Source organism: Telluria sp. RT2P19, assembly GCF_059685725.1.
Genome location: NZ_JCASIL010000002.1, coordinates 395,482 through 485,254 on the forward strand (window position 1 = coordinate 395,482; position 89,773 = coordinate 485,254).

77 protein-coding genes and 2 rRNA genes (1 of these 79 cut by a window edge) are annotated in these 89,773 nt (G+C 65.2%); 33 read left to right on the top strand and 46 right to left on the bottom strand.

Translation table 11 applies throughout. The annotated features are described in order from the left end of the window. On the top strand, positions 1-1,291 hold the 3' portion of the coding sequence (gene pepP / locus AC56KW_RS03945) for a Xaa-Pro aminopeptidase (protein WP_497169414.1). The gene continues 38 nt to the left of window position 1, outside the view; 1,291 of the gene's 1,329 nt are visible here — the last part of the coding sequence; the start codon falls outside the window, past its left edge; the stop codon is at positions 1,289-1,291. Further along, on the top strand, positions 1,288-2,442 hold the full coding sequence (locus tag AC56KW_RS03950; protein ID WP_497169415.1) for an FAD-dependent monooxygenase: 1,155 nt from the start codon (positions 1,288-1,290) through the stop codon (positions 2,440-2,442). The genes pepP and AC56KW_RS03950 overlap by 4 nt, the downstream gene beginning before the upstream one ends. An 87-nt stretch (positions 2,443-2,529) precedes the next feature. On the opposite strand, the gene AC56KW_RS03955 is transcribed toward AC56KW_RS03950, so the two are convergent. From AC56KW_RS03955 to AC56KW_RS03975, 5 genes are all read right to left on the bottom strand, one after another. Further along, on the bottom strand, positions 2,530-3,219 hold the full coding sequence (locus tag AC56KW_RS03955; RefSeq protein WP_497169416.1) for a type 1 glutamine amidotransferase domain-containing protein: 690 nt from the start codon (positions 3,217-3,219) through the stop codon (positions 2,530-2,532). A gap of 94 nt (positions 3,220-3,313) precedes the next feature. After that, positions 3,314-3,910 carry a TetR/AcrR family transcriptional regulator gene (locus AC56KW_RS03960; protein ID WP_497169503.1) on the bottom strand — a complete coding sequence of 199 codons (597 nt, stop codon included), beginning with the start codon at positions 3,908-3,910 and terminating at the stop codon, positions 3,314-3,316. 134 nt (positions 3,911-4,044) lie between these two features. Then, positions 4,045-5,502, bottom strand: coding sequence for an NAD(P)(+) transhydrogenase (Re/Si-specific) subunit beta (locus AC56KW_RS03965; protein ID WP_497169417.1), 1,458 nt, complete (start codon positions 5,500-5,502; stop codon positions 4,045-4,047). After that, positions 5,499-5,840 carry an NAD(P) transhydrogenase subunit alpha part 2 gene (locus AC56KW_RS03970; RefSeq protein ID WP_497169418.1) on the bottom strand — a complete coding sequence of 114 codons (342 nt, stop codon included), beginning with the start codon at positions 5,838-5,840 and terminating at the stop codon, positions 5,499-5,501. The genes AC56KW_RS03965 and AC56KW_RS03970 overlap by 4 nt, the downstream gene beginning before the upstream one ends. A 38-nt stretch (positions 5,841-5,878) precedes the next feature. After that, positions 5,879-6,991 (bottom strand): Re/Si-specific NAD(P)(+) transhydrogenase subunit alpha, encoded by a 1,113-nt coding sequence (locus tag AC56KW_RS03975; protein ID WP_497169419.1) that lies wholly within the window; start codon positions 6,989-6,991, stop codon positions 5,879-5,881. 244 nt (positions 6,992-7,235) lie between these two features. Here AC56KW_RS03975 and AC56KW_RS03980 point away from each other — a divergent pair, with 244 nt between their 5' ends. Continuing rightward, positions 7,236-7,718, top strand: coding sequence for an NUDIX hydrolase (locus tag AC56KW_RS03980; protein ID WP_497169420.1), 483 nt, complete (start codon positions 7,236-7,238; stop codon positions 7,716-7,718). Between the two features lie 18 nt (positions 7,719-7,736). Further along, the gene (mnmA, locus tag AC56KW_RS03985) at positions 7,737-8,849 is read left to right on the top strand and encodes a tRNA 2-thiouridine(34) synthase MnmA (RefSeq protein WP_497169421.1); all 1,113 of its coding nucleotides are present in this window, start codon (positions 7,737-7,739) and stop codon (positions 8,847-8,849) included. Between the two features lie 5 nt (positions 8,850-8,854). On the opposite strand, the gene AC56KW_RS03990 is transcribed toward mnmA, so the two are convergent. After that, on the bottom strand, positions 8,855-10,633 hold the full coding sequence (locus tag AC56KW_RS03990) for a sensor domain-containing phosphodiesterase (protein WP_497169422.1): 1,779 nt from the start codon (positions 10,631-10,633) through the stop codon (positions 8,855-8,857). Positions 10,634-10,807: 174 nt separating this feature from the next. Between AC56KW_RS03990 and AC56KW_RS03995 the strand changes: the two genes are divergently transcribed. Next, positions 10,808-11,536: a GAF domain-containing protein gene (locus AC56KW_RS03995; protein WP_497169423.1), complete on the top strand. Its 729-nt coding sequence runs from the start codon at positions 10,808-10,810 to the stop codon at positions 11,534-11,536. On the opposite strand, the gene AC56KW_RS04000 is transcribed toward AC56KW_RS03995, so the two are convergent. Genes AC56KW_RS04000 through AC56KW_RS04010 form a run of 3 tightly spaced genes read right to left on the bottom strand, consistent with a single transcriptional unit; the run spans position 11,533 to position 13,421 of the window. Then, positions 11,533-11,934 (bottom strand): response regulator, encoded by a 402-nt coding sequence (locus AC56KW_RS04000; RefSeq protein WP_497169424.1) that lies wholly within the window; start codon positions 11,932-11,934, stop codon positions 11,533-11,535. The genes AC56KW_RS03995 and AC56KW_RS04000 overlap by 4 nt on opposite strands. A 15-nt stretch (positions 11,935-11,949) precedes the next feature. Next, positions 11,950-12,726, bottom strand: a complete 777-nt coding sequence (locus tag AC56KW_RS04005; RefSeq protein ID WP_497169425.1) for a 5'-3' exonuclease — start codon at positions 12,724-12,726, stop codon at positions 11,950-11,952. 23 nt (positions 12,727-12,749) lie between these two features. Next, a complete protein-coding gene (locus AC56KW_RS04010) occupies positions 12,750-13,421 on the bottom strand; it encodes a glutathione S-transferase (RefSeq protein WP_497169426.1) in 672 nt (223 codons plus the stop codon). A gap of 134 nt (positions 13,422-13,555) precedes the next feature. On the opposite strand from AC56KW_RS04010, the gene AC56KW_RS04015 reads away from it, so the two are divergent. Then, positions 13,556-14,431 (top strand): DUF72 domain-containing protein, encoded by an 876-nt coding sequence (locus tag AC56KW_RS04015; RefSeq protein WP_497169427.1) that lies wholly within the window; start codon positions 13,556-13,558, stop codon positions 14,429-14,431. A 6-nt stretch (positions 14,432-14,437) separates the two neighbouring features. Here AC56KW_RS04015 and AC56KW_RS04020 read toward each other — a convergent pair whose 3' ends face one another. The 3 genes from AC56KW_RS04020 to AC56KW_RS04030 are packed head-to-tail and all read right to left on the bottom strand — an operon-like array spanning position 14,438 to position 16,829. Then, on the bottom strand, positions 14,438-14,686 hold the full coding sequence (locus tag AC56KW_RS04020) for a DUF6587 family protein (RefSeq protein WP_497169428.1): 249 nt from the start codon (positions 14,684-14,686) through the stop codon (positions 14,438-14,440). A 3-nt stretch (positions 14,687-14,689) separates the two neighbouring features. Next, positions 14,690-16,570, bottom strand: coding sequence for a ferrous iron transporter B (feoB, locus tag AC56KW_RS04025; protein ID WP_497169429.1), 1,881 nt, complete (start codon positions 16,568-16,570; stop codon positions 14,690-14,692). A gap of 4 nt (positions 16,571-16,574) precedes the next feature. Further along, positions 16,575-16,829: a FeoA family protein gene (locus tag AC56KW_RS04030; RefSeq protein ID WP_497169430.1), complete on the bottom strand. Its 255-nt coding sequence runs from the start codon at positions 16,827-16,829 to the stop codon at positions 16,575-16,577. A 233-nt stretch (positions 16,830-17,062) separates the two neighbouring features. Here AC56KW_RS04030 and AC56KW_RS04035 point away from each other — a divergent pair, with 233 nt between their 5' ends. After that, positions 17,063-17,272, top strand: coding sequence for a (2Fe-2S)-binding protein (locus tag AC56KW_RS04035; protein ID WP_497169431.1), 210 nt, complete (start codon positions 17,063-17,065; stop codon positions 17,270-17,272). Between the two features lie 322 nt (positions 17,273-17,594). Further along, complete coding sequence (gene bfr / locus AC56KW_RS04040; protein WP_497169432.1) at positions 17,595-18,065, top strand: bacterioferritin; 471 nt, start codon at positions 17,595-17,597, stop codon at positions 18,063-18,065. A 98-nt stretch (positions 18,066-18,163) separates the two neighbouring features. Here bfr and AC56KW_RS04045 read toward each other — a convergent pair whose 3' ends face one another. After that, positions 18,164-19,090 (bottom strand): PfkB family carbohydrate kinase, encoded by a 927-nt coding sequence (locus AC56KW_RS04045; protein ID WP_497169433.1) that lies wholly within the window; start codon positions 19,088-19,090, stop codon positions 18,164-18,166. A gap of 14 nt (positions 19,091-19,104) precedes the next feature. Next, a complete protein-coding gene (locus AC56KW_RS04050; RefSeq protein ID WP_497169434.1) occupies positions 19,105-19,719 on the bottom strand; it encodes a glutathione S-transferase C-terminal domain-containing protein in 615 nt (204 codons plus the stop codon). A 157-nt stretch (positions 19,720-19,876) separates the two neighbouring features. On the opposite strand from AC56KW_RS04050, the gene purB reads away from it, so the two are divergent. Next, positions 19,877-21,268, top strand: coding sequence for an adenylosuccinate lyase (purB, locus tag AC56KW_RS04055; protein ID WP_497169435.1), 1,392 nt, complete (start codon positions 19,877-19,879; stop codon positions 21,266-21,268). Positions 21,269-21,458: 190 nt separating this feature from the next. Here the strand turns inward: purB and AC56KW_RS04060 are convergent, their stop codons facing one another. Continuing rightward, positions 21,459-23,414: a TOL_0244 family TonB-dependent receptor gene (locus AC56KW_RS04060; RefSeq protein ID WP_497169436.1), complete on the bottom strand. Its 1,956-nt coding sequence runs from the start codon at positions 23,412-23,414 to the stop codon at positions 21,459-21,461. Positions 23,415-23,562: 148 nt separating this feature from the next. Here AC56KW_RS04060 and AC56KW_RS04065 point away from each other — a divergent pair, with 148 nt between their 5' ends. The 3 genes from AC56KW_RS04065 to AC56KW_RS04075 are packed head-to-tail and all read left to right on the top strand — an operon-like array spanning position 23,563 to position 25,264. Continuing rightward, a complete protein-coding gene (locus AC56KW_RS04065) occupies positions 23,563-24,111 on the top strand; it encodes a cytochrome b (RefSeq protein WP_497169437.1) in 549 nt (182 codons plus the stop codon). Continuing rightward, positions 24,108-24,662, top strand: a complete 555-nt coding sequence (locus AC56KW_RS04070) for a YceI family protein (RefSeq protein ID WP_497169438.1) — start codon at positions 24,108-24,110, stop codon at positions 24,660-24,662. Before AC56KW_RS04065 ends, AC56KW_RS04070 begins: the two co-directional genes overlap by 4 nt. Positions 24,663-24,694: 32 nt before the next feature. Beyond that, positions 24,695-25,264, top strand: coding sequence for a YceI family protein (locus AC56KW_RS04075; protein ID WP_497169439.1), 570 nt, complete (start codon positions 24,695-24,697; stop codon positions 25,262-25,264). A gap of 75 nt (positions 25,265-25,339) precedes the next feature. On the opposite strand, the gene AC56KW_RS04080 is transcribed toward AC56KW_RS04075, so the two are convergent. Beyond that, positions 25,340-26,662: a hypothetical protein gene (locus tag AC56KW_RS04080; RefSeq protein ID WP_497169440.1), complete on the bottom strand. Its 1,323-nt coding sequence runs from the start codon at positions 26,660-26,662 to the stop codon at positions 25,340-25,342. Positions 26,663-26,956: 294 nt separating this feature from the next. Here AC56KW_RS04080 and AC56KW_RS04085 point away from each other — a divergent pair, with 294 nt between their 5' ends. The 4 genes from AC56KW_RS04085 to AC56KW_RS04100 all read left to right on the top strand — a co-directional run bounded on the left by AC56KW_RS04085 (position 26,957) and on the right by AC56KW_RS04100 (position 32,120). After that, positions 26,957-27,226, top strand: coding sequence for a GlsB/YeaQ/YmgE family stress response membrane protein (locus AC56KW_RS04085; protein ID WP_137174542.1), 270 nt, complete (start codon positions 26,957-26,959; stop codon positions 27,224-27,226). Positions 27,227-27,308: 82 nt separating this feature from the next. Then, complete coding sequence (gene cls, locus AC56KW_RS04090; protein ID WP_497169441.1) at positions 27,309-28,574, top strand: cardiolipin synthase; 1,266 nt, start codon at positions 27,309-27,311, stop codon at positions 28,572-28,574. 131 nt (positions 28,575-28,705) lie between these two features. Next, a complete protein-coding gene (locus AC56KW_RS04095) occupies positions 28,706-30,865 on the top strand; it encodes a S46 family peptidase (RefSeq protein ID WP_497169442.1) in 2,160 nt (719 codons plus the stop codon). Positions 30,866-31,025: 160 nt separating this feature from the next. Next, positions 31,026-32,120: an alpha/beta fold hydrolase gene (locus AC56KW_RS04100; RefSeq protein WP_497169443.1), complete on the top strand. Its 1,095-nt coding sequence runs from the start codon at positions 31,026-31,028 to the stop codon at positions 32,118-32,120. Here AC56KW_RS04100 and AC56KW_RS04105 read toward each other — a convergent pair. Continuing rightward, on the bottom strand, positions 32,083-32,757 hold the full coding sequence (locus AC56KW_RS04105; RefSeq protein WP_497169444.1) for a CatA-like O-acetyltransferase: 675 nt from the start codon (positions 32,755-32,757) through the stop codon (positions 32,083-32,085). The genes AC56KW_RS04100 and AC56KW_RS04105 overlap by 38 nt on opposite strands. 1 nt (position 32,758) lies before the next feature. Then, entirely contained in the window at positions 32,759-34,240 is a 1,482-nt protein-coding gene (locus tag AC56KW_RS04110) for an APC family permease (protein ID WP_497169445.1), read from the bottom strand. A 245-nt stretch (positions 34,241-34,485) separates the two neighbouring features. Between AC56KW_RS04110 and AC56KW_RS04115 the strand changes: the two genes are divergently transcribed. Then, positions 34,486-35,676: a globin domain-containing protein gene (locus AC56KW_RS04115; RefSeq protein ID WP_497169446.1), complete on the top strand. Its 1,191-nt coding sequence runs from the start codon at positions 34,486-34,488 to the stop codon at positions 35,674-35,676. 6 nt (positions 35,677-35,682) lie between these two features. Here AC56KW_RS04115 and AC56KW_RS04120 read toward each other — a convergent pair whose 3' ends face one another. The 10 genes from AC56KW_RS04120 to AC56KW_RS04165 all read right to left on the bottom strand — a co-directional run bounded on the left by AC56KW_RS04120 (position 35,683) and on the right by AC56KW_RS04165 (position 50,973). After that, positions 35,683-36,552 carry a head GIN domain-containing protein gene (locus tag AC56KW_RS04120; RefSeq protein ID WP_497169447.1) on the bottom strand — a complete coding sequence of 290 codons (870 nt, stop codon included), beginning with the start codon at positions 36,550-36,552 and terminating at the stop codon, positions 35,683-35,685. 123 nt (positions 36,553-36,675) lie between these two features. Continuing rightward, positions 36,676-37,788 (bottom strand): NADH:flavin oxidoreductase/NADH oxidase, encoded by a 1,113-nt coding sequence (locus AC56KW_RS04125; protein ID WP_497169448.1) that lies wholly within the window; start codon positions 37,786-37,788, stop codon positions 36,676-36,678. Between the two features lie 89 nt (positions 37,789-37,877). Continuing rightward, entirely contained in the window at positions 37,878-38,864 is a 987-nt protein-coding gene (locus tag AC56KW_RS04130) for a succinylglutamate desuccinylase (RefSeq protein ID WP_497169449.1), read from the bottom strand. Positions 38,865-38,867: 3 nt separating this feature from the next. Further along, a complete protein-coding gene (locus tag AC56KW_RS04135) occupies positions 38,868-43,562 on the bottom strand; it encodes an NAD-glutamate dehydrogenase domain-containing protein (RefSeq protein WP_497169450.1) in 4,695 nt (1,564 codons plus the stop codon). Between the two features lie 100 nt (positions 43,563-43,662). Next, on the bottom strand, positions 43,663-45,003 hold the full coding sequence (gene astB, locus AC56KW_RS04140) for an N-succinylarginine dihydrolase (protein WP_497169451.1): 1,341 nt from the start codon (positions 45,001-45,003) through the stop codon (positions 43,663-43,665). Between the two features lie 2 nt (positions 45,004-45,005). Beyond that, positions 45,006-46,490, bottom strand: coding sequence for a succinylglutamate-semialdehyde dehydrogenase (astD, locus tag AC56KW_RS04145; protein ID WP_497169452.1), 1,485 nt, complete (start codon positions 46,488-46,490; stop codon positions 45,006-45,008). Then, the gene (astA, locus tag AC56KW_RS04150) at positions 46,483-47,529 is read right to left on the bottom strand and encodes an arginine N-succinyltransferase (RefSeq protein ID WP_497169453.1); all 1,047 of its coding nucleotides are present in this window, start codon (positions 47,527-47,529) and stop codon (positions 46,483-46,485) included. Before astA ends, astD begins: the two co-directional genes overlap by 8 nt. Continuing rightward, on the bottom strand, positions 47,520-48,569 hold the full coding sequence (locus tag AC56KW_RS04155) for an arginine N-succinyltransferase (protein ID WP_497169454.1): 1,050 nt from the start codon (positions 48,567-48,569) through the stop codon (positions 47,520-47,522). Before AC56KW_RS04155 ends, astA begins: the two co-directional genes overlap by 10 nt. Positions 48,570-48,661: 92 nt before the next feature. Further along, a complete protein-coding gene (locus AC56KW_RS04160) occupies positions 48,662-49,903 on the bottom strand; it encodes an acetylornithine/succinyldiaminopimelate transaminase (RefSeq protein WP_497169455.1) in 1,242 nt (413 codons plus the stop codon). 131 nt (positions 49,904-50,034) lie between these two features. Next, a complete protein-coding gene (locus AC56KW_RS04165) occupies positions 50,035-50,973 on the bottom strand; it encodes a GlxA family transcriptional regulator (protein WP_497169456.1) in 939 nt (312 codons plus the stop codon). Positions 50,974-51,195: 222 nt separating this feature from the next. Between AC56KW_RS04165 and AC56KW_RS04170 the strand changes: the two genes are divergently transcribed. The 7 genes from AC56KW_RS04170 (at position 51,196) to AC56KW_RS04200 (ending at position 58,816) form a co-directional block, all read left to right on the top strand. Then, a complete protein-coding gene (locus tag AC56KW_RS04170; RefSeq protein WP_497169457.1) occupies positions 51,196-51,645 on the top strand; it encodes a MarR family winged helix-turn-helix transcriptional regulator in 450 nt (149 codons plus the stop codon). Beyond that, positions 51,642-51,923, top strand: a complete 282-nt coding sequence (locus AC56KW_RS04175; RefSeq protein ID WP_497169458.1) for a hypothetical protein — start codon at positions 51,642-51,644, stop codon at positions 51,921-51,923. Before AC56KW_RS04170 ends, AC56KW_RS04175 begins: the two co-directional genes overlap by 4 nt. A 92-nt stretch (positions 51,924-52,015) precedes the next feature. Continuing rightward, the gene (locus AC56KW_RS04180) at positions 52,016-52,849 is read left to right on the top strand and encodes an HDOD domain-containing protein (protein WP_497169459.1); all 834 of its coding nucleotides are present in this window, start codon (positions 52,016-52,018) and stop codon (positions 52,847-52,849) included. Positions 52,850-53,189: 340 nt separating this feature from the next. Further along, positions 53,190-53,987, top strand: a complete 798-nt coding sequence (gene fabG, locus AC56KW_RS04185; RefSeq protein ID WP_497169460.1) for a 3-oxoacyl-ACP reductase FabG — start codon at positions 53,190-53,192, stop codon at positions 53,985-53,987. Then, entirely contained in the window at positions 53,980-55,800 is a 1,821-nt protein-coding gene (locus AC56KW_RS04190) for a glycoside hydrolase family 15 protein (protein WP_497169461.1), read from the top strand. Before fabG ends, AC56KW_RS04190 begins: the two co-directional genes overlap by 8 nt. 287 nt (positions 55,801-56,087) lie before the next feature. Continuing rightward, a complete protein-coding gene (locus AC56KW_RS04195; protein WP_497169462.1) occupies positions 56,088-56,702 on the top strand; it encodes a glutathione S-transferase family protein in 615 nt (204 codons plus the stop codon). A 38-nt stretch (positions 56,703-56,740) separates the two neighbouring features. Beyond that, on the top strand, positions 56,741-58,816 hold the full coding sequence (locus AC56KW_RS04200; protein ID WP_497169463.1) for a 2Fe-2S iron-sulfur cluster-binding protein: 2,076 nt from the start codon (positions 56,741-56,743) through the stop codon (positions 58,814-58,816). Between the two features lie 227 nt (positions 58,817-59,043). Here AC56KW_RS04200 and secF read toward each other — a convergent pair whose 3' ends face one another. From secF to queA, 5 genes are all read right to left on the bottom strand, one after another. Next, complete coding sequence (gene secF / locus AC56KW_RS04205; RefSeq protein WP_497169464.1) at positions 59,044-60,066, bottom strand: protein translocase subunit SecF; 1,023 nt, start codon at positions 60,064-60,066, stop codon at positions 59,044-59,046. A 17-nt stretch (positions 60,067-60,083) separates the two neighbouring features. Beyond that, positions 60,084-61,958: a protein translocase subunit SecD gene (gene secD, locus AC56KW_RS04210; protein ID WP_497169465.1), complete on the bottom strand. Its 1,875-nt coding sequence runs from the start codon at positions 61,956-61,958 to the stop codon at positions 60,084-60,086. A 55-nt stretch (positions 61,959-62,013) separates the two neighbouring features. Beyond that, positions 62,014-62,343 carry a preprotein translocase subunit YajC gene (gene yajC / locus AC56KW_RS04215; RefSeq protein WP_497169466.1) on the bottom strand — a complete coding sequence of 110 codons (330 nt, stop codon included), beginning with the start codon at positions 62,341-62,343 and terminating at the stop codon, positions 62,014-62,016. A gap of 178 nt (positions 62,344-62,521) precedes the next feature. Further along, a complete protein-coding gene (tgt, locus tag AC56KW_RS04220; RefSeq protein WP_497169467.1) occupies positions 62,522-63,661 on the bottom strand; it encodes a tRNA guanosine(34) transglycosylase Tgt in 1,140 nt (379 codons plus the stop codon). A gap of 24 nt (positions 63,662-63,685) precedes the next feature. After that, the gene (gene queA, locus AC56KW_RS04225; protein ID WP_497169468.1) at positions 63,686-64,711 is read right to left on the bottom strand and encodes a tRNA preQ1(34) S-adenosylmethionine ribosyltransferase-isomerase QueA; all 1,026 of its coding nucleotides are present in this window, start codon (positions 64,709-64,711) and stop codon (positions 63,686-63,688) included. Between the two features lie 117 nt (positions 64,712-64,828). Here queA and recG point away from each other — a divergent pair, with 117 nt between their 5' ends. The 3 genes from recG to AC56KW_RS04240 all read left to right on the top strand — a co-directional run bounded on the left by recG (position 64,829) and on the right by AC56KW_RS04240 (position 68,273). Next, a complete protein-coding gene (recG, locus tag AC56KW_RS04230; protein WP_497169469.1) occupies positions 64,829-66,889 on the top strand; it encodes an ATP-dependent DNA helicase RecG in 2,061 nt (686 codons plus the stop codon). A 25-nt stretch (positions 66,890-66,914) separates the two neighbouring features. After that, positions 66,915-67,316 carry a hypothetical protein gene (locus AC56KW_RS04235; RefSeq protein WP_497169470.1) on the top strand — a complete coding sequence of 134 codons (402 nt, stop codon included), beginning with the start codon at positions 66,915-66,917 and terminating at the stop codon, positions 67,314-67,316. 135 nt (positions 67,317-67,451) lie between these two features. After that, a complete protein-coding gene (locus tag AC56KW_RS04240) occupies positions 67,452-68,273 on the top strand; it encodes a tetratricopeptide repeat protein (RefSeq protein ID WP_497169471.1) in 822 nt (273 codons plus the stop codon). 12 nt (positions 68,274-68,285) lie between these two features. On the opposite strand, the gene AC56KW_RS04245 is transcribed toward AC56KW_RS04240, so the two are convergent. From AC56KW_RS04245 to pyrC, 4 genes are read right to left on the bottom strand one after another with little or no spacing between them, the layout of a single operon-like run. Beyond that, the gene (locus AC56KW_RS04245) at positions 68,286-68,642 is read right to left on the bottom strand and encodes a glyoxalase superfamily protein (protein ID WP_497169472.1); all 357 of its coding nucleotides are present in this window, start codon (positions 68,640-68,642) and stop codon (positions 68,286-68,288) included. A 10-nt stretch (positions 68,643-68,652) separates the two neighbouring features. Further along, positions 68,653-69,642 carry a Gfo/Idh/MocA family protein gene (locus AC56KW_RS04250; RefSeq protein ID WP_497169473.1) on the bottom strand — a complete coding sequence of 330 codons (990 nt, stop codon included), beginning with the start codon at positions 69,640-69,642 and terminating at the stop codon, positions 68,653-68,655. Positions 69,643-69,657: 15 nt separating this feature from the next. Then, the gene (locus AC56KW_RS04255; RefSeq protein WP_497169474.1) at positions 69,658-70,449 is read right to left on the bottom strand and encodes a DUF3025 domain-containing protein; all 792 of its coding nucleotides are present in this window, start codon (positions 70,447-70,449) and stop codon (positions 69,658-69,660) included. A gap of 8 nt (positions 70,450-70,457) precedes the next feature. Further along, complete coding sequence (gene pyrC / locus AC56KW_RS04260) at positions 70,458-71,507, bottom strand: dihydroorotase (protein WP_497169475.1); 1,050 nt, start codon at positions 71,505-71,507, stop codon at positions 70,458-70,460. Between the two features lie 275 nt (positions 71,508-71,782). Here pyrC and AC56KW_RS04265 point away from each other — a divergent pair, with 275 nt between their 5' ends. Then, a complete protein-coding gene (locus AC56KW_RS04265) occupies positions 71,783-73,051 on the top strand; it encodes a dicarboxylate/amino acid:cation symporter (RefSeq protein WP_497169476.1) in 1,269 nt (422 codons plus the stop codon). An 81-nt stretch (positions 73,052-73,132) separates the two neighbouring features. After that, positions 73,133-74,416: a metal-dependent hydrolase family protein gene (locus AC56KW_RS04270; RefSeq protein WP_497169477.1), complete on the top strand. Its 1,284-nt coding sequence runs from the start codon at positions 73,133-73,135 to the stop codon at positions 74,414-74,416. Positions 74,417-74,422: 6 nt separating this feature from the next. Here AC56KW_RS04270 and AC56KW_RS04275 read toward each other — a convergent pair whose 3' ends face one another. Then, on the bottom strand, positions 74,423-76,300 hold the full coding sequence (locus AC56KW_RS04275) for an ABCB family ABC transporter ATP-binding protein/permease (protein ID WP_497169478.1): 1,878 nt from the start codon (positions 76,298-76,300) through the stop codon (positions 74,423-74,425). Between the two features lie 62 nt (positions 76,301-76,362). Here AC56KW_RS04275 and AC56KW_RS04280 point away from each other — a divergent pair, with 62 nt between their 5' ends. Next, positions 76,363-76,818, top strand: coding sequence for an acyl-CoA thioesterase (locus AC56KW_RS04280; RefSeq protein ID WP_497169479.1), 456 nt, complete (start codon positions 76,363-76,365; stop codon positions 76,816-76,818). A 32-nt stretch (positions 76,819-76,850) separates the two neighbouring features. Here AC56KW_RS04280 and AC56KW_RS04285 read toward each other — a convergent pair whose 3' ends face one another. The 4 genes from AC56KW_RS04285 to AC56KW_RS04300 all read right to left on the bottom strand — a co-directional run bounded on the left by AC56KW_RS04285 (position 76,851) and on the right by AC56KW_RS04300 (position 83,700). Then, positions 76,851-78,533, bottom strand: coding sequence for a long-chain-fatty-acid--CoA ligase (locus tag AC56KW_RS04285; protein ID WP_497169480.1), 1,683 nt, complete (start codon positions 78,531-78,533; stop codon positions 76,851-76,853). Positions 78,534-78,629: 96 nt separating this feature from the next. Next, on the bottom strand, positions 78,630-80,321 hold the full coding sequence (locus AC56KW_RS04290; RefSeq protein WP_497169481.1) for a long-chain-fatty-acid--CoA ligase: 1,692 nt from the start codon (positions 80,319-80,321) through the stop codon (positions 78,630-78,632). A gap of 174 nt (positions 80,322-80,495) precedes the next feature. After that, positions 80,496-81,572 (bottom strand): aminopeptidase, encoded by a 1,077-nt coding sequence (locus AC56KW_RS04295; protein ID WP_497169504.1) that lies wholly within the window; start codon positions 81,570-81,572, stop codon positions 80,496-80,498. A gap of 25 nt (positions 81,573-81,597) precedes the next feature. Next, positions 81,598-83,700, bottom strand: a complete 2,103-nt coding sequence (locus tag AC56KW_RS04300; protein ID WP_497169482.1) for a molybdopterin-containing oxidoreductase family protein — start codon at positions 83,698-83,700, stop codon at positions 81,598-81,600. Positions 83,701-83,996: 296 nt separating this feature from the next. Between AC56KW_RS04300 and AC56KW_RS04305 the strand changes: the two genes are divergently transcribed. Continuing rightward, the gene (locus AC56KW_RS04305) at positions 83,997-85,190 is read left to right on the top strand and encodes a M20 aminoacylase family protein (RefSeq protein WP_497169483.1); all 1,194 of its coding nucleotides are present in this window, start codon (positions 83,997-83,999) and stop codon (positions 85,188-85,190) included. 42 nt (positions 85,191-85,232) lie between these two features. Here AC56KW_RS04305 and AC56KW_RS04310 read toward each other — a convergent pair whose 3' ends face one another. Next, positions 85,233-85,946 (bottom strand): suppressor of fused domain protein, encoded by a 714-nt coding sequence (locus AC56KW_RS04310; RefSeq protein WP_497169484.1) that lies wholly within the window; start codon positions 85,944-85,946, stop codon positions 85,233-85,235. Between the two features lie 136 nt (positions 85,947-86,082). Between AC56KW_RS04310 and AC56KW_RS04315 the strand changes: the two genes are divergently transcribed. Further along, complete coding sequence (locus AC56KW_RS04315) at positions 86,083-86,649, top strand: acyloxyacyl hydrolase (protein WP_497169485.1); 567 nt, start codon at positions 86,083-86,085, stop codon at positions 86,647-86,649. A 122-nt stretch (positions 86,650-86,771) separates the two neighbouring features. Continuing rightward, complete coding sequence (locus AC56KW_RS04320; RefSeq protein WP_497169486.1) at positions 86,772-88,214, top strand: DHA2 family efflux MFS transporter permease subunit; 1,443 nt, start codon at positions 86,772-86,774, stop codon at positions 88,212-88,214. A gap of 8 nt (positions 88,215-88,222) precedes the next feature. Here the strand turns inward: AC56KW_RS04320 and AC56KW_RS04325 are convergent, their stop codons facing one another. The 3 genes from AC56KW_RS04325 to AC56KW_RS04335 all read right to left on the bottom strand — a co-directional run. Beyond that, positions 88,223-89,239 (bottom strand): retroviral-like aspartic protease family protein, encoded by a 1,017-nt coding sequence (locus tag AC56KW_RS04325; protein WP_497169487.1) that lies wholly within the window; start codon positions 89,237-89,239, stop codon positions 88,223-88,225. Between the two features lie 168 nt (positions 89,240-89,407). Next, positions 89,408-89,520 (bottom strand): 5S ribosomal RNA (gene rrf / locus AC56KW_RS04330). A 151-nt stretch (positions 89,521-89,671) separates the two neighbouring features. Next, a 23S ribosomal RNA gene (locus AC56KW_RS04335) occupies positions 89,672-89,773 on the bottom strand; the annotation flags it as partial.

Genomic DNA, 89,773 nt, shown 5'->3' on the forward strand with positions numbered 1-89,773 from the left:
GCGGATGCAGCCGGGCGCGGTGGCGGTATTGGGCACGGCGCCCGAGGTCTTGCGCAACGGCGACAGCGACTATCCCTATCGCCACGACAGCCATTTCTATTACCTGAGCGGGTTCGCCGAACCCGAAAGCTTCCTGGTGCTGGCGGCGGCGCAGGGCGAGCGTGCGGCGCGCTCCATCCTGTTCTGCCGCGAGAAGCATGTCGAGCGCGAGATCTGGGAGGGGTTCCGTTTCGGCCCCGAGGCGGCGCGGCGCGAGTTCGGTGTCGACGAGGCATATCCGATCGACGAACTCGATGCGCGCATGGCCGACATCCTGGCGGACGCGCCCTCACTGTACTACGCGCTCGGTTCACCGCTCGACACCCGGGTCGCGCTCTGGCTCAAGGCCGTGCGCGCGCGCGGTCGCAGCGGCGTCACCGCGCCGCAGGCGACGCATCACCTGCTGGGCATCCTGGACGAGATGCGCCTGCTGAAGGACGCGCACGAGATCGCGCTGATGGCGCGCGCCGGCGTGATCTCGGGCCAGGCGCATGCGCGCGCGATGCGCGCTACCCGGCCCGGCATGTTCGAATATGAACTCGAGGCCGAGCTGCTGCACGAGTTCCGCCGCAACGGCGCGCAGTTCCCTGCCTATCCTTCGATCGTCGCTTCCGGCGCGAATGCCTGCGTGCTGCACTACAGCGCCAACAATCGGCGGATCGCTGACGGTGATCTGGTGCTGATCGACGCCGGCTGTGAATTCGACGGCTATGCGGCCGACATCACGCGCACCTGGCCGGCCAATGGCCGTTTCAGCGATGCGCAGCGCACCTTGTACGAGCTGGTGCTGCGCGCGCAGGCCGCGGCCATCGCGGCTGTCAATCCGGGCCGGCCGTACGGCGCGATCCACGATGCGGCGGTGCGCGTGCTCACCGAGGGCATGCTCGATCTCGGGCTGCTCGATGCGGATAAAGTGGGCACGCTCGACGAGGCGGTCGCGTCGCGCGCCTATGCGCAGTTCTACATGCACGGCACCGGCCACTGGCTGGGCATGGACGTGCACGACGTCGGCGCCTACCGCGACGTCGCCGTGCCCGACAAACCCTCGCGGCCCCTGCTGCCGGGGATGGCGTTGACGGTCGAACCGGGCATCTATGTGCGTCCCGCAGAAGACGTGCCGGAACGCTTCTGGGACATCGGCATCCGGATCGAGGACGACGTGGTCGTGACCGACACCGGCTGCCGCATCCTGACCGGCGACGCGCCGAAGGACGTCGCGGATATCGAAGCATTGATGGGGGGAACGCGATGACCGAACAAGTACAGGACCTCGACTTCGACGTGGCGATCTGCGGCGCAGGCCCGGTGGGCCTGGCCCTGGCCGCCTTCCTGGCGCGGCGCGGGGTGCCCGGTCCGCGCATCGTCCTGATCGACGGCAAATCGCTGGGCCAGGCGATCTCGGACCCGCGCTCGATCGCGCTGTCCTGGGGCAGCGTGCAGTTGCTGGACGACGTCGGCGCCTGGCCACTGCCTGCCACCGCGATCCACCAGATCCATGTCTCGCGCCGCGGCCAGCTGGGACGCAGCCTGATGGACCGCGCGGAGCACGACCTGCCGGCGCTGGGCTACGTGACGCGCTATGGCGCCGTGGTCGACGCCCTTGCGCGCCGCTGCGAGGCGGCCGGCGTCGCCGTGCTGCGTCCCGCGCGCGTGCAAGCACTGCAAGAGGCGGCGGATGGCGCGCTCTTGACGCTGGACGACGGCCGCACGGTGCGCGCGCACGTGGCGGTGCAGGCCGAAGGCGGCGTCTTCGGCCTGCAGGACCACCGCGCCCGCAGCCGCGACTACGAACAAACCGCCGTGATCGCGCGCGTGACGAGCGACTTGCCGATCCCGCACCGCGCCTTCGAGCGCTTCACCGACGAGGGCCCGCTGGCCCTGCTGCCGGAAGACGGCCCCGACGGCCACCAGTACGCGCTGGTCTGGTGCGTACGTCCCGCGCGCGCCGCTGCCGTCCTCGACCTGGACGATGCGAGCTTCCTGAAGCAGCTGACCGACACCTTCGGCGCCCGCCTGGGCACATTCACGAAAGTATCCCCTCGCGTCGCCTTCCCGCTCGGCCTGAACGCCGAAGCGCGCGCCACCGCCCGTACGGTCGCGATCGGCAACGCCGCGCAAACCCTGCATCCGGTCGCCGGCCAGGGCCTGAACCTGGGCCTGCGCGACGCCGCCGTCCTGGCCCGCCAGCTGGCGCGCGGCGCCGATTCCGCCGCGATCGGCCGCTTCCTCGAAGAACGTACCCAAGACCGCCGCGTGACGATCGGCCTGACCGACACGATGGCCCGCGCCTTCACCGGCGACGGCCCGCTGCAACCCCTGCTGGGCCTGGGCCTTGCCGCCCTCGACCTGGCGCGACCGGCGCGCATGCTGCTGGCCGACCTGATGATGTTCGGACGCCGCTAGCCTGTCAAAAAGAACAGGCAAACCTCTCCTGAACCCACCACTCATCAGTGCTCACTTTATTTCAGCCTGCCTGGACGCGACGGCCCTTCAGCCGGCGTGGCGGGCCAGGCGTTCCAGCAACGTGCTGGCGGTAGCGGCCGACGAACCGGGGTTTTGTCCGGTGATCAGGAGGCCATCGACCACCACGTACGAAGCCCAGTCGTCCAGCTTGCTGAAGATGCCGCCTTTCGCCTTGAGCTCGTCCTCCACCAGGAAGGGCACGACATCGCTCAGGCCGACGGCGGCTTCCTCGGTATTGGTAAAGCCGGTGACCCGCTTGCCCTTGACCAGCGGCGCGCCGTCGGGACTCCTTACATGGCGCAGCACGCCCGGGGCATGGCATACCAGGGCCGCCGGCTTGCCGGCGGCGATGAACGCTTCGATCAGCGCGATCGAGTCGGCGTCTTCCGCCAGGTCCCACAGCGGACCGTGACCGCCCGGATAGAACACGGCATCGAAATCGTCCTGCGACACGCTGTCGAGGCGCACCGTAGCGGCGAGTTCGGCGGTCGCGGACGCATCGGCTTCGAAGCGGCGGGTGAGCGCGGTCTGGAACGACGGTTCATTGCTCTTGGGGTCGAGCGGCGGCTGGCCGCCGGCAGGTGAAGCCAGCACCACCCTGGCGCCCGCTTCCTTGAACGCATAGTAGGGAGCGGCCAGTTCCTCGAGCCAGAAACCGGTCTTGCGGCCGGTGTCGCCGAGGGTGTCATGGGAGGTGAGAACGATCAGGATATTCATGGTGGTATTTCCTTCTTCCGGTTGAAAGTAGACCAGTCGTCTAGAGATTGCTTCAAAAAATGGCGTTTCGCAAGAAGCGCCGGATACGCCCCGCTTACCGGGGCAGTTGCAATACGTATTGCGTTGTTTCCATCGCGGCATCGAAAGGCGTGACGTCGCGCACGATCTTGACCATGACGCTGGCGCCGAGCCAGAGCTGGTACAGACTCTGGGCCGCACGCACCGCCTCGCCATCGACCGTCAGCGAGCCTTCGGCGGCGCCGCGTTCGATCGCACCGGCCAGGCGCGCCACGATGTTGGCCGTGCCCTGCTTCAGGGTCAGGCGCATCGGCTCGGACAGGTCAGCCACTTCGGCGCCCAGCTTGACTGCAAGGCATTTTCCTTGGCAATCGGAGAATGACTGGTTGTCACGCCACTGCTCGAAATAGCGCACGACCCGCTGCGCCATGGTCATGTCTGGCAATTGCAGGGTCAGGTCCATGTCGGCCAGGTAATCCTCGAAATACTTCGTCAGCAGCGCTTCCCCGAAGGCATCCTTGGAGCCGAAGTAATGATAGAACGAACCTTTGGGCACCCCCGCGCTCGTCAGTATCTCGTTCAAGCCCACTGCCGAAAAACCCTTGCCGGCCATGATGCGCTGTCCTACCGCGAGGATATTGTCGCGGACGTCGGAGGGGTCGGATGTCGTCAGTTTTGCCATCAACCTACTCTATACCTAATTAGACCGGTCGTCTAGAATTATTTGTGCTATGCGAATGGCCTGATCTTTCAATCAATTGGCCATTAAATCTACACTGACCCTAATTACTGGGCTATTGGCTGGGGTTAATCGACGGCCTTGACCATGGATTCGATGACTTTCTTGGCGTCGCCGAAGACCATCATCGTGTTCGGCTGGTAGAACAGGTCGTTGTCCAGGCCGGCGTAGCCGGAGGCCATCGAGCGCTTGTTCACGATGATGCTCTTGGCGCGGTAGGCTTCCAGGATCGGCATGCCGGCGATCGGGGACTTGGGGTCTTTTGCCGCGGGGTTCACGACGTCGTTGGCGCCCAGGATCAGGACCACGTCGGTCTGGCCGAATTCGCCGTTGATGTCTTCCATTTCGGCGACCTGGTCGTAAGGGACTTCGGCCTCGGCCAGCAGCACGTTCATGTGGCCGGGCATGCGGCCTGCCACGGGGTGGATCGCGTAGCGCACCGTCACGCCGTGTTCGGTCAGCTTGTCGACCAGCTCTTTTACCGTATGCTGGGCGCGCGCGACCGCCAGGCCGTAGCCGGGGACGATGATCACCGACTCCGCATTCTGCAGGATGAAGGCGGCGTCTTCGGCAGAGCCCGACTTGACCGGGCGCTGCTCCTTGGCGCCGCCGTCGTCGACCGCCGCCTCGCCGCCGAAGCCGCCCAGGATCACGTTGAAGAACGAGCGGTTCATCGCCTTGCACATGATGTACGACAGGATCGCGCCGCTCGAGCCGACCAGCGAGCCGGCGATGATCAGCATCGAGTTGTTCAGCGAGAAGCCGATGCCGGCCGCCGCCCAGCCCGAGTAGGAGTTCAGCATCGACACCACCACCGGCATGTCGGCCCCGCCGATCGGGATGATGATCAATACGCCCAGCAAGAAGGCCAGCGCCGCCATCGCGACGAAGGGCGTCCAGCTCGGGGCCACGCCATCGGCGAAGCAGAACATCAGGCCCAGCACGACGATCGCGATCGCCAGCACCAGGTTCAGGATGTGCTGCCCGCCGAAGCGCACCGGCGCGCCCTGGAACAGGCGGAATTTGTACTTGCCCGACAGCTTGCCGAAGGCGATCACCGAGCCCGAGAAGGTCAGCGCGCCCACGAAGGTGCCGATGAACAGTTCGAGCCGGTTGCCGAACGGCAGCGGGGTCTCGCGCGTGGCGATGTTGAAGGCCCATGGCTCCGACACCGCGGCGACCGCGATGCATACCGCCGCCAGGCCGATCAGCGAGTGCATGGCCGCCACCAGCTCGGGCATCTTGGTCATCTCGACCTTCTTCGCGGCGTAGGCCCCGATCGCGCCGCCGACCACCACGCCCAGCAGCACGAGGCCAAAGCCCGCGCCGCCGCCCTGCCCCAGGCTGTCCTGCAGCTTGAGCATCAGGGCCACCGTGGTCACCACCGCGATCGCCATCCCGGCCATGCCGAAGGCGTTGCCGATGCGCGCGGTCGAAGGCGACGACAAGCCCTTGAGCGCCTGGATGAAGCACACCGAGGCGACCAGGTAGAACAGCGTGACGAGGTTCATGCTGATGGCGTTCATGCCCGCTCCTCCGCTGTGTGCGCCTTGACGTCGGCGCGCTGCGCGGCCTTCGGCTCCTTCTTCTTGAACATCTCCAGCATGCGCTGGGTGACTAGGAAGCCGCCGAACACGTTCACCGCAGCCAGCGCCACCGCGACCGTCCCGGCCACCCGTCCGGTCAAGCCCTCGGTCAGGCCGGCGGCCAGCATCGCGCCGACGATCACGATCGCCGAGATGGCGTTCGTGACCGCCATCAGGGGCGTGTGCAGCGCGGGGGTGACGGTCCAGACCACGTGGTAGCCGACGTAGATCGCCAGCACGAAGATGATCAGGTTGATGATGGTGTGGCTGATGTCCATGCCTAGTCTCCTGTCTTGTCGTGACCTGCTTGAAGAATCTACTTACGCAATACTTCCCCGCCCGCGCATACCAGCGTCGCGGTCACGATCTCGTCCTCGCGATCGATGAAGAAGCGGTCGTCCTTGTCGATCACGAGCTTGAGGAAGTCCAGCACATTGCGCGCATACAGGGCCGACGCATCGGCCGGCACCAGCGCCGCCAGGTTCGCTTCGCCGATGATGTGCACCCCATGCTTGATCACGGTCTTGCCCAGTTCCGTCAGTGGGCAGTTGCCGCCTTGCGCGATGGCCATGTCGACGATCACGGAGCCCGGCTTCATGGCGCGCACCGTCTCTTCGCCGATCAGCACCGGCGCCTTGCGGCCCGGGATCAGGGCGGTGGTGACGACGATGTCGGCCAGCTTCGCGCGCTCGTGCACCAGTTCGGCCTGGCGCCGCATCCAGTCGGCCGGCATCGGCCGCGCATAGCCGCCGCTGCCCTGGGCGATCTCGCGTTCCTCGTCGGTCAGATACGGGACGTCGATGAACTTGGCGCCGAGCGACTCCACCTGCTCCTTGACGGGCGGGCGCACGTCCGACGCCTCGATCACGGCCCCCAGGCGCTTGGCGGTGGCGATCGCCTGCAGCCCGGCCACGCCGACGCCCATGATCAACACCCGCGCCGCCTTGACCGTGCCGGCCGCGGTCATCAGCATCGGCATGAAGCGCCCATAGGTATTCGCGGCCAGCAGGACAGCCTTGTAGCCGGCGATATTGGCCTGCGACGACAGTACGTCGAGCGACTGCGCGCGCGTGATGCGCGGCGCCGCTTCGAGCGCGAAGGCGCTGAGGCCGGCGCCGGCCAGCGCACCGAGATTGTCGGCATCGAAAGGATCGAGCATCCCGACCAGCACCGTATCGCGCCGCATCAGCCCAAGTTCGGCGGCGTCTGGACTACGCACCTTGAGCACCATGTCGGCGCCGAAAGCGGTGGCGCCGTCGACGATGCTGGCGCCTGCCGCCTCATAGGCGGCATCCGGCGCCGCCGCATGCAGTCCGGCGCCGGCCTGCACCAGGATCTGGTGCTTGGCGGACAACTTCTTGACGGTTTCGGGAGTTGCTGCAACACGGGTCTCGCCCGGCCTTGTCTCGGCCGGTATGCCTATCCTCATGGATTCCTCCGTACGTGGATGCCGGGGTCCAATCTATCACGTCTTTACAACAATTTCCCAAATATAAATTTCTTTTGGCGAAGCGGGTGTTGTGCTGAGCAAACACAATCCCGGCAGGGGATTTGTCAGCATTTTTGCGACAGATCAAGCCCAATTAACGACAGGCAACCACCACAGGCGGGACCAGGCTGAGCAAAGCAGGCCCGGCCCGAGGTAGAATACCGGCTCATTTTCAAGGACAGGCATGAGCGACATCTTCAAACCATCGGTTACCGTGGCTGCGATCATCGAGCACGAGGGCCGTTTCCTGCTGATCGAAGAAGAGACGAGCGAGGGCGTCAAGCTGAACCAGCCCGCCGGCCATCTCGACCCGCACGAATCGCTGGAACAAGCGGTCGTGCGCGAAGCGCTCGAGGAAACCGCCCACGAGTTCATACCGCGCACGCTGGTGGGGATGTATATGTCGCGCTACCACTCGAAGTCGCGCAATGCCGACGTTACCTACCTGCGTTTCACCTTCGCCGGCGACGTCGGCCGCAAGTTCGACCAGCCGCTCGACGAAGGCATCCTGCGTACCCTGTGGATGACGCGCGACGAGATCGCCGCCACCGCCGACCGCCACCGCAGCCCGATCGTACTCAAGTGCGTCGACGACTACCTGGCCGGCCAGAGCACGCCGCTGTCCCTGCTGCACACCCATCCCTCGGTGTTCGAGGGTGGGATCTGAATTCAATACGGACGTAACATGAGCAAGAAAAAAGTCGTGATCGGGATGTCGGGCGGAGTCGACTCCTCGGTCGCGGCGTGGATGCTGAAAGAACAAGGCTACGACGTGGTCGGCCTGTTCATGAAGAACTGGGAAGACGACGACGACTCCGAATACTGCTCGACGCGCCAGGACTGGATCGACGCGGCCAGCGTGGCCGACGTGGTCGGGGTCGACATCGAGGCGGTCAACTTCGCTTCGGAGTACAAGGACCGCGTGTTCGCCGAATTCCTGCGCGAATACCAGGCCGGCCGCACACCCAACCCGGACGTGCTGTGCAACGCCGAGATCAAGTTCAAGGCCTTCCTCGACCATGCGATGAAGCTGGGCGCCGACCTGATCGCCACCGGTCACTATGCGCGCGTGCGCGAAAACCTCGGCACCGGCAAGTTCGAGCTGCTCAAGGCGTTCGACGCCACCAAGGACCAAAGCTACTTCTTGCACCGCCTGAACCAGGCGCAGCTCTCGAAGTCGCTGTTCCCCTTGGGCGAAATCCCGAAAACCGAGGTGCGCAAGATTGCCGAGAAGCTCAAGCTGCCGAACGCCGCCAAGAAGGATTCGACCGGCATCTGCTTCATCGGCGAGCGCCCGTTCCGCGACTTCCTGAACCGCTACCTGTCCTACAAACCGGGCCCGATCCTGCTCGACGACGGCACCAGGGTCGGCGAGCACGTCGGCCTGTCGTTCTACACGCTGGGCCAGCGCAAGGGCATCGGCATCGGCGGGCTCAAATCGCGCAAGAACGCCGACGGCACCAGCGAGCCGTGGTTCGTGGCGCGCAAGGACATCGAGGCCAACACCCTGTACATCGTGCAGGGCCACGACCATCCATGGCTGTTGTCGAACCGCCTGGAGGCCGGCCAGGCCAGCTGGATCGCGGGCGAGGCGCCGGATCCGCGCGAACTGTCGGCCAAGACCCGCTACCGCCAGGCCGACGTGGCCTGCCGCGTGCTGGCCGAGGGCGCCAACCGCTTTACCCTCGACTTCACCGACCCGCAGTGGGCGGTGACGCCGGGCCAGTCGGCCGTGCTGTACGATGGCGACGTTTGCCTGGGCGGCGGCATCATCGATGCCCGCTCGGGCATCGTGTAGCACCCTCAGCGAGCGCGCCCGGCCAGCCATTCGGCCAGCGCGCTCGGCGTCATGGGACGCGCATGCAGGTAGCCCTGCACCTCGTCACAGCCCGCCGCGCGCAAGAACTCCTCCACGTCCGCCGTCTCCACGCCTTCGGCCACTACCTTGTGACCCAGGTCGTGGGACAGCTTGATCATCGTGCCCACCAGCGCGCGCCGGCGCTCGTCCTGGATCAGGTTGCGCATGAAGCTCTGGTCGATCTTGACCACGTTGGCCGGCAGGCTTTGCAGGTAGGACAGGCTGCTGTAACCGGTGCCGAAATCGTCGATCGCCAGTTGCACCCCGGCGCGCGCCAGGCGCTCCAGCGTGGCCTGCGCCACCTTGGGGTTGCGCATCAGCGCGCTCTCGGTCAGCTCGAGGGCCAGGCTTGCCGGCGGCAAGCGATGACGCAGCAGGAGCTTGAGCACGCGGTCGCAGAAATCCTGCTCTTCCAGGTTCACCGCCGACACATTCACCGCCACCTGCAGCGTGACGCCCTCTTCGCGCCATGCGGTCATCTGGCGCATGGCGGAGGCCAGCACCCAATCGGTGGTGGCGCGCGCGAGCGAGGTGGCCTCGATCACGGGAATGAATTCGCCGGGCGAGATCACGCCCATTTCGGGATGGTTCCAGCGCAGCAGCGCCTCCACGCTGACGCAGGCGCCGTCCTTCAATCCGACCTTGGGCTGGTACACCAGGTGCAGCTGGTCGGGGCTCTCGAGCGCGGCGGCGAAGGCGTTCACCAGCCAGAAGCGGCGCTGCAGCAACGCGTCGTGCTCGGACGAGAACACGCGCACGCAGCGCTCGGCGGCCAGGGCGTCGTGGGCAGCGCTGTGCATATTGCGCAGCAGGTCGAGGCCATCGCCCTGGCCAATCGTGAACGGCGCGATGCCGACCGTGGTCGTGGTGATGAAGCGCGCCTGGCCATAGCTGGCGTGCGTGTCGAGCCAGGACTGCAGTTGGCCGCAGAAGGTCTCGAGCGTGACACCTGGCGGTGCGAAGAAAGCGAACTGGGTGCTGGCCACGTGGTAGATCTTGCCGGCGCCGCCCAGGCGCAGCTGCGGCAGCGCGCCGCGCACCATGTCGTCGAGATAGCCGGCGCCCATCACGCGCTGGGCGTCGCTCAATTCCTGCGGGCTCGCCAGGCTGACCAGGGCCGCGAGCCGCATGTCGCCGGCCGTTTCGGCCAGCTCGAGGTCGATGAAGTCGCTGAGGAACTGGTTGCGGTTGGGAAGGCCACTGACCGGATCGATCCTGCCCAGCGCGTGCTGCAGCTCGATCTGCGCCATCACCATCGCCGCCAGGTCTTTCAGCGCCTGGCTCTCGGCCGCCGTCACCTGGCGCGGCTCGAGGCCGAGCACGCACATCGCGCCCAGGCAATAGCCATCGCTGGTGGTAAGGGGCGCGCCGGCGTAGAAGCGGATACCGCTGTCGGCCAGCAAGCTGTCGCGGAAATGATCGTCCTCCAGCAGGTCCGTCACGACCAGCGCGTCGCCACTGTCGGCCACGCTTGCGCACGGCGCCCCCACGCGCGGGATGGTGTCGTGCGCGACCCCGACCTTCGACTTGAACCACTGGCGGTCGCTGTCGGTCAGCGACACGGCGGCGATCGGCAGGTCGAACAAGTGGGCCGCCATGCGCGTGATGCGGTCGAAGGCCTCGCTGGGCGGGGTATCGAGCAGTTCCAGGCGCCGCAATGCCTCGAGGCGCGCCGTTTCATACGGCGCCGCGGCAAACGGCGCGGGTTCGGTTAGTGTATTCATGGGCGGTCCGGCTGGTGGTGCGGCGTGGGCGCACAAAATGACGAAATTGACGAGCTAGCTTTCATTGTCGAGAAAAAAATTCCCTCAGTCAACAATTATTGCCATTAGCTCGTCATTTCCGTCATTTTTTGTTGCCTGGTGTAAAATCGATGTATTGCAGCAATACAGCACGCCATGATGACCAGACCTGAGAACGACGACCCGATCCTGACCACGCGCGAAGCGGCGCGTCTGCTGGGCGTGGCAGTAAGCACCGCGCAGGTCTGGATGGAAGGCGGCGCGCTGCCGACCTGGAAGACCCCGGGCGGCCATCGCCGGGTGCATCTGAGCGCGGTGCGCCAGTTGCTGCGCCAGCACGCGGCGGACGCCGCCGCCGACTGCCCCGCACCGACCGGCGAATTCGTGCCCAGCCTGGCTCCGACCTACCCGGTGCCGGCCGGCGAGGCCCGGCGACTGCAGGCACTGGCCGCCTCGAAGCTGATGGAGTCGCCGCACGAAGCAGCGTTCGACCGCCTGACCTGGCTGGCCAGCCACGTGACCGAATGCCCGATGGCGCTGCTTACGCTGCTATCTGGACAACGCCAGTGGTTCAAGTCGCGCATCGGCATGCGGCAGAGCGAAACCCCACGCGATGTGGCTTTCTGCAGCCACACGATCATGCAAGACGCCGCATTCGTGGTGGAAGACGCGCGCGCCGATCCGCGTTTCGCCGTCAATCCGCTGGTGACGGGCGAACCGCACATCCGCTTCTACGCCGGCTATCCGGTGCTGGATGCGCAGGGCTTCGCACTCGGTTCGCTGTGCGTACTGGACCGCGAACCGCGCCGCCTGCGCGAGCGCGAGCTGCGCGCGCTGCGCGAACTGGCGGCGATCGCATCCGACGAGTTCAGGCGCCGGAACTAGGATGCGGCCGGCTTGGCCGCCGCCTGCTGCTTCTTGACGAAAGCCAGTACGGTATTGCGGATCGTCTTGAGCACGGTGTCGGCCTTGAACGGCTTGACGATGAAGCCGTGCACGCCGCGCGCCGCCGCCGACTGCACCGCCTGCGCGTCGAGCGTGGCCGAAACCAGGAAGATCAGCGTCTTGGGCAGGTTGGTGCGCAACTGCTCGACCACGTCATTGCCATCCTCGACCTGCTCGCGCGCGATACAGATCACGTGCGGGCGGTGCTTCATCGCCAGGCCGTAGCCGAGCGCGCTGGTGTGGGTGGCGCCCACCACCTCGTAGCTGCCATCGGCCAGCACGGTGCCCAGCATCGCACGCGAGACCGCGTTTCCATCCACGATTACCGCCTTGAGCATCGCGTCGTCTCCTCTCTAATGCGCGTCGTAGGCCAGCATATTCCAGGTCACGCCCAGGCGCACGTCGAGCTTGAGCGAGACCAGGCAGCGCGAGATCTCGAGTATCTCGCGCTCGGCGCGCAGTCTTTCGCCGAGCGGCGTCTTGAGGATGCCGGCGCCCGCGATCACCGCGTCCAGGCTGCCATAGGCGTTGAGCAGGCGCGCGGCCGTCTTCATGCCGACCTTGGACACGCCCGGCACGCCGTCGGTCGGGTCGCCCATCAGCGCCAGCAGGTCGTGCAGCAGCTCGGGAGCGACGCCGAAACGCTGGCGCACCCAGGCGTCGTCATGCCATTCGTTCTTGAAGTGGTCCCATACCAGCGCGCCGTGCGCGATCAGGGGATGCAGGTCCTTGTCGGTGGTGGCGACGATGGCCTCGCCTTTGCCTTCGGACAGCCAGCGCATCACGCCGGTGGCGATCACGTCGTCGGCCTCGACCTCGGGCACCGATACCACATGCAGGCCGACCGCGCGCAGGCGGTCATGGAATTCGGGCAGCGCCGCGCGCAGCTCGTGCGGCATCGCCGCCCTTCCCTCGCGGTAGCGCGGATATAGCGCGTGGCGCCAGTTCGGTCCGCCGTAATCGAAAGCGGCCAGCACGTGGGTCGGCGCATGCGTCTCGAGCACGTTGCGAAACGACGAGAAGGCGTGACGCAGCGCGATGCTGGCCTTCAGGTCCGAATCCGGTTCGGGACTGGCCTCGTACACGCGCCGCACGATGTTCAGTCCGTCGATGGCAAGCAGCTTGGCCATGCTGGTTCCTTACGCCTTGCCGCTCACTTGCCGATCTCGTACTTGCCGCCACGCTCGAGCGCGCGCTGGTAGGCGGGCCGGCCATGGATGCGCTTCAGGAAGCCGGACAGGTTCGGGTATTTGGCATCGAGCCCGCCGCGCGCGGCGGCCGCCTCCAGCGGGAAGCTGAGCTGGATATCGGCCGCGGTAAACTCTTCGCCGGTAAACCAGGGATGCTTGTCCAGTTCCGCTTCCAGGTAGCCCAGGTGCAGCGCGATCTGCGGCAGCACGAAGCTGCGCTTGACCTTCTGGGCGATGCCGCGCGCGATCGGCTTGACGAAGAACGGCATCGGGCTGCTCTCGACCTTGTCGAACACCAGCTTGAGCAGCAGCGGCGGCATCGCCGAGCCCTCGGCATAGTGCAGGAAGTGGGTATAGCGCAGGCGCGCCGGGGTGCCCGCCGCGGGCTGCAGGCGGCCGTCGCCATGGCGCTCGACCAGGTACTCGACGATGGCGCCCGATTCGGCCACGACCAGGTCGCCGTCGGTAATCACCGGCGACTTGCCCAGCGGGTGCACGGCCTTCAGCTCGGGCGGGGCCAGCATGGTCTTCGGGTCGCGCTGGTAGCGCTTGATCTCGTATTCCAGGCCCAGCTCTTCGAGCAGCCACAGGATGCGCTGCGAGCGCGAGTTGTTCAGGTGGTGGACGACGATCATGGCGCTTCTCGATGCTGATAATGGCCGCTAGCTTAGCACCGTTGGGCCTTTGCCAAAAGGCCGGAGGAGGCCGGGGGCAAGCTGGGTGCGCCAGCGCACGACCGCGCACCCAGGGCCCGTGTATCGTGGCAGGCATGAGCGGATCGACCTACATCGGCATCTCGGGCTGGCGCTACGTGCCGTGGCGCGGCAAGTTCTATCCGCCTGGCCTCGCCCAGCACCGCGAGCTCGAATACGCCGCCAGCCAGCTGCCCAGCATCGAGATCAACGGCTCGTTCTACGCCTTGCAGCGGCCGGCCAGCTATGCCGCCTGGTATGCGGCGACGCCGCCCGGCTTCGTGTTCAGCGTCAAGGGCAACCGCTTCCTGACCCATATGCTGCGCCTGCGCGAGGTCGAGAAACCGCTGGCCAATGTGCTGGCCTCGGGCATGTTCGAGCTGCGTGAAAAGCTCGGCCCCATGCTGTGGCAGTTCCCTCCCAACTTTTCCTTCGACCCGGAACGGTTCGAGGCTTTCCTGTCCCTGCTGCCGCATGACACCCACGCGGCGGCCGAACGCGCAAAGGGTTACCAGGAACGCATGGAAGGTCGGGTCGCCCTCGATCCCGGACCGGACAAGCGACGGCTGAGGCACGCGGTCGAGATCCGCCACGAGAGCTTTCGCGACCCGGCCTTCATCGCCCTGCTGCGCAAGTACAAGGTGGCGCTGGTGGTGGCCGATACCGCCGGCCGCTGGCCGCAGATCGAGGACGTGACGGCGGACTTCATGTACGTCCGCCTGCATGGCGACAAGGAACTGTATGCGAGCGGCTACGACGACGAGGCCATCGCGCGCTGGGCGAACAGGATCCGCGCCTGGCGCGATGGAGGACAGCCGCAGGATGCCTGCCTGGTCTCGGGCAAGGCCCCGCCCAAGCGCGGCAAGCGCGATGTCTACTGCTACTTCGACAACGACATCAAGGTGCACGCGCCATTCGACGCGCAGCGCCTGATCGCGGCGCTGAAGGACTGAATATCGTCAGCGCTGGTGCAGCTTGATCACGCGGTGCTTGCCCGGCGGGTCCGGTTGCTTGGGTGCGCAGCCGCTGCCGCAGCCGCCGCCGCCGCAACCGCCGCCGGACTTGTCGAGCCAGCGGGCGATGGCCGAACGCTTGCCGCCGCGGGTCAGGTGCGTGACCAGGCGCGTGCGCAGGCCGGCCGGCATGTACTTCGCGCCCAGGTACAGCGCGGCGAGCGAGACGATGATGACGACGGCCAGTTCCTGCATGACTCAAGCTCCGGTAATGGCGAGGGTGACGCGGTAGACGATGAAGGCTGCCACATAGGCCAGGCCGAACATATAGCCGGCCATGATCCAGGCGTACTTGCGGCTGCCGGTTTCGCGGGCCACGGTGGCCAGCGTCGGCAGGCAGTGCGGTGCATACACATACCAGGCCAGCAGCGCCAGGCCGGTGGCCAGCGACCACGATTGCGCGATCAGCGGCGCCAGGGTGTCGCCGACTTCGTCGCCGCCCGACAGCGCGTACACAGTGCCCAATGCGCCGACCGCCACTTCGCGCGCGGCCATGCCCGGCACCAGCGCGATCGCGATCTGCCAGTTGAAGCCGATCGGCGCCAGGATCACTTCCAGCGCGCGACCGATCATGCCGGCCACGCTGTAGTAGATCGGCGGATTGGCCGCGCCTTCAGGGGCGCCCGGGAAGCTCGACAGCAGCCAGAGCAGGATCATCATGGTCAGGATCAGGGTACCGACCCGCATCAGGAAGATCTTGGTGCGCTCCCACAGGCCCGAGGCCAGCGCGTTCAGTTGCGGCCAGTGGTAGGCCGGCAGTTCGAGCATCAGCGCGTGCTGCTTGTAGGTGCTGCGGCGCTTCATGAACCAGGCCACCGCCATCGCCGACAGGATGCCGGCCATGTACAGGATGAACAGCACCAGGCCCTGCAGGTTCAGGATGCCGGCCACCTTCTGGTCGGGAATGAAGGCCGCGATCAGGAGCGCATACACGGGCAGGCGCGCCGAGCACGTCATCAGTGGTGCGATCATGATCGTCACCAGGCGGTCGCGCGGATTCTGGATCGTGCGCGCGGCCATCACACCGGGAATCGCGCAGGCAAACGAGGACAGGAGCGGCAGGAATGCGCGGCCCGACAGGCCGACGCTGCCCATGATGCGATCGAGCAGGAAGGCCGCGCGCGGCAGGTAGCCCACGTCCTCGAGCAGCAGGATGAAGAAGAACAGGATCAGGATCTGCGGCAGGAACACCAGCACGCTGCCGACGCCGGCGATGATGCCGTCCACGATCAGGCTGTGCAGGATGCCTTCGCCCAGCAGGTCGCCGACAAACTCGCCCAGCGCGCCGACGCCGGCCTCGATCAGGTCCATCGGCGTGCCAGCCCAGCTGAACACGGCCTGGAAGATCAGGAACATCAGCGCGGCCAGAATGATCGGGCCGGCGACCGGGTGCATCACGACGTTGTCGATCTTCTCGGTCAGGTTGCCGGTGTCCTTCGCGGTGGAAACGGCGGCGGCCAGGATGCGGCGTACTTCGCGCTGGGTCTCCTCGACCGGCACCGCGTCGATCGCCGACAGCGGATTGGCCTTGACCGGCGCGTCAAAACGCATGCGATCCAGTTCGGCGAGCAACGCCTGTTCGCCGCCCGACTGGATGGCGACGGTTTCCACCACCGGCATGCCCAGTTCGTGCGACAGTTTCGCAGTGTCGATCTCGATGCCGCGCTTCTTGGCGACGTCGACCATGTTCAGGATCAGCACCATCGGCAGGCCCAGGCGCTTGAGCTCCAGCACCAGGCGCAGGTTCAGGCGCAGGTTGGTGGCATTGACCACGCACAGCACGGCGTCCGGCGCGGCCTCGCCGGCGCGCAGGCCGGCCACCACGTCACGGGTGATGCCTTCATCCGGCGTCTGGGCGTTCAGGCTGTAGGCGCCCGGCAGGTCGAGCACGCGGAAATGCCGGCCGGCCGGTGATTTGAAACTGCCTTCCTTGCGCTCGATCGTGACGCCGGCATAGTTCGCGACCTTCTGGCGCGAGCCGGTGAGACGATTGAAGAGCGCGGTCTTGCCGCAGTTCGGGTTGCCGAGCAGTGCGACCAGTGGCGTGCGCGCAGCCACCTGTTGTTCCATGACTCCCATGCGATCAATCCGCCTTGATCGAGACCAGGGCCGCTTCGAAGCGGCGCAGCGCGAAAGTCGACTCGCCGACCTTGACCGCCAGCGGCCCGCCCAGCACCCGCTTGAGGACACGGATGCGCTCGCCCGGCACGAAGCCCAGCTCCATCAGGCGGCGCTGCACGTCGATGCCGCCCTGCGCATGCGGCGCCAGCTGGACTACGGTGGCACTCTGGCCCGCTTTCAGCGAGTCGAGTGTGGACAGGGTGGGGGCTAGGGTCATGGCAGCGTCCAAATGATTGTTGCGCTTATGAGACAGCGACAGGATGATGCCGACATCATAAACCTAAATGCGAACTATTACTATTTGCAGCTTGTCATTGCCTGGACGAAAAGCACAAAAAAAGTGCACACGATATGCAAAATCTGCTTGCGTTTGCCGCCGAGTTTACAGAAAATATCAACGCAAATGAGAATGATTCGTATTTTGTAGCCTAAACAGCAAGGGTAGTTTCGATGATCGTCTGTGTCTGCAACAACATCTCCGACCGTGAAATCCGCCAGGCGGCCGACCTGGGTATCTCTTCCATGGCAGAACTGCGCAAGGAACTGGGCGTTGGCACCATGTGCGGCAAATGCGTCAGTTATGCGCGCGAAGTCCTGCACGAGCATATCGACAGCAAGACCACCATCACCGAAGTGCGCCGCATTCCGCAGACCGCCTGAATTCCCGGTTCTGCCATCCACGAGAGCCCCGTCCATGACGGGGCTTTGTCGTATCTGGACTCCCTGCTCCCGCATTATTTTCCAATTAAGGAAACCGGACTGACATGTACGTCTTCATGAAATGAATGGCGATTTCATTTCATTTTGGCGGTAGCGAGAAGCGTTTTCATACTGGAGTGAGAACGGTTGCTATTACGGCGCAATTCGCGGCTTTTTCTTCGATTTAATGCGATTTTTTGGCCATTTTTACCTCTTTTGAGGGCATGTCATGGCGGCTTGTTTGCTATCATTGAGGCCATTCAAATATCACCAGGGGCACCCCATGAAAGGCGATCAAAACGTTCTCCGTCTGCTGAACGCACAGCTGACCAATGAACTTACCGCAGTCAATCAGTATTTCCTGCATGCGCGCATGTACCGCCATTGGGGCCTGGAAAAGCTGGGCAAGAAGGAATACGACGAATCGATCGGTGAAATGAAACACGCCGACAAACTGATCGACCGCATCCTCATGCTGGACGGTCTGCCGAACCTGCAGGCGCTGCACAAACTGCTGATCGGCGAATCGACCCAGGAGATGCTGGAATGCGACCTGAAGCTCGAACGCGCCGCGCAAGTGACCGTCAAGGAAGGCATCGCCGCTTGCGAAGCGGCTGCCGACTACGTGTCGCGCGACCTGTTCCTGATGATCCTGGAAGACACCGAAGAACATATCGAGTGGCTGGAAACCCAGCTCGACCTGATCGTCAAGGTCGGCATCCAGAATTATCTGCAGAGCCAGATCGCTACGTGATCCGATATGGCTGGCGGTGCGTCCTGCGCCGTCGGCCGATCACGCCTGCTCAGGTTCCCGCGTCGCGGGAACGGCCCGATCAACGCGACTGAAAGTTGTCAGCGCCAGCGCGTCATCCACTTGTCGTAGAACCCCATGTCCCTCGGCACCGCGCCGGGAATCGCGCAGATCGCGCCGGCGAATTCGTTCGCGCGCGCCAGGCTCGTTTCCAGCGGCCAGCCGCGCATGCGCCCGAGCAGGAAGATCGCCGCGAAGGCGTCGCCCGCCCCCACCGTATCGATCACGAATGGTGGCGCCGGATGGTCGCGCTGGGTCAGCACCTGGCCGTCGCTCCCGAAATACACCGAACCGCGATGGCCCAGGGTGACCAGCAGCGCGTCGAGCGAGAACATCTTCAATAAAGCCTGGCACGAGGCATGCACCTCGTCGGCCGACAGCGCGGGGTCTTCGGGCTTGATCTGGAAGTACCAGCCGAACAGCACCTGCAATTCTTCTTCGTTGACCTTGACGATGTTCGCCGCCTGCAGCGAGCGGGTGACGCCGCGTTCGTCGTACTGGCCGTCGCGCAGGTTCAGGTCGAGGAAACGCGCAGCCATGCCGGTGCTGGCGTCCAGCACGGCCGCGAGCGCGCGGCGCGACACCTCGTTGCGCTGGGCCAGCATGCCGAAATAGACGACGCCCGGCGCAATGCCGTCGACGCTGGCCAGCGCCGCGGCGCGGTCGATGTAGTCATAGGCCTGGTCGGGCAGGATCGTGAAGCGGTGGCCGCGCGCGCCGCGCTCGACCAGCACGCGGCCGGTTTCTTCCAGCGGGTCGACCTGCAGCCCGGCCTCGCTCATGGCAAAGCGCTCGAACTCGGCGCGCACCAGCTGGCCGCTCTTGTCGGCGCCGATGCGGGTGATCGCCAGCACGGGCGCCATGAAGGCGGCCAGGTGGCGCGCCACATTGAACGGCGCCCCGCCGACGACCTGCTCGGCGTTGAAATCGTCGACCAGCGCTTCGCCGAAGACCACGGCGCTGGCCATGCCCTGCGCGCCGCTCACGCGAGGAAGGGGACGGTGTCCTTGAACGACTGGCGTTCGGACAGTTTATCGAACAGGCGCGCCAGGTTCGGGTAGTCGCCGCGCCAGTCGATGTCGGGGAAGCGGAAGGCGATCCAGCCCAGCGCGCAGCCGACGGCGACGTCGGCCAGCGAATAGTGGTTGCCGGCGCAGAAGCTGGATTCGCCCAGGCGCTCGGACATCACGCGCAGGCCGGCGTGCACCTTGCCCCACTGGCGGGCCACCCACTCGGGGCTTTGCTGGGCTGGGGGCCGCAGCGTGGTTTCCAGGCGCACCAGGATGCCGGCGTCGAGCACGCCGTCGGCCAGCGCTTCCCAGACCTTGACCTCGGCGCGGTCGCGGCCGTTGGGCGGCAGCAGCTTGCAGACCGGCGTCAGGGTGTCGATGTATTCGGCGATCACGCGCGAGTCGTACAGGGTGCTGCCGTCTTCCATCACCAGGCATGGGATCTTGCCCAACGGATTGGTCTGCTGGATGGTGGTGTCGGCGGCCCAGACATTCTCTTGAATAAACGAATAGTCGAGCTTTTTTTCCGCCATCACGACACGGACCTTGCGGACGTAGGGGCTGGTGACAGAACCGATGAGTTTCATGGACGCACAAAGTTGAAGATCGAAACCCAGTATAGCATCGGGCCCTGCCGCAAAACCTGCGCTGTCGCCGCCCGCATACATCTCCCAAGCGCAGGATGCGCAAGGGTTCGAATGCCTTCCGGTGGTAAAATCCGCGTTTTTGCCCGGACCGCCCGCCATGACCTCTACCGCCCTGTCCCCAGCAGTTTCCCCGACATTGTCGGCCCTGTCCCCGCTCGACGGCCGCTACGCCACCAAAACCGACAAGTTGCGCCCGATCCTGTCGGAAACAGGTTTCATGCACCACCGGGTGAAGGTCGAAATCGCGTGGCTGCAGGCGCTGTCGCAGGCCGGCTTTGCCGAGATCAAGCCGTTCTCGAACGAAGCGATCGCTCACCTCGACCGGATGGCGGCGGATTTCAGCGAACAGGATGCGGCGCGCATCAAGGAAATCGAGGCGGTCACCAACCACGACGTCAAGGCGGTCGAGTACTGGCTCAAGGAGCAAGTGAAGGATGTGCCCGAACTGGTCGCGGCCAGCGAATTCATCCACTTCGCCTGCACCTCGGAAGACATCAACAACACTTCGCACGGCATGATGCTCAAGGCCGCGCGCGACGGCGTGATGCTGCCGGCATTGCAGGCGATCATCGCCAAGCTGACGCAGATCGCGCACACCAATGCGGCGCTGCCGATGCTGTCGCGCACCCACGGCCAGACCGCCAGCCCGACCACCCTGGGCAAGGAATTCGCCAACGTGGTCGCGCGCCTGCAGCGCGCCGTCAAGCGCATCGCCGACGTTGAAATCCTGGGCAAGATGAATGGCGCGGTCGGCAACTACAACGCCCACCTGTCGGCCTACCCTGAATTCGACTGGCCGGCGTTCTCGAAGGACGTGATCGAACAGCGCCTGGGCTTGACCTTCAACCCATACACGATCCAGATCGAGCCGCATGACTACATGGCCGAGATGTTCGACGCCATCGCGCGCACCAATACCATCCTGCTCGACCTGAACCGCGACATCTGGACCTATGTCTCACTGGGTTACTTCAAGCAGAAGCTGAAGGCCGGCGAAATCGGTTCGTCGACGATGCCGCACAAGGTCAACCCGATCGACTTCGAGAACTCGGAAGGCAACCTGGGGCTGGCCAATTCGGTGCTGCGCCACATGGCCGACAAGCTGCCGGTCTCGCGCATGCAGCGCGACCTGACCGATTCGACGGTGCTGCGCAATATCGGCGTCGGCTTCGGCTACGCCCTGCTGGCCTACGACAGCTGCCTGCGCGGCCTGAACAAGCTGGAAGTGAACGCCGCCCGCCTCGAACAGGACCTGGACGCGAACTGGGAAGTGCTGGCCGAGCCGGTGCAGACCGTGATGCGCCGCTACGGCATCGCCAACCCGTACGAGCAGCTGAAGGAACTCACCCGCGGCAAGGGCATCACCCGCGACGCGCTGCGCGAGTTCATCGAGACGCTGGCCGTGCCGCAGGAAGCCAAGGACTTGATGCTGGCGATGACGCCGGCGAACTATACGGGCCTGGCGGCCAGGCTGGCTGCGGATATCTAAGAGTCGGTTCCGCATTTCCAAGCGTCGGCTTTCGCACGTCGTTCCCGCGCAGGTGGGAACCCGAGTTCTTGAAGCAGCCACTTGCGCTTGACATAGTGGCAGCACATGAAACCTGGGTTCCCGCCTTCGCGGGAACGTTGGTGTCTGGTTCAGCTAAAGTGCAGCTTCCAGCTGCTGCAAGCGTCAACCTTCAATAATCCCACCGCAATCTGACGCCCACCCTGCGCTCGAACCGGGCCCAATACGTGCTGGAGCCAAACTCCGCATGCCCGCCGTTCAGGTTCTCTCCCACCACCGACAAGGCCAGAGCTGGCCGCAGCCGCCAGCCGAAGCGCGCGTCCAGCGCTGTATACGACGGCACCCTTGACGCCGGCATGGCGCCGGCGCGGCGCAGCGTGATGTCGATCTCGCGCGCATCGTCGATGTTGTAGCTCGAGCGCAGCTGCACCGTATGCGACGGGTCGCGCCGCGCCGTGGCCAGCCCGGCCACGTCGGTGCCGCCCGGTTTCAGGCGCAGGCGCTGGTGCAGGGCCGTCCAGCCGGCCGACAGGCGCCAGCGCGGCATGGCCTGCCAGCTGCCCCAGGCCTCGATGCCGCTGCCGCTGCCTTCCATCAGGCTGGCGAACACCAGGTAATGACGGGTTGGATCAAGCTCTTGCGTGCGCAGGTGATCGTAGTCGTGGTGATACAGGGTCACCGTGTACGACAGCGCCTGCGCCGGCTGGCCGCGGTAGCCCAGCTCGAGCACGCGCGCCACTTCGCTGCGCACCCCGGATCCGCCGCGCAGGATATACGGCGGGTGACCCGGCACCCAGGCATCGACGTCCAGGCGTGCCGGCGCGCGCACCGTGCGCGCCGCCGACGCCCAGAACGCATGCTGGAGCGAGGGCCGCCACGACAGGCGGGCGCTCGGCAGCCATTCGACGCCGGTGTAGTGGTTGTACTCGACCCGTCCGCCCAGGATCAGGCGCCACTGCTCGCGCACGGCGATTTCGTCCTGCACGAACACGCTGCCCCAGCGCTGCGTGGTGCGGGCCGGCAGGAAGGCGACCCAGCGGCTGTTGCCGACGCGGTCGCGGGTGTGGCGGTAGTTGGCGCCCCACACGATGGCGTGGCCGCCGATCGCCGGCAGGGTGTGCTGGAACTGCAGGTCGGCCGTCGCCAGGCGCTCGGTGAACAGCGGCAGCGCCTCGCGCACCGTGTGGTCGAGGTAGGCCTGCGCCGCGACGTTGCCGCCGTCTTCCAGCATGCGCTGCCAGCGCGCCGTCAGGTTGGCGCCGTCCGATCGCACGCGCGCGAGCTGGGCCGGACCGCCCGGGGTGGCGAGTTCACCGGGAGCCGGCTGGTCGAGGCGCCCCTGGTAGACGTTGCCGATTACCGAATACAGGTCGCCGCCCCGTTCCCAGTCGGCGCGCGCGCCGACCAGCGCGCGGCGGTAGCGGTCGTCGATGCGCCCGCCGCCGACGCGGTCGCCGTCATCGCGGCGGATGGTTTTTCCGAAGGCGCGCCAGGCCACGCCGCCGGCACTGGTGCCGCCCTGGCGGAAGGCCGCGCCGGCGCTGCCGTCGTTGGCGCCATGCACCGCCACCAGCGCGCCCTGCGTGTCGCGCGCGGAGCGGGTGGTAATGTTGATGACGCCGTTGACCGCATTGAGGCCCCACAGCACGCCGCCCGGACCGCTGACCACCTCGATGCGCTCGATATCTTCGAGCAGCACGTCCTGCGCGTCCCAGAACACGCCCGAGAACAGCGGCGTATAGACCGAACGCCCGTCGATCAGCACCAGCAGCTTGTTGGCCAATACGCTGGCGCCGCTATTGAAGCCGCGCGCGCTGATCGAATAGGCATAGCCGTTGATGCGCGCCACGTGCAGGTTGGGCGCCAGGCGCAGCGCCTCGGGCAGCGATTCGGCGCCGGAGCGGCGGATATCGTCGGCCGTGATCACGAACGCCGCCGCCGGTGCGTCCTGCAGGCGCTCTGGACGCTTCGAGACCGACATCACCTGGATATTGGCCAGTTCCTCGATCGACAGGTCGGCCAGGTCAGCCTGGCCGCCGGGGGCGGCCGCGGCAGGTAGCGACAGGCACACGGCTGCGCCCGCGGCCAGCACAAGGCCCCTGCAGCGATAACTGAAAAACGCGCTCATCACCTGATTTTACATTCAGCAGCGCTGCATGTGCACTTTGTACAAGTCCATGCTAGTGTTGCTGAAGAAAATTGCACTCGTCAGCACGGTGATCGCTTTTTTGCTATAGTTGGTTAGTTCTAACTCGTACTAGTTACCCAAAGACAACATGCGCCGCTATACGCTGCCCGCCATCGTGCTGCACTGGCTGATCGCCATCGGCATCATCGGCACCTTCACGCTGGGCCTGGTGATGACCGATATCCAGGGCATCAGCATGGCCAAGCTCCGCTATACCAACTGGCACAAATGGGCCGGCGTCACGGTGCTTGCCCTGGCCGCGCTGCGCCTCTTGTGGCGCCTGTTCAACCACCCGCCGCAGTACGCCGACGCCATGCCGGCCTGGCAGCGCGGCGCCGCGCACGGCCTGCACATCCTGCTGTACGTGCTGATGTTCGCAGTGCCGCTGTCGGGGTATTTCTTCAGCCTGGCGGCCGGCTTCCCGGTCGTGGTGTTCGGCGAGATCCCGCTGCCGGTACTGATGGGACCCGATCCCGAACTCAAGGCCGTGCTGCGCGGCGTGCACTACTGGCTCAATATGCTGCTGGCCGGCCTGGTGGCCCTGCACGTGCTGGCCGCGTTCAAGCACCTGCTGGTCGACCGCGACGGCGTGATGCAGCGCATGCTCCCCATCCCTATCCCGAAAGAGAAACCATGAAACCATTCAAGGCCATGCTGGTCGCGACCCTGGTCGGCGCCAGCGCCCTCGCCGCCGCCGTCCCGCTCAAGACCGATCCCGCCAAGAGCAGCGTGTCGGCCGTGTTCAAGCAAATGAACGTGCCGGTCGAGGCGCCGTTCCGCACTTTTACCGCCAATATCGACTATGACGCGGCCAAGCCGGCCGCCTCGAAAGCCAGCGTCGATATCAACACCGCCAGCTTCGACATCGGCGACCCGATGTACAACAAGGAAGTCGCCAAGAAGGAATGGTTCAATTCGGCGCAGTTCCCGAAGGCCAGCTTCGTCTCGACCAGCATCGCGCCGGCCGGCGCCGGCAAGCTGAACGTCACGGGCAAGCTGACCATGAAGGGCAAGACCGCGGACGTGACCTTCCCGCTGGCGGTCAAGGCCGAAGGCGGCAAACAGGTATTCGAGGGACAGCTGCCGATCAAGCGGCTGGCCTTCAACATCGGCGAAGGCGAGTGGAAGGACACGAGCATGGTCGCCGATGAAGTCGTCATCAAGTTCCGCGTCACCGCAGCACCATAATTCACCACCACACCACAGAAGGACATCACCACATGAAGATCAAGCACCTGATCGCGGCCGCCGCCGCCCTCGCCGCCAGCACCGCTTTCGCCGCGCCGGTCACCTATGACATCGAGACCAACCACACCTACCCGAGCTTCGAAGCCGACCATATGGGCCTGTCGGTATGGCGCGGCAAGTTCAACTCGTCCAAGGGCACCGTCGTCCTGGACCGCGAAGCCAAGACCGGTTCGCTCGACATCACCGTCGACATCAACAGCATCGACTTCGGCCACGAGAAAATGAACGAGCATGCCAAGAAGCCGGACATTTTCGATGCCGCCAAGTACCCGACCGCGACCTTCAAGTCGAAGTCGATCAAGTACACCGGCGACGTGCCGACCTCGGTCGACGGCGAACTGACCCTGCACGGCGTGACCAAGCCACTGACCCTGCAGATCAACAAGTTCAAGTGCATCATGCACCCGATGCTGAAAAAAGAAGCCTGCGGCGCCGACGTGGTGGGCACCTTCAAGCGTGACGACTTCGGCATCAGCTTCGGCCTGCCGAACTTCTCGCCGGAAGTGAAGCTGGCGATCCAGGTCGAAGCCGTCAAGCGCTGATCGATCGAACCATGTACAAAGCCCCGCCGGCTCGCGCCGACGGGGCTTTTTCACGTGGGTTTCAACGCCGGATGATCAACGTCCGTCGCGGTCGAAGTCGCCCGGAATCGCGCGCTCGACGCGGTGCCAGCCGGCGCGGGTCGCCGACTTGGCCTGTTCCCACTTCAGGCGCGAATTGCCCTTCGAGCGTTCCCATTCGCCGGCCAGGTGGCCCTCGTTGGCATCGTAGCCGCCGTCGTATTTGCCGTAGCTGTTGTAGCCCAGCGCATAGGCCGGCGCATAGTCGTCATAGGTGTAGCCCGGCGAGTAGTAAGGCTGGGTCTGGTACTGGTTGCGCCAGTACTCGTTTTCCTCGTGCGGATTGACCATGTGGCCGACGCCCTTGCCGGCCGCGCCGCCCGCCAGGGCGCCGATCGCAGCGCCCGCCGCCACGCCCAGTGGACCGGCCGCCGCGCCGATCACCGCACCCGCGGTGGCGCCGCCGCCAGCACCCACGCCCTGCGCCAGGTTATGGTCATGCAGCTCGTCGTCGACCTTCGGATTGACCACTTCGCCCGCACCGCGGCCCGCCGCGCCGCCGGCCAGGCCGCCGACCACCGCGCCCGCCGCCATCCCGATCGGGCCGCCCACGGCGCCGATCGCGGCACCCGCGGCCGCGCCGCCGCCGGCGCCCACGCCCTTGGCCAGGTGGTGTTCGGCCAGGTCGTCGCCGGCCTTCGGATTGACCACTTCACCCACGCCCTTGCCGGCGATGCCGCCGGCCACGCCACCCACCACGGCGCCGGTCACGGTGCCGATGGGACCAGCGACGGTGCCGACCGTGGCGCCCAGCGCCGCGCCGCCGGCGATGCCCAGGCCGGCGCCGATCACGTGCGAACCGCCCTGCTTGGTCCAGTTTTCCTGGATGTGGGCCGCGTCTTCGTCGGAACGGGCGTTCACGCCCATCAGGATGCCGCCGCCCTTGATGCCTTCTTCATAGTGCTTGGCGCGTTCTTCCGGGATGCCGGCGCCGATCAGCGCGCCGATCAGGCCACCCGTGATGCCGCCGGCGCCGGCGCCGGCCAGGGCCGCGGCCAGGGGCCCTGCAACCACCACGCCCAGGCCCGGCAGCACCAGGGTCGTGCCGACCGCGGCGATACCGGCCAGCACGGCGCCGATGGTGCCGCCAATGCCTGCGCCGATGCCTGCGCCTTCGGCCGCCTTGCTACCGAGTTCCGTATCCTTGTCGGCGAAGTGGGTCTGGCGGGTGGTATCCGACATCATCAGGTTGACGTCGTCGCGGGTGTAGCCGCGATCGGACACGGTGCCGTAGGCGCGTTCGGCGCTGGCGCGGTCGGGGAACAGGCCGGTAACCATGCGCTGGTTCTGGTTCTGACGATCGGTGTCGTAGCTGCTCATGGAAATTTCCTTTGTGTGCGGGTAATCGGGTGGCCAGACGCTGTCTGATGGCGCTGCCGTGAGCATTTACCTTATGCCCATCAGCTCTACGGCTCTGTTCGATGACGCACGGTCGGGGACAGTACCGCCACTTGTGAATGTGCGGCGACCGGTCGTGCGAACGGCAATGCAAAAACGCTATCCAACGTGAGTTGCCGCACCGACTTGATGGGAGTGCACCTCTAGACTTTTTCCCATGGTCACGGCAATTGTTGGGCCTGGGGGTATGTCTTTTTACTTGAGGAGGAAGCAACCATGTTATTCATCATCTGGATCGTCGTCGGCGGTATCCTGGGCTGGCTTGCCAGCATGGTCATGAAGACCGACGCAGAGCAAGGCATCATTCTTAACGTCGTTGTTGGTATCGTCGGCGCCTTCCTGGGCGGCTGGCTGCTGTCGCCGCTGTTCGGTAGCGGCACCATCAATTCGGACGACTTCAGCGTCGCTTCGCTCCTGGTCTCGTTCCTGGGCGCTGTCATCCTGCTGGCCATCGTGAACCTGCTCCGCCGCGGTCGCGTTCGTTAATGCGAACGAAACGTCACTCGTAAAAACCAACGCCGCGTGCGTTGGTTTTTTTTCCTCTGTGGTTTTATTGATGAGCCCAAAAATGTTCTGGACAGTGTTGATCACGATTGCCGCGACGCTGGTGCTGGGCGTACTCGCGCTCAATTTCATGCCGAGCGAAAAACAGATCGAGCGGCAGCTGACAAGGCAGTACGACACCCATGACCCGCAATTCCGCCGCTCGATGGGCGTGCTGCTGGGTCCCCCTATTCTCGAAGGCAACAAGATCGAGGCGCTGATCAACGGCGACCAGATCTTCCCGGCCATGCTCGCCGCGATCCGCCAGGCAGAAAAATCGATCACGCTGGAAACCTATATCTACTGGTCGGAGTCGATCGGCACCGAATTCTCCGAGGCGCTGTCCGAACGCGCCCGCGCCGGCGTGAAAGTGCACGTCATGCTCGACTTCATGGGCAGCATGAAGATGGACAACGCACTGGTCGACGAGATGAAGAAGGCCGGCGTGCGCGTGCAGCGTTACCACAAGCCGGTCTGGTGGAAGCTGGCGCGCATGAACAACCGCACCCACCGCAAGCTGCTTGTCATCGACGGCAAGATCGGCTTCACGGGCGGGGTCGGCATCGCCGACCAGTGGCGCGGCAATGCCGAAGATGAAAATCACTGGCGCGACAGCCACTTCCGTGTGGAAGGCCCGGTAGTCGGCCAGATCCAGGCGGTGTTCAACGACAACTGGACCAAGGCCACCGGTGGAGTGCTCGACGGTCCCGATTACTTTCCGGCGCTGGAGCCGAAGGGCACGATGCCGGCCCAGATGTTCTCGAGCTCGCCGACCGGCGGCAGCGAGAGCATGCACCTGATGTACCTGATGTCGATCACCGCCGCGCGCGAGACGATCGACCTGTCGGCGGCGTACTTCGTGCCGGACGACCTGACCATCCGTACCCTGATCGCGGCCGCCAAGCGCGGCGTGCGGGTACGCCTGATCACGCCGGGCGAGATCATCGATTCCGACCTGGTCAAGGCCGCCTCGCGCGACCGCTGGCCAGAGCTGCTCGACGCCGGCGTGCAGATCTCGGAATACAAGCCGACCATGTATCACGTGAAAACGCTCATCGTCGACAAGCTGCTGGTCTCGGTCGGCTCGACCAACTTCGACAACCGCTCGTTCAGCATCAACGACGAAGCCAACCTGAACGTGATGGACGAAGCGTTCGCCGCGCAGATGAGCGAGATCTACGAACAGGACTGGGCACGCGCGACGCCGGTGACCGAGCACAAGTTTGCAAAACGGTCGCTGTGGAAACGCTTTACCACGTGGGCAGCATCCTTGGTGCAGACGCAGCTGTAGTAAACACGGTGGATCCGTAAAAAAAGGGTTTTTGATTGCGTGGCCGAAATAGCGGTTGACGATCCATCACGGGATTAACGATACTCATGGACGCACTTCAGTGTCTCCCTTCCCAACCAGATCAAAAGCGCATGAAAAAGACCCTTCTCTCGCTCGCCATCCTGAGCAGCTTCGCCGCCCACGCGGACGAAGGCATGTGGATGCCACAACAGCTGCCGCAAGTCGCCAAGCAACTGAAAGCCGCCGGCCTCAAGCTGGATCCGGCCAACCTGACCAAGCTGACCGAGTTCCCGATGGGCGCGATCGTCAGCCTGGGCGGCTGCTCGGCATCCTTCGTGTCGCCACAAGGCCTGGTGGTCACCAACCACCACTGCGTCTACAACAGCATCGCCGTCAACTCGACCCCGGAACGCGACCTGCTGAAGAACGGCTTCCTGGCCAAGACCATGGCCGAGGAACTGCCGGCCTCGCCAGGCAGCCGCATCTACGTCACCGACGAAGTGACGAATGTGAGCAACCAGGTCATCACCCCCGAGGTCGCCAAGCTGACCGGCAAGGCCCGCATCGACGCCATCGAGAAGAACCAGAAGAACCTGGTGGCGGCCTGCGAACAGGAAGCCGGATACCGCTGCACCGTGGCCAGCTACTACGGCGGCCTGGAGTTCTACCGCCTGAAGCAGCTCGAGATCCGCGACGTGCGCCTGGTGCACGCGCCGGCCGAAGGCGTCGGCAAGTTCGGCGGCGATACCGACAACTGGATGTGGCCGCGCCACACCGGCGACTACGGCTTCTACCGCGCCTACGTGAGCCCGGACGGCAAATCGGCCGAGTTCTCGAAGGACAACGTGCCGTACAAGCCGAAGCACACCATCAAGATCGCCAAGGACCACGCCAAGGAAGGCGACTTCGTGATGGTGCTGGGCTACCCTGGCCGCACCAACCGCCACCGCCTGCCGTCCGAAGTGGCCTTCACCTTCGACTGGAACTACCCGGCGTTCGTGCAGGCATCTGGCGAGACCCTGGCCATCATCGACCGTGAAACCAAGAACGACCCGGCGGCGCGCCTGAAGTACGCTGGCCAGATCGCGGGTGTGAACAACTACTACAAGAACCGCAAGGGCATGCTGGTCTCGTACCAGGGCAGCGATTTCTTGCAGCGCAAGACCGCCGAGCACAATGCACTGAAGGCCTGGGTGAATGCCGACGCGTCGCGCAAGGCGCAGTACGGCGCCGACATCGAAGCGGCCGAGAAGCTGATCGCCGAGCGCGACGCCGGGACGAAAAAAGGCTTCTTCCTGACCTATTCGCAGCCGAAGTTCCTGAGCTCGGCGCGCACCCTGTACCGCCTGGCCAATGAACGCGCCAAGCCGGACGCCGAGCGCAAGACCGGCTACCAGGAGCGCGACCTGCCGCGCCTGACTTCGGTCATCGAAGGCCAGGACCGTACCTACGACGAGAAGGTCGACAAGGCGCTGGTGCTGAACTTCCTGAAGCAGTACAACGCACAGCCGGCCGCCGAGCATGACGCGGCGTTCGACGCCGCGCTGGGCGTCAAGCCGGGCATGAGCGACGCCGAACTGAAGTCGGCGCTGGACCGCATCTATGCCGGTTCCAAGCTGGCCAGCAAAGAAGAGCGCACCGCCTGGCTCAAGAAGTCGCCGGCCGATTTCAAGGCATCGAGCGACAGCTTCATCAAGGCCGCGGTCGCGATGTACGACGCCGACATCAAGGATGAAGAAAAAGGCGAGGAGTCGGCCGGCAAGATCCAGCAAGCCTATGGCAACTACATGAAGGCCAAGATCGCCTACATGAACAGCCGTGGCCAGGCTGTCTACCCGGACGCCAACAGCACGCTGCGCGTCACCTTCGGCAAGATCGCCGGCCGCGCGGTCGGCGCCGACGGCACCACCGGCTGGACCGCCTTCACCACCGTGTCGGGCGTGACCGCCAAGCACACCGGCGAAGGCGAATTCGATGCGCCGGGCAACCAGCTGGCCGCGATCCAGGCGAAGAACTTCGGCAAGTATGCCGATCCGAAGCTCAAGACCCTGCCGGTCAACTTCCTGGCGACGCTGGACATCACCGGCGGCAACTCGGGTTCGGCCGCGCTGAACGCCAAGGGTGAGCTGATCGGCCTGGCCTTCGACGGCACCCTGGATTCGATCATCTCGGACTGGGACTTCAACAACACCATGACGCGTTCGATCCAGGTCGATACCCGCTACATGCTGTGGAATATGAAGGAAGTGGACAAGGCGGATAACCTGCTGAAAGAGATGAACGCGCTGTAATCGTTCCTGCTCCACCGAAGGCCGCGCCACCGCAAGGGGCGCGGCCTTTTTTACCGCGTTTCGTACCGCCTGCTCCCCTGTTTCGACTGCCTGTCCCGTGCGCCGCGACGGCGGGAGCTCCACTCGCTACACTGGATTCAAACGATTTCGGGAGAGCGCGATGAAAACGACCCTGATAGGCTGCCTGGCCGCGCTGGGCATGCTGTGCGGGAGCGCCGCGGCGCAGGACGGCGCGGCCGAGAAAAACCTGGCCGGCGCCCGCGCCGCGGTCGCAGACCTGCAGCGCATCGTGGCCCCGCACGGCGTACAGGAGTCGTACAAGACCCGCATCGGCGACATCGACCAATGGATCAATGTGCGCGGCCAGGACCGCGCCAATCCCATGATCCTGTTCGTGCACGGCGGCCCGGCCTCGCCCATCGTGCCGACCATGTGGCAGTTCCAGCGTCCGATCGAGGAATATTTCACGGTCGCCAACTACGACCAGCGCGGCGCCGGCAAGACCTATGGCGAGGCCGATCCCGCCATCGTCGGCGAGACGATCCACATCGCACGCTACGTCGACGACCTGATCGAGGTGGCCGAACACCTGCGCGGCCGCTATGGCAAGCAGAAGCTGGTGCTGATGGCGCACAGCTGGGGCACCGTGATCTCGATGGCGGCGTCCTTGAAGCGTCCCGACCTGTTCCACGCCTACGTCGGCATCGGCCAGGTGATCAGCACGCGCGAGAACGAACGCATCAGCTTCGAGTACGCGCTGGAACAGGCCCGTATCCACGGCGACAAGGCCGCGTTGAAGGAACTGCAGGCGATCGCACCGTATCCCGGCGACCAGCCGATCACGCGCGCGCGCATCGTGGCGGCGCGCAAGTGGCCGCAGCACTACGGGGGCTTGTCAGCCTACCGCAGCGAATCGACGTATTTCTTCAAGGGTCCGCTGCTGTCGCCCGACTACACGATGGACCAGGTGAAGGCCATCGACGCCGGCAGCCTGCTCACGCTGGGCCGGCTGCTGCCGGAATTCGTCGAAGTCGACTATACAAAGGTGACCGAGTTTCCCATCCCGGTCGTGATGTTCCTGGGCCGGCACGACTACACGACGCCGACCGCGCCGACCGAGTCCTGGCTGGCGCGGGTCAAGGCGCCGTCGAAGCGGGCGGTATGGTTCGAGCGCTCGGCCCATATGGCGCCGTGGGAAGAGCCGGGCAAGACCCTGGTCAGCCTGCTGAAGTACGTGCGGCCGCTGGCGCAGTAGACGCCATCATCGCCGCCAGCTCGGTCGCAACCTGCAGGCCCAGCGCATGGATATGGAAGCCGTCGACGAAGCCATGGTGGGCCTGCACCGAGAACGGCAATACGAGCTTGCCGTCGGCGCCATCGCGGAAGCGTCCCCACGCCAGCGACGGAATATCGGAACGGCCGACGCGGGTGGTCGGATGCTGGATCGAGGTGAACTCGAGCCACGGGATGCAGGTAACGAAGACCTGGTCCTTGGCGGCGCGCGGCGACAAGGTGGCATAGCGCTGGTTCAAGCCGGTCATTCCCATCGCTTCGGCCCCCGCCGCGCGGCCGCGCGCGACGAATTCACGCAGGTCGTCCGACCAGTCGAAGGTCGCGAAATTGAGGTCGTCGTTCTGGTTCTTGACGGTGAACGATGGAATCAGGCGCTCGATGCGGATCACTTCGTCGTCGAAGATCCGATAGCGGAAGTTCTCGACCTTGAGCACCGAGCGCAGCACCGCGCACAGCAGCACGTGGAACGGCGCCAGGCCCTGCGCCTTGCACCATGGCCGAAAATCGGGCAACTCGAGCGGGAAGCACAGGTTGACCGACGGGCTGTCCATGCCGTCGAACAGCGCGAAGCGGTCGCGCCGCTGTTCGAACTTTTCCATCTTACTTCGCCTTGTTCAGGCGGCTGTTGCGCATGCCGTAGGCGAAATAGGCCACGACCGCCACCGCCATCCAAATGAAGAACACGCGGAAGGTCGCCTCCGACAGGTCTTTCATGATGTACAGGCAGGCCAGCACCGACAGGCCCGGCACCACATAGGGACCGAACGGCACGCGAAAGCCCGGTGGCGCATCCACGCCCTGGCGCTTGCGGATCACCGGCACCGCGATCGACACCACCATGAAGGCGGTCAGGGTGCCCATGCTCACCATGTCCCACAAGAAGGTGGAGTCGACGCTGCCCGCCACCAGGCCCACCACCACGCACACGATCATGGTGTTCTTGACCGGCGCCTGGGTGCGCTTGCTCACCTTCTGGAATACCTGCGGGATCAGGCCGTCGCGACTGATCGCGTACAGGATACGAGTCTGGCCATAGATCGTCACCAGGGTCACCGAGAACACCGACACCACCGCGCCGGCCGACAGCACCAGGGCCGGCCAGGCCTGGCCGGTCACGTTCTGCAGGATCACCGACAGGCCGGCCTGCTGGCCTTCGAACATATGGGCCGGCTGGGCGCCCATGGCGGCCACCGCGACCAGCATGTAGAACACGGTCACGATGATCAGCGCCGCCAGGATCCCGATCGGCACGTTGCGGCGCGGGTCCTTGACCTCTTCGCCAGCGGTGGCGATGGTGTCCAGGCCGATGAAGGAGAAGAACACGGTGCCGGCGGCGGCGGTCACGCCGGCCATGCCGGCATAGCCCGAGGCTTCGTTCATGTTGAAGAAGGGCTGGAAGTTGTTGGCGTCGAAGCCGGTGAAGGCGATCGCCGCGAAGAACACCAGGATCGCCAGCTTGATGATCACCATGATGGCGTTGGTGGTGGCCGATTCCCTGGCGCCGCGCACCAGCAGCAGGCCGCACAGGATCACCAGCAGGATCGGCGGCAGGTTGATGTTCCCCGGATGGAAAGTGACGTTATGGTGGTCCGAGACGAACATCGGCGAACGCAGTTGCTCCGGTATCTGCCAGTTGAAGGCGTTGAGCAGGAAGTTGTTCAGGTAGTCGGACCAGCCGATCGAAGTCGCACTGGCGGCCAGCCCGTATTCGAGCAGCAGGCAGGCTGCGACGATGAAGGCCGCGAATTCGCCGACGGTGGCGTAGGCGAACGAATATGAGGAACCCGAGGCCGGCACGCGGCCCGCCAGTTCGGCGTAGCACAATGCCGTCAGGCCGGCCGTCAGCGCGGCCAGCAGGAAGGACAGCACGACCGCCGGACCGGCCTTCGGCACTGCTTCCACCATCGTGAAGAAGATGCCGGTGCCGATCGTGGCGCCGACGCCGATCATGGTCAGGGGGAACAGGCCGAGCGAGCGATGCAGGCCGGGCAAGGCGCCGGCGACGCCGACGCTGGCGGTTTCCTCATGGTGGGGTGCTGCCGATTTGGTACGTAACAGCTTCTGGCCCAGGGTTTGATTCACGGCGAGTCCTTCGGTGCGCGGTAGTGATCGCGGCTCGCAGCCGCAGCTCAACAGTCTCAAAATGAAGGAGCGATTATAGGGGACTCCGCCTCCCTCGCAATAAATAGTTTAAATAAGGTGCATTCGCAAAGCATCTTTGATAGAATCTCTTCCGTTGACATATCGTTGCCCCCGAGCGAAGAACATCCGGCGGGCTTTTTTCAGCAACAAAACATGCTTTCCAATTGCATCTATTGAGGATCTCCATGATTTCCACTGCCTCCCGCCCATACATCGACGCCTCGGTTCCCGTTTTGCGCGAGCACGGTTCGGCCATCACGACCACCTTCTACGCCAATATGTTCAAGGCCCACCCGGAACTGACCAACCTGTTCAATATGGGTAACCAGGCCAGCGGCGTGCAGCAGCAGTCGCTCGCGTCGGCGCTATTCGCCTACGCGGCCAATATCGACAATGCCGCGGCCCTCGGCCCGGTGGTGAACCGCATCGTGCACAAGCACGTGTCGGTGGGCCTGACCGCCGCCCATTACCCGATCGTCGGCTTCCACCTGCTGGGCGCGATCAAGTCGACCCTGGGCGACGCCGCCGTCGAACCGCTGATGAAGGCCTGGGAAGAAGCCTATGGCTCGCTGGCCAAGGTGTTCATCGACGCCGAAGCCAAGCTGTATGCGGACGCCGGCATCGAGGCGGGTTACCTGCGTCCGATGCGCGTCACCGAAGTCGTCCGCCAAAGCAAGAACGTGCTGTCGATCCGCTTCGTGCCGCACGATGGCGAGCCGCTGGCGCCGTTCAAGGCCGGCCAGTACGTGAGCGTGGAAGCGATCTTCGACGACGGGTTCCGCCAGCTGCGCCAGTACAGCCTGTCGGACGCGCACGGCATCGACTCGATGCGCATCTCGGTCAAGCGCGAAGAAGGCAACCAGAATATCCCGGCCGGCGCCGTGTCGAACTGGCTGCACCGTAACGTGGAAGTGGGCGACATCCTGCAGGTGAGCCATCCGTTCGGCGATTTTTTGCCGGATACCGAATCGAGCGAGCCGGTGGTGCTGCTGTCGGCCGGCGTGGGGATCACCCCGATGATCGGCGCCCTGAACCGCATCGCCCTGGTCAACCCGCAGCGCCGCGTGATCTTCGCGCACGCCGCGCGCAACGCCGAGCATCACCCGCACCAGGCCGACATTGCCGCCGCCAAGGCGCGCATGCCGCACCTGGAGGTGGTGAGCTTCCATGAACAAGGCGATGCGCCGGACACCCTGCCCGGTTTCATGGACCTGGCGCGCCTGCCGAAGTGGCCGCGCAGCGAGACCAATGTCTATATGTGCGGCCCGCTGCCGTTCATGCAGGCGCAGTGGAACGCGCTGCTCGAAGACGGCGCCCCGGCCAGCCGCATCCACCGCGAGGTGTTCGGTCCCGACCTGCTGGACAACCTGTTGTAACCGGCCTTAATCAAGCAGGTGCACCCGGTCGCCAGTGATGTTGCGCTGCGCCGGGTGGCCATAGACACGGATGCCGCCAGAGCCCGAGGTGCGGGCGAACAGCGACTGCTTGACGGTGGCGCGGATGCCGCCCGAACCACTCGCGCCGAGGTCAGCGTCCTGTGTCTTCAGGTCGGCCAGGTCGATACTGGCCGACCCACTCACGCGCGCGCTCAGCGAGCGCACCACGCCGCTGGCGTCGAGCGAGCTCGATCCGCTCAGCTCCATGCGCGCATGGTCGCCATTCACCTGCCCCAGACGCGCACGGCTCGATCCCGACAGGGTCGCATCGAGGCCGTCGGCCTGCAGCCTGGTCGCATCGAGCAGGCCGGAGCCGCTGGAACGCGCATTCAGGCTGCCGACTTTCCCACTCAGGCGTACTTCGGACGAACCGCTTTTCCTCACATCGAGCGGCGCGCCATTCAGGTCGCTCACTTCCACCCGGGTGGCGCCGGAAGCGCGCACTTCGGAAAGGCGCGGCACCGTGTAGACGATGCGCAGCGGGGTCTTGCTGCGCAGGCTCTTTTCCGAGTAGATCCGCAAGGTGTCGCCCTGGGTCTCGGTGCGGATCAGCGCCAGCAGGTTGCTGTCCGCCTCCACCACCAGCGACGGCGCGGGGCCGACGCGCACCTCGACCGGCAGCGAGCCGCTCACGTCCAGCGCAGGCAGGGCGCCGATCGCACGCTGGTCGCGCGCGGCCACGCCGTCACCCTCCTTCGCATCGCTGCTCCACGCGGTATGCACGCGGGTATCGCCGTCGCCAGGGGCGACGATGATGGCGCAGCCGGTCAAGGCGGCAAGGGAAGCGACTGAGGCAAGGGCGATGAAGGTACGCATGGCAGTCCAATCAGGTTGTTGTTCGAGTGATGGCACTCTAACAAGCTCCCTGTCCCGCCACCATCTGCATGCGACGAAGTGCAATAACGCCGCGCTGGAATGCAAGAACGCGGCGCGAGTGGATCAGCGCTGGCCCAGCCTGGTGTCTCCGAACAAGGCCTTGTGCTCGCGCGGCTGCGAGCGCCAGTACTGCGGCGGGGCGACCACGTGGTCACCCAGTTCGGCCGCCGCATGCCATGGCCAGCGCGGGTCGTACAGCATGGCGCGCGCCAGGCCGATGACGTCGGCCTGGTCCTGCTGCAGCATCTCCTCGGCCTGGCGCGCCTCGGTGATCAGGCCCACGCCGATGGTCGGCAGGCCCGTCTCGCGCTTGATGCGCTCGGCGAATTCGATCTGGTAGCCCGGTCCCAGCGGGATCTGCTGCAAGGGCGAGATGCCGCCGGTCGAGACGTGGATGAAATCGCAGCCCTGCTCCTTGAGCGCGCGGGCGAAGCGCACGCTTTGCTCCAGGTCCCAGCCGCCGTCGACCCAGTCGGTGGCCGAGATGCGCATCCCGACCGTCATCCCCGGCACGGCCGCACGCACGGCGGCGAGCACCTCGAGCGGGAAGCGCATGCGGTTCTCCAGCGAGCCGCCGTACTCGTCGTCACGCTGGTTGGCCAGCGCGGACAGGAACTGGTGCAGCAGATAGCCATGGGCGCCGTGCAGCTCGATCGCATCCAAGCCCAGCGCACGGGCGCGGCGGGCGGCGGCCACGAAGGCGTCTTTCACACGCACGAGGCCCGCGGCGTCCAGCGCCAGCGGCACGGTCTCGCCTTCGGCGTGCGGCACGCTGGACGGCGCCTCGGTCTGCCAGCCGCGCGGCTGGTCGGGCGGGATGTTGGCGCCACCCTGCCACGGTACCTCGCTCGATGCCTTGCGGCCGGCGTGGGCCAGCTGGACGGCGACCTTGATCGGGGAATGGCGGCGGATCGCGGCGATGACCGGCTCCAGGGCCTTGGCGTGGTCCTCGGACCACAGGCCCAGGTCATCCGGCGAGATGCGGCCTTCGGGCACGACGGCCGTGGCTTCGATGATCAGAAGCGCGGCGCCGGACAGGGCCAGGTTGCCGAGGTGGATCATGTGCCAGTCGGTGGGCAGGCCGTCGACGGCCGAGTACTGGCACATCGGCGCGATGGCGATGCGGTTGGACAGCTCGAGTGTGCCCAGGGAATAGGGAGAAAACAGCTTGCTCATGGTGCCTCCTGCGTTTCAAGGAGGTTCAGTCTAGCCCGCCGGCCGGATTCCTGCAGACGGCAAAAGAGCGAGCCGAGGCCCGCTCTTGCCTAATTGATGCGCACCACCATGATCCCGGCGCGCAAGCCTACCCGCACATCGGGGTTCGGGAACACGACCAGTTCCTCGTCGTGCTTCACCGAATACACCGTATCGCCGTCGGAAGCGATTACCTCGCCCCGCTTCATCGGCGTGAAGTTCCACGTCTCGCGGCCCACGCGCATGCTGAACGCATCGGACAGCTTCGTGATCGACTGCGCCGTCGCGAACACATGCGGCGCGGCCTTGGCTCCACCGGCAGGCTCGCCGCGCAGAAGGCGCTCCAGCGCTGACGAGGCATCGGCAAACTGCGACAAGTCATTCTGCCCCAGCGTGCCGACCCGCCCCAGCTCGACCGTGCTGCCGGCCGCGCCCAGGTGTTCACAGGTGAAATAACTATAGGTGCCGGCCGACGCCGGATTCATGATGACGGCCTGGATGCCGGCTTCGCCCAGCCAGTCGACCAGGCTGTTGCGCGCCGTGTCCTCGATCAGCTCGGGCACGATCGCGAACATCGGGTAGTGCGAAGGCCGGATCGCCGTGTGCAGGTCGAAGTGCCAGCGCTGCGGCCCACTGCCTTCGAAGAAGGCGCGCGTGGCCTCGATCAGCACGTCGGCGCGGCCCGCCTCGAACGTGCCGGCCAGCGAACCGCGTTCAAGACGGAACATCCGGTTCAGGTCCGCGTCGACGAAGCGCTTGCCGAGCCGGATCGCATCGATGTTCCCGACGCACAGCATCAGGTCCACCGCCAGTGCTTGCGCAGTGCGCGACAAGCTCTCCACCAGCCAGGCGACCATTTCGATCGGCCCGGTCTCGTCGCCATGCACGCCGACCGAGACCAGCACGCTGGGTCGCTTGGCGTCAGGTGTCGCCGCCTTCACGGTCAGCACGCCGGACGCCAGCTGCGCGACCGCGAAGCCGGCGTCCTGGAAGCGCTGCGCGACCGAGGCGAAATCCGCCTCGGCCAGCGCGCGCACTGCTTCAGGCAATGCGCTCACGACTCAGGCCGCCAGGCGTTCTGGGTTCAGGCCTTCCGACAGGGCCCACACGTCCAGCATCGCCTGCTCCAGGTCGGCCGGCTGGGTGAAGCCGGTAAGGCCGCGCGCAGCCATCACTTCCTCGACCGCCGCTTCCATATTGCCGCCACTGCCGCCAGCGCGCTCGATCACCTGCAGCAGCAGGCGTTGCTGGGCGCGGCGCAGCGACTGCAGCGCATAGTTGCGCAGCTGTTCCTGCGACTTGCTCTGCGCCGGCAGCTTCAGGCCCAGTTCCAGGGTGTCGATACCGACCTTCTGGCGCAGCACGGTGCCGATCTGCAGGAACTGCAGCAGGGTCATGCCAGCTGGTCGCTGCACCGACACGGCAGCGAACAGGAAGGACGCCTGCGACTCGATGATCTCGACCGCCTTCCAGGCTGCCGCGAACGGCACCGGCAGGCCGGTGTGGCCGTCGGCTTCCGAACGGATCTGCGGCGCCTGGCTCTGGTCGGCCTCGGCGAACAGGGTCGACAGTTCCTTGAGGCCTTCCGAATTGGCCGGCAGCGACAGCACGCCTTCGACCGTGGCGCGCAGCATGGCGCGGCTGCGGTTGTCGACCGCGACCGACACGTCGCGCGGCACCACCAGGGCGTCATGGTCGAGCGCCTCGAATACCGGCGCCAGGTGCAGCGCCGCCCAGCCGCGGGCCCAGGCCTTGACCACTTCGGTTTCGTCGATGCGGTGTTCCAGCGCCAGGTCGCGCAGCATCAGCGGGCCGCAGCGGTTGACCGCCTCATTGGCCAGCACGGTGGCCAGGATGGTATTGGCCAGCGGGTGATCCAGCGGATCACGGGTAGCGACCAGCTGGGCCGGGAAGTAAGGTCGCAGCAGCGAATCGGCCCACGTTTCGTCCGTCAGCGGCAAGGCTGCCAGGGTGCGCTTGAAGCGATTCTTGACGTTGGCGATGACCACCGCCAGTTCCGGCGCCGTCAGGCCCAGGCCGAGCGACTTGCGGCGCTGCAGTTCTACGTCCGTCGGCAATTGCTCCAGCTCGCGCGAGACCGCGCCTTCGGCTTCCAGGTTACCGATCAGGGCGATGTAGCCGTCGACCACCGCGCTATTGGCCTGCGCCTGCACCTCGCGCGTCAGCAGGTGGGTCTGCAGCGTATTGTCGCGCAGGACCAGGCGCTCGATCTCGCCCGTCATCTCGTTCAGGATACGGTTACGGTCGCCCTCCGGCAGCTTGCCGGCGTTGACTTCGGTGTCGAGCCAGATCTTGACGTTGACCTCGTGATCCGAGCAATCCACGCCGGCCGAGTTGTCGATCGCATCGGTGAAGATGCGGCCACCAGCCAGCGCGAATTCGATACGGCCAGCCTGGGTCGCGCCCAGGTTGCCGCCCTCGGCCACCACCTTGCAGCGCAGTTCACTGCCGTCGACGCGGATGCCGTCGTTGGCGCGGTCCTTCACTTGCGCGTGGGTCTCGGTCGAGGCCTTGATATAGGTGCCGATGCCGCCGTTGTAGAACAGGTCGACCGGCGCCTTGACGATGCGGTGCATCAGTTCCTGCGGGCTCAAGGAGGTTTCGTCGATGCCCAGCACTTCGCGGATCTGCGGCGACAGCTCGATCGAGCGGGCATTGCGCGGATACACGCCGCCGCCCGCCGAGATCAGGCTCTTGTCATAATCTTCCCACGACGAGCGCGGCAGCGCGAACATGCGCGCGCGTTCCTTGAACGACACTTCGACGTCCGGCGTCGGGTCCAGGAAGATATGGCGATGGTCGAATGCCGCCACCAGCTTCAGCTGGCGCGACAGCAGCACGCCGTTGCCGAACACGTCGCCCGACATATCGCCCACGCCGACCATGGTGATCGGGTTGTTGGCCAGGTCGTGGCCCAGTTCGTAGAAGTGGCGCTTGACCGCTTCGAACGCGCCCTTGGCGGTGATGCCCATCTTCTTGTGGTCGTAGCCGTTCGAGCCGCCCGACGCGAAGGCGTCGCCCAGCCAGAAGCCGCGCTCCACCGCGATGCTGTTGGCGATGTCGGAGAAGGTCGCGGTGCCCTTGTCGGCAGCCACCACCAGGTAAGGATCGTCCTGGTCATGGCGCGCGGTGGCCGGCGGCGGGACGATCTCGCCCTGCACGCGGTTGTCGGTCACTTCCAGCAGGCTGGCGATGAACAGGCGATAGCATGCCTCGCCTTCGGCCGCCACCACTTCGCGCGGGGCGCCGGCGGGCATCTGCTTGCATACGAAGCCGCCCTTCGAGCCGGCCGGAACGATGACGGCGTTCTTGACCATCTGCGCCTTGACCAGGCCCAGCACCTCGGTGCGGTAGTCTTCCATGCGGTCCGACCAGCGCAGGCCGCCGCGGGCGACCGGGCCGCCGCGCAGGTGCACGCCCTCGAAGCGGCGCGAGAACACATAGATCTCGCGGTAAGGACGCGGTTCCGGCGCCAGCGCCAGGTTGCTGGTGTCGACCTTGAAGATGATCTTCTCGCCGCTGTTCTGGAAGTAGTTGGTGCGCACGGTGGCCAGCGCCATGTCGACCAGGGCGCCCATGATCTCTTCGGTATCGGCGTGGTTCACGCTCGGCAGGCCGGTCTTGAGGGTGGCCAGCCTGGTGCTGCCCTGGTTGCGCTGCTCTTCGCCCAGGGCGGGGTCGAAGCGCTCGAGGAAGCCGGCAACGAATTCCTTCACCAGCGCAGGCTGGGTGCGCAGCGTTTCGGCCATGTAGCGCACCGAGAACTTGGAGCCGAGCTGGCGCCAGTAGCTGATATAGGCGCGCAGCAGTTGCACTTCGCGCAGCGACAGGCCGCCTTCGATGGTCAGCCCGTTCATGCGGCCGTCCTCGGCCTCGTCGTTGAACAGGGCGCTGAACAGTTCTTCGGCGACGTTGGCGATGCCCGGCTTGGCCAGCTTGGCCGCGCTCTCGGCGTCGACCGTCAGCGCGGTCACGTAGCGGCGCACGCCATCCAGCCCGGTGTGGCGGTAGGTCTGCTCGCGGTCGACCGCGATGCCGGCATTCTGCAGCGCCGGCAGGATGCGCGACAGCGACGGCACGGTCTCGCTCGAGTACAGGCGGATCGAGGCGCCGGCGGCGTCATCGTTCTCGATGCGCGCGGTCACGCGGTCCGGACGGCACTTGGTCAGCAACGCATGCACGTCGCGGAAAGCGGTTTCCGGCGCGGTCGCGGTGACGAAGTTGACCGGCAGGGTCGGCACGATCTTGCGCATCAGGCTGCGCTGGCGGCTTTCGTCGACCGAGTTGATCAACTCGGCGAAGCGGTCATGCCAGCCATCGAGCACGCCCAGCAGCGGACGCTGGATGTCGCTTTCCAGGTCGAGCGGGTAGCGCGCGGCGTGGGCGGTCAGGTAGACGCGCGCCAGCGGGCCATCGGCCACCAGGGTCTGGACGTCGACGTCGCGCGCGCCCGAGCTTTCCTTGAGGGCGGCGGCCAGGCTGGCCGCCACAGCGGCGCTGAAGCGCTCGCGCGGCAGGTAGACCAGCACGTTCAGGTGGCGCTGGTAGACGTCGCGCCGCGCGAACACCTTCGCGCGCGGCTGCTTGTACAGCGAGACCACGGCGCCGCACACTTCGGCCAGCCATTCCGGCTCGGCTTCCAGCGCTTCGGTGCGCGGCAGCGACTCGAGGATCTCGATGAACTTCTCGGCGCGGAAGCCTTCCTGGCGCACGCCGGCGATGGAAAGCACGCGCGCCACGCGGCCGCGCGCGAACGGCAGGCGCGCCAGCGGGGTCGAGGTGGCGGCGCGGGTGAACAGGCCGATGAAGCAGTGCTCGCCCAGGATCTTGCCTTGCGCGTCCAGGTCGCGCACGCCGATGAAGTCCAGCGGCGCATCGCGGTGCAGCGTACCGGCGACGTCGGCTTTCACGATCGACAGGTTCTCGGCGCGCAGCGACAAGGTCTCGAAGTCGCCCGGGATGCTGGCCAGGCAGGTGCCGTAGACCGGGTGCGCGGTGTCCTTCAGCACACCGATGCGGCTCGGGATATCGCGTTCGAGTTCGCGCGCGCCCGGCTTGACGACGTAGTAGGCGTAGCCGAACGGCTCATAGCCCTCGTTCTTGGCCCATTCGAGGAAGGCGGCGACTTCCTGGCCTTCCGGAGTGCCGGCGGCGGCCGCCGCCGCCGCCACGGCGGTCATGCGGTCGCCCATGGCGACGGCGTCGCGCTGCACGGTGGCGGCGTCGTTGGCGACCATGCGCAGGCGCGCGGTCAGCTTGTCCAGTTCTTCGAATTGCAGTTCGTCGTTCAGCAGGCACAGGACGATCGATTCCAGCGGGCTGCCGGCTTCGCCCACGCCGACCGCGACACCCTGGCCGTCACGGCGCACCGGCAGCACGGCGTTCATCACGCCGGCGGCGGTGATGCGCTCGCGGCGCAGGGCCATCACGAAGGAGTCGACCAGGTAGGGACGGTCGTCGTTCAGAATCAAGAGTGCGGTGGCGGTGCCGCCGCGGCCGTCCGAATAGCGCATGGTCGCGACCTGGGCGCCGGGGCCGGTACGCTGCACCAGTTGCGAGAATCCCTCGACCAGCACCGGCGCCAGGCTTTGCGGTGCGGTGCCGGCCAGGTCTTCGTCGTCGAGCGATCCGAGCCAGGCGGCGATCAGGGCATTGACCTGCGCGCTGTTGGCGGATTGGTTTGCGCCGACCAGGGCGAGCGTCTGGTTGCGCAAATCGTTGGGCATGTCTTTCATCTTGCTTCTCCAAAGTTGTGTGCCTGGTGCGCCGTCGGCTCGTGGCCCGGCGCCGCCCTGCTTTATATGGACAGGGATCTCCCGTCCGAATACTACATCGTTACCAGTCGTACAGCCCCGGCAAGCCGAGGATGCGAGTGAGTTCTTCGAGTGCCGCCGCGCATTCGAGCGCCAGTTGCGGGTCGGCCAGGTCTTGCGGCTCGACGCGGTCGCGGTAATGGCGCTCGACCCAGGCCGCCAGCTGCGCATACAGGACCTCGGTCATGATCACGCCCTGGTGCATGGCGGCTGCCTCCTCGTCGGTCAGCACCACGCGCAGGCGCAGGCAGGCAGGCCCGCCGCCATTGCGCATGCTCTGGCGCAGGTCGAATTCGACCAGCTCGTCGATCGGGCCGCCGCCGGCGACCAGGTCGGCCAGGTAGCTGGAGACCGCGGCGTTCTCGCGGCATTCGTGCGGCACCACCAGCGCCATGCGCCCGTCAGGCTTGGTCAGCAGCTGGCTATTGAACAGGTAGCTGGCGACGGCGTCGGCCACCGGCACCTGGCTGCTGGCCACGCGCACCGCTTGCAAATCGGTGTCGACGCCGGCCAGCGCGCGCCGCAGCGCATCCAGCGTGCCCGCTTCGTCGGCGAAGGCCTGGTCGTGATAGAACAGCACGTTGCCGTTGCCGACCGAGATCACGTCGTTGTGGAACACGCCCTGGTCGATCACGTCCGGATTCTGCGCGGCGAACACGGTGCGCGCCGGGTCCAGGCCATGCAGGCGGGCGACCGCCTGTGACGCTTCCAGCGTCTGGCGCGCCGGGTATTTCTTCGGCGCCGGCGCCGATGGATCGAATTCGACCCGTCCATACACAAAGAACTCGACGCCGGCGGCGCCATGGCTGGCGGCAAGGCGTGTGTGGTTGGCGGCGCCTTCGTCGGCGAAAGCCGGCACCGACGGCAAGGTGTCGTGCACGACGAAGCGATTGCTGTCGGCGAAGATCGCGCGCAGGGTACGGGTTGCCTGCAGGTGCTCTTCCGAGCGGTGCAGCTTGTTGTTCAGGTTGGCGGCGGTGAAGTGCACGCGGCCGTCGAGCGAGTCGGCCGACGGGCTCACGGTGCCGGCGTTGGCCGTCCACATCGGCGCGGCCGACCAGGCGCACGCCAGGATCACGGGCGCGTCGCGGTAGGCGCGCGCCAGGACGTCGGCGTCGGTGCCCGAGAAACCCAGGCTGCGCAGCAGGCGGAAGTTCGGCCGTGCCTGCGGCGGCATTACCGCCTGGGCGAAGCCGCGCGCGGCCAGCTCGCGCATCTTGGCCAGGCCCTGCAGGGCGGCCTGGCGCGGATTCGAGGCCGCGCGCACATTGTTGAACGAGGCGACGTTGCCGAACGAGAGGCCGGCGTAGTTGTGCGACGGGCCGACCAGGCCGTCGAAGTTGAATTCGCGGGCGTCACGCATCGTTACGCTTCCTTTCCAGGAAACGTCAGGCCGGGCGACAGCCTGGCCGGCATCTCGAGTTCCGAAGTCTCGATCGACGCCACCGGATAGGCGCAGTAGTCGGCCGCATAATAGGCGCTCGGGCGATGGTTGCCCGACTTGCCGACGCCGCCGAACGGCGCCGAGCTGGCCGCGCCGGTCGTCGGGCGGTTCCAGTTGACGATGCCGGCGCGGGCGCGCACGGAAAAACGTGACCACAGTTCCCGGCTCGGCGACAGCAATGCCGAGGCCAGGCCGAATTCGGTGGCGTTGGCCACGCGCAGGGCCTCGTCGAAGTCTTTCACGCGGATCACCTGCAGCAGCGGGCCGAACCACTCTTCATCGGGGATGCCTTGCGCGTCGGTAGTATCGACGATGCCGGCCGTGACAAAGCCGGCGTCGGTATCGAGCTGGCGCATCTGCAGCAGGATCTTGCCGCCCCTCGTCGCCATATCGGCTTGCGCCTGCACCAGGCGGGCGGCGACGGCGCTCGACACGACAGGTCCCATGAACGGCTGCGGCTGGGCGTTCGACGGCCCGACCTGCAGGTTCGACGCCACTTCCACCAGGCGTGCCAGGAAAGCCTGGCCGGCCGCGTTATCCTGGATCACCAGGCGGCGCGCGCAGGTGCAGCGCTGGCCGGCCGAGATGAAGGCCGACATTACGGTGTGATGGACGGCGGCGTCGATGTCTTCGACGTCCCAGACGACCAATGGATTATTGCCGCCCATTTCCAGCGCCAGCATCTTGCCCGGCTGCCCGCCGAACTGCTTGTGCAGGGCCGCGCCGGTCTGGCTGCTGCCGGTGAACAGCACGCCATCGATCAGCGGCTCCTGGCCCAGCGCGATGCCGGTCTCGCGGCCGCCATTGACCAGGTTGAGCACGCCCTTTGGCAGGCCGGCTTTTACCCACAGTTCGACGGTCTTCACCGCGGTGCGCGGCGCGTACTCGCTCGGCTTGAACACGACGGTGTTCCCGGCGATGAGCGCCGGCACGATGTGGCCGTTCGGCAGGTGACCGGGGAAGTTGTACGGGCCGTAGACCGCGAACACGCCGTGCGGACGGTGGCGCAGCATGGCATTGCCGTCGGCGACCTTGCTGGCCGTCTCGCCGGTGCGCGCGCCGTACGACTGGACCGAGATATCGATCTTGTTGGCCATGGTGGCGACTTCTGTACGCGCTTCCCACAATGGCTTGCCGACTTCTTCGGCGATCGTTGCCGCCAGCTCCTCGGCGTTTTCCTTCAGCAGGTCGCGAAAGCGCGTGGCGACCGCGATGCGTTCGTCGAGCGGGCGCAGGGCCCAGGCTTCAAAGCTGTCGCGCGCGGCCGTGGCGGCACGGGCGACATCTTCCGCCGTGGATTCATTGCTGGTCCAGGTCTGGCGGCCCGTCGACGGGTCGATGGTGGCCAGTTCGCGGCCGCTGCCGGCGAGCCACTCGCCATTGATGTAGTTCGAAAGATTAGCCATGGGAAGTCTTCCTGGTATTGAGTGTCAGGGTCCGCACGTTGTCGCCCGCGCTGCAGCGCAGCTGCTCCAGCTCGTCGGGGGTCAAGGCCACGCTGGTGGCGCCCGGCACCGCGCGGGTCAGGATCATCCGGAAATCATCGAGGCGAGTGTTCGACACCAGCATGTGCTCGGTGTCAGGCGCGGCTTCCCCGACCGGCAGCCCTTCGGCCGCCACTGCCAGCACGCTGTCGCGCACCGCACGCAGTTCGGACACGCGGCCTTGCAGTACCGGGCCGGCGTCAAAAATGTCGACATACCCCTCGTAGTGCATGCCTTCCTGTTCAAGCAGGCGGCGCGCCGGCTGGGTCGAGGTGTGGACCTTGCCGATCACCTCGACCGCCAATGGCGGCAGGTAGTCGACATACAGCGGCTGGCGCGGCATCAGTTCGGCGATGAAGGACTTCTTGCCGATCGCGGTCAGGCCGTCGACGTGGTTGAAGTCCATCTTGAAGAAGTGACGGCCCAGGCCCTCGTAGAAGGGCGAGTCGCCCGCTTCGTCCTGGTAGCCGCGCATCTCGGCGATGATTTTTTCGGTGAACAGGTGCTGGAACTGGGCGATGAACAGGAAGCGGCTCTTGGACAGCCACTTGCCGTTGAAGCCGGCGCGGTACTGCGGCAGCAGGAACAGCGAGCACAGTTCGGTCGACCCGGTGAGGTCGTTCGACAGGTACAGCGTCTCCATCCGGGTGAACACGTTCAGCTCACGGCTGCAGTGGACCAGGGTGCCGATGCGGTAGTTGTAGAACGGCTCGGTGAGGCCGACCGCACCCTTGATTGCGCACACGCCGGCGATGCTGCCGTCTTCGGTATGCTCGAGCACGAACATGTAGTCGCGCTTTTCGGGCGCGATGGTCTCGGCGAACGAGGCCTCGGACGTGGCCAGGCGCTGGCCCAGCATCTCGGGATCGGGTTTCAGGGTGGTCATGCCGCTGCCGGCCTGGCGCGCCATCTCGATCAGGGCGTCCAGGTCGGACAATTTGGCGGAGCGGATCACGAGCATGCGGGTTCTCCCTGGATGCGCACGCACACGACTTCGTCGCCCGGCGCCACGCCCAGCGCCAGCTGGACGTCGCGCGGCAGCGCGATGGTGTGCGCATGTTCGATCGGCGCCGAGCGCACGGTCACGGCGCGAAAGCCGTTGTCGATGGTGGCCACGGCGTAGTCGACTGGCGCCACGTCCGGCGCAGAATCGGGCCCTGCACCCACGCGCAGCCTGTGCGAGGCGCAGAACGAGCGCAGCGCGTTTCTGTGCGCCTGCAGGATCGGGGCGCCATCGAAGATGTCGATGTATTCGTCGGCCTCGAAGCCTTCTTGCGCCAGCAGGTCGAAGGCCATCTGGCCGCCCGGATGGATCTGGCCCAGCGCGGCCTGGGCGTCGCCCGGCAGCAGCGGCACGTAGACCGGATAGTGCGGCATGAGCTCGACGATCAGCGTGCGGTTGCGGGCGCCCTCGATCAGGCGCTCGGCTTCCAGGAAGTCCATCTTGAAGAACTTGCGGCCCAGGGCGTTCCAGAACGGCGACTGGCCATCAGGGTCGAGACGGCCGGCCAGCGGCACGAAGAAGCGGTCGCCGAAGCGGTGCGGCGCCAGCATCGCGTACAGCAGGCGCGCGCGCGACAGCAGCGCGGCCTCGACACCGGCGCTGTCGCGGTGGCGCACGAAGAAGCCCGACAGCTGCGAATACGCGGTCAGCTCCGAGCACAGCGTCAGCGCATGCACGCTGTGGCTGATGTTGAGGTCGCGCGAGACCTGCTGGATCACGTCGTTGCGGAAAGCGAAGTACGTGCCGTTCGAGCCGGCAGAAGCGTGGATCATGGCGGTGCCGACCACGTCGCGCGAGCGCAGGTCTTCCAGCACGAACAGATAGGTTTCCTCGCTCGGGATATCAACCTGGGCCGCGAACGACGCGATCGAACGCTCGACCGCCGCAACCATGCCTTCGCGCGTGCGGGGCAGCGTGTGCACGCCCGGCATCGAGATGGCCGCCATCGCCTCGAGAGCGCCGATATCGGCGCGGTCTACCGGACGAACAACATACATGTGTACTCCCTATTGACGCAGGATGGGGGACAATGCGGGCGGCCGGCCACGCCCCCTGGAGGGGCGGGCCGGCCGCGACCGGTGATTGAAGATCAGGCGTTGGCGAATTCCGCCAGCGCCGCGCGCATCAGGCGGTCTGCTTCAAGGATCTGCTCGTCCGACACCACCAGCGCGGGCGCCAGGCGCACGACGTCGGGACCTGCGATCAGCAGCATCAGGCCGAGCTTCTCGCACAGCTTGGTATAGTCCTTCGAACGGCCCTTGTAGGCGTCGGCCATCGGCAGGCCGATGAGCAGGCCCATGCCGCGCGGCTGGCCGAACACGTTCGGATGGTCGGCCGCCAGTTGCTGCAGATTGGCCATGATCCTGGCGCTGGCTTCCTTGACGCGGCTCAGGAAGGCCGGCTGGTTGATGAGTTCCAGGACCTTCAGGCCGACGCTCGAGGCCAGCGGGTTGCCGCCATAGGTGGTGCCGTGGGTGCCGACGGCCAGGTACTGGGCGATCTCGGTGGTGGTCAGCATGGCGCCGATCGGGTAACCGTTGCCCAGCGCCTTGGCCGAGGTCAGCACGTCAGGCACCACGCCCATCTGTTCGTAGGCGAACAGCGTGCCGGTGCGGCCCATGCCCGACTGCACTTCATCGAACACCAGCAGCGCGCCGGTCTGGTCGCAGATCTCGCGCAGCGCCTTCAGGTAGTCGGGATTGCCCGGGATGACGCCGCCTTCGCCCTGGATCGGTTCGACGATCACGGCGGCGACGTCGTCGGTGATGGCGGCGCGCGCCGCGTCGATGTCGTTGTACGGGATGTGGGAGAGGTCTTGCGGCAGCGGCTCGAAGCCTTCGGTATACTTCGGCTGGCCGCCGACCGAGACGGTGAACAGGGTGCGGCCGTGGAACGACGACAGGCAGGACACGATGCGCGACTTGTGCGGGCCGAACTTGCCGTGCGCGTACTTGCGCGCCAGCTTCAGGGCCGCCTCGTTGGCTTCGGCGCCCGAGTTGCAGAAGAAGGCGCGCTCGGCGAAGGTCGCGTCGATCAGGGCCGAGGCCAGGCGCAGCACCGGCTCGTTGGTGTAGCCGTTACCGATGTGCCACAGGGTGTTCAACTGCTTGGTCAGCGCTTCGTTCACTTGCGGATTGGCGTGGCCCAGGGCGGTGACGGCGATGCCCGAGGTGAAGTCGAGGTAGTGCTTGCCTTCCTGGTCCCACAGGTCGAGGCCCGACGCGCGCACCGGCACCATCGCGGCCGGGGCGTAGGTGGGGACCAGGACCTCGTCGAAAGTCTGACGGCTCACCGGCAGCATGGCGATACCCGAATCAAGCTGTGCGTTCATGGCTTCTTCCTCATCCAATCAGTAGTAATAGACGCGGGACAGATTCCCGCATGATCGGGCCATTATAGAAACGCTTCCTGACAACTTCTTTTAGAAGTGCGACAGGCATTTTCATTTTTGACGCTGCTTGACTATTGGGCAAGTTTTCGCTGGCGTTCTTCCCTCGGGGTATTGCCGAACAAAGCGCCAAATGCCGTCGAGAAATGCGAGCCCGAGGAAAAACCGCACATCAGCCCGACCTGCACGATCGAATGATTGGTATCGAGCAGCAGCTGGCGCGCACGGCGCAAGCGCAGTTCGAGGTAGTAGCGCGACGGCAGGCTGCCCAGGTATTGCTTGAACAGGCGCTCCAGCTGGCGTCGCGAGATGCCCGACAGCTGGGCGATGTCGTCGGTCGAGAGCGGCTCTTCGATATTCGCTTCCATCAGCGCCACCGCCTCGGACAGCTTGGGCTGCAAGACACCGAAGCGGGCCTGCAGCGCCACCCGCTGGCGCTCGTCCGGGCCGCGCACCCGGTCGATGCACAGGGTTTCCTTGACCTGCGCCTGGACGGTGGCGCCGAATAGCAGCTCGACCAGGGTCAGGGCGAAGTCGATGCTGGCCGCGCCGCCGCAGCAGGTGAGGCGGTTGGCATCGAACTCGTACAGGTGGGGACTCAGCAGGGCTTGCTCGGCGCGGGCGTTCATGTCCGGATACAGGGCCCAGGGCAGCGCGGCGCGCGCGCCATGCAAGACCCCGGCGTCGGCCAGCCACAGCACGCCGGCCCCTACCCCGCCCCAGTACGGCGCGGCGCGGCAGCGCTCGACCAGCGCGCGCAGGTTGGCCGGCCGCAGGGCCGCCTCGGATTCGTCGGCCACCAGCAGCACCAGTTGCCAGTGGCGCCCGGCGTCGCCCATGAATTTATCGGGGCCGCGCACGTCGACGTGCAGCCGGTCGGGCCCCAGCACCTTGGCCGCCAGGCGCAGCGGCTGGTACAGGCCGGACCAGGTCAGCGCATCGGGCTCGCCGGCGTTGACCAGCAGGACGCGCAGCGGCCGCTCCTGCGCCAGCAGGGACAGGTCAGGCGGCATCGCGGCGGATCATGGATGCCATGGCTGTGACAGCGGACGGGCGACGGGCGTGATGGGGCGACATGGACGTCTATCATACCGGAGAACAATAGGACCGGTTTCCGGCCGCCCATGCGCCCTGGCAGATATTGCGTGGCGGGCAACGTGAGGCGCGGCGGACAGCTATAATCCCGGGCCATGGGGGAACGATATCTAAAAAGCGTCCGGCTGCTGGCCGAGTGCATGCAAGGCTTCGAGCGCGTCTCGGGCGATGCGGTGCGCCAGCACGGGTTGACGCACGCACAGTTCGATATCATCGCGACGCTGGGCAATACGACCGGCATGAGCTACAAGGAACTGGGCGAACGCACCCTGATCACCAAGGGCACCCTGACCGGCGTCATCGAACGCCTGGAACAAAAGGGCCTGGTGCTGCGCGAGCGCAGCTGCGACGACAAGCGATCGTTCTTCGTGCGCCTGACGCCTGCCGGCGATCGGGTGTTCTGCGATGTCTTCCCGAAAGTGATTGCACGTGGAAAAGAATTATTCACCGCATATAGCGATGCCGACTACGCCACGCTCGAACAGGCACTCGGCCTGCTGCGCATCCGCATCCGCGGCGGCGGCGACACCGGCATCGACGCTGGCGACAGCGCGACGACCATCCCCTCCCACCTGAAGGAAACGCCTTGAAAACCTCCCTCATCGACGGCAAGAAGCCGGCCCATTTCGACAAGCACATCATCGGCAATATCCTGCTCGACGTCGCCGCGCTGGACGAAGTGCGCGAAGAACCGATGCTGATCGGCGTGCGCAACGAATCCGGCGAGATCTACCGCCTGATCGGCGCCACCAAGCTCAACAGCTACATGAACGCTGTGGAAGAGCTGCTCGACCTGGGCCTGGTCGACGAGCTGGAAAACCTGGAAGAGCAGAAGGAAGGCTGCGACGCCATCTTCAGCGAAGAGTGATGATGCGGCCGAGCGACGATCGACGCCGCCAATAGTTCTTCACGGAAATTTTTTTGCAAGTAGCCTGCTGCGTTGGGGGTATAATTTTTTTCATGGACCACGTTTCCGCACTCGACAGCATCGTCGCCGAAGCCGGCCGCAGCGAACTTGCCTTCCCGACCAGCCTCAACGCATCGCTGACCCTGCAGCGTGCCCTGGGCGAACCCGATTGCCATATCGACGCCGCCGCGCGCCTGGTGCAGGCCGAGCCGCTGCTGGCGGCGCGCACGGTGGCGATCGCCAATTCGGTGGCCTACAACCGCAGCGGCCACGAGGTCACCAATGTGCGCGCGGCGGTCCAGCGCGTGGGCTTTCGCACCCTCGGCGCCCTGGCGGCCTCGGTCATCGTGCGCCAGCTGGCCAGCGAGATCCGCGATCCCGGCCTGCGCCACAAGGCCGACCAGCTGTGGGCCCACTCGGCCCATGTGGCGGCCCTGAGCCAGGTGATCGCCCGCCGCGTGTCCTTCGTCGATCCCGAAACCGCGCTGTTCGCCGGTATCGTGCACGAAGTCGGCGGTTTTTATCTGCTGTCGCGCGCCGAGGCCCTGCCCGGCTTGTTGGACGATAACCTCGATGCCTGGCTCGACCACGGCGAAGCGGCCATCGGCCGCGGTGTGCTGCACAAGCTGGGCGTGCCGGCGCCGGTGATGGGCGCGATCGAAGCGCTGTGGGACGGCATGCGCGCGCTTCCCCCCGAAACGCTGGGCGATACCCTGCTGCTGGCCAACGACCTGGCGCCGTATCCTTCTCCCCTGTTCGCACCGCACGGCGCGACCACGCACGCCGCGGCCGCCACCATCGATTTCGTGTTTGGCGACGGCACGCTCAAGGGCGTGCTGGATGAATCGGGCGAAGAAGTCAAAAGCCTGACCGCGGCCCTGCTGTAGTCAGGTGGCGGCACTCGCCAGGGTGGGACATCGGCTGAGACCTGTGCGAACCGGACAGGTTCGCATGATTAACACGACAGCGCCAAAAAAAACGCCCGCTCGGTAAGGAGCGGGCCAAGTCCAAAACTAGGGATGTCCTGAAAGAGACAGGTCGATCTTATGCTGGTGGTGCAGCGCAATCCGTACGTTTGCGCACATTAAACACCGATCTCTTGCGTCCAGCGTCCAGCGCCAGCCCAGGCGTGCTTTTCCCTTCCTCGCTTTCTGCTAAGGTCGTTCCAGCCAGGAGCGCGACAGTAGCGACCGCGCACCGGCGCTCTTACGCTCTCGAGGAAATCCCATGAATATCAAGCTCAACGACCAGGTGGCGCTCGTGACCGGCGGCGACTCCGGCATCGGCCGCGCCATCTGCCTCGCTTTCGCCGCCGCCGGCGCCAAGGTGGTGGTCAACTTCAACAGCAGCGAGGACAAGGCCAGGGAAGTCGTGCAAGCGATCGAACAGGCCGGCGGCCAAGCGCTCGCGGTCCAGTGCGACGTGTCCAGCGAGGACGACGTCGAACGCCTGTTCCAGGAAACCCATGCGGCCTTCGGCGGTCTCGACATCCTGGTCGCCAACTCGGGCATCCAGAAGGACGCCCCGTTCGCCGACATGTCGCTCAAGGACTGGAAAGCCGTGCTCGACGTAAACCTGACCGGCCAGTTCCTGTGCGCCCGCGCGGCGGTGCGCCGCTTCCGCGAGCAGGGCAACCGCGGCCGCATGCGCGCCAACGGCGTCATCCTGTGCATGAGCTCGGTCCACGAGACCATCCCCTGGGCCGGCCACGTCAACTATGCCGCCTCGAAGGGCGGCATGGGCATGTTCATGCGTTCGCTGGCGCAAGAAGTCGCGAAGGAGCGCATCCGCGTCAATGGCATCGCACCCGGCGCCATCCGCACCCCGATCAACGAAGACGCCACCGAAGGCGAGGCCGGCAACAGGCTGCTCGAGCTGATTCCCTACGGACGCATCGGCGATGTCGCCGACGTGGCCAACCTGGCGCTGTTCATGGCCTGCGACCTGGCCGACTACATGACCGGCACCACGGTCTATGTCGACGGCGGCATGTCGCTCTATCCGGGATTCGAAGACAATGGCTGAAGCAGATGCAACCCGCCCGCCGCGCCCGATCGGCGACCACGGCGCGATCGGCAACATGGCCACGATCGCGCTCGTGGCGCTTGATGGCACGATCGACTTCCTGTGCTGGCCCGACTTCGACAGCCCCAGCATATTCGCGGCCCTGCTCGATCCCGCACAGGGCGGCCATTTCACCATTGCGCCGGAGATCGCCGACGTGCGCGTCGTGCAGACCTATCTGCCCGACACCAATGTCTTGCTGACCCAGTGGCTGGGCGAATCGTCCAGCGCCGACGTCACCGATCTCATGTCCGGCCCCGAGGAACTCGGCCATGGCGCGGCGCGTCTGCTGCGCCGGGTCACGGTCACCAAGGGCGAAGTGTGCATCAAGGTCGACTGCCAGCCGCGTCTCGACTATGCCCGCCAGAGGCCCGACGTCACCGTCGGGCCGGATTACGTGGTGTTCTCGGCTCCGGGCTCGCCGCGCCTGCGCCTGTCGGCGCCCGTGCAGTTCGTCGCCAACGACGGCGGCGCCGAGGCTTCAGTGATGCTGCGCGCCGGCGACGTCCTGGACTTCGTGCTCGACGAGGACCATGGCCCGCACCTCGACGCCGGCGCCCGCGACGCCCTGCTGGAAGAAGTGGTACGGCGCTGGCAAGCCTGGAGCAGGCGCTCGACCTACAAGGGCCGCTGGCGCGATGCGGTCATGCGGTCGGCCCTGGTGCTCAAGCTGCTGACCTCGTGCCGTCACGGTTCGATCGCCGCGGCCGCCACGTTCGGCCTGCCCGAGGTGCTCGGCGGCTCGCGCAACTGGGACTACCGCGCCACCTGGATCCGCGACGCCTCGTTCACCGTGTACGCCCTGATGCGGCTCGGCTACACCGACGAGGCGAAGGCGTTTACCCGCTGGTCGGCCGAGCGGCCGAAGCACGATACGACCGAGAGCCACTTGCGGATCATGTACGCGCTCGACGGCAGCCAGGTTGCCGAGGAAATCGAACTCGATCACCTCGCCGGCTATGCCGATTCAAGGCCGGTTCGCATCGGCAACGCCGCCGCCGGCCAGCTGCAGCTCGACATCTTCGGCGCCCTGCTCGATTCCATCTATCTCAGCAATAAATATGGCGAAGCCATCTCGCATGCCGACTGGGTAGGCGTCTGCAAAGTGGTCAATTATGTCTGCGACAACTGGCAGCTTGCGGACGCGGGCATCTGGGAAGGACGCGAGGAACCGCGCGAACACCTGCATTCGCAGCTCATGTGCTGGGTGGCGGTCGACCGCGCGGTGCGCCTGGCCGGCAAGCGTTCGCTCAGGGCGCCGTTCGAGCGCTGGATCGCCGCCCGCAACGATATCTCCAAGTACATCTGGGAGACCTTCTGGAACGACGAGCTCGGCCACTTCGTGCGCAGCAAGGGATCGCACGACCTTGATGGCGCACTCCTGATGATGCCGCTAGTACGTTTCGTCGGCTCCACCGATCCGCAATGGCTGGCGACGCTGGACGCGATCGGCGCCCAGCTCGGCGACGATGCGCTGGTACTACGCTATGACCGCGACGACGGGCTCGACGGCCAGGAAGGCGCTTTCGCGGCGTGTTCCTTCTGGTATGTCGAATGCCTGGCGCGCGCGGGCCGCATCGACCAGGCGCGCAATAATATGGAAAAGCTGCTCGCCTACGGCAACCATGTCCACCTGTATGCGGAAGAATTCACCAGCCGGGCCGAACTGCTCGGTAATTTTCCGCAGGCCTTTACCCACCTGGCCCTGATCAGTGCCGCGACCTATCTCGATGCAGCGATCGACGGCAACATCGACCACCCCTGGCAGCTGTAGGGGAAAGCGGGCAAAAAAAACCCGCTCCGTTGCCGGGGCGGGTTGAAGTCCAAAACTAGGGATGTCCTGAAAGAGACAAGTCCATCTTACTTTCGGCAGAGTGGGGGCTCGGTGCGCTGATTCACACTTCGGCATGATTTTTTAATATGGATCGCATCGTTCGATTATTGCGCCAGGCGAAATAAGCATGTGCCAACAGCGTCATTCCCGTTGAACGCAATTGATCCCACACTGGCTGCATGGACGCGACTGACGCGGCCCATCAACCCCCAACCAGGATCAATACCGTGAAAATCCACCACCACCCGCTGTCCGGCCATTCCCATCGCGTCGTCCTGTTCGCCTCACTTCTCGGTATCCCGCACGAGCTGGTGGAAATCGATCTCAAGGCCGGCGCCCACAAGCAGCCCGCATTCCTCGCCCTGAATCCCTTCGGCCAGGTGCCGGTGCTGGAAGACGATGGCGTAATCGTCGCCGATTCCAACGCCATCCTGGTGTATCTGGCCACGAAAACCAACCGTGACGACTGGCTGCCCATGGACGCGGCCGGCGCCGCGGCCGTGCAGCGCTGGCTGTCGGTGGCCGCTGGCGACGTCGCCTACGGTCCGGCCGCGGCGCGCCTGATCACCGTGTTCGGCGCCAGGTACAACGCCGACGAAGTCATCACCCGCGCGCACGCCCTGCTGGCCCGGCTGGAAAGCCACCTGGCCGGCCGCGACTGGCTGGCCGCCGACCATCCGACCATTGCCGACGTCGCGCTCTACAGCTACCTCGCCCGCGCTCCCGAAGGCAATGTCGACCTGTCCGGCTATCCGCAGGTCGGGCGCTTCCTGCGCCGCATCGAGGCATTGCCGGGCTTCGTCCCCTTCGTCCAGACGCCGGTCGGCCTGGCCGCCGCCTGACGACGAACATGCCCTTGCGCACACGACAGGAGACCAAGATGGCCGAACAACGGGAAAAGCCGCCCACCTGGCACGAAGGCGAAAAATTCATGCAGGCGAAGCTGGGCGTCGTCGAACGCATGGACATCGTCGGCCGCCGCGTGATGCGTGACTTCATGCCCGACCAGCACCGCGACTTCTATGCCCAACTGCCGTTCATCGTGCTGGGCAGCGTGGATGCCGAAGGCGATGCCTGGGCTACGTTCCTGGAGGGCCGCCCGGGCTTCATATCGTCGCCGACGCGCACCGCGCTGGAGCTCGCCGTCCGCCCGCACCCGGCCGACCCGGCGGCGGCAGGCATGCTCGACGGCGCTCCGGTCGGCCTGCTTGGCATCGAGATGCACACGCGGCGCCGCAACCGCATGAACGGTTGCCTGACGCTCACCGATGCCGGACTGCGCATCGACGTCGACCAGAGCTTCGGCAACTGTCCGCGCTACATCCAGCTGCGCGCGTTCTCCTTCGCACGCGAGCCGGGTGCGCCGTTCAGCGGCCGCATCGAGCACCTGGACGCGCTCGACCCAGCGGCGCGCAGCCTGGTCGCGGGGGCCGACGCCTTCTACGTCGCCTCGTATGCCGACCGCGCCGAGCGCGCGGGACTGCGCCAGGTCGATGTCTCCCATCGTGGCGGCAAGGCCGGCTTCGTGCGCGTCGCCGACGACGGCACGCTCACGATTCCCGATTTCGACGGCAACCTGTTCTTCAATACCCTGGGCAATATCGTCGCCAACGGCAAGGCCGGGCTGCTGTTCGTCGACGACGCCAGCGGCGACATGCTGCAGTTGAGCGGCGACGCCGAAGTCGTGTTCGACTCGCCCGAGATCGCCGCCTTCCAGGGCGCCGAGCGGCTGTGGACCTTCAAGGCGCGCCGCATCGTGCGCCGCAGCGCCGGCCTGGCCCTGCGCTGGACCTTCCAGGACGGCGGCTGGTCGGACAGTTCACTGATGACGGGCGACTGGCAGCAGGCCGGCGAACGCCTGCGCGCCCTTGACTTCGCCAACCGCTGGCGCGGCCTGAAGGTCGCGCGCATCGTCGAGGAAAGCACGGCGATCCGGTCGTTCTACCTGGAGCCGGACGACGGCGCCGGACTGCTGCCGCACCTCGCGGGCCAGCACCTGCCGATCCGGGTCCTGCTGCCTGGCGCCGCCCAGCCGCTCATCCGTACCTACACCCTGTCGCATGCACCGTCCGATGGCGCCTACCGGATCAGCGTCAAGCGCGAGAGCCTGGTGTCACGCTACCTGCACGAGCAATTGCGCGAGGGCGACGTGCTCGAGACCCGCGCGCCGGCCGGCGATTTCACGCTCGATATGGGCACCAGCCGGCCGGTGGTGCTGCTGGCCGGCGGCGTCGGCATCACGCCCATGCTGGCGATGCTGCGCCACATCGTCTACGAAGGATTGCGCAAACAAAAGATTCGCCCCACGACGCTGTTCTATGCCGCCCGCTCGAAGGCCGAGCGCGCCTTCGACGGCGAACTGGCCAGCCTTGTCGCGGCCGCGAAAGGCGCCGTCAAGCTGGTGCGCGTGCTCAGCGAGCCGCACGATGCCGGCGAGGGCCGCGACTACGAGGTCGCCGGCCGCATCGACATGGCGCTGCTCGGCCGCTACCTGTCGTTCGGCGACTATGAATTCTATCTGTGCGGTCCGCCGGCCTTCAGCCAGGCGATCTATGACGGGCTGCGCGGCTACGGCATCGCCGACGGACGTATCCACGCCGAAGCCTTCGGGCCGGCTTCGCTGGCGCGCACGCCCGACTGCGCCGCCGTCGCCGCCCCCGCGCGGCTGCCGCCGGCGACGCAAACGGTGCCGGTCATGTTCATGGAGTCGCTCAAGGAAGCACGCTGGACACCCGGTGGCGGCACCCTGCTCGACCTGGCCGAGGCGCGCGGACTGGAACCGGAATACAGCTGCCGCGAAGGCACCTGCGGGACCTGCCGCACCAAGCTGCTCAAGGGCGCGGTGACCTATATCAAGGAACCAGCCGCGAGCGTGGCGGACGACGAGGTATTGATCTGCTGCGCAGTCCCGGCCGAGCAGCCCGACTCCGACAGCGGCCTGCAGCTGGTCCTGTGAAGCTGACGCCGAGCGGCGGACAAAAAAAACCCGCTTCTTTGCGGAAGCGGGTGAAGTCCAAAACTAGGGATGTCCTGAAAGAGACAGGTCCACTATAGGAGCGCCGGACATGCGACTCCGTGCGTTGCCACACACAGGATTGTGAAATTCGCGTCACAAGCGGTTCACATCAGAAAAAATGCCGCCGAGGCGAGGCCTGGGCGGCATTTTTCATGCAGCGCGGATAATTACACGACCGCGCCGTCGGTTTCGTCTTTTTCCTTGATCGGCCTGATCAGGTCTTCACGCTTGACGCCCAGCCACATGGCCACCGCCGCCGCCACGAACACCGACGAATAGATGCCGAAGCAGATGCCGATGGCCAGCGCGATCGCGAAATAGTGCAGCGCGTAGCCGCCGAAGAACAGCATCGACAGCACCATCATCAGGGTCGAGCCATGGGTGATGATGGTACGCGAGATGGTGCTGGTGATCGCGTGGTCGATCACTTCGCTCGTCGACATCTTGCGCTGCTTGCGGAACATCTCGCGGATCCGGTCGAAGATGACGACCGATTCGTTGACCGAGTAGCCCAGCACCGCCAGGGTTGCCGCCAGCACGGTCAGCGAGAATTCCCACTGGAAGAAGGCAAAGAAGCCCAGGATGATGACCACGTCGTGCAGGTTGGCCACCACCGCGGCGACCGCGAATTTCCATTCGAAGCGGATCGCCAGGTAGATCATGATGCCGACGATCACCATGATCAGGGCATTCAGGCCGTTCTGCGCCAGCTCTTCACCGACCGACGGGCCGACGAACTGGACCTGCTGCAGGCCGACCAGTTCCTGGCCGCCGGCCGCCACGCAGCTGGTGCGATTGAGTACCTCGCCCTTGGCGCTGGTGGTCTGGGTCTGCTTGGGCGTGCCCTGTTCGGCGCCGCAGATCGCATTGAACACGGCGATCGAGGCGCCCGCCGCATCCTTGCCTTCCATGATCGGCAGGCGCAGCATGATGTCCTGGGCGGTGCCGAAACTGGCCACCTCAGGGTGCGAATAGCCCATGCCGCGCAGCGTGGTGCGGATCTTTTCCTGGTCCGCCGCCTGCGGATAGTGCAGCTCCATCACGGTGCCGCCGGTGAATTCCACCGAGAAGTTCAGGCCTTTGCTGAACAGGAAGAACACCGCCGCAACGAAGGTCAGCACTGAGACCGCATTGAGGATCAAGGCGTGGCGCATGAACGGGATATCCCGTTTGATCTTGAAAAATTCCATCTTCTTGTCCCGATTGCTTACTTCTTGTTAGGCGTCATGCCAGGCTGCCAGACCGTGCCGATCGAAATCTTGGTCAGCTTCTTCTTGCGGCCATACCACAGGTTGGCAAAACCGCGGGCCACGACGACGGCCGAGAACATCGAGGTCAGGATGCCCAGGCAGTGCACCACGGCGAAGCCGCGCACCGGACCGGAACCGAAGATCAGCAGCGCCAGGCCGACGATCAGGGTGGTCACGTTGGAGTCGACGATGGTGTCCCAGGCGTGCTTGGAACCGGCCGCGATCGCCGCCTGCGGCGGGGAGCCGGCGCGCAGTTCTTCGCGGATGCGCTCGTTGACCAGCACGTTGGAGTCGATCGCGACGCCCAGCGCGAGCGCGATTGCCGCGATGCCCGGCAGGGTCAGGGTAATGCCCAGGATCGACAGCAGGGCCAGCAGGAACAGCACGTTGGCCGCCAGCGCCAGCGCCGAGAACACGCCGAACAGGTGGTAATAGATGACCATGAAGATGGCGATCGCCACGAAGCCCCAGATGGTCGACTGCAGGCCGCGCTCGATGTTCTCGGCGCCCAGCTGCGGGCCGATCACGCGTTCTTCGACGAATTCCATCGGCGCCGACAGCGCACCCGAGCGCAGCAGCAGCGCCAGTTCGTTGGCGTCCTGCGAGGTGCCCATATTGGTGATCTGGAAGGTCGAACCCAGCTCGCTCTGGATGGTCGGGGCCGACAGCACGTTGTAGACACCCTTTTCCTTCAGCAGGATGGCCATGCGCTTGCCGACATTGTCGCGGGTCGCCTGGCGGATGCGGCGGCCGCCGTCGCCGTTCAGGTCGAGCGAGACGGCAGGCTGCTGGTTCTGGTCGAAGCTGGCGGTGGCGCTCGAGATGTATTCGCCGGTCAGGATGATGTCGCGCGACAGCACGACCGGGGCGCCGCGGCCTTCGGTGAACAGCTCGGAATTGATCGGGATCGCGGCCGACAGCTCGGTGCCCGGGGTCACGGTCGAGTCGACCATGCGCAGCTCGAGGGTCGCGGTGCGGCCGATGATGTCCTTGGCGCGTGCCACGTCCTGCACGCCCGGCAGCTGGACCACGATGCGGTCGGCGCCCTGCTGCTGGATGATCGGCTCGGTGGTGCCCAGCTCGTTGATGCGCTTGGACAGGGTCACGATGTTCTGCTTGACGCCGGCTTCGATCGAGTTCTTGATCGCGTCCGGTTTCAGGCTGACGACCAGCTTCTGGTCGGCGCCGTCGGCGGCGTCGGCGAAATTGATCTCGTTCGACTGGGCGCTGAGCACGCTACGGGCAGCGGTGCGGGTGGCGGCGTCGCGGAAGCGTACTTCGATGGTGTCGCCCACGCGCTCGATGCCGGCGTGGCGCACGTTCTTGTCGCGCAGGTTGCTGCGCACGGCCGCTTGCAGCGCTTTCACCTTATTGTCGATCACGGCCTTGGTGTCGACTTGCAGCAGGAAGTGCACGCCGCCACGCAAGTCGAGGCCCAGGCTCATCGGACCGGCACCGATCTTCGTCATCCAGGCCGGGGTGTTCTTGACCAGGTTGACGGTGACGATATAGTCGGGATTGGCCGGGTCGCGGTTCAGTTCTTTTTCGAGGGCCAGCTTGGCCTTGAACTGGTCTTCGGTGCCGGCGAAACGGGCGCGCACCGAGGTGTTGTGGCCTTCGCCTTCGAGGCTGATGCCGGTGGTGGGAATGCCGGCCCGCTTGAGCGCATCCTCGACCAGGTTGGTGGAGGCGCTGGTGATGTTCAGGGTCGAACGGCCCGATGTCACCTGCAACGCCGGCGTTTCGCCGAAGTAGTTAGGCGCCGTGTACAACGCGCCGAGCAGCAGCGCGATGACGATCATTAGGTATTTCCAGACGGGATAGCGATTCATAGTGTTCCGGCGTTCAGGTTGGGCGGTGCGGCACGGGGCCGCACGTAGCTTGCACTTACAGGGCTTTCAGGGTGCCCTTCGGCAGCAGGGTCGTCACTGCGTTCTTTTGCACGGTGATTTCGGTGGCGGCCGCGATTTCCAGGGTCACATAGGCATCGGTCACTTTCGAGACACGGCCCACGATGCCACCGGCGGTCACGACTTCGTCGCCCTTGGTCAGTGCATCCATCATCGCTTTCAGCTCGCGCTGGCGTTTCTGCTGAGGGCGGATCATCAGGAAATACATGACCACGAACATCAGGATCAGCGGCAGGAAGGTCGTCAGGCTGCCCATGATGCCTGGGTCAGCGGCGGCGGTTTGCGCGTAAGCGTTGGAAATGAACACAAGAACTCCGATGGTGAAGTTAAAAAAAGAAGCGGTGTATTCTAGCATCGGCCAGTCACCGGAAACCAAATCTGGCAATAGGTAATCTTGCTTTCCGGTATTGCAAGAGCTTGCTAGAAATTAAATCCTGGCGCCACCGTCAATACGGCAGCGCCGGGCCCAGCTGGAGAGCGAGCGCTTACACGCCGCGTGCACGGCCGGCGTTGAACTCGACGCGAAACGCATTAAAACGGTCGGCGTCGATCGCGTCGCGCATTTCCTGCATCAGCTTGAGGTAGTAATGCAGGTTATGGATCGTGTTCAGGCGCGCGCCCAGGATCTCGTTCGAGCGGTGCAGGTGGTGCAGGTAGGCGCGCGAGAAATTCTTGCAGCAATAACAATCGCAGCTCTCGTCCAGGGGCGCCTGGTCATCCTTGTAGCGCGCATTCTTGATCTTGACGTCGCCGAAGCGGGTGAACAGCCAGCCATTGCGCGCGTTCCGGGTCGGCATCACGCAGTCGAACATGTCGACGCCGTTCGCCACGCCGTCGACCAGGTCTTCCGGCGTGCCGACGCCCATCAGGTAGTGCGGCTTGTTCTCGGGCAGGCGCGGGCCGACGTGGGCCAGGATGCGCTTCATGTCTTCCTTCGGCTCGCCGACCGACAGGCCGCCGATCGCCAGGCCCGGGAAGTCGATGTCTTCCAGGCCCGCCAGCGACTCGTCGCGCAGATGCTCGTACATGCCGCCCTGGACGATGCCGAACAGCGCGTTCGGGTTTTCGCCGCCGGTGAATTCGTTCATCGAACGCTGGGCCCAGCGCAGCGACATGCGCATCGACTTGGCCGCTTCTTCGCTCGTCGCCGGGCGGCCGTCGATCTCATACGGGGTGCATTCATCGAACTGCATCACGATGTCCGAGTTCAGCGCGCGCTGGATCTGCATCGAGATCTCGGGCGACAGGAACAGCTTGGAGCCGTCGATCGGCGAGGCGAACTTGACGCCCTCTTCCGTGATCTTGCGCATGGCGCCCAGCGAAAACACCTGGAAGCCGCCGGAGTCGGTCAGGATCGGCTTGTCCCAGCCCATGAACTGGTGCAGGCCGCCGAACTTGTTCATCACATCGACGCCGGGACGCAGCCACAGGTGAAAGGTATTACCCAGGATGATTTGCGAACCGACTTCTTTCAGTTCGACCGGGTCCATCGCCTTGACCGAACCATAGGTGCCGACCGGCATGAAGATCGGGGTTTCGATGGTGCCGTGGTTCAGCTTCAGGCGGCCGCGACGGGCGTGCGACAGGCCGCTGGTGTCTTTTTTGAGCAGGGTAAATTCGAGCATCGTGTTCTTCTCTAGCGTGAAGGTTCAGCTTTGGCTGCGCGTCGTCAGCAGCATGGCGTCGCCATAGCTGAAGAAGCGGTATTCGTTGGCGATCGCGTGGGCATAGGCCTTGCGGATCGGTGCATAGCCGGCGAAGGCCGACACCAGCATCAGCAGGGTCGACTTGGGCAGGTGGAAGTTGGTGACCAGGCGCGAGACGGTCTTGAAGGTGTAGCCGGGCGTGATGAACAGCGCAGTGTCGGCGCTGCCGGCGACCAGCGCGCCGCTTTGCGATGCCGCTTCCAGCGCGCGCAAGGACGTGGTGCCGACGGCGATCACGTCGCGGCCGGCGGCCTTGGCGGCGCGCACCGCGTCTACCGTCTCTTGCGCGATCGTGTACCACTCGGTGTGCATCTTGTGCTCGCTCAAGTCCTCGACCCGCACCGGCTGGAAGGTGCCGGCGCCCACGTGCAGGGTGACGTAGGCGAACTTGACGCCTTTTTGCGCCAGCTTGTCGAGCAGGGGCTGGTCGAAGTGCAGGCCGGCGGTGGGCGCGGCGACGGCGCCCGGCTCTTTCGAGTACACGGTCTGGTAGCGCTGCTCGTCGAATTCGTCGGCGCTGTGCTCGATATACGGCGGCAGCGGCAGGCGGCCATGGGCTTCGATCAGCTCGAACACATCACCTTCGAAATGCAGGGTGAAGAATTCGCCGGCGCGTTCGCCGGTGGTCACATCGAAGGCGTCGGCCAGGCGGATGCGGTTGCCGGGCCTGGGCGACTTCGAGGCGCGTACCTGGGCCAGCACGGTGCGGTTGTCGAGCACCCGCTCGACCAGCACCTCGACCTGGCCGCCGGTTTCCTTGACGCCGAAGAAGCGCGCCTTGAGCACGCGGGTATTGTTCATCACGAGCAGGTCGCCGGCCTGCAGCTGGTCGACGATGTCGGCGAAATGGCGGTCGGTGATCTGGTCGCCGTCGAGCTGCAACAGGCGCGACGCGCTGCGGTCCGGCAGCGGCAATTGCGCGATGCGCTCGGGAGGCAGCTCGAAGTCGAAATCGGAAAGCGAATACATGAGCGAATACGTGGTTCTCAATAGTGGGCAAATAAACGCTGCCAGCTTTACAATACAGGCTTCAGCGCATATGGCGAACCTTCTATTTTACGTCAGCAAGCGCCCCTTTGCCGCGATATGCCCGCCTCCAAGACAACAAATCCTCCGAAAACCCTCGAAAGCAAGCTCGCCCGCCTCGGACTGCGCAGCGACATGGACCTCGTATTGCACCTGCCGATGCGCTACGAGGACGAGACCCGGATCGTGTCGATCCGCGAGGCTTGCCTGCGCGGCGGCCACGTGTCGCAAGTCGAAGGGGTGGTAACCAAGAACGAAATCTCGTTCAAGCCGCGACGCCAGCTCCTGGTGACCATCGCCGACGAATCGGGCGACCTGCTGCTGCGCTTCATGAATTTCTACGGCAGCCAGGTCAAGCAAATGGCCGAGGGCGTGCGCATCCGCGCCCGTAGCGAACTGAAACACGGCTTCTTCGGAGCCGAGATGGTGCATCCGCAATACAAGATCGTCAACGAAGGCGCGCCGCTGCCCTCCTCGCTCACGCCGGTGTACCCGGCCGGCGAAGGGCTGTCGCAGACGGTATTGCGGCGCGCGATCGCCGACGCCATGAAACGGATCGACTGGAGCGACACCGTGCCGGCCGGGATCCGCGCCCGGATGGGGTTGATCGACTTCGAGCCGGCGGTCAAGCTGCTGCACTATCCGCCGGCCGACGTCGACGAACACGCGCTGGGCGAAAAATCGCATCCGGCCTGGGAACGCATGAAGTTCGACGAGTTGCTGGCGCAGCAGCTGTCTCTCAAGCGGGCGCAACGCGCGCGGCGCGAAAAAGGCGCGCCGATTCTCGCGGCGGTGGGCGCCCTGTCCGAGGCCTTCCTGAAGGGGCTGCCGTTCGCGCTGACCGGCGCCCAGCAGCGCGTGGTGCAAGAAATTCGCGCGGACCTGGCAGAAGGCTATCCGATGCAGCGCCTGCTGCAGGGCGACGTCGGCAGCGGCAAGACCGTGGTCTCGGCGCTAGCCGCGGCGCAGGCGATCGACAGCGGCTACCAGGCGGCGCTGATGGCGCCGACCGAGATCCTGGCCGAGCAGCATTTCAGAAAGATCGCGGCCTGGATGGAGCCGCTTGGCGTCAAGGTCGCCTGGCTCACCGGCAGCCTCAAGAAAAAAGAGAAAGCGGCATCGAACGAATTGATCGAGTCGGGCCAGGCGCAGCTGGTGATCGGGACCCACGCGCTGATCCAGGACACGGTGCAGTTCGCGAAACTGGGCCTGGTGATCGTCGACGAACAGCACCGCTTCGGCGTCGGCCAGCGCCTCACGCTGCGCAACAAGGGCAGCGATGGCCTGGTGCCGCACCAGCTCATGATGTCGGCCACGCCGATCCCGCGCACGCTGGCGATGACGTACTACGCCGACCTCGAGGTCTCGGTGATCGACGAGCTGCCGCCAGGGCGCAGCCCGATCGTCACGCGTGCGATCGACCAGATGCGGCGCGACGAGGTGATCGAGCGCGTCTACGCGGCGGCGCTCGAGGGGCGCCAGGCGTATTGGGTCTGCCCCCTGATCGAGGAATCCGAGGCCCTGCAACTGCAGACCGCGACCGAGACCTACGAGACGCTGGCCGAATCGTTGCCCGAGCTGCAGGTGGGGCTGGTGCATGGCCGCATGAAGCCGGCCGAAAAGCAGGAAGTGATGGACGCCTTCACGGCCGGCCAGGTGCACGTGCTGGTGGCGACCACCGTGATCGAGGTCGGGGTCGACGTGCCGAATGCCTCGCTGATGGTGATCGAGCATGCCGAGCGCTTCGGCCTGTCGCAGCTGCACCAGCTGCGCGGGCGTGTGGGACGGGGATCGGCGGCGTCGGTGTGCCTGCTGCTGTACCAGTCGCCGCTGGGCCAGGTGGCCAAGCAGCGCTTGATGACGATGCGCGAGACCACGGACGGCTTCGAGATCGCGCGGCGCGACCTGGAGATCCGCGGGCCCGGTGAATTCCTGGGTGCGCGCCAGTCGGGGCAGGCGATGCTGCGCTTTGCCGACCTGGAGCTCGATGGCTGGCTGGTGGACCGTGCGCGCGACGTCGCGCAATATCTGCTCGATGGCGAAAAGCCCGAGAAGATCGCGGTGGTCGATGCGCACCTGGCGCGCTGGCTGGGCGGTCGTGAGGAGTTCCTGAAGGTCTGATGGGCCAACACGAGAAGGACATACGATGATGCAGGAACAGGCACTGACGATCGATGAACTGACTGCCATGGCCCAGGCCTCGGCCCTGGCAACGGGCAGTTGCGCGTGCGAGATCGCCAGCTACGCCGGATGGACGCGGATCCCGGTATCGTTCCCGCAGGCGCAGATGCGTCCGGCCGGCACGCTGGCCGGCGACCCGTACGCCGAGCCGACCTACGCCGAATACCATCCGCACGGGACCAATTACTGGTCGCCAGACGCGCCGATCGCCATCCATTATTTTCCGTTCAACCGCTGCGCGGTCCAGCAGTGCACGGTGTGCCTGCGCTACTGCCTCAGTTATGTGGAAGCGGGCGGCTACTACGTCGAGCCGCGTATTCGCGCGCTCGATGCGCGTCATATCGTGGATGCGCCGGCACCCGATTGAGCGCTTTGCACCAGGCATAGACCGCATATCATTCTCCAGCAGGATCCCGGCTGGATAAATACGTCTTGCCTTACTATCGGCTCAACCATGCTGCGTAAAACGCACTGTGATAATCGGTGAGACATGGAGGCAGCCATGTCGGCTATCTTTGCTGCGATGCGATACGGCGCCTTGCCGGCCTTCCTGACGATCACTGAATACGGACCTGCAATGCCCTTCATCGGACTCGGACTGCACTTCCTCATCGCCATCTTCTTCGCGATCCATGCCGTACGCAACCGCCGCCAGATGTACTGGCTGCTGATCCTGTTCTCGTTCCCGCTGTTTGGCAGCCTCGCCTACTTCGTGGCGGAATACCTGCCGGCCTCGCGGCTCGAACGCCGCGGGCGCATGGCCGGACGCGCGATCCAGCAAAGTCTCGACCCGGGCCGCGACGTGCGCGAGGCCAGGTGCGCGTTCGACCTGACGCCGACCGCCCACAACCAGATGCGCCTGGCCGGCGCGCTGCTGCGAGCCGGCGAACCGGAAGAAGCGGTGCGCCATTACGACGCCTGCCTGAACGGGCCGTTCGCGGGCGACCCGGAAGTGATCCTGGGCGCCGCGCGCGCCCATGTGGCGCACGGACAGCCGGCAGCGGCGATTTCTCTGCTGGCGCCACTGCAATCGACGTCTCCGGATTTTCGCGCCGATGAAGTCGGGCTGGCTCTGGGCCGCGCCTACGGCGCCGCCGGCCGGCAGGACGACGCCGGCGCCGCATTCGCGGCCGTGGCCGAGCGCTTCGGCAGCGTCGAGGCGCGCGTCGAACTGGCGCTATGGGCCCTTGCCAACGGCAAGGACGCGCTGGCGCAACGCGAGTTGAAGGAGATCGCGCATGCCCGCCGGCATATGGCGACGCATACGCGCGCCCTGCACCGCGATCTGTTCAGGCGGCTGGACGCCGCCAGCGCAGAGAAATAAAACGCCAGCGTGCTAGCGGCTGAACGTCAACCGGTTCCCGAACGGATCATTGACGCTCAGCTCGCGCGTTTCCCACGGCGTGTCTTCGATCCCGGGCCGCGCATAGCCATATTGTCTGGCCGCCAGCTCCGCATGCAGGCCATCGATATCGTCGACCTCGATCCGCAGCGCGGCGCCCGGACAGCAATCGCCGTGGTGCTCGCTCAGGTGCAACACGCAATCGCCGCGCGACAGCTGCAGGTAGAGCGGCATGCCGGGCCCGAAGCGATGGTCCCAGTCGACCGTGAAACCAAGGTAGTCGACGTAGAACTCCCTGGCCTTGGCCTCGTCGAAAATGCGCAGGATCGGCGTGACGCTCCCAAGCTTCATGGCATTCGCCTCAAGTGCGATCGGCCGCGTAGCGCAGGCCGATCTGGCGCCGGATCTCGTCCATCACGCCCATCAGCGCCAGCGTCTCGTGGAGCGGCATCGACGGGCTTTCCAGCAGGCCCGCGCGCCAGCAGCGCTGGGCCTCGATCGCCTCGTGCACATAGCCGTTGCCGAGATACGGCGTCTCGATCGTGCGCTCGCTGCCGCCCTCCAACTTGACGGTGACCGAGGTCGCGCGGTGGAACATGGTGTTCATCCGCACCTGGCCGCGCTCGCCCGACACCGTCAGTTCGGCCGGCGAACGCGCCAGGAAAGAGCAGCTGCAGACCGACAGGCCGCCGCCTTCGTGCTTGAGCGTGAAGCCGGTCTGCACGTCGACACCCGTCGGCCCCATCTCGGCCTGGGCGCGCACTTCGAGCACGGGGCCCAGGAGGCCCGCCGCGACCGACAGTGGATAGATGCCCAGGTCAAGCAGCGCGCCGCCGCCCAGCACGGGATTGAACGCGCGGTGTTCGGGCCCGAAGGCGGCCGCGAAGCCGAAGTCGGCGACGATCTGGCGCGGCGTGCCGATCTCGCCCGAGGCCAGGATGCGCTTCACTTCGAGGTAGGCGGGCAGGTAGCGCGTCCACATCGCCTCCATCAGGAACAGGCGCTTCGAGCGCGCCAGCGTCACCACCTGCTCGGCTTCGCGCAGGTTCATCGTGAACGGCTTTTCGCACAGCACGCCTTTGCCGGCGCGCAGCGCCATCAGGGCGTTCGCGGCATGCTCGGGGTGCGGCGTGCCGATATAGATCAGGTCGATGCCCTCGGCCTGGGCCAGCAGCTCGCACGAACCGAAGCCTGCCAGCGCGCCGAATTCGTGGGCGAAGGCCGCGGCCTTGTCCTGGCTGCGCGAGCCCACGGCGGCCAGCACGGCGCCGGGCACGTCCTTGAGCGCATTGGCAAAGGCACGCGAAATCTTGCCCGTGCCGAGAATACCCCAGCGTACCGCTTCAGCCATCGGCTTCTCCCATTTTCAAGCCGTCCGCTTGGGACGGAACACCGTCGTATCGAGATAAAAATCAGGGTCTTGCCCAGGCCACCAGCCTGGAATGCCCAGCACCTGCAAGGGCGTGAAGCCGCCCGGCGTGAGCGCTTCTTTTGCCAGGCTGGCCGCCACCTCGCGGTCGAGCCAGGCGCGGCGCGCGTCCCTTGCCAGCGCAAAATAGTCGTCGCCCGCAAACACCACCCGCGTATGCGCGGTGATCGCCTTGCGCGGCGCCACCAGCTTTTCCATCAGCGCGTGGCCAAACAGCCAGACCTCGGCATCCTTGCCGAACAGGGCGCGCTTATCGTACAGGGCGGCGAGCCAGCGGTGCGCACGCAAGTCCTCGACCAGCGCCCGGCCCTCTTCATTGTCGCGCACCACCAGCAGGGCCGCATTCTCGTCGAAGATGGTGGCCGCGTCGCGCGCCGGTCCGCGCGACTTGCCGACGCCGGCGTGCGCGATCTGCGCCGCCTGCAACGCATTCAGCGCGCGCTTGACGAGCGGGAAAGTCTGCCATACCAGCGCATTGAAAAAATCGTGCAGGTTGTCGCGGGTCGGCACCTGGCCGGTGGCGCCGATGAATTCTTCATACGCCGTCCCCTCGGGCAGCGCGGCCTGCGGCACGAAGCACAAGGGCATGCCGGCGCCGTTGCGCAGGCCGAGTGCGCGCGCCGCCACGTTGAAGGCGTCGATGAAGCCATCGACTGGCGGCGCGGCGCGTTCAAAAGCCGGACGCACCGTGTCGTACCACGGCTGCGTCCAGTCGATCGGCGGCAGCACAGCGCTGTTTACACCATCTTCCAGTTGATGCTCTCGCCCGCGTTCAGCGGCACCAGCTGGTGTTCGCCCATCGGCACGGACTCCGGCAAGGTCCACGATTCGCGCTTGAGCGTGATCGTGCCCTCGTTGCGCGGCAGGTTGTAGAAGGCCGGGCCGTTGAAGCTGGCGAAGGCTTCCAGTTTATCCAGCGCGCCGGCCTGGGCGAAGGCCTCTGTATACATCTCCATCGCGTGCAGCGCGGTATAGCAGCCGGCGCAGCCGCAGGCGGCGTATTTGGTATGCACTGCGTGCGGGGCCGAGTCGGTGCCGAGGAAAAAGCGCTCGTCGCCGCTGGTGGCGGCGGTGACCAGCGCCAGGCGGTGTTCTTCGCGCTTGAGCACCGGCAGGCAGTAGAAGTGCGGGCGGATGCCGCCGCGGAAGATCTCGTTGCGGTTGTACAGCAGGTGGTGGGCGGTGATGGTGGCCGCGATCGGGCCCTCGGCCTCGGCCACATACTGGGCCGCATCCTTGGTGGTGATGTGCTCGAATACCACGTTCAGGGCCGGCATGTCCTTACGCAGCGGGCGCATCACGCGTTCGATGAACACGGCTTCGCGGTCGAACAGGTCGATCTCGTTGTCGGTGACCTCGCCGTGCACCAGCAGCGGCATGCCGACTTCCTGCATCACTTCCAGCGTCTTGTAGCACTTCTTGAGGTCGGTCACGCCGGCGTCCGAGTTGGTGGTGGCGCCGGCCGGGTACAGCTTGACCGCGTGGATGAAGCCGGTGTCCTGGGCGCGGCGGATCTCGTCGGGATCGGTGTTGTCGGTGAGGTACAGGGTCATCAACGGTTCAAACGACATCCCTTCCGGCAGCGCGGCCAGGATGCGGGCGCGGTAATCGAGGGCGGCGGCGGCCGTGGTGACCGGCGGGCGCAGGTTGGGCATCACGATCGCGCGACCGAACTGGCGGGCGGTGTGCGGCAGCACGCTGGCCATCGCCGCGCCGTCGCGCAGGTGCAGGTGCCAGTCGTCGGGGCGGGTGATGGTGATGGTGTCTGGGGTCTCGATGGTGGACATGGCGGCTCTCGAAAAACGAATGCCGTATTTTACCTGCGCGGCGGCGTGCGGGGTGCGTTCGGCGGCCCGGAAAGGCGTGTCGGATTGCCGTAACGGCAACGGTGTAAGCGTGCTTGACAGCACTAACTGTGCCTAGGATACTGCGGAACTTGCCATAATCTTCAGTACCACCCGGCCTTCGGTCCTCGAAAACCGGTCATTGCCCGAACAACCTGCCAGCGACAGCGCGATCCGCCGCCGCCGGCCCTGCACAGGTCCACACGACAGGAAGCTTTATGAATAATCGAAACCGCCTGACCACCTACATCATGATCGCGCTGGTCATCGGCATCGTGGTCGGCTACCTGGTCAACGCCAATACGGATGCGGCGGGCGCGACGAGCTTCTCCGACACGATGTCGCTGATTACCACGATGTTCCTCCGCTTGATCAAGATGATCATCGCACCGCTGGTGTTCGCGACCCTGGTGGTCGGCATCGCCAAGATGGGCGACGCCAAGGAAGTCGGCCGCATCGGCGTCAAGGCGCTGGGCTGGTTCGTGATCGCCTCGCTCATCTCGCTGTCGCTGGGCCTGGTGCTGGTGAATATCTTCCGTCCGGGCGACGCGCTGTTCGCGGCGGGCATGATGCCGCCGGTCGACGCGCAGTCGGGCATCACCAGCGGCAGCCTGACGATGAAGGACTTCATCACCCACCTGATCCCGACCTCGATCGTCGACGGCATGGCCAAGAACGAGATCCTGCAGATCGTGGTGTTCTCGGTGTTCTTCGGCACCGCCGCCGCCGCGGTCGGCGCGCGCGCCACGCCGATGATCGACGCCATCGACGGCGTCGCCCACGTGATGCTCAAGCTGACCGGCTACGTGATGAACTTCGCGCCGATCGCGGTGTTCGCGGCGGTGGCAGGCATCATCGCCAAGAGCGGCCTGGGCGTGCTGTCGACCTACGGCATCTTCATGGCCCAGTTCTACTTCGGCATCGCGCTGCTGTGGATCGTCCTGATCGGCATCGGCATGGCCGTCATCGGCCCGCGCATCCTGCGCCTGATTTCCGAGCTGCGCGGCCCGACCGTGCTGGCCTTCTCGACCGCGTCGTCGGAAGCCGCTTTCCCGCGCACACTGGAAAGCCTGGAGCGCTTCGGTGTCAAGAACCGCCTGGCCTCGTTCGTGCTGCCGATCGGTTATTCGTTCAACCTGGACGGCTCGATGATGTACTGCACCTTCGCCGCCGTCTTCATCGCCCAGGCCTATGGCATCGACCTGTCGATCGGCACCCAGATCACCATGATGCTGGTGCTGATGCTGACCTCGAAGGGCATGGCCGGCGTGCCGCGCGCCTCGCTGGTCGTGATCGCCGCCACCCTGAACCAGTTCGACATCCCGGAAGCGGGCCTCTTGCTGCTGCTGGCGATCGACCACTTCCTGGACATGGCCCGCTCGGCCACCAACGTGATCGGCAACGGCATCGCCACCGCCGTCGTCGCCAAGTGGGAAGGCGACCTGGGAGAGCCGAACAAGGAACCCGCCATCTCGCCGCTGAAGTAGGCGTGGTGAGGGGCTGCCCGTAGTACCGAGGCCTTCCAGCGATGGAGGGCCTTTTTTTATAATGACAACAAGGAGCGAGAGATGAAACAGATGGTTGCCGCCGGCATGCTGCTGGCCCTGAACAGCGCGCACGCCGCCACCCAGACGGTCGACTGTGGCCGGCTGCTGGACGTCCAGAAAGGCACGTGGCGCGAGCGCGTCAGCATCGTGATCGAGAACGGCAGCATCGTGTCGGTAGGGCCGATGACGCAAGCGGCCGGCAATATCGACCTGTCGCGCCACGCCTGCCTGCCGGGCCTGATCGACATGCACGTGCACCTGACCAGCGAAACCCTGCCGGCGGTCGACGCCTACCGCGACCGCCTGACCGCCAACCCGGCCGACATGGCGTATCGTTCCGTGAAATATGCGGAACGTACCCTGATGGCCGGCTTCACCACGGTGCGCGACCTGGGCGCCGCGGACAACCTGAACATCTCGCTCAAGCGCGCCATCGCCGCCGGCGAAGTGCCGGGCCCGCGCATGTTCACCGCCGGTAAATCGCTGGCCACCACCGGCGGCCATGCCGATCCGACCAATAACCTGTCGCATTTCCTGTCCGAGAAGATCGGCACGCCCGGCCCGGCTGAAGGCGTATTGAACAGCCCCGAGGAAGCGCGCCAGGCGGTGCGCACCCGCTACAAGGATGGCGCCGACCTGATCAAGGTCACCGCCACCGGCGGCGTGCTGAGCCAGGCCGCCAGCGGCCAGAACTCGCAGTACACCGAGGACGAGCTGCGCGCCGTGGTCAGTACCGCCAAGGACTACGGTTTCCGCGTCGCCGCCCACGCCCACGGCGCCGAAGGCATGAAGCGCGCGCTGCGCGTCGGCGTCGACTCGATCGAGCACGGCACCCTGATGGACGACGAGGTCATCGCGTTGTTCAAGAAGAGCGGAGGCTGGTACGTGCCGACCATCTCGGCCGGTCGCTACGTGGCGGACAAGGCCAAGGATCCGAATTACTACTCGGCCCTGGTGCGGCCAAAAGCGGCCGCGATCGGCCCGCAGCTGCAGGCGACCTTCGGGCGCGCCCACAAGGCCGGCGTGAAGATTGCCTTCGGCACCGATGCCGGCGTGTTCCCGCACGGCGAGAACGCGAAGGAGTTCGGCTATATGGTCGAAGCGGGCATGGCGCCGATCGATGCGATCCGTTCCGCCACCGTGAACGCCGCCATCCTGCTCGACCAGCCGAAGCGCCTGGGCGCGATCGCGCCGGGCTTCGCGGCCGACATCGTCGCGGTCGAGGGCGACCCCTTGAAGGACGTAAAAGTGCTCGAACAGGTCAAGTTCGTGATGAAGGACGGCGTGGTGTACAAGCAGCCGTAAACAATGCTACCGGGCCGGGTGGACGGCTTCCTCGTCCACCCGGTCGGCGGCCTCCAGCTCCAGCGGCGGCGACGCCACGTCTTCATCCGGCCGCGCCAGCTGCCTTTCCCACATCTGCGCATAAAGGCCTTGCGCCGCCAGCAGCGATCCATGCGTGCCGCGCTCGACGATCCTGCCGTGGTCAAGCACGATGATCTGCTGCGCATCCGCGATCGTCGACAGGCGGTGCGCGATCACCAGGGTCGTGCGGTTCTTCGCGATTTCTTTCAGTTCTGCCTGGATCGCCTGCTCGGCACGCGAATCCAGCGCCGACGTGGCCTCGTCGAAGATCAGGATCGCCGGATCCTTCAACAGCGTGCGCGCGATCGCCACCCGCTGCTTCTCGCCACCCGACAGTTTCAGTCCACGCTCGCCCACCATGCTCTGGTAGCCATCCGGCAGGCTTTCGATGAAATCGTGGATCGATGCCGCGCGCGCGGCCGCCACGATGGCTTCACGGCTGGCGCCCGGCCGGCCATAGGCGATGTTGTATTCGATCGTGTCGTTGAACAGCACCGTATCCTGCGGAACGATGCCGATCGCGGCGCGCAGGGATTGCTGGGTGATGTCGCGCAAGTCCTGGCCATCGATGCGGATCGCGCCGCCATTCACGTCGTAGAAGCGAAACAGCAGCCGCGACAGGGTCGACTTGCCCGAGCCGCTATGGCCCACCACCGCGGTCGTGGTGCCGGCGGGGATCGTGAAGTCGACATCGAACAGGATCTGCCGCTTGGTCTCGTAGCTGAACTCCACGTGCGAGAACGCGACCTCGGCGCCTTGCGTGACCAAGGGCTGGGCCTTGGCGTCGTCGGCCACTTCGCGGTTCTGGTCGAGCAGGCCGAACAGGCGCTCCATGTCGGCCAGGCTTTGCTTGATCTCGCGGTAGATCACGCCCAGGAAGTTGAGCGGCAGGTAGAGCTGGATCATGAAGGTATTGACCAGCACCAGGTCGCCCAGGCTCATGGTGCCGGCGATGACGCCCTCGGTCGCGCGCCACAGGATCAGGGTGACGGCGGTGGCGATGATCAGGGACTGGCCGGTATTCAGGACGGACAGCGAGGTCTGCGAGCGCACGGCCGCGTTCTCGTAGTTCTGCAGGCCCTGGTCATAGCGCCGCGCCTCATAGTCTTCGTTGCCGAAGTACTTGACCGTCTCGTAGTTGAGCAGCGAGTCGATCGCCTTGGTCGACGCCTTCGATTCGAGGTCGTTCATCGTGCGCCGGAAATGCGTGCGCCATTCGGTGACGACCACGGTGAACGTGATGTAGGACGCCAGCGCCACCGCGGTGATGATGGTGAACCAGATATCGTAGTTGAACACCAGGTAGGCCAGCACCAGCGTGATCTCGACCAGCGTCGGCAGGATGTTGAACAGCGAATAAGAGATGAGCGAGTTGACACCGCGCGTGCCGCGTTCGATATCGCGCGTCATGCCGCCGGTCTGGCGGTTCAGGTGGAAGCGCAGCGACAGCGCATGCAAGTGGCGGAATACCTTGAGCGCGATGGTGCGCACCGCGCGCTGGGTCACGCGCGCGAACAGGAATTCGCGCAGTTCGGTAAACACCGTCATCGACAGGCGCAGCAAGCCATAGCCGACCAGTAGCCCGAGCGGCAGCACCAGCAGTGCCTGCGGGTGAGCCGGGTCGATCGCCAGCCCGTCGATGATCTGCTTGAGTACCAGCGGCACGCCGACGTTGGCCATCTTTGCGCCGACCAGGGCGGCCATCGCGGCGATCACCCGCCATTTATAGATCCACAGGTAGGGGAACAGCGTTTTCAGGGTCGCCCAGTCATTGCGGGGCACGCCGGTGGCGTCGGGAGGAAGTGGGGAAGAATTGCGGCGCATGACGGGGCTTCGGGATTTATGGTTCAATTCGGGTCGATTGTAGCTTTTACCGAGAATTCACGATGACCACGCCCGAAAATCCAGAAAACACCCCTGCCACCGTCCGGACCACGGTGCGTCTGCCCGCAGGCAAGATGCCCGAGTTGCGGGTCATGCCCGCCCCGTCCGACGCCAATGTGTATGGAGACGTGTTCGGCGGCTGGATCATGGCGCAGGTCGACCTGGCCGGCTCGCTGCCGGCCACCCGCCGCGCCAATGGCCGCGTGGCGACCATCGCCGTCAACTCGTTCCTGTTCAAGAACCCGGTGTTCGTAGGCGACCTGCTGTCGTTCTACGCCGACATCACCAAGGTCGGCAACACCTCGATCACCGTCTTCGTCGAGGTGTACGCCGAGCGCAACCGCCTGGCGGCCGAGGTGGTCAAGGTGACCGAGGCCACGCTGACCTATGTCGCCACCGGCCCGGATCGCAAGCCGCGCCAGCTGCCGCCGCTCGAATCGCTGGTGGCGCACCGGTAAAAAAGGCCGCCAGCTCGGCGGCCCAGCCGGTTTTACGCCGGTTTTTTCTCGTCGCGCAGTTCGCGCCGCAGGATCTTGCCGACATTTGTTTTCGGCAGCGTCTCGCGGAACTCGATGAACTTCGGCCGTTTGTAACCGGTCAGCTGCTCCTTGCAGAATTCCTTGAGCTGCTCGGTGGTGAGATTGGCATCCTTCTTGACCACGTACAGCTTCACCGCCTCGCCCGAGTTCTGATCGGGCACGCCCACGCACGCCACTTCGAGCACGCCCGGGTGCGCAGCCACCACGCCTTCCACCTCGTTCGGGTAGACATTGAAGCCCGACACCAGGATCATGTCCTTCTTGCGGTCGACGATGCGCGTATAGCCTTGCGGGTCCATGATGCCGATGTCGCCGGTCTTGAAGAAGCCGTCCGAGGTCATGACCTTGGCCGTCTCGTCGTCGCGCTGCCAGTAGCCGGCCATCACCTGCGGGCCGCGCACGGCGATCTCGCCGGCGATGCCGAACGGGACTTCGTTGCCCGCTTCATCCAGGATGCGCAGTTCGGTCGACGGCAGCGGCAGGCCGATCGTGCCGGTGAAATCGGTGATGTCGCAGCGGTTGGCGGTCACTACCGGCGAAGTCTCGGACAAGCCGTAGCCTTCGACGATCGGGATGCCGGTGGTCTTGAGCCACTTGTCGGCCACCGCCTTCTGCACCGCCATGCCGCCGCCCGGGCATACTATCAGGCCCGAGAAATCGAGCTTGGCGAAATCGTCGTTGTTGAGCAGGCCGTTGTACAGCGTGTTCACGGCCGGGAAGATGTTGATGCGGTAGCCGCCGAGTTCCTTGACGAAGCCCTTGATGTCGCGCGGGTTCGGGATCAACAGGTTCATGCCGCCCACGCGCAGGCCCAGCAGCGCGCAGACCGTGAGCGCATAGATGTGGTACAGCGGCAGCGCGCAGGCGAACTGCGCCTGTTCGCCGGCCTTCATGCGCGCAAGCGTCGGCCCGAACCAGGCTTCGTTCTGCAGCACGTTGGCGATCACGTGGCGATGCAGCAGCACGGCGCCTTTCGACACGCCGGTGGTGCCGCCGGTGTACTGGAGGAAGGCGATGTCGTCGTGGCCGATCGCGACCGGCTTGAGCGTGTCGCGCGCGCCTTCGGCCAGCACCTTGTTGAAGGCGACAGCGCCCGGCAGCGAATAAGCCGGCACCATTTTCTTGACCTTGCGCACGACCAGGTTGACCAGCGTGCCTTTCAGGCCGCCCAGCAGGTCGCCCATGGTGGCCAGCACGATGTGCTTGACCGCCGTCTGGCCCACCACCTGCTCGAGCGTGTGGGCGAAGTTCTCGAGCACCACGATCGCCTCGGCGCCGGAGTCGGCCAGCTGGTGCTGCAGCTCGCGCGGGGTGTACAGCGGATTGACGTTGACGACCACGTAGCCGGCGCGCAGCACGGCGGCCAGCGCCACCGGGTACTGCAGCACGTTCGGCAGCATGATGGCCACCCGCGCGCCGGGCTTCAGGCCGCGCGCCTGGAACCAGGCCGCCATCCGCTGCGACATCGCATCGAGTTCCGAGAACGTGATGGACTTGCCCATGCAGGCATAGGCCTTGCGGTCGGCGTACTTGCGAAACGCTTCCTCGAGCAAATGCGTCAGCGAGCGGTACTGGGTCGGGTCGATGTCCGCCGCCACGCCGTTCTCGTACGACGAGAGCCAAAATTTGTCCATCTGTGTTGCCTTCCTTGTTGGTTCCAATAAAACGCCAAAGCCGCCCCGCAGGCGGCTTTGGCTGGCTGCGCGCTGCAGCCTTCTGTGCCGTGATGCCTACGCTACCGTTTCCGCCTGCTTCGTCTCGTCCCTCAACGCGCGCCTCAGGATCTTGCCGACGTTCGTCTTCGGCAGCTCGTCGCGAAACTCGATGTACTTCGGTCTCTTGTAGCCGGTGAACTGCTCCTTGCAGTAGGTCATCAGCTGTTCGGCCGTAAGGCCAGGGTCTTTCTTTACCACGAATACCTTGACCGCCTCGCCCGAATGCTCGTCAGGGACGCCGACCACGGCGCATTCGAGCACGCCCGCGTGACCCGCGATCACGCCTTCGAGCTCGTTCGGATAGACGTTGAATCCCGATACCAGGATCATGTCCTTCTTGCGATCGACGATCTTGACGTAGCCAGCGGCGTCCATGAAGCCGACGTCGCCCGAGCGGAAGAAGCCGTCGGCGGTCATGACCTTCGCGGTCTCGTCCGGGCGGTTCCAGTAGCCAGCCATGACTTGCGGACCGCGGATCGCGATCTCGCCAATTTCGCCCGGGGCCATGTGGCGGCCTTCGTCGTCGATGATCGCGATATCGGTCGACGGCACCGGCAGGCCGATGGTGCCGGTGAATTCGGTGCTGTCGGCGCGGTTGCAGGTGGCCACCGGCGACGTCTCCGACAAGCCATAGCCTTCGACGATGGCCACGCCAGTGAGCTCGCGCCACTTGTCGGCCACCGGCTTTTGCACCGCCATGCCGCCGCCATTGCACATGCGCAGCGCCGAGAAATCGAGGTGGGCGAAATCGGGATTGTTAGCCAGCGCGTTGTACAGCGTGTTCACGGCCGGCAGCATATTGACGCGGTATTTTGCCAGCTCCTTGACGAAGGCCGGGATGTCGCGCGGATTCACGATCAGCACATTCAGTGCGCCCATGCGCATGCCCCACATCGCGCACGCGGTCAGCGCGAAGATGTGGTACAGCGGCAGCGCGCACACGATCGTGACCTGCTCGCCCGCGGCCTGCTTCATGCACGGCTCGGCCCAGGCCTCGGTCTGCAGCACGTTGGCGATCACATTGCGGTGGGTGAGCGTGGCGCCCTTCGACACGCCGGTGGTGCCGCCGGTGTACTGCAGGAAAGCGACGTCGTCGACCTTGAGTTCGGCCGGCTTGAACGGCATGCGCTCGGCCTGGGCCAGCGCTTCCTTGAAGGTGACCATGTTCGGCAGCGAGAACTCGGGCACCATCTTCTTGACGTTGCGCACCACGAAGTTGACCAGCATGCCTTTCACGCCGCCCAGCATCTCGCCCATGCTGGCCACCACCACGTGGCGCAGCGGGGTCTTGCCCATCACCTTCTGCACGGTGTGGGCGAAATTTTCCAGCACGATGATCGCTTCGCTGCCCGAATCGCTGATCTGGTGTTCGAGTTCGCGCGCGGTGTACAGCGGATTGACGTTGACGACGGTGTAGCCGGCGCGCAGGACGGCGGCCAGCGCGATCGGGTACTGCAGCACGTTCGGCATCATGATCGCCACCCGCGCACCCGGCGCCAGGCCGCGGCTTTGCAGCCAGGCGGCCAGCTTCTTCGAATACGTGTCGAGTTCGCCATAGGTGAGGAACTTGTCCATGCACACATAGGCCTTGCGGTCCGCGTACTTGCTGAAGGACTCTTCGAGTAAATGCACCAAGGAGCGGTATTGATCCGGATCAATCTCCGCAGGCACGCCCGGGGGATACGACTGCAGCCAAGTTTTGTCCATCGGTCACCTCTGTCTCGATATCGCTACTGCGATTTTTATCGTTCTGGTCGGGCGGCCGGAGGTGTATGCCGGCCCGCCTGCGCACGTGGCTTATGTGTTTGCCATCGCTGATGGTGATGCTATCGGGCAGCGCCCCAGTGCGCAAGCGGTTTTACGGCGATTGGAACCTGCCCTCTACGGAGACGCGCCGATGGTGCGCTGCACCACCAGCGTCGCAGGCGGCGTCGTTATACCGAGGTGCTTGAGCGCGCGATGACGCTCTTCCTTGTCGAGCTTGGCCAAGCGGTTGACGGCCCTGTAGAAGCCACGCCACGTCCTCTCGCGACGCAGCAAAGCGCGAAATGCCGGCACGAAATCGTTATACGTCGCCACCGAGGCCAGGTGGGCGTTCGACAGCGGCTCGGCGAAGAAGCGGTCGTAGCCCGCGTAGCCGCCCCAGTTCGCCTTGAGAACCTGGTAGTCGTCCTGCAGCGCCAGGAACAGGCGCGCCTTGGCCGCGCGCTTGACCCCGTCGGGCTCCATGCTCTTGTAAGTACGCTCGAGCTCGCCGCGATAGCGCAGCAGCAGGGCCAGGAAGTCGCTCTTGCGCGTCTTGTAGCGCTCGTATGCTTCGCTCATCTGCGGATTGCCGAAGCGCGCGAGCCAGGCCTCCACACCGGCCTGCTCCACCGCGCTGGCGAACGATTCGTTGAACTGCGAATCGCCCGCCACATACACGACCTGGTGCGCCAGCTCGTGGAAGATCAGGCGCGCCAGCTCGGCGTCCGGATAATTGATGAAGGTCGACATCAACGGGTCGCTGAACCAGCCCAGGGTCGAATAGGCGCTCACGCCGCCGACCTCGACGTCGTTGCCCTGCGCGCGCAGCTGCTTGGCATACGCCTTGGCCTCGGCCTGGCTGTAATAGCCGCGGTAGCTGACGCAGCCGGCCACCGGGAAGCACCATTGGATCGGTTTGAGCGACAGCTCGGGCGTCGCGACCACGTTCCACAACACGTAGGGCCGGCCGAGACTGGTGTAGTTGGTATAGCTGCCGTTGTCGGGCAGCTTCATTTCCTGGATGGCGAAGCGGCGGATCTGGCGCGCCGACTCGAGGCGGTGGCGCAACTTGACGTTGGTACTGCGATCGGCGATCCAGTCGTCGATCGGGCGCGCATCGGTCAGCAATTGCAACTGGCCTTGCGCGGCCTGGGTGTAGTAAGAAAGGGATGAGCAGCTTGACAACATGAGGGCCGCGGCTGCTGCGGCCATGACTGGCTTGAAGGCCAGGGAAAATCTAGAGGGTTTCATCTCGCGTCAAGGGTGCAGCTCTTTCGACCTGCACCAGGGTGTCGTAGAAAGTAGGCGCCCGGCCCATGTCGGTCAAACGCTGGCTGGTGACTTCATTGGCGTTCTTGCCGTCGCTGGCGAGTTTCTTCCACCAGACGGACAAGCCCACCACCAATCCAGCACGCGCCTTGTCGGTCACGCGTGCGCGGGCGAGGAACGAACCGCGGTCGTTAAAAATGCGCGCCATGTCCCCGTGGGCGATGCCGCGTGCCGCGGCGTCGGTCGGGTGGATGTCGAGGTGCGGTTCGCCCTCAGTTGCGCGCAGGCTCTTTACATTGACAAACGTTGAATTGAGGAAGTTCCGCGCTGGCGGAGAAATCATCGCGAGCGGGTATTTTTCGGCAAGCTCGGGATTGGACGCGACCGATTCATAGGGCGGAATATAGGTCGGCACCGGATCGAGCCCGTCGGCCAGCATGCTTTCGGAAAAGAACTCGCACTTGCCGGACGGCGTCGTGAAACCGCCTTCGGCAAATGGCGCGGCCGGCATGTTGAGCTTTTTCCAGCCGCTGCGCTTGAGCGAATCCCAGTCGAAATGGATCGCGCGCGCATCGTTCTTGTTGAAGGCCTGGGCCGCGATCTCGTCGTCGCTCTCCTGGAAGCACGGGTCGTCGTAACCCATGCGCGCCGCCAGCCGGCGGAAGAATTCGGTGTTCGGCTTCGATTCGCCGACCGGGGCAATCGCGGCGTTATTCGCCATCATGTACAGGTGGCCATAGGCCAGGTGCGCATCGACATGCTCGAGCTGGGTGGTGGCTGGCAGCAGGATGTCGGCGTAATCGGCACTGTCGGTGTGGAAGTGTTCCAGCACCACGGTGAACAGGTCTTCGCGCTCGAAGCCCTGCTGCACCTTGCGCGACTCAGGCGCGATCGCCAGCGGATTGGCGTTGTAGACGATGACGGCCTCGATCTTCGGGCCGAACTCGGGCGAGGCTTCCTTGAGCAGGTCGTCGCCGATGGTGGTCATATTGATCGTGCGCGGCGTGCGGCCGGCCAGCAGGTCCGGGCGCTGCAGCGCCGGGCGGTTGGTCGGGAACGACGCCGAGGTCGACAGCTGGATGCCCCCGGCAGGCAAGCGCCAGGCGCCCACCAGCGCCGGCAGGCAGGTGATGTTGCGCACCGCCATGCCGCCGCCGCGTACGCGTTGCAACCCATAATTGACGCGGATCGCGGCCGCTTCGCCGTTTTTGGCGGTTCGTCCGTAAAGGCGCGCCAGGTTGACCACCTCGTCGGCCGTGATGCCGCAGGTTTCGGCGGTGCGTTCCGGCGTCCATTCGAGCGCGCGCGCCTTCAGGGGTTCGACGCCGAGCGTGTAGTGCTCGATGTAGTCGTGGTCGAGCAGGTCCTCCTTGATCAACACATGCATCATGCCCAGCGCCAGCGCGGCATCGGTGCCGGGCAGCAGGGCAATGTGCTGGTGACACTTCTCGGCCGTCAAGGAACGATAGGGGTCGATCGCGATGAGTGTTGCGCCACGGCGCTTTGCTTCCTGCGCGCGCATCCAGAAATGCAGGTTGGACGCGATCGGATTGCCGCCCCAGATCAGGATCAATCTGGCGTCCTGGAACTGTTCGAGGTCGGTGCCGATCGAACTGCCGATGGTGTAGCGATAACCGGTGGCGCCGGCGGTGGCGCAGATGGTGCGATCGAGCAGCGAGGCGCCCAGCTTGTTGAAAAACCGCAGCGACATCGATTCGCCTTGCACCAGGCCCATGGTGCCGCAGTAGCTATAGGGCAGGATGGCTTGCGGGTCGCGTGCGCTGATGTCGGTCAAGCGTTCTGCGATGGTGTCGAGGGCCTCATCCCAGCTGATGCGCTCGAATTTTCCCTCTCCCTTGCGGCCCACGCGGCGCATCGGATGCAGCACGCGATCCGGGTGGTAGGTGCGGTCGATATAGCGCGACACCTTGGTGCACAACACTCCCGCCGTGGTCGGATGCTCCGGATCGCCCTTTACTTCCCTGGCCACGCCGTCTTCGACTTTGACGAGGATGGCGCAGGTGTCGGGACAATCGTGGGGACAGGTCGCACGGACGTGGGTAGTGGTCATATTCTTATGAAGCTTTGCTGAAAAAACTGCGTGAATCCAATACTTTATACGATTCCGGCGGGCTTCGTACCCTCGACTTTGAAGACTGTTTGAGGCAGGCTACAATAATTAAATGCATGCCATGCAAAGGCTTCAACAAGCGTGGCCAGACCACGGGCCCTCGAAAAACCGTCGCGAGGCAGCAATTTCGGTTGAGAAGCGCATCCTTACGGGCGTAAGGCGAGCATCGCAGACCGAGATTGCAACGCGCAGCAGGTTTTCCGAAGTACCCTATCTAGAACAGTGTGGAGAACACGATGAAACTAGTGGAACCTATCCTGTCTTTCCAGGCCGAGATCGAAGCGATCCGGCGTGACCTGCATGCCCACCCGGAACTGTGCTACGAAGAGCACCGCACCTCGGAGATCGTCGCCGAGCGCTTGACCGCATGGGGCATCCCCGTGGTGCGCGGCCTGGGCGTGACCGGTGTCGTCGGCATCATCAAGAACGGCACATCGCCACGCGCGATCGGCCTGCGCGCCGACATGGACGCCCTGCCCATGCAAGAATTGAACGGCTTCGCGCATGCCTCGACCCATGCGGGCAAGATGCACGCCTGCGGCCATGACGGCCACACGGCCATGCTGCTCGGCGCCGCCCACTACCTGGCGCAGCATCGCAACTTCGACGGCACCGTGTACCTGATCTTCCAGCCGGCCGAGGAAGGCGGCGGCGGCGCCCGGCGCATGATCGACGACGGCCTGTTCGAGCGTTTCCCGATGGACGCCGTGTATGGCATGCACAATTGGCCAGGCATCCCGGAAGGCCATTTTGGCGTGGTATCCGGCCCGATGATGGCGTCCAGTAACGAATTCCGCGTGACCGTGCGCGGCAAGGGCGCCCATGCGGCGCAGCCGCACCGCGGCATCGATCCGGTGATGGTGGCGGTGCAGATCGCGCAAGCCTGGCAGACCATCGTCTCGCGCGAAAAAAACCCGCTGCACACCGCGGTGCTGTCGATCACGCAGATCCATGCGGGCAGCGCTACCAATATCATTCCCGATGAGGCTGAACTGGTCGGCACCGTACGCACCTTCACCACCGAGGTGCTCGACCTGATCGAGCGGCGCATGCAAGAAATGGCCGACGGGATCGCGGCCGGTTTCGGCGCCAGCGTCGGTTTCGGCTTCAAGCGCAATTACCCGCCGCTAGTCAACCATCCCGAGCAAACCGCGTTCGCGATCGAGGCGATGCGCGCGGTGGTGGGCGCATCGCAGGTCAACGCCACGGTCGAACCGACCATGGGCGCCGAGGACTTCGCCTTCATGCTGCAGGCCAAGCCGGGCTGCTATGTCTTTATCGGCAACGGCGAGGGCGAGCACCGCGCCGGCGGCCACGGGCTCGGCCCCTGCCAGCTGCACAATGCCAGCTATGATTTCAACGACAATCTTCTGCCGATCGGCGCCAGTTACTGGGTGCGGCTGGCGGAGATGAGCCTGCCTGTCGGCTAAGCGATATGGTTGCCGGGCCCTTGAGCCCGGCATGTTGTGGATCTAGAACAGTCCCAGGAATTTTTTGCGGGCCGTGTTCTTGCGCGCCGGGTCGACCACGTCGGTGACGTTGTACTCGTTGAACTTGTCCAGCAGTTCCGGGAAGCCGCGGCGGCGGGCCAGGTTCAGCTCTTCCTTGAACAGCGGCACCACGCAGTGGAAATAGACGTCCTTGCCGTCGACCGTCACCGAATGGAAGGGTTCGGGGCTCGATGCCGGCGGCAGCACGATGGCGCCGCAGAAGCCGATGCCGGCGATATACGGCTTGGCCGGGTTACCGTTCGGCAGTGAGTGGCCAAGGCCGATCCAGGTACGCTCCTTGTGCGGATAGTGCGCCAGGTGGCGCAGCAGGGCGACCGGCCAGTACCAGCGCTCCTCCTGCATCGATTGCTCATCCAGTTGCCACGAGGCCGGCAGGGCCATCATGAGTTCGGCGTAGGCCGGGGCGCCTTCCGGCACGTTCATCGCCTGCCTGCTCATGCCCGACGTCACCAGGCGGACGTAGGGGTAGGATTCGGTCGGTCCGATGACGTGGATGTCGACCTGGATGCCACCGTCGGTCTCGCCTGCCCTGGTCTCGTGGAAATACAGGGTGGGCTTGCCCAGGTGGGCGGCGATGTGCTCGCCTACCGGGTCGTGCGGCAGCACAGTGGACTCGGGCTGGCGCTGCATGGGCGCGGCGAGCGGGTACAGGGGGGTGATGGTTGGTTCGGCCATTATTATTGATGGGTGTCGGTTGCGGCGGGCATCTATGATACCTTCGTCACATGGTTACGTGTCCGCCAGCACGCTATTGTTCTGGCTTGTACAATATGCATTGCACAAATACGCACCTTCCTTTCCAGGGATACCCATGATCACTACTAAGAAGAAAATTGCTGCGCTGGCCGCCGTGTGCGCCGCGCTGTTCGCTCCGCTCGCCTCGGCCCAGTCGACCGTGGGCAACGGCTATATCGATTCCGCCTCGTTCGAATTCGGCACCAATCCGCAACAGCGCATGTACCGCATCGCGGTCCAGTCCGACTGGGACAAGCGCTGGTTTGCCGGCAATGGCCGCCATCTGTCGGGCTACTGGGAGGGCAACCTGGCTCTGTGGCGCCTGAACTCGTATGAGAACGTGCGTGGCCAAAACAAGAACCTGATGGCGATCGGTTTCACTCCGGTGTTCCGCTACCAGAACGATAACAAGCTCGGCCTGTACGGCGAAATTGGTATCGGCGTCAACCTGTTCTCGACCCTGTACAAGAACGAAGACAAGGAACTGTCGACCGCCTTCCAGTTCGGCGACCACATCGGCATCGGCTATACCACCCAGAAGTGGGACTTCGGCCTGAAATACCAGCACTATTCGAACGCCAGCATCAAGAGCCCGAACGCCGGTGCCAACTGGTTCATCGCCAAGGCGGCTTATCGCTTCTGATGTCCAATGTCATGACTTGTGCCTGGCCCGGCCTCGCCGGTCCATGGCGCTGGCAAATGATAATTCATGACACAATCGGGCCTTGAGCGGCGGCTGCCGCCCGTTGTATTCAAGAGGCCCGATTGACCCCTTCGCCCACCCTCAAACGCTATCTTCCCTGGCTCGTCGCCACTGCCCTGTTCATGGAGCAGCTCGACGCGACCATCGTCAATACCGCCATCCCCAGCATTGCCGCCAGCCTTGGCGTCACCCCGCTGAGCCTGAAATCGGTCGTCACCAGCTATATTCTTGGCCTCGCAGTCGGCATTCCGCTGAGCGGCTGGATGGCCGATCGCTTTGGCACCCGGCGCGTATTCTTTACGGCGATCGCCATCTTTACATTCGCATCGGTGCTGTGTGGGCTGTCGATGAGCGCCCACATGATGACCGCGGCGCGCCTGCTGCAAGGGCTCGGCGGGGCCATGATGATCCCGATCGGCCGGCTGGCGATCGTGCGCACCTTTCCCAAGAACGAGCTGCTGGGGGCAATGAACTTCGTGATCATTCCGGCCCTGATAGGCCCGCTGCTAGGGCCGACGGTCGGCGGCCTGATCGTGCATTGGACATCGTGGCGCGTCATCTTCTTCGTCAATATCCCGGTAGGATTGGCGGCGCTGTATTTTGTCTGGCGCCATATGCCGGACTACCGCTCGGAAGAACGACGCCCGCTCGACGTGCTGGGCCTGGTCCTGTTCAGCAGTGGCACGGCCTTGCTGTCCTGGGTGCTGGAAGTGTTTGGCGAACATACACTCGATGGCGTGACGGCCGGGCTGCTGTTCGTGCTCGCGCTGGGCCTGCTGGGTGCTTATGCGTGGCATGCCTGCCGCGTCAAGTTTCCTCTGCTGCGCCTGACCCTGCTCAAGATCCGCACTTTTCGTATCGCGGTGCTGGGTGGCTTCGTTACCCGCCTCGGCGTGGGGGGCCTGCCCTTCCTGCTGCCGCTGCTTTACCAGCTGGGACTGGGACTACCGGCGTGGCAGTCGGGCTTGCTGATGATGCCGGCGGCGCTGGCCGCAATGGGCATGAAACTGTTCGCACCCAGGTTGCTGGCGCGCTTCGGCTATCGCCAGGTGCTGTTGATTAATACGATGATGATCGGCGTTACCATTGCCATGTTCACGCTGGTGGATGCCGGGACGCCGCTGGCCGTGATCGTCGGCATCAGCTTGATGCAGGGCTTCTTCAACTCCCTGCAATTCTCGAGCATGAATACGCTGGCCTATGCCGACGTCGAGCCGGCCGATACCAGTATGGCCAGTACGATTTCCAGCTCGTTCCAGCAACTGTCGATGAGCTTTGGCCTGGCGGCCGGGTCGATCGTCACGGCCTGGTTCCTGGGTGGCGTATCGCAGACCAATGGAGGCCAGGTGACGCAGGCGCTGCACCACGGCTTCACGGCGCTGGCGGTGCTGACCCTGTTCTCGTCGGCGGTGTTCTGGCGCCTGCGTCGCAACGATGGCGACAGCATCAGCCGCGGCCAGAGCGTCGCGCCAGTGGCCGAACCGGTGACGGTAACGGCGCAATAGGAGGGGCCTCAGTCGAGCGACTGGGGAATCACCTTCACGGAGCCGCGTTTCAGCGGGCGCGGATTGTCGATCTGCGAGAAATAGACGCGTTCCTGGCTCTTGGCGATATAGACGCGGTGGCGATGCAGGAAGTCCGTTCCCAATACCAGGATTCCCCCAGCAAAATCCAAGCGCATCAGGCGCAGATTAAAATCCTGCACATCAAGGGTGCCGATCGACAGTTGCTGGATCGGGACGTTCCACACCGGCTTGGACGGATCGTCTCCGGGCAGGGCTTCTTCGCGCGTGGCGCCTGGAGAGTCCGGCGTCAACCCCAGCCGTACCGCAGCGCTTTGCGGGATGTAGGAATGGGGCGTCGACGTTGACAGCAGAGCCATGACATCCTGGCCATTGATGCGTACGGTGAAAACCGGCCTCGGATCGCGCTTCCACTTGTCAACCAGGGTTGGCACGGCGACTGCTTGGGGATCCCAGTAGGCCAAGTGCTCCCGGAAGCAGCCCTCGGGCTTGAAAGACTTCAGATAGCCGGCATCCAGGGCGATCTCGAGGTCTTGCTGCAAGAGGTTACCGGCGCCGAGCCGCATGCCGTATTCATCGTCCATGAATTCTTCGACCGGAAACCATTGGCGCTTGCCCCGGGTATGGGCGAAGGAATAATCGTCGATCAGCGAGGTCAGGACCGTTCTCGTGATCATGTCCTTGCCTGTCGCACTGGAACCGTCGCGTACATATTGTGTACTGGTCGTACTGTTGACCTTGATGCCAAGGCGGTCCAGTGTCTTTTTGTTGAGCAGGATCTTTTCCGCGGACCCCGTACTCAGCATGGCGGAGACGGTGTTGCCATTGATCTTCGCTTCCCCCACTGGACGCAGGTCGTCGGTGAAGGTGAGCGGCATCGTCGCCAGTTCACCCATCACACAACCCGCCGACAGCGATTGCGCCATGACGGGGCTGGCGAGCGTGAGGGCGGCGAACAGCATGGCCCGGAGTGAAACGGTATGGGGGGAAGAGAATATCGAGGTCATTGTATCGCTAGGCTGTCTCGGATAAGACAGTATAGGGATACGAGGCTTGGCCACTCGCTATGGACGCGTAGATTACCCTTGTAGCATGGGTTTTTGCGGCTTTGAGCTCGTCGTTTGAAAGCAAAAAACCCCGCTCAGATCACTGAGCGGGGTTTTTCTATATAACTAGCCTGACGATAACCTACTTTCACACTGGTTGCAGCACTATCATCGGCGCAAAGTCGTTTCACGGTCCTGTTCGGGATGGGAAGGGGTGGGACCGACTTGCTATGGTCATCAGGCTTTGACTTGTACTGGCTACGCTTCACGCGTGGGCGGCAAAGACGCCCACCCTACGCTTTGTTCAGCGTGGCCATGAATCTGGAAGAAGTAATGTTGGGTTGTAGTTTGTATCGAGCAGTTGTACTCGTCAACCTTGACTACCAAGGTTATAGGGACAAGCCGTACGGGCAATTAGTACTGGTTAGCTTAATGCATTACTGCACTTCCACACCCAGCCTATCAACGTCCTGGTCTCGAACGACCCTTCAAGGA

Bases quoted from the DNA above. Each gene is read 5' to 3' on its own strand.
- AC56KW_RS04105 (WP_497169444.1), bottom strand. From the start codon at position 32,757: ATGGAAAAGTTCGAACAGCGGCGCGACCGCTTCGCGCTGTTCGACGGC.
- AC56KW_RS04275 (WP_497169478.1), bottom strand. From the start codon at position 76,300: ATGCGCCGCAATTCTTCCCCACTTCCTCCCGACGCCACCGGCGTGCCC.
- AC56KW_RS04125 (WP_497169448.1), bottom strand. From the start codon at position 37,788: ATGAGCAAGCTGTTTTCTCCCTATTCCCTGGGCACACTCGAGCTGTCC.
- AC56KW_RS03950 (WP_497169415.1), top strand. From the start codon at position 1,288: ATGACCGAACAAGTACAGGACCTCGACTTCGACGTGGCGATCTGCGGC.
- AC56KW_RS03955 (WP_497169416.1), bottom strand. From the start codon at position 3,219: ATGAATATCCTGATCGTTCTCACCTCCCATGACACCCTCGGCGACACC.
- AC56KW_RS04285 (WP_497169480.1), bottom strand. From the start codon at position 78,533: ATGGACAAATTTTGGCTCTCGTCGTACGAGAACGGCGTGGCGGCGGAC.
- AC56KW_RS04250 (WP_497169473.1), bottom strand. From the start codon at position 69,642: ATGGCTGAAGCGGTACGCTGGGGTATTCTCGGCACGGGCAAGATTTCG.
- AC56KW_RS04265 (WP_497169476.1), top strand. From the start codon at position 71,783: ATGAATAATCGAAACCGCCTGACCACCTACATCATGATCGCGCTGGTC.
- AC56KW_RS04305 (WP_497169483.1), top strand. From the start codon at position 83,997: ATGAAACTAGTGGAACCTATCCTGTCTTTCCAGGCCGAGATCGAAGCG.
- AC56KW_RS04170 (WP_497169457.1), top strand. From the start codon at position 51,196: ATGCAAGGCTTCGAGCGCGTCTCGGGCGATGCGGTGCGCCAGCACGGG.
- AC56KW_RS04315 (WP_497169485.1), top strand. From the start codon at position 86,083: ATGATCACTACTAAGAAGAAAATTGCTGCGCTGGCCGCCGTGTGCGCC.
- AC56KW_RS04200 (WP_497169463.1), top strand. From the start codon at position 56,741: ATGGCCGAACAACGGGAAAAGCCGCCCACCTGGCACGAAGGCGAAAAA.
- AC56KW_RS03980 (WP_497169420.1), top strand. From the start codon at position 7,236: ATGAGCGACATCTTCAAACCATCGGTTACCGTGGCTGCGATCATCGAG.
- AC56KW_RS04015 (WP_497169427.1), top strand. From the start codon at position 13,556: ATGAGCGGATCGACCTACATCGGCATCTCGGGCTGGCGCTACGTGCCG.
- secD (WP_497169465.1), bottom strand. From the start codon at position 61,958: ATGAATCGCTATCCCGTCTGGAAATACCTAATGATCGTCATCGCGCTG.
- AC56KW_RS04245 (WP_497169472.1), bottom strand. From the start codon at position 68,642: ATGAAGCTTGGGAGCGTCACGCCGATCCTGCGCATTTTCGACGAGGCC.
- AC56KW_RS04235 (WP_497169470.1), top strand. From the start codon at position 66,915: ATGATGCAGGAACAGGCACTGACGATCGATGAACTGACTGCCATGGCC.
- AC56KW_RS04135 (WP_497169450.1), bottom strand. From the start codon at position 43,562: ATGAAAGACATGCCCAACGATTTGCGCAACCAGACGCTCGCCCTGGTC.
- cls (WP_497169441.1), top strand. From the start codon at position 27,309: ATGTTCTGGACAGTGTTGATCACGATTGCCGCGACGCTGGTGCTGGGC.
- AC56KW_RS03990 (WP_497169422.1), bottom strand. From the start codon at position 10,633: ATGAATACACTAACCGAACCCGCGCCGTTTGCCGCGGCGCCGTATGAA.
- AC56KW_RS03965 (WP_497169417.1), bottom strand. From the start codon at position 5,502: ATGAACGCCATCAGCATGAACCTCGTCACGCTGTTCTACCTGGTCGCC.
- AC56KW_RS04190 (WP_497169461.1), top strand. From the start codon at position 53,980: ATGGCTGAAGCAGATGCAACCCGCCCGCCGCGCCCGATCGGCGACCAC.
- AC56KW_RS03970 (WP_497169418.1), bottom strand. From the start codon at position 5,840: ATGGACATCAGCCACACCATCATCAACCTGATCATCTTCGTGCTGGCG.
- pyrC (WP_497169475.1), bottom strand. From the start codon at position 71,507: ATGTCCACCATCGAGACCCCAGACACCATCACCATCACCCGCCCCGAC.
- secF (WP_497169464.1), bottom strand. From the start codon at position 60,066: ATGGAATTTTTCAAGATCAAACGGGATATCCCGTTCATGCGCCACGCC.
- fabG (WP_497169460.1), top strand. From the start codon at position 53,190: ATGAATATCAAGCTCAACGACCAGGTGGCGCTCGTGACCGGCGGCGAC.
- AC56KW_RS04295 (WP_497169504.1), bottom strand. From the start codon at position 81,572: ATGGCCGCAGCAGCCGCGGCCCTCATGTTGTCAAGCTGCTCATCCCTT.
- bfr (WP_497169432.1), top strand. From the start codon at position 17,595: ATGAAAGGCGATCAAAACGTTCTCCGTCTGCTGAACGCACAGCTGACC.
- AC56KW_RS04180 (WP_497169459.1), top strand. From the start codon at position 52,016: ATGGACCACGTTTCCGCACTCGACAGCATCGTCGCCGAAGCCGGCCGC.
- AC56KW_RS04120 (WP_497169447.1), bottom strand. From the start codon at position 36,552: ATGCGTACCTTCATCGCCCTTGCCTCAGTCGCTTCCCTTGCCGCCTTG.
- AC56KW_RS04095 (WP_497169442.1), top strand. From the start codon at position 28,706: ATGAAAAAGACCCTTCTCTCGCTCGCCATCCTGAGCAGCTTCGCCGCC.
- AC56KW_RS04165 (WP_497169456.1), bottom strand. From the start codon at position 50,973: ATGCCGCCTGACCTGTCCCTGCTGGCGCAGGAGCGGCCGCTGCGCGTC.
- queA (WP_497169468.1), bottom strand. From the start codon at position 64,711: ATGTATTCGCTTTCCGATTTCGACTTCGAGCTGCCTCCCGAGCGCATC.
- tgt (WP_497169467.1), bottom strand. From the start codon at position 63,661: ATGCTCGAATTTACCCTGCTCAAAAAAGACACCAGCGGCCTGTCGCAC.
- AC56KW_RS04240 (WP_497169471.1), top strand. From the start codon at position 67,452: ATGTCGGCTATCTTTGCTGCGATGCGATACGGCGCCTTGCCGGCCTTC.
- AC56KW_RS04325 (WP_497169487.1), bottom strand. From the start codon at position 89,239: ATGACCTCGATATTCTCTTCCCCCCATACCGTTTCACTCCGGGCCATG.
- AC56KW_RS04155 (WP_497169454.1), bottom strand. From the start codon at position 48,569: ATGTATGTTGTTCGTCCGGTAGACCGCGCCGATATCGGCGCTCTCGAG.
- AC56KW_RS04060 (WP_497169436.1), bottom strand. From the start codon at position 23,414: ATGAGCGCGTTTTTCAGTTATCGCTGCAGGGGCCTTGTGCTGGCCGCG.
- AC56KW_RS04005 (WP_497169425.1), bottom strand. From the start codon at position 12,726: ATGGCCAAGCTGCTTGCCATCGACGGACTGAACATCGTGCGGCGCGTG.
- purB (WP_497169435.1), top strand. From the start codon at position 19,877: ATGACCTCTACCGCCCTGTCCCCAGCAGTTTCCCCGACATTGTCGGCC.
- AC56KW_RS04045 (WP_497169433.1), bottom strand. From the start codon at position 19,090: ATGGCCAGCGCCGTGGTCTTCGGCGAAGCGCTGGTCGACGATTTCAAC.
- AC56KW_RS04160 (WP_497169455.1), bottom strand. From the start codon at position 49,903: ATGAACGCACAGCTTGATTCGGGTATCGCCATGCTGCCGGTGAGCCGT.
- AC56KW_RS04020 (WP_497169428.1), bottom strand. From the start codon at position 14,686: ATGCAGGAACTGGCCGTCGTCATCATCGTCTCGCTCGCCGCGCTGTAC.
- AC56KW_RS04115 (WP_497169446.1), top strand. From the start codon at position 34,486: ATGATTTCCACTGCCTCCCGCCCATACATCGACGCCTCGGTTCCCGTT.
- AC56KW_RS04030 (WP_497169430.1), bottom strand. From the start codon at position 16,829: ATGACCCTAGCCCCCACCCTGTCCACACTCGACTCGCTGAAAGCGGGC.
- astB (WP_497169451.1), bottom strand. From the start codon at position 45,003: ATGCGTGACGCCCGCGAATTCAACTTCGACGGCCTGGTCGGCCCGTCG.
- AC56KW_RS04290 (WP_497169481.1), bottom strand. From the start codon at position 80,321: ATGGACAAAACTTGGCTGCAGTCGTATCCCCCGGGCGTGCCTGCGGAG.
- AC56KW_RS04100 (WP_497169443.1), top strand. From the start codon at position 31,026: ATGAAAACGACCCTGATAGGCTGCCTGGCCGCGCTGGGCATGCTGTGC.
- AC56KW_RS04085 (WP_137174542.1), top strand. From the start codon at position 26,957: ATGTTATTCATCATCTGGATCGTCGTCGGCGGTATCCTGGGCTGGCTT.
- recG (WP_497169469.1), top strand. From the start codon at position 64,829: ATGCCCGCCTCCAAGACAACAAATCCTCCGAAAACCCTCGAAAGCAAG.
- AC56KW_RS04080 (WP_497169440.1), bottom strand. From the start codon at position 26,662: ATGAGCAGCTACGACACCGATCGTCAGAACCAGAACCAGCGCATGGTT.
- AC56KW_RS03995 (WP_497169423.1), top strand. From the start codon at position 10,808: ATGATGACCAGACCTGAGAACGACGACCCGATCCTGACCACGCGCGAA.
- AC56KW_RS04010 (WP_497169426.1), bottom strand. From the start codon at position 13,421: ATGATCGTCGTCCACCACCTGAACAACTCGCGCTCGCAGCGCATCCTG.
- AC56KW_RS03975 (WP_497169419.1), bottom strand. From the start codon at position 6,991: ATGAGGATAGGCATACCGGCCGAGACAAGGCCGGGCGAGACCCGTGTT.
- AC56KW_RS04050 (WP_497169434.1), bottom strand. From the start codon at position 19,719: ATGAAACTCATCGGTTCTGTCACCAGCCCCTACGTCCGCAAGGTCCGT.
- AC56KW_RS04300 (WP_497169482.1), bottom strand. From the start codon at position 83,700: ATGACCACTACCCACGTCCGTGCGACCTGTCCCCACGATTGTCCCGAC.
- AC56KW_RS04000 (WP_497169424.1), bottom strand. From the start codon at position 11,934: ATGCTCAAGGCGGTAATCGTGGATGGAAACGCGGTCTCGCGTGCGATG.
- mnmA (WP_497169421.1), top strand. From the start codon at position 7,737: ATGAGCAAGAAAAAAGTCGTGATCGGGATGTCGGGCGGAGTCGACTCC.
- astA (WP_497169453.1), bottom strand. From the start codon at position 47,529: ATGCTCGTGATCCGCTCCGCCAAATTGTCCGACCTGGACGCCCTGATC.
- astD (WP_497169452.1), bottom strand. From the start codon at position 46,490: ATGGCTAATCTTTCGAACTACATCAATGGCGAGTGGCTCGCCGGCAGC.
- AC56KW_RS04075 (WP_497169439.1), top strand. From the start codon at position 24,695: ATGAAGATCAAGCACCTGATCGCGGCCGCCGCCGCCCTCGCCGCCAGC.
- AC56KW_RS04270 (WP_497169477.1), top strand. From the start codon at position 73,133: ATGAAACAGATGGTTGCCGCCGGCATGCTGCTGGCCCTGAACAGCGCG.
- AC56KW_RS04065 (WP_497169437.1), top strand. From the start codon at position 23,563: ATGCGCCGCTATACGCTGCCCGCCATCGTGCTGCACTGGCTGATCGCC.
- feoB (WP_497169429.1), bottom strand. From the start codon at position 16,570: ATGGGAGTCATGGAACAACAGGTGGCTGCGCGCACGCCACTGGTCGCA.
- AC56KW_RS04310 (WP_497169484.1), bottom strand. From the start codon at position 85,946: ATGGCCGAACCAACCATCACCCCCCTGTACCCGCTCGCCGCGCCCATG.
- AC56KW_RS04280 (WP_497169479.1), top strand. From the start codon at position 76,363: ATGACCACGCCCGAAAATCCAGAAAACACCCCTGCCACCGTCCGGACC.
- AC56KW_RS04035 (WP_497169431.1), top strand. From the start codon at position 17,063: ATGATCGTCTGTGTCTGCAACAACATCTCCGACCGTGAAATCCGCCAG.
- AC56KW_RS04070 (WP_497169438.1), top strand. From the start codon at position 24,108: ATGAAACCATTCAAGGCCATGCTGGTCGCGACCCTGGTCGGCGCCAGC.